Below are 115343 nucleotides of genomic sequence, written 5' to 3'. Positions count from 1 at the left end.
GAGGACGAAGTTGGAAGCCGCGCGCGATGCGAGGCGCGCGCGCGCACCTGGCGCGACCTACCTTCACGCGACGGACGCCGCCTCGTCTCGGCCTCGCACATCGCGGTGCCTCCGGATCACGACACCCTGGTCGAGGTCCTCCTCGGCCCACATTCCACGAACGGCGAGCCCACCGATGGCTTCGTGCTCGCCTTCGGCGGCTGGGCCAAGAAGTGCTTCGCGTACGTCTTCGCCACGCGCGACGCGAACGAGCGCGTCGTCATGGAGCGCCTCGCGGTCATGGTCGACGGCTCCCTCCGGCGCATGCGCTTCCAGAGCGAGCTTGCCCCCGCGCGCTCCCGCGAACGTTTGCCTTAAAGCCCCGCAAACGTCTGGCAGAACTTGCTCGTCTTCGCCTCGTCCTCCACGAGGATCCACGTCCCCTGCGAGGCCTCGCCGTTCGGCGACATGCCCAGCATCTCCGGTAGGACCAGACAAACCACCTCGTACCGCCCCTCGATCGTCCCCGCGGGGAACGTCTCGTCCTCCGTCTCGAACTGCCCTGTGATCTTGCCGGTCGACGTCCGGAGCGAGAGCGTCCCCGGGCCGATGATCCGCGCGCCGCTCTGCGACAGATGCGCGAGCGTCCCTCCGCCGTAGCCGTCGGTGAGCGCCACCGAGAAGCTCTGGTCGAGCAGCGTATCCGTGCTGATGTCGAACGCCACGCTGAGCCCGTAGCCGCGCCGATCGGCCGTCGAGAGCGTCACCGACGCCGTCGACGGTGGTCCGTTCGGCAGCGGCGCGCGCACCTCGATGCTCGCCGGATCGCCGCGGAAGACACGCCCGTCGGGCATCCGGATCGTGAGGGCGTCGTCCACGGCCGTCGTCCGGAACGCGAACAGATCACTCACGTCACCCACCGAGCAGGCCGTGGTGCAGAGGGCTGCGGACGCGGCGCATGCGCGCAGCAGGAACTGGTTTTTCTCGTCCTTCATCGACGTATCCTCTGGCTTCAGCACCCGCAGTCGAGCACCTGGATGGTGAGCGGGTTGTGGATGACGTTGTCGCTCTCCGAGCTCTCCACGACCGCGTTGCCCGCGTCGACCTGGTGGTAGAGCCAGTACAAACCCTTCGGCGTGCCGCACGGCACCGTGGTCGTCACGCTCGGGTGGACCTGCTTCTCCGCGTTCACCGTCGCGCCGAACCACGTCCCGAGCGTGATCCCCGCCCACGCGTGCGCGGTCGGGCTCGTCGCGATGAAGAAGCGCTGGTCCGATGCCACGCTCTTCGTCCCGGTGTTGGCCGTGGTGAAGTGAAACGAGAAGGTGTCGCCGCGGCAGCGCTGGATCGTCTGCCACGCGGCCGTGCTCTGGATCTTCCCGTTCGTGAGACGCTGCGCGGAGGCCATCAGGTTCGTCTCGCCGACCGTCGACGGGTACAGGAAGCGCCCGCCGGCCGCGTCGTCCGGCATGGGCTGCGCGAACATCGCGCTCGGCCCGCCGCCGAGCGGCACGGGCGGCGAGGGCCGCATGACCGTGAAGTCGAGCGTGTGGTTGTCGGCGCCTCCCGGGGACGAGATCGACAAACCGTGCGCGTGGCCGAGCTCGTGGAGGAACGTGGACCTGCCCGTCCGCGTCGGGCTGTACGGGCAAGCGCCCGAGGCAAACGCCTCGTCGGGGTTGTCGAAGCTCTGCGTCGACAGGTTCGCGAGCAGCACGTTCACCTCGTCGATCTGATCGCAGCTGCGCACGATCACCGTCGTCCCGAGCGAGCCGTCGATGCTCGACGCCTCGACGAGCGCCACATCGTTCCAGCCGTCGTCGAGATCCACCCAGCAGTGGGCCGCGGACCAGGATCCGTAGTGGTAGACGGCGTCCTGCATGCCGCCGACGCCACGCCACTGCCCGATCGCCGCGGCGTAAGCCTTCGCCTGGCTCGATCCCGACGGGATGCTGCAGAGGTTCTGCACGAGCCCGAACGGCGACTTCCACCGGACGTTCTTGCCGTTGCACGTGAGGAAGCGGAACGCCTCGGCGTGGCTCGTGAGCAAGAGGCACGCGAGGACCAAGCACGCAGCGACGATCAACGGATGCATGCGCATCACGGCGCACCTCCGTCTTCACACACGGCGAGCTCCTTCGTCGACGTGTCGGAGAGGCCCACGGGCGGGTCGAAGCACGCGAGCAGACCCTCGGTGCTCGCGGGGCTCTCCGTGGGCGTGGGCGCGCGCCACGTCGTCACGCGCCGCCACGGGCCGGCCGACATCGGCGCGGGCGAGAACGATCCGTGCGGCCACGCGCCGGTCGCGCGGGCGAACATGCGCAGCGCCTCGGCGAGCTCCACGGCGTCGAGGGCTCGATCCACGTCCGCCTCCGTGATCCACGTCGAGAGCCGCGGCGGCGTCGAAGCATCGACCGCGCCGCTCGGCCGCGTCCAGAGCAGTGGTCCGGGCAGGATCTCCGTCGCGCCCACGCCTGCGACGAGCCGCCCGTAGGCGTCCACGAGCGCGCGCTTCTTCCCCACGGTGTCCAGGCGGAACACGTGCCCGAAGGCGATCGGCGACAGCGTCCACTCGGTGTTGCGCAGAAACAGGAAGTACCGTTTGCCCGTGGCGAGCTCGGGCACGTGTGTCGCGACGATCTCCCGACCGTCGGGCAGGTACCCGCCGAACGAGCGGATCTGGAGCGAGCTCGGCGGCGACTTGCCGAGCGATCCCAGGTGGACGAACACGTTCTTCACGGTCGCGACCGTCCGCGGCCCTTCCACCTCGTCGAAATGGAAGCTCACGTCCTCGACGTCGCCTTCGATCACGGCGGCGGTTTGTCGCAGCACGTCGGCGAGCGTGTCCACGGGCGACGGGAGTGGGGCGGCGTGGGCCGCGCGGGCCCCGAGCGAGGCGCAGACGATCACGGAAGCGATGAAACTCGGACGGACGGATCGCATCGGACCTCCTCCGGCGGTTGGGTCTTCTCACGCGGCGGCGCGGCCGGAGTCGCGCGGCGTCGCCACCACGCCTTCCTTCTGCCTGCGCGGCGGCGCGACCGGGCCGGGACGAACTCGGTCCCGGCGAACGCGAACGATCTGGCGCATCGGGAATAAGCGAGCCATCGGGCAGTCAAGGCCGTTGGTTCGAGGACTTTCCCGCCTCTGTCAGGGAAGGGATGTATGCGACCGAGATCGGCGTGATCCCGCGGAGGATCCCGGGTCCGCCCGGTTTGTCTTCCCGGTGCCTGGTTTGTCTGTCTCGACGCCGCTGGTTTGTCCTTCGCGGGTGCGGCAAGCGAGCAAGATCACGACTCGGGCGTAGACCGGAACCGGGAGGCAGGGGGTTCCCCGGGTCTTCGAAGCAAGAATCCCTACATGAAAGGCCGAGTCCGCGGGATCCGCCCGGGGCTTCTGGCGGAATGGACTTTCGCGGGACGGACGACCTCGCTACGGTTCAAGGATTGCTCGTCCCAGGGACGTATTTTCCCCTGGGATGCACCGGGGAGAATGTCATGAACGTGCGCATCCTTGCTGCCTCCACGCTCGCCGCGGCGCTCGCTGTGAGCGGCTGCGGGTATTCCGAGGAAGAGTGGCAGGCGCAGCTCGGCAAGTACAACCAGCTCCTGGCCGACAAGAACGCGAGCGAGCAGGCCGCGGCGGCCGCGCAAAAGAAGCTCGCCGAGGAGCTCGCGGCGGAGCAGGCGAAGGTCTCGGACCTGACGAAGAAGCTCGCGGACGCCGGCGTCGACATCAGCAAGCTGAACGAGAGCCTGCAGGCGTCGGCGACGAAGGTGTCGGCGCTGAGCTCGACGCTCGAGGAGCGCGAGAAGGCGCTCGCCGAGTACAAGGCGCGCGCCAAGCAGCTCGAGCAGATCAAGGCGCGCTTCGAGATGCTGCGCAAGAAGCTCGACGAGCTCACGAAACTCGGCCTCGCGGTGAACATCCGCAAGAACCGCATGGTCATCTCGCTCCCCGGCGACGTGCTCTTCGACTCGGGCCGCGAGACGCTGAAGAAAGAGGGTCAGGAGATCCTCTTGAAGGTCGCGAACATCGTCAAGAACGACGCCTCGCTGCTCGGCCGCGACTACCAGGTCGCCGGGCACACGGACAACAAGCCCCTCGCAGGCGGCATCTTCCGCGACAACTGGGGCCTGTCGCTGATGCGCGCGCGCGAGGTGTTGCTCTACCTCGTGAGCGAGAAGGGCGGCAACATGCCGACCGCGAAGTGGAGCGCCGCCGGCTTCGGCGACACGGACCCGATCGCGTCGAACGACACGGACGAGGGTCGCCAAAAGAACCGCCGCTGCGACCTCATCGTGGTGCCGAGCGTCGAGGAGATGCTCGACCTCAAGGCGATCACGACGCAGTAACCGCGTCGGCGCGCCTCGCTTCCCTCCCCGCCTTCTGCCTCAGGGGCAGCCGCCATCGTCGTACCAGGGATTCTGGCTATGGATCAGGCTGCACTGATCGAAGCACGTCCCACCGGCGCAGCCCTTCGCCTTCGCCCCGGTCACGGAACACGAAATGGGCATGCCCCAGCAAACGCCCATGGCCATGGGTGAACAGGCGTTCGCCGTCGCGACCATACGATTGCAATGACGCCCCCCGGGGCAAGGCGTCTGCGGATCGCAGGCCACCGCCTCGGCCGCGGGGCAGGCGCCCGCCGATTTCACGCTCGACCCGAGCACCTTGGCGATGTCCGCATTCCAGTACGTGACGCCGTCGCACCCGCACACGAGGTCGGGGTCCTGCGATTGCAGCCCCGGCGGCGGCTTCTGCGCGCAAACGCCCGCCCCGCACCCCGGCGCATTGCAATAAAGACCCGGATCACACCCGCCGACGCCCCCATTGCACGGCGCGCCCACGCCATTGCCGCCCCCCGCGCCGCCGCTGCCGCTGCTACTGCTCGCGCTTGCGCTCCCGCCGCCGCTTCCGCCGCCGCTTCCGCTTCCGCTCGCGCTTCCGCCTCCGCCGCCGCTCCCGCCCCCGATTCCGCCGCCGCCGCCGCTCCCGCCCCCGCTCCCGCCTCCGCCCCCGGACGCACCCGTTCCCGCGCCGGACGCCCCGCTCCCGGCGGTCCCATCGCCCTCGTTGCTGCAGGCCGTGACGACGGCGGACAGGCCGGCTGCAAAAACCACCAAAATCAGGATCGATTGCGCTCGCATAGCGGCATCTTACACCGGATCTCCCCGCGACGTGCCCTCGCTGCTACGCTGCTCCCGTGACGACTGCCTCCGCCTCGCGCTCGCCCTCCGCCGCCTTCGCGCCGGGACCTCCGGGTGTGCCGCTCCTCGGCAACCTCCCCGCGCTTCGCCACGATCGCATCCGTATCTTCCTCGACGCCGCCGATACCTACGGCGACGTCGTCCGCTTTCAATTCGGCCCTGGCCCGCGGCACGTAGCCCACCTCCTCCGCCACCCCGACCACATCAAGTACGTCTTCGTCGACGCGGCCGAACGTTTTACCAAGCAAACCCCCGGCCTCGACGCGATCCGCCCGGTCCTCGGCAACGGCTTGCTCACGAGCGAGGGCGACTTCTGGCGCCGGCAGCGCCGCATTGCGCAGCCGGCCTTTCACAAGCAACGCATCGCCGCGTTCGCCGGCGTCATGGTCCGCGCCGCCGACGAGCTCGTCGACGGCTGGATGCGCAGGCCTCGCCCCGACGCGCCCGTCGACGTCGCCGACGAGATGATGCGCCTCGCTTTGCGGATCGTCACCGAGACCCTGCTCGGCACCGACGTGCCCATCGACGCCGCCGCGACCGCGGGCGCCCTCGACTTCATCCTCGAGGACACGCGCAAGAACCTCACGCGGATCCTCAAGATCCCCCGCAGCGTGCCCACCCCCGACAATCGGCGATTCCTCGAGGCCGTCGCCGTCCTCGACCGCGAGGTCCTCCGCATCATCGAGCACCGCCGCAAGGCGCGCGAGACCGGCACCGACCTCGTCTCCATGCTCATGGCCGCGCGTGACCCCGAAACAGGCGAAGGAATGACCGACCGCCAGCTCCGCGACGAGGTCATGACCATGTTCGCCGCGGGCCACGAGACCACGGCGAACGCGCTCGCCTGGACCTTTTATCTGCTCTCCACGCACCCCGACGTCCGGCGCCGCGCCCGCGCCGAGGTTTTCCGTGTTCTCGGCGATCGCCTCCCCGACTTCGGAGACCTCGCCGCCCTCGACCTCGTCGGCCGCGTCTTTCAGGAATCGATGCGCCTCTATCCGCCGGCGTGGATGATTTCCCGACGCGCGGCCGAGGACGATATCGTCGCTGGGTATACGATCCCCAGGGATTCCCTCGTCCTCTTGAGCCCCTACGTCACCCACCGCCACACCGCGTACTGGGAGAACCCGGAAGGGTTCGATCCCGACCGTTTCGCCGGCGGCGCGCTCGCCCGGATGCCGCGTTTTGCTTATTTTCCGTTCGGCGGCGGCGCGCGCCAGTGCATCGGATCGAGCTTCGCCATGGTCGAGGGGACGCTCGTGCTCGCCACGATCCTGCGCCGCGTCCGCCTCGACCTCATTCCCGGACAGACCATCGAGCCCGAGCCGGGAATCACGCTCCGGCCCCGGGACGGCATCTCCATGCGTGTCGTCCCCGAGCCGCTCCCGAGTTGAATTACGAGGACTTCGCGTTCTCCGCGGCCGCCGCCTTCTTCGAGGCGAGGTGCGTCCGGATTGCCCCGATGATGGGCGGCAGAACCGAAATCACGATGATCAGGTAAACGACCTTCTCGATCTGCTTCGCGCCGAGCACCTTGCCGAGGAAGTAGCCGAGGAACGTCATCGATACGACCCAGCCGATGCCGCCGAACACGTTGAACATGATGAAGCGGCGATAACTCATCGCGCCGATGCCGGCGACGACGGGCGCGAACGTGCGGGCGAACGGCATGAAGCGGGCGAGCACGATCGTCTTGCCGCCGTGCTTCTCGTAGAACTTCTGCGTGGCCACGAGGTAGTCGCGCCGGAAAAACAGGCTTTGCTCCCGGTTGAAGAGCTTCGGGCCCGCCTTGTAGCCGATCGAGTAGCCCACCGTATCGCCCACGATCGCCATGACGCAGAGCACGGCGTTCAAGAGCAGGAGGTTCGAGAAGGTCGGGAGCTTGAGCGGGTTGATCAGATCCGCGTTGACGAGCACGCCCGCCGTCACGAGCAGAGAGTCGCCCGGAAGGAAGAATCCCACGAGGAGCCCGGTCTCGGCGAAGATGATGGCCATGAGCACCGGGTAGCCGCCCCAGGTGAGCAGCTCCTCGAGGTGGCGCAGCTTGGAGAAGAACTCGCGTAGAAGGTCCACGGCCGACCGACTAGCGCACCTTCGGGTTTTTGTCGACGTTCTCGTCCCGAGGGGGACGCCTCGCGTCCCCCTCTCGTCCGGGCAAAGCCCGGTCGATTCACCCCCCGAGGCGAGCTCGCTACGCGATCTCGCAGCATCGAACCATTCGATGCGCTACTCCCAGCTCACCTCGCGCCGCACGCGCACCACGTCCATCCCGTGCGCGCGCCCCTCTGGTACCTGGGAAAGCCACCGATGCCGCACCCGCCGCGCGCCCGCGAGCTCGAGCGCGTGCACGACCCCGAACTCCGTCGCCACCATGTAGGCCGGCGCCGCGATCGAAGGGACCCCGGAGGCGCTCAACACGAACGTCTTCGGCCGGACCTCCGCCACGTCCACGCGCACGAAATCGTAATACGCGCCGACGATGCGAGACAGGTTTCGCATGGTCATTTCGGGCGACGCCATCTTGAGCAGAAACCTGTAGAGCTTCGTGAACTGCCGCGGAATCCGCGCCCGCGACACCATTCGAATCATCTCCAGAAACGGCTGCGCCATCACCACGGACGCCGATCCGTGCATCGCGAGCAGCGGAAACAGATCGTACCAGCCCCCGACCACGAACGGGCGGCCGAGAAATTCACGCAGTGCGGCATTCGTCACCCGATCGAGGACGACGGCGCGCCCGCCGCGCACGTTCTCGTCGAGGAAATCGAGCGTGTCCACGTAAAGCACGCCTTTGCAGCGAAAGGGAGAGGTTCCCGGCGCGAAGGGAATGCCATCCATCGAGAACATGGACTCCACCTCTCTCCCGCGTGCCCCGGCCCGAGTGACCATCTTGCACCGGATCACGAAGGAACGGCAAGATGGACAGAATCGACGCCCGCTTTTCGCGAGCCCTCGTCGAGTGCAGGTTCTCCGGCCTGTCGCCCGCCCCACGCCTCCGCAAGTACCGCGATTTTCCTCGATGAAGCGACGAATGACCCCCCGTTGGTTCCGTCACTGACGAATGGGCCGTGGTGTGCAGGGACGGGCGATGCTTCCCTGCACGGACGGACGCCTGGGGGACTCCTTATCGGTCGGGCGTGACGGTCCGTGCCGGTCATGTGCGGGAAGACGCCCGCTCCCTGTATCCGTCCGGATCGGACGGATCTCGCCTCGGAAGCGTCGGCGCCACGAATTCACGCTGAAGTGCGCTCGGGACCGGGGACGGCAGGAGCCTTGCAATGGGTCCTGGCTGCGTGAACGAAGCCGGCCGAGGCGCGCTCGCCCGGTCTCGGAACGCGACACGAAGTGGAGGAGGATCCCATGCTCAAGCATATCGCAGCCGCCGCTCTCGTCTCGACCTTCGCTCTCGGCGCCACGGCTTTCGCGGAGACGGGGGCTGGTCAGAACGCGGGGCTCAAGCAGCTCTCGTGGCAGCAGCTCCAGTCGGCCTGTCAGAATCCCGCGGCGTTCCAGAGCCAGCGCCAGCCGAATGCCATCCGGCTGACCTGCGAGGATACCCAGCTCGTCTGGGAGGCCGAGCAGACCGACCGCGTGGAAATGGATAACTCGCGGCAGATCACGGCGTCGCTGAGCTCGGACAAGTATTACGTCATCCGGCAGGACCAATCGGTGGAGAATGGCATCTCGCAGACGATGTGCCCGCGCTTCAGGGAGGTCCAGGTCTCCCATACGCAGAGCTTCTCGCTCTCGTGCCAGGAGATCCAGAACTTCCAGGGCAACATGAACGACTTCTGCAAGGCCCGCCTCGACACCGCGGTCAAGGGCAACCAGCAGCTCGCCACGCGCACCGCGACGGGTCGCGTGTACGACATGTGCGCGGCGCCCGCGCTCGTGAATGAGCCCCCGAAGGCCCCGGCGGCGCCGGTGGCTCCGGTGCAGAATGGCGGCAAGGCGCAGCCGGGCGGCGCGCAGCCGTCGCAGCCGGGCGGCGCGCAGCCGTCGCAGCCGGGCGGCATGCAGCCGTCGCTCCCGGGCGGGCAGATCGGCGGCGTGCGTCCGAGCATCGGCGGGCAGCTCCCGAGGCTCCCGGGCCTCGCGGGCGGCAACAAGTCGCGGTGAAGAAGTCGCGCTGACATGAAGTGAGCGCGCTCGTCAGGCGGCCGGGCCGCGTGGCCCGGCCGCCTGGCCTTTTTAAAAATCCCCTGAGCATTCCGGGACAAACATCCAAGGAGACGGCTCATGGCGATTCGCATCGTGACGACCTCTACCATCCTCGTGATCGGCCTCGTAGGCGCCGGTTGCGGCGTCGTCGGCACCACGACCACCGGCGGCGGCGAACCGGATTGCGAGCCGGTCGAGGATTGTCCGGACAATACAGGCGGACATGGAGGCAGCGACGGAAGCGGCGGTGGCGGAACCGGCGGCAGCGGCACCGGCGGCAGTGGTGGAACCGGCGGCAGCGGCACCGGTGGCTCGGTAGCGGGTCAGCCCCTCTTCTGGGTCGAGAAGGGAGAGCGCACGGCGGAAGCGACGAGAAAACCCTGGTCGTCCTGGTGGTATCCGCTCTGGGAGGACACCTTGTTCCAGGGGAAAAACGGCGAGGCCTCGACGCTCGAGAAATACGACGTCTGGGCGGAGAAAGCCGGCAATACGCGCACGTCGGCCGCGGCCTACGAGCGCAAGGAGCTCTACCAGCCGCGCGCGGCCTCGTGGTCGGGTCTCTGCGACGCGTGGGCCCTGGCGTCCATCCTCGAGCCCGAGCCGACACGCTCCGTGACGCACGGCGAGGTGACGTTCTCGGTCGGCGACCTGAAGGCGCTCCTTCTCAAGACATACGAGAAGGTCCCGCCGCTCACGCTCGTCGGCACCCGATTCGACGGTGAATGGGACGACGTCTACGAGGACGTCCGGCCCCACGAGCTGCACCGGGTCATCGAGACCGAGCTCATCGGCCGCAAACGCGCCTTCATCATCGACGAGGACGCGGGCCCCGAGGTGTGGAACGAGCCGGCGTGGAAGGCGATCACGCGGGTCGAAAAGGACGAGGACGACAGCACCGTCGCGCACGTCCGCACCTGGCTCTTCCTTGCGAGCCCGCACGTCGAAGATCGCAATTTCGTGGGCACGATCGAGGACTCGCGCGAGTACACCTACGACCTCAAGGGCAAGTGGCAGGGCGAGCGATTCGGCGTGACCTCGAGCGCCTGGACCGACCGGTCGCAATGGGACCACCCCGATTACGCGATCATCGTGCCCGACCGAATCCCGCGCGGCAGCCACAACCCGCAGATCCGCACCGAGCTCGTCGATCGCATCCGCGGCCGATAAAGAGCCCGGCTCCGGGGAGCGAGGCCGAAACCTCGCTCCCCCGCGGCCCCTCCGTCCGAGACGCGTCCCTCGCGCGCCGGGTCCGAATGCGCTTGCCAGGGCCTCGGGCTTCGGCCGATGATCGGCGCCATGTACGACGTCAAGATCGTGGGCGGCACCCTCGTCGACGGCACGGGCGCGCCGCGCTTCTCCGGCGATATCGGCATCAAGGACGGCAAGATCGTCGACGTCGGCGACTGCGCCGAGAGCGCCGCGCGCACGATCTCGGCCCACGGTGCCCTGGTGATCCCAGGCTTTCTGGATATCCACACGCACTACGACGGCCAGATCTCCTGGGACGAGGAGCTCGCGCCCTCGTCGCTGCACGGGGTCACGACCTGCGTGATGGGCAATTGCGGCGTCGGATTCGCGCCCGTGCGGCCGAGCGACCACGAAAAGCTCGTCGAGCTCATGGAGGGCGTCGAGGACATCCCCGGCAGCGCCCTCGCCGAGGGCCTCACCTGGGGCTGGGAAAGTTTTTCCGAGTACATGGACGTCCTCGAAAAGAGGCCACGCGCGATCGATTTCGTTTGCCAGGTCCCGCACGACGCCCTGCGGGTGTACGTGATGGGCGAACGCGCCGTCGCCGAGGAGAGCGCGACCGAATCCGACATCGAATCCATGCGCGCGCTCCTCCGGGAGGCGCTCCTCGCCGGCGCGGCGGGCTTCTCCACGGGCCGCACCGACAACCACAGGAGCGCCCGGGGCAAACCGACCCCCGGCTCCGAGGCGCGCGAGGGCGAACTCTCCGGCATCGCTCGCGCCTTCGCCGGCCTCTCGCACGGCGTCATCCAGGCCGTCAGCGATTTCGACATGTTCCGCGGCGAGGAGATTTTTCCGGCCGAGTTCGACCTGCTCGAACGGATGGCCGAGGCCTCCGGCCGCCCGCTCAGCGTTTCCACCATGCAACGCGACCATGCCCCGCGGCAATGGGAGCGCATTTACGAGCGCGCCGAGCGCGCCGCCCTCGCCGGCCGGGACATTCGTTGCCAGGTCGCGGCGCGCCCCATTGGCGTCTTGCTCGGCCTCACGGCCACGTTCCACCCGTTCATGGGCTTCCCGAGCTACAAGGAAATCGCCTCCTTGCCGCTCGAAGCGCGTGTCGCGCAGATGCGTGATCCCGCCTTCCGCGCCCGGCTCCTCTCGGAGAAGAGCGGAAAGGTCGCCGGCGATGGCAGCCCCTTGCCGCCGCTCGCGGACTTTTTCCTGGCAAACCCGCGGTTCGTGGCGATGCGCCTCTTCCGACTCGGCGAATCGCCGAATTACGAGCCGTCCGGGCTCACGAGCCTCGCGGGCGACGCGACGCGCGGGGGCCAGCCGCTCCTCTCGGTCATCTACGACGCGATGCTCGAACAGGACGGCCGCGCGCTCCTTTATTTCCCGCTCTACAACTACACCGAAATGAACCTCGACGTGGTTCGCCGCATGCTCCTGCACCCGCTCTCGCTGCCGGGTCTCGGCGACGGCGGCGCGCACGTAGGCACCATTTGCGACGCGAGCTTTCCGACGTTCCTGCTCACGCACTGGGCCCGCGACCGGGCCGAGGGCAAGATCCCCGTCGAACGCCTCGTGAAAATGCAGGCGCACGACACCGCGCGGTTCCTCGGTTTCGCCGATCGCGGCACCTTGAAGCCGGGGCAGCGGGCGGACATCAACATCGTCGATTTCGACAACCTGCGCCTCCGGTCCCCCTTCATGCAGCGCGACCTGCCGGCCGGCGGGCAGCGCCTCATGCAGCAGGCGGAGGGCTACGTGGCGACGCTCGTGGCCGGCGAGGTCATCGTAGAGAAAGGTCGATTCACGGGAGCGCGGCCGGGACGGCTCGTGCGGGCGGGAAAGGCGCGCGGCTGAAACGCCTCAGAATCGCTCTTTGCGAAGCGCGATGAGCCAGGCCGAGAGCGCGCGGAACGCCTCGTCCTTGGGTATCTCGGGCAGGACCGATTTGTCACGCGCCTCTTCGAGCATCCGCATCGCCCGGTCGAGGCTCTCGCGGAATCGCTTCGCTTCCTTCGCGGACAGCTTCGTTCGTTCCCCCGCGCGCTTCATCGTGACGAGCGCGTTCGCCTCCTCGAACCCGTATTCGGGGAACAGCCGCGCCACGTCCGTCACCACCTCGCCCGCGCGAAGCAGGTGCGTCCCCGTCAGCGCCGTGCGCAGCACGTAAAGCACGCGCTTCGCCGTCGTCCCGCCCTCCTCCTCGGCCGCCTTGCGCTGGTTCTGGGCAAACCCCGCGTAATGCCGGAACACGCGCCGCGACAGCGCCGCGCGCACGAGTGGGCGCAGCCCTTCGAGCAGCGGGCTCTTCACGAGCGCGGGCGCGCCGAGGATCCGCTCCACGTAATTGCCATTTCCCCCGAGAATCCCGGCGAGCACGGGGCCGATCTCGTTCGAGGTGTAATCGATTTCCACCCCCTCGATCACCTCCATGCGATCCCGCGCGGCCGGCGCCATTTCGAGCCCCACGAGGAGCGACGTCGACACCACGTGCACCGCCTTCAGATCGAGATCGCTGTCGGGCGAGGCGAACCCGTACGCGTGCGCGCCGCTCAAGAGCACGACGAGGTGCTCGCGGGCCTTGCCCTCTTCTTCCAGAACGCCGCGCGCCACCTTCGCTTGCGCATCGGGCAGGACGTCGAATTGCATCACGAGCTCGATCGCCTTCGTCATTGATCCCTCATTCGTCCCAGCGCGCCTCCGGTGCGGTCGGCGCGTCCTTGCCGAAGGGCCCCTCCCTGCCCTCGAAAAACCTCCGCGCGGCCTCCTCGCGGACCCTGCGCAAAGCAACCTCGGCCCGCCGCACGTCCGCGCGCCGCGGCAACTTGCTCTCCCGCCGCGCCGCTTCGAGCTCCGGCGTGAGCGACTCCGCCAGCGTGATCACCTCCGCGAGCGGCACACGCCCCTTCTTGATGTCGAGCAGCACGGGCCGGAGCTCGTCCCGCACGCAAAGCTCCGGCTCGCCCGTCCGGAGCCACCGGATCGACAGATCGATGAGGCGCACCAGGTTGTAGGCATTCTTCGGCCGGAGCTCGCGCGGCGTAGGCAACGACGAACCCTCGCTCGCGCGCGCATACGCGGCGAGCGCCGTCCACTCGCGCCCTTCGAGCAAGCCCTGATCGGCCATCGAACGATAGAGCTGCTTCAGGTACTCGCGCGCGCGGAGAATCGCGTCCTCGGGCGTCGGCGCCACGATGTCCGTCTCCTTCGCGAGCCGCGCCGCCGCCTCGTCGAGCCCGAGCGTCGGATCCTCGCGCAGCCACCCGAGCACGATCGCGCGATGCTCCGCGAGGCGCGTGTCGTGCGAGAGGCGTGAGAGCTGCGAGAGCGCGTAACGGCCGAAGCTCGCGTGGATCTCCACCGAGACGAACGCGTCGCGCGCCTCGATGAGCCAGCGGCCCATCGGGTCCTTCTCGCTCGCCGGCTGCGACGCGGCCGCGAACAGCATCTCCAGCGTGTTCGGATCGGCCCGGAGCGCCTGCCGGATCGCCTTTCCCATCTCCCAGTACGTGCGGCTGCCGTCCTCCGACACGAGGTCCTGCGGCGGCTCGACGAGCCCGGTCATGAACGGGAACGGCAAGACGAACACCCCGCGCCGATCCTCGTCCGAGTTCTCGTCCGACAAACCCCACGTCCGCGACCCGACGACCGCGTCGACCACCACGCACGGCAAGAGCGCCGACCACGCGTCCTCGCGCCGCCGCGCGTAGCGCACCTGCCCGACCTTGCGCGGCACGAGCTCCTCACGCGAATACCGCACGGTCCCCACGCCGACGACGAGCACATCGAAAAATTCCCGTTCGACGTTGGGGGCTCCGCTCGGCGGAGCCGAGCTGTGCCCCCAAACCCCCCGGCCGGACCCGACCACGCGACCGAGCGCGCCTTGCGGGACCAGACGCTCGCCGAGCGTCCGATCCACACGGGTCGTCACCTCCGTCCCATGCGGGAGAGGTACGGCGAGGGGATCGACGTCCCCCATGCCGGAGAGCCTTCGCGACATGGGCCGAGCTTATCGCCCCGCTCGCGCGCGAGCCACACGAATGCGGCGCGCGGCCGCGAGCGCAAGGAGCGCCAGAGCACCGGCCCCGGCCGCCTGCGTGCCTTCGTTCGTTCCCGCGACCTCGCATCCGCAGCCCCGCGCTCCACCCGGCGGAACGACGCCGCGCGCCGCGGACTCCGCCTTTGCGGGGGAGACGCCTTCGAGCGGCCCCCATGCGCCGGACACGATGAAGCTCGCCCAGAAGTACGGGTGGCTGTATTCCGGCCGCTCGAGCAGGCGGATCTGCGATTCGCGCATCGCCTCGGCGCGCCCTTTTCCTTCGCGGAAGAGCTTTTGGTAGTAGCTCGTCATGAGGTCGCGCGTCGCCTCGTCATCCACCTGCCACAGGCTCATCACCTGCGTCTCGGATCCTGCGAGCACGAGCGCGCGACGCAGCCCCCGCACGCCTTCGCTCCCGGCGCGCAGGCCGAGCCCCGTCTCGCACGCGCTCAGCACCACGAGCTCCGTTCCTTGGAGGTCCAACGATGACGCCTCGTACGCCGTGAGGATCCCGTCGTCGGCCTGCCCTTTGCGCACGTTCGCGCCGGCGAGTGCGATGCCCGAGAGGAACATCGGGTGCGGCACGGGCAGCTTGCGCCCGTCCACCTCCGACGCGACGTGCGGCAGGTTCTCGGGCGGAATTTCGAGCTCGAGCCCGCGCGCCTTTCCTTGCCCGGCCTTGCCGTCGTTGCCCAGGAAAAACCCGTGCGTCGCGACGTGCAGGATCCGCGGCGAGGAGACCTGCTTCAGCGCTGTCTCCGTCGCGACGCGTTCGAGCTTCACGGCCGTATCGGGCACGAGGGCCCGGATCGCCTCCGCCTCCTCCGCCGTGCCCGGCAGCGACGAGAACTTCACCCGCGCAATCGTGGGCAGCGCACCTTTCGGCGCGTCCGGCAGCGCCGTCGCCCCTGCCTCGCCTGGCGCATCGTAATCGGGGTTCGCCACGAGCAGCGGCGCCGACCGCTTCACGCCGCTCGCGCCGAGCCGCAAGAGATCCCGCCCCGTCGAGAGGTAGGTGAACGAATACTTCGAGATCAAATACTTGTTGTCGCGACCGATCAGCGCACCGAACGGCACCAGGGCGAGCGCCGCGTCGGGCGAGATCAACACGTGCTTCACGCCGACGAGATGGTCGCTGACCTCCGCGAAGAGGACGGCGTGCAGGAGCGCGAGCTGCGTCCCGGTGTCGCGGACCTTCGCGGCCGGGTCCGCGAGACCGCTGCGGATGATCTCGACCTTCCGATCGACCTCGGCCGCGCTGACCGGCACCTGGTGGTGCAGGATCTTCCCGTCCGGCCAGAGCACGTAGGCCATGTACCTCGGCCCGCCGAGTCTTTCGCTTGCCGCGCTGTAGAAATGGGTGCTCCGCGGCTGGTACCGGACGAACTCCATCAGCACGGCGTCTTTCGGAATCCGCGCGGCGACGGCCTCCACCGTCACCTTCGCCTTCCCGCGGCGATACCCGGCGCTGTGCTCGGCGATCTGGGCCTCGATCGCATCCGCCTCCGCGCGAAGCCGCTCCGTCTCGGCGTTATGCTCGGCCACGGTCATTCCGCGCGGCCCCCGCGTCATGGCGGCCGCGTAGGCGCCACGCACCCGGGCGAGCTCGTCCAGCAATTTGCGGTCCTCGGGGCTCATGCGCTCGCGTAATGCGCCCACGTGCGCGGCCGACGCTTCGAGCACGCGTGCCTTGTTGCGCAGCATCGCGCCGAGGGTGAGCCGCGCGACTTCCGGCCGGCCCAATCCATTGCTTCCGAACTCGAACGAGACGACCCGATCCATGATCGTCTCGAGGCGCGACGCATACAGCGTCTTGTCCTCTTCCGAGCCGCCGACGAGCGCGCTCTCCAGCCATTGCTCCTCGATGTCGAGCGCTTTCTCGTAGAGGTCGATGGCCTGCTTCCAGCCGGACCGCGTCCGCAGGAGCGCCCAGTCGCTGTACACCGAGGCGAGATCGGGGTGCCGCGGTCCGAGCGTCCTCGTGAGGATCGCCTCGGCTTTTCGATAATGCTCCTCGGCGAGGTCCTTCTGGCTCGACCCCGTCAAGAACACCGCGATGTTGTGGTACAGCCGGCCCACGTCGGGGTGGTTTGTCCCGTGCACACGCTCGGCGATCGGCAGCGCGCGGTTGTACTGCTCGGCGGCCTTGTGGTAGTGCCCCATGCCTCGATACAGCGCGCCAAGGCTGCCGACGTCGATGAGGAGCGAACGCTCGGGGCCATTCTTTTCGTGGAGGGCGATCGCCCGCAGAAACAGCTTCTCGGCCTGCACCAATCTCCCGCTTGCCATGTAAAGCCCGGCGAGATTCGCGAGCACCGTCCCGAGGGCCGCTTCGCGCGCCGCGCCGCCCTTCTCTTCGAGGGCGATGGCGCGTTCGTAGGCCTTCTCCGCGCCTTTCGTATCGCCTTTTTTCTTGAGCAGCGTGGCGAGGTTGCCGACCGCCGTGGCGAGCAGCTCGTCGGGCGCCTTCGACGCCTCGAGGATCTCGACCGCACGCCGCAAAAACCCTTCGGCCTTCGGGTAATCGCCCGTCGCGAGGTACATCCCGCCGAGATCGGAGAGCGCCGAGCCCGTCTTCGGGTGCTCCTTGCCGTATTTCTGCTCGCGCAGCGCCACGAGCTTCTGCGCCGCCGCGAGCGCCTCGCCGTACTTTCCCGCGCCGTAGAGCGCCTCGACGTCCTTTTCGATCTTCTCGTCGTCGGACAGCGCCGCGGCGGGCTTCGCGGGGGCATCCGCGCGCGCGACCCCTCCCGAGAGCGTGCCGAGGGCGAGGGCGAAGGCGAGGGCGACGTTCGCGAGGCGACGCATCACGGGAGGTTCTACCATCGCTCGCCGCGCGCGTGGTAGCCTCCCGCGCCATGCGTCGGTTCGAGTTCGTGGATGGGTCCTCGAAGAAGTTCTGGCAGATCGAGCGTGATGGCTCGCAGCTCTCGATCCAGTGGGGCAAAATCGGCACGGCCGGTCAAAGCCAGGTCAAGGATTTTCCGAGCGATCAGAAGGCCCAGGCCGAGCACGACAAGCTCGTCGCGGAGAAGACCAAAAAAGGGTACGTCGAGGTCGCGGCCTCGGACGCGTCGGCGGCGCCGGCCCCGGCTCCCAAAAAGGCTGCGGCCGCCGCGGCGCCTGCCGCTCCGAGCGCGGCGCCGGCCCCGGCCCCGAAAGCGGCGAGCGCCCCGCAGGCCTCCGCGGACGAACCCGCGCCCGCGCCTCTGCCTGCGGCGCCCGTCGTGGTCGAGATCGCTCCGCCCGAGGTCATTCTTGCGAGCCTGGACATGCCCCATCGCAAAGGGGCCCTCCGACCCACGGCCGAGGAGCTCGCGGCTGACCCCTGGCAGGCCGTGCAGAGGGCGTGGGCCGGCTGGGTACGCCATTACTCCTGGGACGAGATGACGATTCCCGCCGAGCTCGCGCCAACCATTCGCGAGCTCGTCGCCTGGCTCCACGGCAAAGGCCCGACGCCGCTCTCGCCGCTCGCGGCCGCGTGCGCCCTCAGCGTGCTCGACGTGCCCTTGGGGACGCCCGCTTTGCCTTTCTTGCGTGCGGTCGCCGAGCCCTCGATCGCCAAGGATGGCCCGTCGTGGCTCATCGACGCGGTGCTTGCCACGATGCGCGTCCGCGTTGACCCCTACCCGTCCCAGGTCCGCAAGGGCGAGGCGAAAGAGTTCAGCGCGTTCCACCTCTACCCGGAGACCACGGGGCCCTTCGAGATCGCATTGAACGCGATGACCGTCTTCGCGTTTTACACGCAAAACCTTTCCGAGGAGGCGCATGCCGCCGTCATCGCGGCCGTCACGGCCCGCTGGCCGACGTTCTCCTACTGGCAAAAGCGTCTCGTCCTCACCTTGATCGCCGACCACACGCCGCTCGCGGACGCGCTCGGCGAGGACTGGCTCGCGTGCGACGGTCACATCGAGGGGTACGCCCGGGCCTCGTGGGACAAGGACGGCATGAAGCCGGAGTTCCATTTCGCGTACTCGCGCCCCATGCTCGTCAAGCTCGCGAAGAAGGCCGTCGGGATGTCGTACGCCAGCTCATACCTCGGGAACCATCTCTGGCAGCTCTTCGACCTGTGCGGCGCGGACGTCGTCCCGGTTTGCCGGCTCCATTGCGACAACGCCGATTACCCGGGCAGCATCGTCGAGGGCCTCCATGTCGCCGGATACGTCCGCGGGCCCGAGACCGCCTCGCTCATGGTCTCGCAGCTGACGCAGAAGCGCGAGATCGCCGAGGTCGCCGATCAATGGCTCGCGAAGCATCCCGCGCTCGCCATTCCCCCGCTCGCCGACGCGATCGCCGCGGCCTCGGCGCTCGGGGATCGGGCCGCGCCGGTGTTCCTCGCGATCGACCGCGCACACCCGGGCCTCGCGGACAAACTCGACCTTCGCCCCGCCGCGCGCACGGCCCTCCAGAAGCTCCGCGAAAAGATGGCTCCGCGGCCCGAAGCCTCCCCGATTGAATTGCCCCGCATCCTCCTGGATCCACCTTGGATCTCGGGCCGTTGGTCCACCGCGCTGCCTATCGTCGTACGCGCCGCGATGCAGCCTTACCCCGAGGTGCTGCACGACACCTACGGGGAACTCTCGCAGGCGAAAGCGGATCGCGAGCAGCAAATAAAAACCGCGACGCTCTCCTTCGAGGAAGCCTCCCAGAACCTGGGCGCCCGCTGGTCCGGCAAGTACGTCTCGGGCAGGTTGCTCGAGCTCTCGGACGCGGACGTGAAACGAGCCTTCGCCGAATGGCCCGCGACGGCGTGGGATGCCGGTTATGCCCTGCTCGTCCCGCTCGTGGTCCTCGGCGTCGACGCGATAGGCGGGTATCCGCGCATCGCCTCCAGCAATGCCGCGCACTTCGCGGCCGCCCTCGCCGACGTCGTCGAGTCCCCGCGGCTCGCGACCTTTTTTGCCCACGCGCGCACCCTGAAATCCGCGCGAAAACCGGCGGAGCGGTGGTTCTTGAAGTTCCCGAAAGCCGCGGCCGTCGGCCTCATCCCCACGGCCGTCGGACCTCATTCCCAGGCGCGCGAGCGCGCGGAGGAAGCCGTGCGGTTCCTGGTCGCGAAGGGCCACGGCGAAATCGTCCGCGAGGTCGCCGAATCCTATGGCTCCGAGGTCGAGGCCGCCGTGAAGGCCGTCCTCTCCACGGACCCGCGCGACCGGTTCCCTGCGAAATTGCCGAAGATCGGCGATTGGGCCAAGCCCGAGGCCCTGCCGACGCTCCTCCTCGCCGGCCGCTCCAAAGCCTTGCCGCGACCCTCCGTCGAGGCCCTCCTCGTCATGCTAGCGATCTCCACGCCGGAAAACGTGTATGCTGGCCTCGAGGACGTGTTCACGGCCTGTGATCCCGCCTCGCTGGAGGAGTTCTCCTGGGCGCTCTTCAATGAATGGCAGCGGGCCGGCGCTCCTTCCAAGGAAGCGTGGGGCTTTCAGCAGCTCGGGCTGCTCGGCGGCGACAACATCGCGCGCAAGCTCACGCCGCTCATTCGCGCCTGGCCCGGGGAAAACCTCCAGGCCCGCGCCGTCTCGGGCCTCGACATCCTCGCGCGCATCGGCTCCGACCTCGCGTTGATGCACCTCAATGGCGTCGCGCAGAAGGTGAAGTTCAAGGGCCTCCAGGAGAAAGCGCGCGCGAAAATGGACGAGGTCGCGCAAAACCGCGGCCTCTCCGCCGATGAGCTCGCCGATCGGCTCGTGCCCGACCTCGACCTCGACGAGGACGGCTCGCGCACGCTCGATTTTGGCCCGCGGCAATTCCGCGTCGGATTCGACGAGGCCTTGAAGCCGTTCGTCATGGATGGGTCCGGAAAAACCCTCTCGGATTTGCCGAAGCCGGGCAAATCGGATGACGCCATGAAGGCGAAAGAGGCCGATACGACCTGGAAGGCGCTCAAGAAGGACGTCAAGGCGATCGCCCAGAACCAGATCACGCGACTCGAACTCGCGATGTGCGCGGAGCGACGCTGGGAGGTGAGCTCGTTCCGCGCGCTCTTCCTCGAACATCCGCTGCTCGTGCACCTCGTGCGGCGGCTCATCTGGGGCGTCTACACCGAGGAGGGCAAATACCTGAATGCCTTCCGCGTCGCCGAGGACAGCTCGCTCGCCGACGCCGGCGACGCGGCCTTCGATTTGCCCGACAACGCGTTCGTCGGCATCGTCCACCCGCTCGCGCTCCCGGACGCGACGCGCGCGGCGTTCGGCCAGATCCTCGGCGATTACAACATTCTTCAGCCCTTCCCGCAGATCGGCCGTGACACGTATGCCCCGACGGACGTGGAGGCGAAGGACAACTCGATCAAGCGCCGCGCGGGGCAGTTCGTCCCCGTGGGCAAACTCCTCGGCCTCGTCGAGCGCGGCTGGCGCAAAGGGGAGCCGCAGGACGCCGGCTGGATCTGGGACATGGAAAAGCGTTTGCCCGGCGGCGTCGTGGCCGCGCTGGCCCTCCGCACCGGCATCGGCGCCGACATGCAGATGACGGAGCCGAAGCAGGAGATCGGCGAGGTGTACGTCTCGAAAAACCGCGACGGCTTCAAGCTCGGGGAGCTCACCCCCGTCGTGTTCTCGGAGCTCGTGCGGGACATCGTGCAGCTCGGGAGCGCCTCGTGAAAAAGAAACAGGCCGGCCTGCAGCGCGCCCCGGCGGAGCTGCATTTCAAGGACGAGCTCGCGCGGCTCGCCGCGGAGGACACGGGCCCTCGCCCGCCCGGATGGAAGCTCTCGCCGCGGGCGGTGCGGGCCTTCGTGCTCGGCGATCCGGCGCGCGACATCAAGCCGAAATTCGTGGGCCATTCTGCGGTGATCGATCGAGCCATGGTCTCGCTCGCGACCTCGCGCGGGCTTCTGCTCATCGGCGAGCCGGGCACGGCGAAGAGCTGGCTCTCGGAGCTGCTCGCCGCGGCGATCTCCGGGCAATCGACGCTCACGGTGCAAGGCAGCGCGGCCACGAGCGAGGACCAGATCAAGTATTCGTGGAACTACGCCTTGCTCCTCGCCGAGGGCCCGGGCGAACGCGCGCTCGTGCCCGGCCCCGTGCTCACGGGCATGCGAGAAGGCAAGGTCGTTCGATTCGAGGAAATCACGCGGTGCCCGGCCGAGGTGCAGGACGGGCTCCTCTCGATTCTCTCGGACCGCGTCCTCACGATCCCCGAGCTCGGCGAGCAAGGCGTGGTCTTCGCGCGGGAAGGATTCAACATCATCGCCTCGGCGAACACCCGCGATCGCGGCGTAAATGAAATGAGCGCCGCGCTCAAGCGCCGTTTCAACTTCGAAACCCTCTTCCCGATCGGCGACCTCGCAGCCGAGATCGAGCTCGTCCGCCGTGAATCCACGCGCCTGCTCGACGCCTCGGGCGTGAAGATGACCTTGCCCGAGCCGGTGCTCGAAGTCCTCGTCACCACGTTCCGCGAGCTGCGCACGGGCGTTTCGGGCGATGGCCAGCCTGTCGAGCGGCTCTCGACCGTCCTTTCCACGGCCGAAGCGGTCTCCGTCGCGCATGCCGTCGGCGTCCGGGCGGCGTTCCTCGGCGACGGCGCGCCGCACCCGGGCGACGTGATCGATTGCCTCGCGGGCGCCGCGGTGAAGGATAACGCCGAGGACTTGGAAAAACTGCGGCGGTATCTCGAAACCGTGGTGAGCAAGCGCAAGGCGCCGCATTGGGCCGCGCTGCACGCGGCGCGGTCGAGGCTCTAGGACCGTGTCGGGAACGCTCCACGTCGTCGGCGTGCGGCACCACAGCCCCGCGTGCGCGCGGCTCGTCGAGGCCGTGCTTGCGCGTATCGATCCGGCCGTGGTGCTGATCGAGGGTCCGTCCGACTGGAACGTCAAAATGGCGGAGCTCGCGCGGGGCCACACGCCGCCCATCGCGATCTTCACGCATTACCTGACCGAGGACGGCCCGGCCTCGTCCTTCACGCCGTTCTGCGCGTTTTCCCCGGAGTGGGTCGCGCTCCGGTGGGCGTTCGCGCACGGAAAAACCGTGCGGTTCTGCGATTTGCCCTCGTGGAGCAAGGCGTTCGTCGGCGTGCAGAATCGGTATCGCGACGAGGACGATCGATACGAACGAGCGATCGAGGCGCTTTGCCGTCGTACCGGCACGTCGGACCTCGACGCCTTGTGGGATCACCTCTTCGAGGGCCGCTCCCCGGAGGAGCTCGAACCCGCGCTCGAAGCCTATTTCCAGCAGATCCGCGGCGACGCGGAGGCCGGCGAGCGCGACGCGCCACGCGAGGCATTCATGCGGGACTATGCCTCCTGGGCACTCACGCGCGGCGACGTCGTCCTCGTTTGCGGCGGGTATCATGCGCCCGCGCTCGCCTCCATCACGCCCGGCGGCCCCGAGCCCGTCTCTCCGACGCCCCCGCTCGGCGGCCAGAGCCACCTCGTGCCCTGGACCTATGCTCGCATGGATGCCTTCGCCGGATACCAGGCCGGCATGCCCTCGCCGATGTGGTGGGAGCTCGAATGGAACCTCGGCGCGGGCGTGGCGGAGGCGATGCTCGATCGCAGCCTGGAAGCCTTGCGCAAGAATACGCAACGGCCCACGGTCGCCGATCATATCGCGGTTCGCACGGGGATCGGGGCGCTCGCCGCATTACGCGGGCACGAGACGCCGAAACGCGTCGACGTGCTCGACGGGCTGCTCTCCGCGCTCATCCGCGAGCCGCTCCCCGGTCCGCCGCCCTGGTCGCGGCGCGGCATCGTGACCGGCGATTTGCATCCGACGCTGGCGACGCTCCTCCGCACGTTCACGGGGGATCGGGTGGGCCGTTTGTCCGCCGAAACGGAGCGACCGCCGCTCCTTCGCGAGGTGCACGAGACGCTCGATCGCCTAGGGCTCTCTCCGCCGAGAAACCCGCAGACCGTGTCGCTCGATTGGCGTATCGAGGGGGATCGCGAGCGATTGCGGGTCCTGCATCGATTGCGGCTCCTCGAGATCCCCGGGTTTGTTCGGCTTCACGGCCCGGCGTGGGGCACGGACGCGCGGATGGCCGAGGCCTTCAAGCTCGTATGGCGGCCCGATCAGGACCCGGCCATCATCGAAGCCTCGCGCTGGGGCTCGACGCTCGAAGGCGCGGTCTCCTTGCTTCTTTCGCACCGCTTGCTCGCGGCCGAATCGCTCGCCGCGCGCGTGGACGCGCTTGGGGATGCCGCATTCGTGGGGCTCACGAAGCTCGCCGGCGAGATTCTCGATCTCGTGGCGAACGCGGTGGCCACCACGCCCTCGTTCAGCGCGCTCGGGCCCGCGATCGAAAAACTCCTCGGCCTTTGGCGGCACGGCGAATGGCTCGAGGTCGTCGGCGCGCCGCTCTTTTCGCCCGTGCTGCGCGCGGCCGGCGAGCGGTCGCTCTCGCTCCTGGCGGGCATTCAGGGGACGGATCTGCTCCCGGCCGATCTCACCGCGATGCGCTCGCTCGCCGAGCTTTTGCGCCATGGCGAGGCGCTCGACCTCCCTCCGGACGATACCCGCGCCGTGCTCGCGCGAAGGGTCGCGGACCGGGCTGCCCCTGCAATGCTGCGCGGCGCCGCGCTCGGCGCGATCTGGTACCTCGACACCGAGGCCGCGCCCGTCGATTCGGCCATCGACGGCGCGCTCTCCGCTTCGTCGGAGGGTCGGCTCGGCGATTACCTCGCGGGGCTGTTTGCCCTTGCGCGTGGGCCCGCGCTGCGCGACGATCGGCTCATCGGCGCGGTCGACGCGGCCCTCGGAAAGCTCGACGACAATGCCTTCCTCGTCGCGCTGCCCGCATTGCGCCTCGCCTTTTCGTGGTTTCCTCCCGGCGAGCGCGCACGGATCGGCGCGCTCCTCGCCGCGCGCTGGGGCAAACGGCCGGATGCGTCCTGGATCGGGGACGTCCCCGCCGACGTATTGCAATCCGGCCTCGTGCTCGACGCGCGGGTGCTCTCGTGGGGCCGCGCGCTCGGGGTGCTCGAATGAGCACATATGACGCGGAAACGCGATGGCGGCTGATCCTCGGACCGGCCGGGAACGACGGGCTCGGGGACGCGGGCGCCGGCAAGGGCGAGGCCGCGGACCTCGAACGTGCCCTCTCCTGGCTTTACGATCGCGAGACCGACGGCGAGGCGAACCGCTCGATTGCGCGCGGCCGCCCCGGAAGCGGGCCCGAACACCCGCTCGACGTGCCCGACTGGATCAATACGATCCACGAGCTCTTCCCGAAAGAGGCCATCGAGCGCCTCGAATCCGACGCGCTGCACCGCTATCACATCCTCGACGTGGTCACGCGAAAGGAGGCGCTCGAGAACGTCACGCCTTCGCTCTCGCTCGTCGAGGCCATCCTGCGCTGCAAATCGCGCATGGATGCCCATGTGCTCGACACGGCCCGCGCGATCGTCGACAAGGTCGTCGAGGACTTGAAAAAACGCCTCTGCGACGAGATCGAGCACCGGCTCGGCGCGACGCCGTTCCGGCACCGGCGCTCGCGCTTCCGCGTGACGCGAAACCTCGACGCGCTCCGGACCATCCGGAAAAACCTTCAGCACTGGGACCCGGACAAACGGCGGCTCCTCATCGAGCGCCCCGAGTTCTTCGCGCGCGTCCGGCGCTTTGGGCCGCGCTACCAGGTCATCGTGCTCGTCGATCAATCCGGCTCGATGGCGCGCAACATCATTCACGCGGCCGTGCTCGCGTCTGTCCTCTGGAAGCTCCCGTCCACACGCTCGCACCTCGTCGTGTACGACACGGAGGTCGTCGATCTGACCCCCTACGTGGACGATCCCGTCGAGCTCCTTTTGCGCGTGCAGCTCGGCGGCGGCACCGATGGAGCAAAGGCGCTGCAATACGCGGCGGAGCTCGTGGACATGCCGCACCGCACGATCCTGCTCTGGATCACCGATTTCGAGGATCAAGCGGACAAACTCGTCCGCGAGGTAACCGCGCTCGTCGGCGAAGGGGTCACGGTATTCGGGGCGGCATCCCTCGACGATCAGGTGCGCGGCGCGTACGACCACGGCGTCGCGCAGGCGGTCGCGGACGCGGGCGCGCACGTGGCGGCCACGACACCACGCGAGCTCGTCGGCTGGCTCGTGGAGAGGATTCGGCGATGAGGGCGGATCTCGCGGCCCTGACGCCCGAGGCGCTCGCCGCCATGGCAAACGTGGGCCTCGTGAAGCGCGCGCAGCGCGAAATCGAGGCCGGCCAGGGGCCGAAGGTCCACGAGGACGAGAATGGCGTCGTCGTCGCAACGTTCCCGGACGGCATTTCGACGCGGCTCCTGCCGGGCAAAGCGCTGAAGGACACGCCCTGCGGCTGCGGAGCGAAGACGGTTTGTCGGCATCGCATCGCCGCGGTGCTCGCCTACGCGGCGGCGGCCGGGACCGAGACACGGCCGCCGTGGGAGATCACCGCCGAGGAGATTCTGGTTTGGCTGGGCGAACGGGTGACGCTCGTGGACGCCGCCGAGGCCGCGGGGGTCGAAGTCGAGCTCGGGACGAACCCGCCGATCGCGCGTTTCTCCGGGTGCACCGTGCGTTTCTTGGCGGGGGCCGATCTCGCGCACGCGCGGTGCGATTGTGCGACGCCGCGGTGCGTGCACGTGCCGCTCGCGGTCCGGGCATTTCAACGACTCTCTGCGGAGGATCAGGCGCGCGGCGCGGTGCAGGTGCGCCTCGGACCGCCGCCGAAACCCACGATTCCAGCGGCCGTGCTCGCCGACGTGGAGGGGCTCTTCGGGCGAACCCTCGCGCGTGGGCTCGCGGACGCGCGTGGGCTTGCGCAAGCGCGCGAGGAGGTCCGCGCGCAATTGAAGGAATACCCCTGGCTCGACGGCCTGATCGAGGACCTCGAGGCGCAGCGCGAGGCGTGGGAGATTCGCTCGGCATTGCATGATGCCGGAGAGGTACGGAGGCTCCTCGCCGAAGGATGGGCGCGGGTGCGGGCGGCGAGGAACGGCGGCGAGCCCGCGGCATTGCTCGGCCTCGGCGAGCCGCTCGAAGTCCCGCTCGATCGGGCGCGCTTGCTCTCGCTCGGCGCGCGGCTCTCGGCGGCGGGAACGGCGCGATCGCTAGAAGTGCTTTTTTGGGACGGCGCCACGGTCGTGTCCTGGAGCGTGGCGATTCCCGACAAGGTCGATCCAGCCTCCGTGATCGCGGTCGCGGGCACGCCGCTCGGGGTCATGGCGGGCGGGCAAGTCCTCTCGCGTCACCTCGTTCGTTTGGCAAGACGTACCATCGAGATCCGACGGGGCAAGGACACCACGGTGATCCCGCAACGCGGCGCGTGGGGCGACATCCCCGCGCCCTTCGGTTTCCCCGGGCCGAGCGCGCTCCTCGCCGACGAGACGGCCCGACCGCCCGCGTTCCTGCGCCCGCGCGCCCGCACGGCGGCGCTCCGGATCGTCGCGACGAACGGAGGTGTAGGGGGTTTGTCGTGGTCGCCGGGGCGGCAAACGCTGTCGGGGTGGATCGAGGACGAGGGCGCCCGGCTGCGCGTGGAACGAGCGCACGAATGGTTTGCCCCCGGCGCCATCGCGGCGCTCGCGGAGGCGCTCCCGTCGGCGCGTTACGTCTCGGGCTGGCTGCGTGAATCACGCGGCGGGCGGGTGCTCGAGCCGATCGCGGTGGTCACGGATCGTGTCGTCATCCCGGATCTCGCGCCGGCCGCGCCGATCCCCGCGCTCCCGATCGCCGCGCCCGAGGCTCCGGATCTGCTCGGCGGCGCGCTCGGGCGGCTCGAATCCGCCCTCGACGCGCTGGCGCAGGACGGCGTGCTTTCGGCCCGGATCCCGCCGCTCGCGCCGGCGCTCGCGAACGTCGGATTGCGAGCGATGGCGGCGACGTATTCGCGTCTCGAAGCTGCACGGGCGGCGGGGGACCTCGGCGAGGCGACAAAAGCCTTTGCCGACGCGGCGATCTTGGTGGCCCTCGCGCGGGCGTGAGCGAGGCTGGTTTCATGGGAGGCACGCGTGAAAAACACATGCCCCCCGGGTTGGAAAACCCGCCCGCGAGACACGCCTCGCGCGAGCCACGGCCGCGTTTGGATCGAAACCCCCTTCGTATTGCCCGACCAGGAAGAGGACGGGCACGCGGATCCTGCCGAGCTCGTCGTCGGTGAAATACCACCCACCTTTACGGACGGTTTGCTGTATGCCATGGCCAAGGCCAGGTGACCGTCGATTCTCGCGTTTCGAGGGCTGCCTTTGGCATACAGCCATCGAATGTAGCTCTCTCGACGTGAATCGGTGCGTATGATCGCGAAGGCGAGCATGCGCATCCAAACTTCGAGCGACAGCGGGGCGAACCCCGCCGGCGCTATGGGGACAATCTTCTCCACTCGGTCCGGCGCATAAATGGCGATGAGCGTCGTAAAGAAGCCGCCATGAGAGTGCCCCGCAACGCGGGCCTTGTCGATCTTCAGCTCGTCGAACACCCGGCCAACTGGGCCTCGTAGTCGGCCATATATTTCGCTTCGCCGGCGGAGCTCCAAAAGACAGAAATAGGTTTGGACACGCATGCAGCATAACGAAGGCTGCGTATGGTGTGCAAACAGATCCAACCAGCACAACGGCGCTCGACGCCCCCTGCTTCGCCTGGACCCGTGTCTATTCGAGCGCCGCCGTCGCCGCCTCCGTGGCGCGCGGCAGCCGCACGGTGAACGTCGCGCCCTTGCCAGGCTCGCTCTCTACCGTGATTGTGCCGCGATGGCTCGCGACGATCTGGTGGGTGATGTAGAGCCCGAGACCCAGCCCGCCGTAATGCTCGACGGGCACGGCTCGCTCGAATCTCCGGAAGATGCGGTCGCGGGCCCCGGGCTCGATACCGATACCATGGTCGGTGACGGCCAGCGTCGCCTCGCCGTCATTCGCGGAGACAACCACCTCGATCGGCTTGCCCGCGCCGAATTTCATGGCGTTCATGAGCAGGTTCGTGGCCACCTGCTCGAGCCGTAGCTTGTCCCATTGGCCCACGACGGGCGCGCCGAGCTGCGCCTGCACCGGACATCGGCACCGCGTCAGATCCCCATCGAGCCCGACCAAGACCTCGCGCACGACGAGCGCCAGATCCACGGGTTCGAAGTGCAACGTGAATTGCCCCGTCTGAAGGCGCGAGACGTCGAGGAGCACGTCGACGAGCTGGCCCAGCCGCTTGGCCTGCCGCTCCGTGACGGCCGCGAGCTCGCCGACCGTCTCCGGTGAGAGCGTCGCCTTGACGACGAGCCGGCGGAGGCGCTGCGTCGCGAGCTGCAATGAGGTCAGCGGCGTCCGGAGCTCGTGGGACGCGACGGACAGAAACTCGTCGCGCAGCCGGACGGCCTCGCGCAACGCTTCCTCGCCGCGCTTGCGCTCCGTGATGTCGGTCGCGATGGCGCAGATCCCATAGGGCTGCCCGGTCGCGTCGTAGACGGGGAACTTGAGCGAGAGATAGGTACGCTTGCTGCCGTCCTTGAAGACCGTCTCCTCTAGCTGCATGGGCTTGCCGGCCGCGAGCACCGCGCGGTCGTTGGCGCGGTAGGTCTCGACCTCCTCGACGCCGAGGGCCTCGTCATCGGTCCTCCCGATGATATCCGCTTTGTTCCGGTGAAAGAGCTCCTCGAACGGCCGGTTGATGAGGATGTATCGGCCCTCGAGATCCTTTATGAACACGATGGCGCTCGTGTTGTCGATGATCGCCTGGAGCTGCTGCTGGCTCTCGCGGACCGAGGACTCGGCCCGCCTCCGCTCGGCGTTCTCCTGCTGGAGATCGGCATAGAGCTTTGCATTTTCCAGCGAAATCGCCGCCTGCGAGAGGAGAAAATCGAGGACGGTGAGCTTGTCCTGCGTGAATGCGCGCGCCGTGAGGTTGTTCTCGAGGTACGCCATGCCAACGAGCGCATCTTTTCGGATGATCGGCGCGCACAAGATGGATCGCGGACGGCAGCGCAGAATGTAGGGGTCCGCCGCGAACGGGCTCGGCGACGAAGCATCGCCGAGCAGCACCCTGTCGCGGGTCCGCCGGACATAATGCAGGATCGACATCGGCAGCGATTCGAGCGCGCGCTCCGGTTCCCCCGGCACGAGCGTGACTCGATCTTGCCCCGCCTCCGCCGTCGCAGCGATCATCATGCCTTCGTTCTTCGTCAAGACGAGCGTGCCGCGCTGCGCGCCCGCGTGCTCGATCACGAGGCGCGTAAGGGTCGAGAGCAGCTTGGGCAGGACGATCTCCTGCGAAATGGCCTGCGTGGCTTTGACCACGGTGAGCGTATCGAGCTGCACGTCGCGTTCAGGCGCCGCGCCGGCGCCATCGCACGATGCGCGCTTGTCGAGCGCCGGGAATCGCGCGTCGAGCTGACGCACCTTTTCGCGCGCGCCCCAGCGACGATAACAGTCCAGGGCTTCTTGCATGTAGGCGCGACCGATGGTCGAATAACCTTTGGCAAAGTAATGAAGGCCGGCGAGCTCGTTGCCGAGGGCCTCGTACTGCACAAACCCGTGGCGCCGAGCTTCCAGGATGGCCTGCTCGTAAAGCGCCATGGCCTCCTCGCTCCGCCCCTCGAGGCGAGCGAGCTCGGCGGCGACGAGGGTCGCCTTGTGGGCGAAGTTTTCCGGGCAGCGCGCCGCCCACGCCGCGAGCCTCCGCTGATGCTCGGCCACCTCCACAAGCGCGGCGCCATCCGCAACCGGCGAGGCGCGCCCGGCGAGCCTGGCTAGGCTCAATGCGCGTACGAATGGATACACCGGGAAAAACCGATGGCAGCGCGCCGGAGTGAGGTCGGCCTTCGCCACTCCGGCCGCGGTCGCCGCGCCCTCGACGTCACCCGCGAAGAGCAGCGACTCGGCTTTCAGCATGTAATAGACGCTCCGCATCGCGCTCTGCACAGGCGCGCGCAGGCGCGCCTCCACGGCCGGCGCGTCGAGGGCCGGATCGAGGCCGGGCGCCATCGGGTCGTACAGGCGGCGGATGGCGAGCTGGATGCCGGCGATGCCGTCGATGATGTACCAGAACTGCGTTTTGCGAACGTATTCGATTCGGCGCTCGCTGTCCGCGAGGACCTCGTCGAGCGGATCGGATGCTTCCCATCGAATGGCGAGCATCTGGAAGATCAGATAACACGCATTGGTCAGATTTCCCAGTTGCAGGGCCGCTTCGAGGCCATCGCTGGTCAGGCGAGCGCTATGACGCACGTGGTGGGTCCAGTACTCCGTGTGATCGGCGAAAAGGTTGATGACCATTGGCTTGGAGGCCATGTTCTCGTGGCGCTCCGCGAGCTGGCATGCGAGGCGCCCGAACCGGTAGCCTTCGTCAAAACGTCCGAAACGGGGCCCCAGGACCATCCCGAGTAAGGAATACCCGCGCGCGGAGGCGGGGGCGGCGCCGCCCCTCAGGTTGAGCAGCGTCATCTGGCACGCGAGCAGGTAAAGGAGATTCTCGTCGGTCTGGTAGGCCGCAGCGATGAGGCTCGACATGACGTCGAGGGCCGCGCGGGCGTCTGGATCGACCATCGGCGGCTGCTCGAGCAATGACTCGATCGAGCGCTCGCCGAGCTCCACCCAAACGGCCGCATAGGCGGCATCGACCTCCTCGCGGCTCGGGTGCGGGGATATGTGCACCCCGAAGAGCGCGAGGCTCGCGAGGCAGCTCTGGGTCGCCTCTGGAAACCGAGACCGCGTGATGTGCAGCTCCGTGAGCATGCGGTGGACGGATGCCATGTCGAAGCGCGAGCGCGCCTGGCCGAGCAGCGGCATGAGCAGCGTCTCGGCCTCGTCCGGGCTCCCGGCGAGGAAACGGCACTCCGCGCGGCCGAGGTGCAGCGACCACATGAGGTCGTAGCGGCAGGCCCAGGCATCTGGAGAGAGCGAGAGGAGAGAAATGCCCGCCGCATAATAATCGGCAGCCGCGCCATAGGCGGTCGCGCCGTGTGCCTTGCGGCCCGCCGCGTGGTCGAGAGCGGCGGCCGTCTCGCGCTCGCGCGGGTCGGTGATGCGCTCGGCGCCCAGGTTGAAATGGTTCGCCAGATCGAACGCGCGATCGTCCGCCGGCGATCCCGCCTCCCGGAGCAAGTGCCGGCCGATCTGTAAGTGTATGTCGCCGCGCCGCTCCGCGGGGACCAATGCATAGGCGGCTTGTTGCACCCGGTCGTGGGTGAAGGAGACGAGATTCCCGCGCTGCAGGAGCAAGCCGCCCTCCAGTGGCTCCCAGAGCAGGCGCTCGAGCGACTCCTCCGTGACGCCGGTGATCACCGAGAGGGTGCGCATGTCGACTTGATGACCGGCGCAGGCCGCCAGCATGAGCACGTCGCGCGTGTCGGGCGATAGCCTCATGAGCTTCGCTGCCATCAAATCAGCGACGCTGTCCGTATACCCCTTTTCGTGGATCCGCTCCGTATCCCAGCGCCACGCTCTCGCGGACGCGTCGAATCGGAGGAGGCCCTCGTGGTAGAGCGAGGTGAGGAACTGGTTGACGAAGAAGGGATTACCGGCCGTTTTTTCGTGGATGAGCCTCCCCAACGGCGCGACCTCGTCGCGGCTCGCGTGGAGCGCGTCGACGAGCAGGGCCTCGACCTGCGGGATGTCGAGCGGAGCCAGGTGAATCATCTGCACACAGGCCCCAGCCTCGGTAATCGCGCCGATCATCCTGGCGAGCGGGTGGGCCGCGCCAACCTCGTTGTCCCGATAAGCGCCGAGGAGCGACAGATGCTGTGTGTCCGGGTGAATCATGAGGTGCTCGATGAGCTCGCGGCTGGCCGTATCCACCCATTGCAGGTCATCCAGAAAGAGGACGAGGGGATGCCCGGCGGTGCCAAAGATCGCGAGGAGCTTCCAGAGCACCCGGCGAAAGCGGCCCTGCGCCTCGGTCGGGGGGAGCTCCGGCACGGTAGCTTGCTCGCCCACGATGAGCGAGAGCCGGGGGACGAGCTCGGTCATCAGGCGCGCGTTCGGGCCGAGTGCGTCGAGGATGCGCCTTCGCCACGCCTGGATTTGCTTTTCTGGCTCACCGAGCAGCTTCTGGACGAGCTCCCCGAGCGCCTGGGAGAAAATGGCATACGGCCGCTCGCGCATGACGAGGTCGAACTTCCCGGCGGCGAAGAAGCTGTTTCGCTGTATCACGGAGCGGCGCAGCTCCCCCACGAGCGTCGATTTCCCGACCCCAGAGAAGCCGCTGATGAGAACGAGCTCAGGCCGGCCGTGCAGGGCGACGCGTTCGAATGCCGCCTTCAGCGCGGCGAGCTCCGCGTCTCGGCCATAGAGGCGCCGCGCGAGGCGGAGGCGCTCCGGGACATCGATCTCGCCGAGAGAAAAAGGCTCGATTCGCTGCTGCTCCTGCCATTGCGAGAGGCAGCGCAGGAGGTCGGCCTCGAGCCCCCGCGCGCTCTGGTAGCGGTCTTCGGGATCCTTGGCGAGGAGCTTGAGGACGATGTCGGAGACGATCGCGGGAATCGTGGGGACCCGCGCCGCCGGGGCTCTCGGCTGCTGGGCCATGTGGCAGTGGATCCACTCGAGCGTATCTTGCGCCGAGAATGGCAGGGCTCCGGTGAGCATTTCGTAGAAGATGACGCCCAGCGAATAAAGGTCCGCGCGACCGTCCACGCGCGTCGCGCGTCGCGCTTGCTCGGGTGACATATATGGCAGTGCGCCTGCGATTCCCTGCGACTCCGCCACGGGGCCCTCATCGTGGCGCAGGACGAACGCGCGGCTGAAATCGCCGAGCTTCACGTCGCCGTCCTCCCCGAGGACGAAGATGCAGCCGGGCCTGATGCTCCGGTGCACGATTTGCCGTGCGTGCAGCTCCGAAAGGGCGCCGGTGATCCGCGCCGCGAGCGACAGGAAGCGATCTTCCCGCATAGGCTCGCCGAGGAGCTGCTCCAGGGACACGCCTGCGACGTCCTCCAGGACGAGCACGGGTCGAGCCGTCGACGTGTCGAGGGCGTAGGCCCTGATGGCTGCCGGGATGTCGAGATCGTGGGAAATCTCGTATTCGTGCCTCAGCCTGGCGTGCTGGTCGGGCGTGGGGCGCTCGCGGCGGAGCGTCTTGAGGACCACCCGCAGCCCATCTCGTTGCCGATGCGCTCGGTACAGAGCCGTTTGGCCCTCCTCGAAGAGCAGCTCGTCCGTGGAATACCCGGCGATTTCGAACACTGGTCAACCCTGCGTCTGGTCGCTCCTCACCCCACCGTACCCCCCAAATCTGTGTGTGGCGCACGACTCGTGTCGTCATCCCGGATCTCGCGCCGGCCGCGCCGATCCCCGCGCTGCCGCTCGCCGCGCCCGAGGCTCCGGACCTGCTCGGCGGCGCGCTCGGGCGGCTCGAATCCGCTCTCGACGCGCTGGCGCAGGACGGCGTGCTTTCGGCCCGGATCCCGCCGCTCGCGCCGGCGCTCGCGAACGTCGGATTGCGAGCGATGGCGGCGACCTATTCGCGTCTCGAAGCTGCACGGGCGGCGGGGGACCTCGGCGAGGCGACAAGAGCCTTTGCCGACGCGGCAATCTCGGTGGCCCTCGCGCGGGCGTGAGCGAGGCTGGTTCTATGGGAGGCACGCGTGAAAAACACATGCCCCCGGGTTGGAAAACCCGCCCGCGGGCGTTGAGGGTCGACGGATGAAGATCGACCGACGCACCTTCTCGGCCCTCGCGCTCGGCACGCTCGTCGGGTGTGAGCAGCGGACGCAAAACACCGCCGATGCCGCAGCTTCCGCTCCCACTTCCGCCGCCGCTCCCGCTTCCGCGTCTGCTCCCGCCTCCGCTTCCGCGCCCGCCGATTACCTCCCTCCCCTATTCCGCGCCCATCCGGGCCTCGCGCCCCACCTGCCGCGCCTTCCGCTCGGCCTTCTGCCCACGCCCGTCGAGCGCGCTGCGAAGCTCGGTGAAAAGGCCGGGCTCGCGGGACTCCACGTCAAGCGGGACGACCTCGCCGGCGCCGCATACGGCGGAGGCAAGACACGCAAGCTCGAGTTTTTCCTGGCAGAGGCGCGTGCGAAAGGCGCGCGCGAAATCGTCACGTTTGGCGCCTTCGGTTCGAATCAAGCCGTCGCGACGGCCCTGTACGGCGCGGCGCAGGGATTTGCGGTCACGCTGCTGCTCGCCCCACAGACGCCGAGCCCGTACGTCCGGAAAAACCTGCTCGCCGCGCGGCGCGCCGGGGCCTCGATCCGGGTCGTGATCGGCGGGGTTACAGAGGCCGAGGCGCTGGCGAAACGGACGGCAAAGGCGGCGAAAGGCGGCGCGCCGTATCTCGTGCCCCCCGGCGGATCTTCCCCGCTCGGAAACCTCGCGTTCGTCAATGCTGGCTTCGAGCTTGCCGAGCAGGTTGGCGCCGGGCATTGCCCTCTCCCCGATTGTGTCTATCTCGCGATGGGTACGATGGGCAGCGCGGTCGGCCTCGCGCTCGGGCTCGAGCTTTCCGGGCTCCGGACCGAGGTCGTCGCCGTGCGGACGTCGAGCCCCGAGACGTCGAGCGAGGCGCGGTTTTTCGCGATGGCCCGGGAGACCGTGGCCTTCGCGCGTTCGCTCGATCCGACCTTCCCCGACGTGCGCCTCGGCCGCGCCCGCGTGCGATTCGCGACGAACCATCTCGGCGCAGGTTATGGCGCGCCGACACGAAAAGGAGAACGGGCGATCACGCTCGCCCAGGAAACGGAAGGGATGGCGCTCGAACCGACCTATACGGGAAAAACCCTCGCGGCTTTGCTCGACGACGCAACGCGCCTCGCGGGGAAGGTCGTGCTCTTCTGGAATTCGCAGAACAGCCGGCCGCTCGTGACCGAGGGCGTCCGGCCCGAGGATTTTCCGCCCATTCTCCGGGGAATCGTCGCCGATCGCTGAGTCGCCCTCAAGGCGTCCAGGTCACCTCGACGGTGCGGCTCAGCACGAACCACGCGTAAAGCCCGACTTGCGTCGCCGGCGGTGCGATCGGCTCCTGGAGCGTCGCGGTCCGCGTGAGCGTCACCTGGAGCGGACACGGGCCGGGCATGGCCGGATTCGCGGGCACGAGCTCGGCCTGGGAAATTTCGTATTGGCCCACGTCGTTCGGCAACGTGCGGCCGAGCGGCTTGATGCACGTGCCAGAGGCGGCCAGGCCGAGCACGTGGTTGCCCTCGGGCGCCGCATTCCAGGTGAGCTTCAGCGGAGCATCCCCCATGAGCGGCTCGGCGGAGAGCCCAATCGGCGGCGGCACGGGGATCACGCGGCCGATGATGCTCCGATCCGCGCGGCGCTCCAGGTCGAACGTGATATCCCCCGACAAACCCTCGATCTCGGCCAGGTAGACGGGGCGATCGTCTTCTTCCACCTCGCGCAGCGGGAGCGGTGTTCCCTCCATGCTGAGGCGCAGGGTGTCACCATCCGACAAACGCAATTCACCGACCGGGCTCGAGATCCGCACGCGCACCGTGGCGCCGTTTCCCTCGTCGCTGGCGTCGAGAGAAAAGAGCATGTCGAGCGTCGAGACGTCGGTCGAGCGCACGGGCTCGTCCTCGCAACCCGCGAGCGTCGCGAGGGCGAGGACGACGATCGGGAGCGCGCGCATCTTCATCAGAACACCACGAGCCCGGCGAAGACGCCTCCGCCAATCGATCGATAAAGCCTCAGAGGATCGCCGCCCCGCACCTCGTCGACCCGCACGCGCGCGCCGACCTGCAGGAGCCCCGTGCTCACGCCGAGCTCGACGTCGTGCTCCTGGAGCGCAAGCTCGTTCGTGGTGATCGGGACGAAGCGGTAGCTCGTTTGAAGTCCAACGGTCTCCGTGGGGAAAATTCGGAACCGCGCGACGCCGAAAGGCGCGCCGTGATAGCCTGGTTCGAGCCAGACGGGGCGGCCGTACTCGAAGGTGCCGCCCACGCCGAGGACGAACGAGCCCGGCGCCCGGCCCTTCCAGCGGAGCGGCGCGACGAGGCCCGCGCCGGAGAGGCCGATCTCGACCTGCGCATTCTCGTCGAATCCGATCGGACCGCCGTTCAGGTGAATCTCGAAGCCGAGCCGCTCGTGCGGGAAACGCACGACGTCGAGGTCGATGACGCCGACGAGGACCTGGTACCGCGCGAGCGTCCCGAACCCCAGCATTTTCAGGCCGCGGACGTACATGACGCCCGCGTCGAGCCGCGCCATCTCCACCGTCGAGCGCTCACGCGGCGCGGCATTGCTCGCGGCGGGCGCGGACGGCGCCGCCACGGGGTCGGGCGGCGGCGGGAGCTCGGGCAGAGGATCGGCCGGAGGCGAGGACGCAGCCTCGTCGGCCGACGCAGCGCCGAGCACGAGGGGCGCGAGAAGGCAGAGCAGCGCGCAGACGGCGCGGCTCTCGTGGGTTCGTGAAGCTCGGTTTTCCGTGGCAGACGCGCGCATGGCTCACCGGGGTCGCACGAGGCGACCTTACCACGACCGGACGAAGTTTGATATCCTCGGACCCGCCGCCGCTGGGGGCGGACGCGGCACCTTTCTTTTGCGCGACGAGGACGACATGACCCACATGCGCTCATTCCATCGCTCGATGTCCCGGCGGGGCAAACCCCTCCTCTTCTTGCTCCTCGCCTCGGGCCTCTCCCTCACGGTCGCCTCCTGCGGCGACAGCGAGGGCGGCCCCGGGGGCCGGACCGGGGGCTCCACGACCGGCGGGACGCGCAACACGACGTGCGAGAAGGGCGAAAGCAAGGGCGAAGTGATGGCGCCCGAATACAAGATGACGCTTCCCGGCGAGACGAGCTGGTTCGCCTCGCCCGTCGTGCGGGACCTCGACGGCGACGGAAAACGCGAGCTCATCGCGGCCTATTATTCGGTCTTCGTCCACGACGCGGAGGGCAAGGTGCTCGCGAAGGCCGAGGGAGGCGAGGGACGCGTGTACGCCCCGCACATCGTCGCGGACCTCGAAGGCGACGGGCTCGTGGACATCGTGTACGGCAGCGATCACGAGGTCTGGGCGTACGAATGGAAGGACAAGGCGCTCGTGCCGAAGGCGGGTTTCCCCGCGAGCACGACGACCGCGAACAACGCGCCCGAGGTGCGCGGCATGGCCGCCGGTGATCTCGACGGCGACGGCGTGCTCGAGATCGTCGTGACCACGACGCAAACCGCGAGCACGGAGGACGGCGGGGCGCAGGTGTTCGTGTTCCGCGCCGATGGATCGCTCCATCAACCGGCGGGGCTCGGTTTTCCGGCGTGGCCTCGATACAATCCCCTCACGGGCGCCGGGAACGACGCGGATCGCAATGGGATGGGGCACTCCGGGTATGGCTGCTACGGGCTCAACGTGGCGGTCGGGAACATCGACGACGACCCGGAGCTCGAGGTGCTCGCGACCTACGACAACCACCACATCCAGGCCTTCAACCACGACGGCGTGGCGATCGACGCCGCGCCGTTCTTCACGAACCGCGCGAACGAATTCGAGGGACAACGCCTCACGTGGGGTCAGTTCATCCGCTGGGCGGATCCGAAGATCGAGGCGGACCATTACAATCTGCACACGGGCGAGTGGCCGCACCCGTCGTTCGCGGAGTGGCTCCAGTGGACCGCGTCGCCGCCGAACGTGGTCGACCTCGATGGAGACGGGAAAAACGAGGTGCTGGGGCTACCGAACATCGAGAAAAACGAGCCGTACGAGACGGTAGGCTATGCGATCATGGTGCTCGAAGGCGCGCACGGTGACGGGAGCCGCTCGGCGATGCGCAAGCCCGGCTGGGAGACGTTGCCGCGCGGGGAAAAACCCATTCAGGTGGAGGGGTATTATCCGCCGGGCGGCATCCCGACGGCGACGACGGTGAACATCCAGGGCGACGACAAACCCGAGATCGTGGCGCCGTTCAACGACGGGTTCGTGTATGCGTTCGGCGCGGACGCGAAGCAGATCTGGCGATTCAACTACACGCACGGAAAGTCGATCATGTTCGCGACCGAGGTGACCGTCGCGGACCTGAACCAGGATGGCTCGCCCGAACTCATCTTCGCCACGTACGGCGATCCGAACGAGCTCGACTCGGGGTATCTCGTGATCCTCGGCGCGGACGGGACGCTCCTCCACGACGTGCCGCTCCACAACACGGGCGAGCAAAATGGAAATGGCAATGGCGCGCCCGCGGCACCCGCGGTCGGCGACCTCGACGGCGATGGGCAGGTCGAGATCTTCGTGCAGACCTTCGAGCACGGACTCGATGTGTTCACGGTGCCCGGATCGGCCGAGAATTGCCTGCTCTGGTCGACCGCGCGCGGCGGCCCGCTCCGCATGGGTCAGCCAAACGGAGATTGAGGTTCGATTTTTTGCTCGGTGACGGGTCGCCCCCTTCCCACGCGGCGGTGCTGTGATTATCTAGCGCCCTTCCCGTTGGGAGGAGAACCCGATGAGCCAGAACGTCTTCGTCACCGGTACGAACAGCGGCTTCGGCCGCCTCATCACGCTCACGCTCGTGAAGAAGGGCCACACGGTCTTCGCGACGATGCGCGACATCGCGGGCCGCAATGCGACGGCCGCCGCGGAGCTCACGAAGGCCGGCGAGGGCCGCGTGCACGTCCTCGAGATGGCGGCGACCGACGACGCGTCCGTGAACAAGGCCGTGGCCACGGCGCTCGAAAAGGCCGGGCACCTCGACGTCGTGGTGAACAACGCCGGCTACGCGTCGCTCGGCCTCGAAGAGACGCTGACGAGCGAGGAGCTCCTCCGGCAATACGACGTGAACGTGGTCGGTCCGCACCGCGTTCTCCGCGCGGCGCTTCCGTCGATGCGCGCGCGGGGCAAGGGCCTCGTCGTGCAGATCTCGAGCGGCCTCGGGCGCGTGATCTTCCCGGTCATGGGCGCCTACGGGTCGAGCAAGTTCGCGCTCGAAGCGCTCAGCGAGGCCTATCGTTATGAGCTCAAAGCGACCGGCGTGGAGCTCGCGCTGGTGCAGCCGGGCGCGTTCCCCACCGAATTCGGCCAGAAGGTCGCCGTGGGCGGGGATCAGGAGCGCGCGAAGGGCTACGGGCCGTTCGCGAACGCGGTGGAGATGATGGCGAAGTCTTTCGAGCAGATGTTCTCAGGCGACAACGTGCCGAACCCGCAGCTCGTGGCGGACGCGGTCCTCGCGCTCGTCGAGGCGCCCGCGGGCAGCCGCCCCGCGCGCGTGGTCGTCGATCCGATCTCGGGGCAGGCGACCGAGGCGCTGAACAAAGCGCACGCCGAGGTCCAGAAGCACCTGCTCTCGGGCATGGGCATGGGCAACCTGGCGGATTGATCCTGCCCGCTCACCCCTTCCCGAGCCCGAGGACCTCGGCGTAAATCTCGGGATCAAAGCCCACCACGAGCGTTTGTCCTACCCGCATCGTCGGGGCCCGGAGGCCGCCCGTCGGCCCGAGCATGGCCCCGAGCACCTCTGTATCGGGCGGACGCGCGCGCATGTCGAGCGTGACGCGCTTTTTTCCTTTCACCGCGACGACGCGCTCGGCCTGCCGGGCGAGCGCGAGCGCGCCCTCCTCGCCAAGCTTGAGCTTGCCCGCGTCGGCCATTTCTCCAATCGCCACATTTTCTTGCGCGAGAAACTCCCGCGCTCGGGTGCACGAGGTTCACCCCTTGCGGTGATAATACCAGTCGGCTCGCTCGTTCATGCCGGATTCCTCCTGTGCCCGCACGATGAAGGGTTTTACCGGGAACGTCAAGCCGAAGGACGATCGAAGGGGTTGCTTCGCGCGGCCCGCGCGTCCTAGACTGTTGGCCCCGCTTCGATCGTCTCCTCCTGCATGGGGTCCGCATCATGAGCGTCTCCGCCCTCGGCGACTCGACCCAAGTCCAGGCGCCCTCCCTGCGGCGCAGGCTCACGTTGTTCGACGTCCTCTGCATCGGGGTCAACGCCACCGTGGGATCGGGCGTGTTCGCGTTGCCCGACGACATGCACCGGGTGATGGGCGGGTTTTCCCCGCTCTCCTTCGCGCTCTGCGCGCTGCTCCTGATGCCGGTGGCGCTCTGCTTCGCCGAGCTCTCGGGCAGGCACGTCGACACGGGCGGGACGTACCTCTATGCGCGCAATGCGTTCGGCGACCGGGCCGGCTTCCTCGTCGGCTGGTTTTGCTGGGCGAACACGTTCGTGAGCTGGGCGGCGAACGCGAGCCTCTTCGTGGAGCTCGTGGGGATCCGCGCGCCGATCGTGGGGTCCGCGATCGCCGCGGCGGTCGTGGTGGCGCTCGGGGTGGTGAATTATTTCGGAGTGAAACCAGGCGCGTGGGTCGTGAACGCGATGACGCTCGGCAAGATCGGCGCGATCCTGTGTTTCCTCGTGGTGGCGGTGTCGCTCTTCGATCCGTCGCGGCTCGGGGGAAAACTGCCGCTCGGCGCGCTCGGCGTGGGGCAAGGAGTGTATCTCGCGCTCTTTCCGCTGCAGGGTTTCGAGGTCGCGCCGATTGCGGCGGGCGAGACGCAAAATCCCCAGCGCAACGTGCCGCTCGGGACGCTCGGAGCGCTGTCGATTTCGGCGCTGCTCTTCATCGTGGTGCAGGCGGTGCTGGTCGCGACGTACCCGAAGATCGGCGAGGAATCGGGGCAGCCCTTGGTCGACGCCGCGCGGTTCATCGGTCCCACGATCGGCGCGATCGTGGTCGCCGGCAGCTTGCTCTCGGTCGGCGGATTCACGGCGGGCAGCGCGCTCGGGTCGCCGAGGTACGCGCAGGCGATCGCGGCGCACAAGCTCATGCCCGCGGCGCTCGCGCGGATCCACGGTCGCTGGGGGACGCCACACGTGGCGATCTTCTGGACGACGGCCATCACGGCGGCGCTCGCGTTTTTCTTCGATTATCGGCGCCTCGTGGGGATGTCGAACATCACGATCGTGATCCAGTATCTGTTCACGTGCCTCGCGGTGCCGGTCTTGCGGAAAAAGGACGGCGAATCGAAGGGGTTCCGGGTGCCGGGCGGGAAGATCATTCCGATCGTGGGCGCCGCGGGATCGGTGGCGCTGCTCGCAGGCGCAGAGAAGCCGGAGTTCTTGTTCGCGGGGGTGACGCTGGTGCTCGGGATCCTGGTGGCCCTCGGCACGAAGCGATTCGCGCGCACCGAGAGCGCGTGAATGCCTTGACAGGAAGGCCCGGGGGCTGATGCGATCCGGACCATGCGGACGTCCGGTTCGTCGTGGTCTGTCGTTTTGCTCGCCCTCGCTGGCTGCGGTCCGGGTCCGACGATCGTATCGAACCCCGACGAGGCGCTGACGCCACGAGGCGCGGAATCCGCTTCTGCGACTCCCTCGGCGTCCGCTTCCGCTTCCGCCCCCGAAAAACCGAAACTCGAAGTGGCGGACGGCGCGCCGAAACCACTTCCGCCTTTTTCGTGTGGCAGGGGGAAGGAAATCGTGGCCGCGACGGGCACGTATTGCGTGTTCACGGAGCTGCAATCGTGGCCGGATGCCGAGCGGCATTGCGAGGAGCACGGCGGGCACCTCGCGTCGATCACGTCCGAGGCCGAAGTGCAGGTGATCCGCGCGGCGATCGTGTCGCCCGTCAGCGGCGAGAACGTGTGGCTCGGGCTCGTGGAGCCGACAGAGGGGCGGTGGCTCGGCCCCGACGCCAAGCCCATACGATTCTTCGCGTGGAACGGCGGCGAGCCGAACAACGACGGCGGCGCGGAGAACTGCGGCTCGTGGCTCCTCGGGAGCGGGCGGTGGAACGACGTCGATTGCTTCGTGCCGCGCATGGCGCTCTGCAAGAGCCGATCGCCGGCGGGGACGAAAGGCGCGCTCAAGTGCGCCGAGAGCGCGCGGCTCGTCGTCGGGAAGCGCGAGTATTGTTTGCAAGATGCCGCGACGTGGCAAAATGCGCAGGCGCGGTGCGCGCAATCGGGCGGGGACCTCGCCGTGATCGAGTCGGCGGAGGAGAACGACGCGCTGTTTGCGGCGATCGGTGCGAAGATCGACGTCGGGTCGATGTGGATCGGGCTCTCGGACGCGGCGAAAGAAGACGACTTCCGGTGGGCCTCGGGCGAGCCGGTCGGCGCGCCGCCATGGCGGAGCGGAGAGCCGAACAACCTCGGCGACGAGGATTGCGCGGAGTGGCTCCCGAGCGACGGACGCGCGAACGATCTCGCCTGTCAGGAAAAACGCGCGAGCCTGTGCGAAAAACCCAAGGTGGAGGCCGCGAGATGACGGCGACGTTCGTCCTGGTCCACGGCCCTTTCCTCGGCGGATGGGGGTTTCGGCGCGTCGCTTCGGAGCTCGAACGCGCAGGGCACACGGTCTTCACGCCGACGCTCACGGGCATTGGCGAGCGCTCACATTTGCTCGGCCCGCACGTGGGTTTGTCGACGCATATCGATGACATCACGAACGTGCTCGTGTACGAGGACCTCCGTGACGTGATCCTCGTGGGGCAAACCTACGGCGGGATGGTCATCACCGGCGTCGCGGACCGTGTGCCGGAGCGGATTGCGCGGCTCGTGTACGTGAACGGGCACGTGCCGACGAACGGGCGCAATGCGATGGGCGCATTCGGCGGAGGGACGGCCGGCAAGCTCGATGATATGTCGGGCAACGAGGGGCCCCGGCTTTTGCCGCCATTTCCCTTCGAGGCGATGGGCATCTACGATCCCGCGGACCGGGCCTGGGTGGGGCCGAGGCTCTCGCCGCATCCGATGAAATGCCTCGAAGAGCCGATCGTGCTCGCGCACGGCGAGCCCCGGATGCCCCGCGCCTACGTGCTCGGCACGGCGCGAGACGATCTGATCGCGTTCTTCAAGACGGATCCGATCGCTCACTTCGTGGAAAAGGCGCGGGCGGACGGCTTCGAGTTTCACGAGGTCGCCGCCGGCTTGTTCCCCATGATCAGCCACCCGAAGGAACTGGCTGCGGTGCTCGAACGAATCGCCTCCTCCGCTCGTTAGGCGGCCGAGGACGCGCTCGTTTGTCCCTGCGGAACGACGATGTCGCGGAGCACCTCGGCGAGGCGGCCAGCGATGGCGCGGCGGTGGAAAGGTTCGAGGCCGACAGGATGGGAAGGAAGGAGCGGCTCGCCGCGCTGAAATGAGAGCGCAATCCGCTCGAGCGCCGCGGCAATGGCGGCGGGCTCGCGCGGGTGCACGACGAGGCCGAGCCGATGTCGCTCGACGAGGCGCGAGAGCGCGCCCTCGGGCGCGAGCGCGAGGCAAGGCCGGCCGACCGCCATGATGTCGAAGATTTTCCCCGGATAAATGGCCGCATTGCCCGGGATGTCGTCGACGATGACGAGCGCGAGGTGGCTCTCCGCGAGGAGCGAGAGCGCCTCGTCGTGCGGGCGAAAACCGAGATGCCGGACCATCGGGAGCGGGTTTTCCTCGAAGACGGCGCGCTCGGTATCGACGACGCGGCCGATGAAACGAATGTCGAAGAGGTTCGCAAGGGCAGGCGCGCGCTCCGCGAGGAGGCGCAAGCCCGCGAAGAGGCCACGCGGCGAGGTATGCCAGAAGGTCGTGCCGGCATAGGTCGCGACGAGCTTGCGGCCGGGCGCGTAGGTCCGGGGCGGAGGCGCGTCGAGGATGTGCGCGAAGTCGTCTGGATCGTAGCCGTTCGTCAGCGTGATGACGCGGCGCGGGTCGAGGTCGCGATAACGCGCGAGCAGGTTGTGGCGGAAGTCCTCGGTGGCCGTGAGGATTCGCGCGGCGCGCCGGACGAGCGCGGGTTCGATCGTGTCGATCGCGCGCGCGAGGAGCGGGCCGCCGTGCATTTCATAGGTGGCCGCGGTGCGCCATTCGTCGCGATAGTCGAGGACGAACGGGACACGCGCGAGCGGGCCGAGCAAAAAAGGCGAAAAAGGCGGGCCGCTGACGAGGACGACGTCGACGTTCGCCGAGAGGCGGCGAATCGCGGCCGCGGCGGCGGGGAGCCACAGGATTTGCGGGTCCGGGACGAGCGCGGCGGAGGCAAGGCGCGCGAGGACACGGCGCGCGCCGGAGAAGCGGCCCTTCGACGCAGCGCCGCGCCAGACGGCAGCCTTTTTCTCGTAGCTCGGTTCGAGGGTCCGGGCGCGGACGACCTTCACTTCGGCCGGGACGTCGCGGAGCAAACTCTCGTCCCGGATGGGGACGGACGGGTTTTCCGCCGTGAGCACGGTGGTCTCGACGCCGCACGAGGGCAGGTACTTCGCGAACTTGGTGACGCGCTGGACGGCGACGCCGCCGACGGGCGGAAAAGCGTACGAGACGATGAGCAGGCGCAAGACGGATCCCCCCTTCCGAATGCAGGGGCGAACGATTGCACGGCGGTGCGGGCCGGGCAAATAGGGGCCCCTTGTGAGCGGAAAGAGCGTCCTGGGCGCGGTTTTGTCCTTGGCGCCCCGGCGGGATCTCGCGTAGAGATACGCCAGCCGTGGATCTGCTCTACTTCGCGCTTCTCTGCTCCGTGCTCATCTTCGTGCACGAGCTCGGCCACTTCGTGTGGGCGAAGATCTTCGGCGTGAAGGTGCTCACGTTCTCGATGGGTTTCGGGCCGAAGGTGCTCCGGTTTCGAGGACGAGAGACGGAGTATTGCGTGGGGCTCTTGCCCCTCGGCGGCTTCGTGAAGATGCTCGAGGAGAACCGGCAGGAGCCGGTGCTGCCCGAGGATCGCAAGCGTACGTTCGAGGCGCAGGCGCTCTGGAAAAGGGTGATCATCGTCATCGCGGGCCCGGCGATGAACATCCTGTTCCCGGTCCTCCTGTATTTCTCCGTTTTCGTCGGGGAGACACGATTCTCACCCCCCACGGTCGGCTTCGTTTTGCCCGGACACCCGGCGGAGGGAAAACTCGTGCCGGGCGATCGGGTGCTCGAGGTGGACGGCGAGCGAATCTCGACGTTCGCCGAGCTCGCGCGGATCATCGGCGAGAGCCCCGGCAAAGAGCTGCGGCTCAAGGTGTTCCGCAACAACGAGCACGTCGAGGTCGTGGTGGTGCCGGAGGAGAAGGTCGTCCGGAAACCGCTCGACATCGTGGAGAAGGTCGGCGAAATCGGCATCAAGCCGAGCCGGCCCGCGGCCGTCGTGGGCATCTCGCGGCCGGATTCGCCGGCGTATCGCGCAGGGCTCCGGACGTTCGACCTCGTGACCGAGGTGCGAGGCCGGCCGGTGAAGACATTCGCGGATCTCGAAACGGCGCTGTCCGAGAATCACGGCGAGACGGTGCCGGTGACGTATTTGCGGCCGGTGAAGGTGCCGCGCGCGTTCGGCGGGCTCGCGGACATGGCCGTGTACGAGTCGGGCGTGGCGGCGCTGACGCCGGAAGCGAGCGGGCACGGCGATCTGGAGGAGCGCACGGGGCTCGAATCGGCGGACCTTTACGTATTCGACGTGGCCGAGGGTTCGGCGGAATGGAACGCCGACATGCGGCCCGGGGATCGTATCGTGGAGGTGGACCAAACCACGGTGACGGCCTGGGCGACGTTCCTCGAACGGCTGCTCGCTTCGCCGGATCGTCCGCACACGGTGACGTGGCTCCGCGGCGGCGTGAAGAAGAGCGGGACGATTCTTCTGCGGCGCGAGGACTGGATCGACGAATACGGGCAGCACCGGCCGCGGTATTTCGTGCGGGCGTCGAACTGGTCGCCAGTGGTGCCGGAGGCGTACGTGGAACACGCGTCGCTCTTGCCTTTCGCGCTCCGGAGCGCGCTCGACGAGACGTACGACGTGATCCGGTTCATCGTGGTGGGAATCGTGCGGATCGCCGAAGGCAAGGTGAGCATCTCGACGCTGGGCGGGCCGATCACGGTGTACGACGTGGTCGGCGAGGAGGGCTCGAAGGGCGTCTCCTATTTCGTGTGGGCGATGGCCGTGATTTCCATCAACCTCGGGCTCGTGAATCTCTTGCCGATCCCGGTGCTCGACGGCGGTCATCTCCTGTTTTTCCTGTTCGAGGCGGTGTCACGGCGGCCTCTGCCGCTCCGGGTGCGGGAGATCGCGAGCCTCGTGGGCCTGCTCGTGCTCTTTGCATTGATGGGGGTGGCGTTCAAGAATGACGTGGAGCGGCGGTGGGACGTGATCCAAGGGCAGTTGAGGGAGCTCGTTGATTAGCGAAGCGAGGATCATCGCGGCCCGCGTGCTCGCGCGGGTGTGGAGCACGGAGGCGTTCGCAGCCGCGGCGCTCGACGCCGAGCTCGGGCGGCATTCCGAAATGGATCCGCGCGACGCGGGGCTCGCAACCGAACTCGTGTACGGGGTTTTGCGTACGGAAGCGGCGCTCGTCGCGAGGCTTTCGGCCTTGACGCCCAAAGGCAAGCTCGACCTGCCGTCGCCCATCGCGCGGGCGCACGTGCTCATGGCGGCGTATACGATCTGCTTTCTGGATCGGGTGCCGGCGTTCGCCGCGGTGAACGAGGCGGTGGGGGCGATCCGCGCGGAAGGGGACGTGCGGACGGGGTCGTTCGCGAATGCGATTTTGCGGAAGCTGTCGGCGGAGGTCGAGGCGAAGGGGCGGCCCTTGCTGATCGAGGCGGCGAGCGCGTCGGCACCCGGATGGCTCCGAGGATCGCTGCGTCGGTCGCTCGGGCGGAGCGCGGCGGAGGCCTATCTCGCCGCAGGCCCGGTGCCGCCGCCGCTGGGTTTGTCGCTCGCGCTGTCGGAGGATCGGGCGGCGTGGGTCGCGCGATTGCGTGAGGTTTGTCCGGACGGCACATTCGAGGAAGGACACGCCTCGCCGCGAGCGATCCTGGTGCGCGGCGCCGGGGACGTGCGGCGATTGCCGGGCGCGGGAACCGCGTGGATCGTGCAGGAAGAAGGGGCGCAGGTGGTGGCGCTCGCGCTCGGGGCGCGGCGAGGCGAGCGGGTGCTCGACGCCTGCGCGGGGCGCGGAAACAAGACGTGGCTGCTCGCGGACGAGGTGGGCCCCGAGGGCGCGGTGGACGCGGCGGATCTGTACGCCGCGAAGCTCGAGCGATTGAAGGAGGGTCCGGCGGGGCGAGGGGCGCGGGCGGCGTACGCGGTCGACTGGGCGGCGCGGACAGGGGCGTTCGCGGAGGTGCCGGAGGATTACGATCGGGTGCTGGTGGACGCGCCGTGTTCGGGCGTGGGGACGCTGCGGAGGCGGCCAGAGATTGCGCTTCGGCGGACGGCGGAGGACGTGAAACGTTTGTCGGAGCTGCAGACTGCGATCGTGCGGAACGCGGCGACGCGGGTGAAGGACGGGGGGCGGCTGGTCTTCGCGGTGTGCAGCGTGCTGCGGGAGGAGGCCGAAGAGGTGGTCGAGCGGCTCGTCGGGGAAACGCCGGGGATGGCGGTTCGGCTGGAAAAACTGCCGATCGAGGCGGAGCTTCCGCGGGAGATTCTGGGCGAGGGGGCAACGAGCTTCCGGCTCCTGCCGCACGTGCAGGGGACGGATGGGTATTTCGTGGCGGGGTTTTTGGTGCGGAAAGGCTGATTCAGGGGCAGGCAGCCTGCCCTACCCCGCCCCTCCCACGAGCCCCCCCACCACCTCGCGCACGGAAGTCCGCACGGGCCGCGTCGCCCGCTCGATCACCCGTCGCGCCACGTCCGGCGCGAGCAGCGACGATACCGGATCAAGCAAGTGCTGCACCCGGACGAACCTCTGGAACACCAGTTCGTCATCCGGGATGGTATTCATGAGCTCGTCCATGTACTTCCCCACCACCCGGCTGAGCCCCCCGGGGCGCTCGCCCCGCGTCGCCGACCAGCGGAAATCCTCGGAGATCGCCATTCCCCACACCGAGCGCACGACCCGCTCGAGGCGTCGCTGGAATCGGCGCGACAAACCCGCGAGGCTCGGGCCGCCGATGCGCTCGCGTTGCTCCGAAAGGCAGGCGCCGAGCTCCAGCGCGCCGAGCACCGCCATCGACATGCCCTGGCCGTACATCGGGTTGAACGAGGCGACCACGTCGCCGAGCGCCACGAAGCGGTCCGGGAAACGCTTCAGCTCCTCGAAATGGCGGTGGCGGTTCTCCCCCTTCGCCGAGCCGTAGATTGGCGAGGCCGGCTCGGCTTTCTGCACGAGATCCCAGACCTCGGGGAATCGCAGGTTGCGGATCCAGGCGTGGAATCCCTCTTCGTCGAGCGGCGCGCGTTCGCCCGCGATGCCCATCAGCGTGACGAACCACTTGCCGTCCTCGCACGACATGTAGCCTCCGCCCCGCGGCAGATCCGGGGGGGTCGGGAGGTCCACCACGAGATTGTACCGCGAGAGGCTGCGAGGACCACGATACCAGCGGGTCGCATAAGACAGGGCCGCGTCGACCGTCTCCTCGCGCGGCGTCGGATAGCCGAGCTCCGCGAGCCACTCGTCCACCCGGCCCTCGCGGCCGCACGCCGCGACCACGAAGTCGGCCCGCAGGACGTCCTCCCCGCGGCTGTCGCGAACCTTCACGCCCGAGACCCCGTGGCCCTCGGCGACGAGGCCCTTCACCTGGACGCCATTACGAAACTCGACCCGGCCGCCACGCTCGAGCCGACACCGCATCGTGTACTCCCGGAACGGACGGCTCGCGAAGCTGACCTCGACGCCGCTCGTCGAGTGCGGCAGGCGGAAGATGGGAAAATTGATGAGCGCTGTGCCGGCATAGTCGCCCCACGGCGCCCCGGCCGCGGTGAGCTCCTCGCGGAGGCCCGGGAAGAGCCCCTCCAGCGCCTGCTCACCGCCCGCGAGCAGGATGTGGACGTGCCGAGCCTGCGGGACCCCGGCCCGGTGCTCGGCGCCGCCCGGCGGTTTGTCGCGCTCGAGCACGGTGATACGGTCGAAATGCTCGGTGAGCACACGCGCGGTGGAGAGGCCAGCGATACCACCACCAATGACAATGGCATGACGGCCGGTTCCGTGCGCTGCAGCAAGACTCATGGCGGTCCTCCTCGACGAAGGCCACATGATAGCCAAAAGCGGAAATCCTGTCAGCCCCGCACGTTCCGATCGGGTGACGGACGGGAGCCCTGGAGCTCGGCGAGGATCGCGTCGAGGCGCGCGAGAATGGCTTTCTGGAGGGCGAGTGACTCCGCTGTAGCGGCGGACACGTGCGCTTCAGCCCCATTGGAAGGCGGCGCGCCAGAATTGTGCTGCGCCGGGACAGGCGGGGCGAACGCGTTCGCCGCGACACTCGGGCCAAACGTCATGAGGAAGGTGGCGAGGGCCTTGCCGGATTCGGTCGCCGCGAACTTGTTGTCGTATCCCACCGAAAGGCAGGTCGAGACGAACACCGCGGCGTCCCAGAACGTGCGGCACCGCGGATTCTTGTCCTTCTCGGCCAGCCAAAAGAGGTAGGCGCCGCCAAGCACGGAGACGAGGAGCGTGTCCAGCGGATCCCGCTGGACGAGCTCGCGAAAACCCTGCTTCCACGTGCCATACCCGAGCGCGCCGCCCTGCGCGCCCGGGGTCGAGACGAGGCCACGCGCGATCTGCGCAAGAGCCGTGAGCGCGGCTTCATCGGGGTCTCGGCGAGGCGTGGTCATCGAATCATTCCCCAGGGAGCGGGGCCGCGGGCGGGATCGTCGGAGGGTCGATCTCGTGGACCTGAATGCCAGCGCCGGAGGGCGCGGCGCGGCCGACGCCGAGGTCGTCGAGTTTCTTCGCGAGCTCGGGGTCCTTGTCGATCACAGCGCGGAGCTCGGCCGGGAGCGTGCCGAGGAAGGCGCGGGCCTTGTCCGCGAGGCCTCGCTCGTCGACCTGCGAGAATGCGAGCATCTCGCGGAGGAGCGGGTAGGCGGCGCCCGCTTCGAGGATGGTCTTGAGGACCGGCGAAGCGACGTTGCCGAAGGGCGCGCTCGGGGCGCCCTCGCCGTTTGTCGCGGCAGAGCCGCTCGTGCCCTGGAGCTGCAGGACCTTGATCTCGCTGATGGCGCGGGCCGGGGTCATGAGCTCGCGGGTGACGGCGGGCAGGACGTCGAGCGCCTTCACGGCGACGTCGCGGAGGAGGAACTTCGTGGCGACAGCGTTCTCGGCCTCGACGAGCCTGCGCTTGGCTTCGGCTTCGGCCTCGCCCTTCTTGCGCGTGGCCTCGGCGAGGGCGATCAAGGCCTGCGCTTCCTGCGAGGCGGCCTGGGCCTTGGCCTCGGCCGAGATGCGGACGCGATCGGCGTCGGCCTCGGCGCCCTTGCGCATGACGTTCGCGTTCGCCTGCGCATCGAGCTCGCGCGCCTGCGCGAGGCCCTGCGCGCGGGCGATCTCGCCCTCGGCGGCGGCGCGCTTGGCCGCGGCTTCGCCTTCGGCGTGCGCCTTGAGCGCGGCGGCCTGCGTCTCGGCTTCGAGCTTGAGCTTGAAGGCCTCGCGCTCGGCGGCGATGCGCGAGCGTTGCGCGTCCTCCTCGCTCTTGATGACGGCGATCGCCTTTTCGCGGTTCGCCTTCGCGGTCTCCTCGACCGTGATGATCCCCTGCATCGCTTGCTGTTGCTCGGCCTCGGCCTGGGCCTTCAGAGCAGCGGCGCGCGCGGCTTGCTCTTCGCTCTGCGTGACCGCGATTTGCTTGGCGATGCGCGCGGTCTCGACGGCCTGCTGCTTGACGATCTCGGCGCTCTCGACGGCCTTCTGTTTGTCGATCGAGGCGGTTTCCAGGGCTTTTTGCCGATCGACCTCGGCGGCCTGGACGACCTTCTCTTTCTCGATCATCGAGGCCTCGATCTCGCGCTGCTTGGCAATCTCGGCGGCCTGCTGCGCCTTCTCGGCGGCGATCTGCGCTTCACGCTGGCCCCGCTGGCGCGCGGCCTCGGCGACGGCGATCGCTTGCTCCTGCTGGATACGCGCGGTCTCGGTGGCCTTGCGTTTTTCGAGCGCGGCGAGCTCCTGCGCCTGCTCCTGGACGTAGACGGCCTTCGCGGTCTCGGCCTTCTGCGTGGCGGCGTATTCGGCGACGCGGCGGGCCTGGTCGGCCTCGGCCTGCTTCTGATCCTGCTCGATCGTGAGGGCGCGTTTTTTCGCCTCGGCGTTCGTGAGCTGGATGGCGAGCTCTTTTTCGCGCTGGATCTTGGTGGTCTGCTCGGCGTTCGACTGGACGCTGTCGGTGATGGCGCGCAGGCCCTCGGCGTCGAAGACGTCCTGCGGATCGAGCTCCTTCACGGGGACCATCGCGAGCGCGGTGATCGAGACGTTCTCCAGCGTGAGGCCGTTTTTCTTGAGCTCGTCGGAGAGCGTGCTCTGGATGTGCTCGGCGAACTGCTTTCGCTGGCCGTGCAGCTCCATGAAGGTCTGGTTTGCCGAGACGGACCGGAGGGCGTCGGTGAGTTTGCCCTCGATGAGGTCACCGATGGCCTGCTCGTCAAAGTTTCGCTCGCCGAACGAACGCGCGGCGGCGAGGACGTCCTCGGCGATGGGCTCGACCTTGATGTAGAGCTCGGTCGTGACGTTGGCCTTGATCTTGTCCTTCGTGACGAGGGCGTTCTTGCCGGAGCGCTCGACGGAGAGCTTGATCGAGTGCAGCGAGACGCGCAGGAGCTGGTGGAGGATCGGATAGACGGTGATACCGCCGCCGATCACGACCTTGTTGCCGCCGGCGCCGGTGCGGACGAGGGCCTCGTCCGCGCCGCAGCGTCGATAAAACTTCGCCAGGGTGACGAAGAAGGCGACCAGGAGGACCAGGAAGCCGACCGTCCCCAAGGCGAATAACTGAAACTCGGGTTTCTGGAAGAGCTGAGGCATGGCTCGGATGCTCCGTATGGAGAAAGCACCGCCCGCGAGGGCGACGATCGATGAGACCGCCTCGCAGGGGGCCGTGGCAAGGGAGAACGCGCTCGCCCGCTCAGGGCGCGCGGCGAACGTTGGATTTATTATTCTTTTCCGAGGCCTCCGCTTCGGCCTCTGCTTCGGTTTCCGCCCGCGTATCGCCCGCGATGCGGAGCGCGGGCGCGGGAGGCGCGTCGTCGTCGTCGAGCGGCGCGACGAAGATGCGACCGTCCCTGCTGTCGTAATCGACGATGACCACCTCGCGGCCGGCCCCGATGACGGGTTCGCCCTCACGAATGCGGCAGATGACGTGCACGAAATGCCCCGCCCGGTCCTTGGCACGAATTTCGCCGAATTCGCTGGTCACGCGGCTACTGATCACGACACCCGAGCAGCCCACGAGGTTCCTGCGGCTCGTGGCCTCCTCGCCTGACGGCGCGACGACCTTGCCGAGGAGGCGCGAGGCAGAGCGCGTGACGAGGTAGGCGACGAGGAGCGAAGCGGGCAGGCTGAGCGCGAGGGTCGAGGGCGCGAGGGCACCGGCGCGGCCGAAATAAAGGGTGTTGAGCGCGAGGCCGGTGATGCCGAACGTGACGGCGAAGGTCTGCCAGAGGACTGAAAACGGGATGCGGCCGGCGCCGAGGTCGACGAGGATCTTGCCGCCGAGGCTCGCGTCGTTCTCGTGATCGGCGTCGTGATCGTGGTCGTGATCGGCGTCGGCATCGACGTCGTGATCGGCGTCGACATCCGCGTCGTGATCCGCGTCGGCGTCGTGATCGGAGCCGCCGACGAGCAGGCCGAGGACGCCGGTCATTTGCAGCAGCGCGAAGAGGATCGCGACGGCGAATACGATGGCGTAGGGGAGGTTCGCCCAGACGAACAGAGATTGGAGGAAGTCCAAGGGGCGCACCTCGACGTGCCCGGATCGTGTGGCCGCGCGAGGGCGGGGTCAAGATGAAGGGATCCGATTCGCACGATGGATGGCGGGAGGTCGAGGTTGTCCTCGCTGCAAAACGCGCCCTCGTCAGGCGGGGCGAGGGCTGTCGCGCGGAGCGCGTTTGAGGCATGCTGCGTCGCCATGCACGACTGTCCCCTGCCCTGCCTCGCCGATCACGCGCCGCCGTCCCGGGAGGCGTTCGGAGGATGGCTCTCGGCCGACCAGGCGCCGCTGCCCGCCGCGAACGACGAGGAAGGCGCGCGCCTGTCGTCGTCGCTGCCCGAGGTGATCGACGCGCACGTGCACGTGTTCCCGGAGCCGGTGTTCGAGGCGCTCTGGCGCTGGTTCGACCAGTATGGATGGCCGATCCGGTACAAGCTCAAAGCGCGGGAGGTGGTGCAATTTTTGCTGTCGCGCGGGGTGTCGCGGATCGTGGCGCTGCATTACGCGCACAAGCCGGGAATGGCGCGGGCGCTGAACCAATTCGTGGCGGGGCTCTGTCGGGAGGAGCCGCGGGTCGTCGGGCTCGCGACGGTGCTGCCCGGAGAGCCGGGCGCGAAGGAGATCCTGGCGGAGGCGTTTGGGATGGGGCTGAAAGGCGTGAAGTTGCATTGCCACGTGCAATGCTTCTCGCCGGACGAGGAGTCGCTGCACGACGTGTACGAGGCGTGCGTCCGGGCAAACAAGCCGCTCGTGGTGCACGCAGGCAGGGAGCCGAAGAGCCCGGCGTACAAGTGTGATACGTACGAGATTTGTTCGGCCGAGCGGGTCGGGCGGGTGCTCGCGGACTATCCGGGTTTGAAGCTCTGCGTGCCGCACCTCGGGGCCAACGAGTTCGACGCGTACGAGCGGCTGATGGAACGGTACGACAATCTCTGGCTCGATACGACGATGACGATGGCCGAATACTTCACGGGCCCGCCGCCGGTACGGCTTCTGCATTGCCGGCCGGAGCGGGTGCTTTACGGTTCGGATTTTCCGAACGTGCCGTATGCGTGGGATCGGGAGATCAAGCGGCTCGCGGCGCTCGGAATGCGGGAGATAGAGCTCGCGGGGATTGTCGGGGGGAATGCGAAGAGGCTGTACGGATCAGAATAGACCCGGCACGAGCGCCTTCCGCTCCGGCGGGTAATCCGGGAACTTTTCGCGGTACCAGCGGTGGTGGGAGCGGGCGCGCGGCAGGAGGTTCGCGATCGTCCAGAGCGCGAACGCGACGCCCGGCAGAGACCAGGTGCAGATCGCAAAACCGACCCATTCGATGATCTCGCCGAAATAATTGGGGCAGCTCACCCAGCGGTAAAAGCCGCCGCGCGGGATCTTGTAGCCGGTTTCGCCAGGCTTGCGCAGGTGGAGGAGGATCCAGTCGGCCTGCTGGTTGATGGCGAATCCCGCGAGGAAGATGGCCGCGCCAAGGAAGAAGCGGGGATCCGAGAGCCAGGCGCTTCCATGACGATCCGCGCCCGCAAAGCCGAAGAGCCAGCGGCCATTGAGATAGCCGTTGAGCGAGGTGAACGTGAACGCCGCCGCGGCAATGGCGATCGGCATTCGCTTGGGGCCGCTCTTGATGCGAAACGGGAAGATGAAGGCGCGGTGGACGTAATGGAGCTGCCAGAGGAAGAGGAACCCGAGCGAGGCCGGGTCCGTCGGGCAGCCGCCCAGATACCAGCACGCGAAAAAGACGAGGACCGACGGCGACTCCATGAGGAGCCAGCCGAGGCGATTGTCGATCGTGGGGCCCCAGGATTTCGTTTCGTGGCGGCCGTACGGGGCGGTGATGAAAAAGAGCGCCGGGAAGATCAGGGCCGCGATGACGAGGAATCCCCAGATGAGGAATCGATAGAACGTGGGCTCGTCCATGTATCAGCGGGGAAGCATGCCGACCTCGCGGAACCACGCATAGGTCCCCTCCAAGGTCTCTTTCGTGGAGCGCGGCGTGAATCCGAGCTCGGTCTCGGCCTTCTTGTGGCTCGTGTAGCGGTGAATGCGGAGCGCATGCAAAGAGACGCTGTTGAAGAGCGGGTCGACGCGGAGGAGCTTCGCAAGGCCCCCCGCAACAGGGGCGACGGCGCGCGCGAGCCACATGGGCGTGGTAAGGAGCGGCGGGCGGCGGCCCGTGACCTCGCCCGCGACCGCCGCGAGCTCCGCAAAGCTGAGCCAATGGCCGGAGAGGAGGTAGTTTTCCCCACGGCGGCCGCGGGTGTCGGCCGCGAGGGCCGCTGCCACGATGTCACGGACGTCGACCCACGAGAAGCCGCCCTCGACGAGCCCAGGCATGCGGCCACGCGCAAGCGATAGAAGGACACGGCCCATGCGCGAGGGCATGTAATCGTGCGGGCCGAGGACAGCCGCGGGATGCAAGACGACAGCGTCGAGGCCCTTCTCGACGGCCGAGAGGACGACACGATGGCCCGCGGCCTTGGAACGGTCGTACGGAGGCTGGCGAGGGTCCGTGATGAGCGGGCGCTTCTCGTCGAGGACCTCGGACGCAGGTTCGGTGGCGAAGGCGTGGATCGAGCTGAAATGCACGAGCCTGCGGACGCCGTGGCGCAAGCAGGCGTTCGTGATGTTGCGGACGCCGTCGACGTTGATGGTCTCGACCTCGGGGTCGACCGATTCGAGCGATATCTTGGCGGCGCAGTGGTAAACGAGCTCGGCGTCGCGGATGGCGCGATCGACGGTGTCGGGGTCGCGGACGTCGCCGGTGATGCGCTCGCAATCGACGCCGTCGAGCGCGCGCGGCGGCGCATGTCGATAAAGCACACGCACGCGATCGCCGCGCTCGACGAGCGCGCGCGTGAGGTTCGCGCCCACGTGCCCCGTGGCTCCGGTAACGACGACGTTCATGGATGATCGGTCCTCCGTGCGCCCGGCACTATACCGGGCGCGGAGGACACGACATCCGTTTTTTGGAGAAGGCTAGAGAATGCCCGGGAACTCGGTGTTGACGTCGTCGATGAGGTCCCGGCGGTTGATGCGCAGCCAGGCGTCACGCGCCGCGTAGAGGTGGTTCTTGAAGATGTCCGGGTCCGCGGCGACCTGGGCCAGGCGGTAATGCGTCCAGCCGATCGAGTAATCGTCCTTCAGCGCCGTGAAGAGGCCGAGGGCGTTCTCGTAATGCGACCGGGCCGCGTCGTGCTCGAACTGCGTGAGCGCGATGTCGCCGAGGCTCTGGATGCAGTTCGCCTCGCCCATCTTCTCGCCGACTTCGCGGAGAAGCGGGAGCGCCGCGAGGTAGTAGGCCTGCGCGTCCTCGATCTCCGTGCACGCGAGCGCGACGTCGCCGAGCGTCGAGAGGCACGTGCCCTCGCCGAGTTTGTCGCCGAGCTCCTTCAAGATGGGCAGTGCCTTCTGGTAATGCCCCTCGGCCACGGAGTGCTCGCCGAGCGCGAACGCGATGTCGCCGAGGTTCTGCAGGCACTGCGCCATCGAGAGGCGATCGCCGAGCTCTTCGAGGAGCGGGCCGACCTCCTGGTAGAGCGCGCGCGCCTCGTCGTACTGCGTGCCCTGGAAGGCGATGTCCGCGATGCCCTTCATGCAGTGGGCGCTCGCCGCCTTGTCGCCGAGGTCGTTGTAGATCGGGAGCGCCTCCTTGAAGCGAGCGCGCGCCTCGTCGTACTCGTCGCGCAAGGCCGCGATCTCGGCGAGGTTGCGCAAGCAGTTGGCCTCGCCGAGCCGATCGCCGATGTGCCGGTAGAACGGCGTGGCGTCGGTGTAGCGGAGCTTGGCCTCGTCGTACTCGTGGCGCTCGAGCGCGATGTCGCCGAGGCGCATGAGGCAAGCCGCGATGCTGAGGCCCGCGCGCGCCTGGTGGAAGAGCGGGAGCGCATCGAGGTAACGCGCGCGCGCCTCGTCGACCTCGCCACGCGCGAGCGCGATGTCGCCGAGCGCCTGCGTGCAGTCGGCCTCGCCGAGCTTGTCGCCGCCCTCGCGAGCCGCGTCGCGCGCACGCTCGACGACACGCGGCGTGCCATGGCCCGAGGAGCCGATGAACGTGGCGAGCGCGACGGACGCGTCGATGCACGCGATGCGATGCGGGCCGTCGAAGCCACGCAGGATCATCGCCTCGATGTTGTCGCTGTCCGCCGCGAGGCGCACAGCGCTGTCTTCACCGGACGGCCATCCGACGTTCGGGCCATTCGAGAGCGCGAGGCCGGTGTAGCGCTGCGTGGCCTTCGCGGACTCCTCGACGGAAGGGCGCTGCGAGGCGACAGCCTCACGCACGGCACGACGCACGCGGTACCGCCCCGATGCATCCTGCGCGAGGCCGAGGGCCGCGAGCGCGACGCCCGCGTCGGCCGTGCCAGAGGAGGCGAAGGTCGCGAGGTCGTCGGCGCGGACGCCGTTCGGCAGCGCGGCGATGAGCGGGACGAGGCGGCGCGCTTCGTCCGAGAGGCGACCGCTCGCGAGCGCGAGCGCGACGGCGATCTCGATGGCGCTCGCCGACTCGGGGCCGTCCTCGCGCATGAGGAGCTCGTTCTGCTTCTGGTGCCAGGCGCGGACCGCGAGGTCGAGCGGTCCATCCCCCGCCGCGCGCGCAAGCAAGGTGAGCGCGAGGGGGTTGCCCGCAGCCTCGGTGAGCGCGAAGGAGAGGCCCGGGTCGGAGCGGCGCGCGTCGCCGGCGACCGCGAGGAACGCTTCCCGCGCAGAAGCCTCGTCGAAGGGCTTGACGGCAGCGACGTGGAAGCCCTCGGGCCGCGCGGACGAAGACCTCGCCGTCGCGATGACCGCGACGCCGGGGATCGCCGTGAGCTTTTGAAGAAGGTCGCGCACGTTGGCGGGATCCTTCGCGAGGGGTACGTCGAGATCGTCGAGGACGATCAGGGCCGGCGCGCGGCGGAGCGCCTCGGCGATACGGTTGAGGAGCGGCGCCTCGGGCGTGACGCCGAGCGCACGGCTGACCTCGACGACGGCCGCTTCGGTGTCGGCCGTGGTGTCGAGATGCGCGACGTACCTGCGGCCGCCGAAGTGCTGGACGGAGGCAGGCGCGTGGAGGAGCGCGAGCGCGAGCGTCGTCTTGCCGAGGCCTGCGTCGCCGACGAGGAGCACGGGCTTCGGCGCATCACGATGGATGTGCGCCGCGAGCTCGGCGAGGAGCGCGTCCCGACCCACGCAGGGTCCTGCGTCGGGCACCGGCACTCCGGCGACCCGTTTGTCCTCGGCGAGCAGGTGCTCGTTCCGAGCGACGGCGACCGGGCGCGCGCCGGAGATCTTGTCGAGCAGAACCTTGAGATCGGCGTTGTCCACGAGGAGCGCGATCTTGCCGGCCCGATCGGCGCCGCGCGCGATGCGCCGGGCGATGGTGCCGAAGTTCTGTGCGACGAACGCTTCGACGTCTGCGTCTTGAGGCAGGACTTCCGCGAGCAGCCGGTTCAGACCGGCCTTGGTAAGGACCATACCCGGCAGTTTCACCCCGAGACGCACGCGGGGACAAGATCGGTTGCGTTCCGGTCGAGCCCCAAAGCTCGTTTGGAGGCCGGCGCGCCGAGGGACCATGCATCACGGTCCGATCGGTGTGCGCCTCTCGGTTCTGCCCGCTCGGTCTCCTCTTCTGCGTCAAGTAGTCCCGGGCACAACGACCTGCGCATGACGGAGACACCTCCTCGAGGACGTGACGATGCGGACGTGTTGGATCGGCCCGGTCGATCGTCGATTCCGTGCACGAGTCGCGCACTTGCGCTCGACAAGGAGCGCGCGGGTGTCACACTCTCACTCGTCGCGCGCGTGCCGGTCCGCCCCCCCCAACCGGTGCGCTGCGCGACTTTTTTTTGCCCTTACGGCACACCGCGTCGACGCCTCGTCCCGGCTTCCCACCGGGGCCGCGCCCTGGTAACGCGGCGCCATGACGGATACCGACCTCGTCCTGGTAGAGCGGACCGGCCCGATCGCGACGCTCACGATCAACCGGCCCAGCAAACTGAACGCGCTGAACGCAGAGCTCGTGGCAGAGCTCGCTCGCGTGTTCGAGGCGCTCGCGACCGAAGGTGCTGGGGAAGACGCGGTGCGCGCGGCGATCCTGACGGGCGCGGGCAAGGCGTTCGTGGCAGGCGCGGACATCGGGGAAATGGCGGAGATGACGCCGGTGGCCGCGAAGCGGTTCGCCGACGCGGGGCAGCGGCTGTGTCATCGGATCGAGACGCTGCCGTTCCCGGTGATCGCCGCGGTGAACGGATTCGCGCTCGGCGGGGGCTCGGAGCTCGCGCTTTCGTGCGACTTCATCTACGCGGCCGAGGGCGCGAAGCTCGGGCTGCCGGAGGTGACGCTCGGTGTGATGCCGGGGTTCGGCGGGACGCAACGGCTGCTCCGGCGCGTCGGCGCGGCGCGCGCGCGGGAGCTCGTGTACACGGGCGACATGGTGAGCGCGGAGCAAGCGCTCGCGATCGGGCTCGTGAACGCGGTGCATCCGGCGGCGGAGCTCGTGCAGAAGGCGCGAGAGACGGCGCAGAAGATCGCGTCGCGCGGGCCGCTCGCGGTGGCGGCGGCCAAGCGCGTGATGCTGCACGGCGAGGGCGTCGACCTCGCGTCGGCGTGCGAGCACGAGGCGCAGGCGTTCGCGGGGCTGTTCGGATCGGAAGATCAGCGAGAGGGGATGAAGGCGTTCCTGGCGAAGACGAAGCCGACGTTCGTCGGGCGGTGAGACCTCACCCCCAAACCCCCTCTCTCGCGGGAGAGGGGGTTTGACGAGGAGCTAGCGCGCGAGACTGCTCTTCGTCTTCTGGCCCTTCTCGTCGTACACGTAAAAACCGCGGCCGCTCTTCTTGCCGAGCCAGCCGGCCGCGACGAGGTTTCGCAGGAGCGCGGCGGGGCGGTACTTGTCCTCGCCGAGGTCCTTGTGGAGCACCTCCGCGATCGCGAGGACCGTGTCGAGGCCGATGAGGTCCGCGAGCTCGAGCGGGCCCATCGGGTGGTTCAAGCCGAGCTTCGCACCCGTGTCGATGTCCTCGGGGCTGCCCACGCCTTCCTGCAACGTGAAACAAGCCTCGTTGAGGAAGGGGATCAACATGCGGTTGACCAGAAAGCCCGGTCGATCCTCGGAGGTGATCACGGTCTTGCCGAGACGAACCGAGAGCTCGTGGACGAGCGTGTAGGTCTCCGGCGAGGTCTGCACGCCACGCACGATCTCGACGAGCTTCATGAGCGGGACGGGGTTCATGAAGTGCATGCCGATGACCCGCTCGGGCCGCGACGTCGCGGCGGCGAGGCGCGTGATCGAGATCGACGAGGTGTTCGAGGCGAGGATCGCGCCCGGCGCGAGCGCGGCGTCGGCCTTGCGGAAGATGTCGAGCTTGAGGTCGACGTTCTCCGTCGCGGCTTCGACGACGAGCTCGACCGTCGAGAAGGCGGTCATGCTGCCGGCGGGGGTGATGCGATCGAGCAATGCGCGATGCTCGTCGGCCGACAACTTCCCTTTTTCTACGAGCTTTCCGAGGATACTGCCGATCTGCGACTTGCCCTTGTCCGCGATCTCCTGGGAGGCGTCGCAGAGGACGACCTCGATCCCGGCTGCGGCAGCGACCTGCGCGATGCCGCGGCCCATCTGGCCAGCGCCGATGACACCAATCCGTTTCACGGAGGAAGCGTTCATGGGCCCGCTTGATAGCCCAAGGTGCGGCGGCGTGGAACGGCCGAGGACGCACAGGGGGAGGATGGGAGCTTTCCCGCGGGTTTGCCGCGCCACGAGCGGACGGCCGGGCCGGGATGGAAACGGCACCTTGATACGCTGGTCGAATGCAGCGTAGAGTCGGCTCGCGTCAAATAAATACGAGGATCCTTCTCTCGAGACGCATGGCGGGAGAAGGACGAGCTGTCTGGTCCAAGGAGCCCGCGCTGCACGTCGAGGTGAAGCGTATGGGTGACCGGATGATCGTGTCGTTGAGCTTCGCCGACCGGGGTAACGATGAGCGTTGAGAAAATTCGCGTGGCCCTCGGGGTCCTGCAGTCCGATCCCGAGAACGAGGCGGCCTGGAACGATCTCTCGGAGGCAGTGACGGCCCCCGACACGTCGACGAACGACGTGGAGCGTCTCCTGGGGCTCGCGCGGGCCAAGCAAGAGGAGCGGAAAGAATGGGGCGCGGTCGCCAAGCTCCTCGAGCTGGAGATCTCGTTTGCCTCGGGGACGCCCGTCGAGCCGCCGATGCAGGCGGAACTCGCGCGCATCTACAACGAGGAGCTCGTCGACGCCGACAAGGCTCGAGCCGCGTATCAACGCCTGCTCGAGCTCCGGCCGGATGACGAGGCCGCCGCCGAGGCGCTGGAGAGCGACACGGCGAAGCGCGAGCGGTGGAACGAGATCGTCGATCGCTACGTGGCCGAGTCCGAGAACGCGGACGGTCCCGCCTTCAAGAGCTCGCTGCTCGCGAGCGCGGCGGACATGGCGCTCCGGTACGGGCACGGCGAGGCGCGTGATCGGATCGACGAGCTCATCGGTCTCGCGCTCGCGCTCGACCCGAAGAACACCCGCGCGACGCGGCTCCTCGAGCGCGCGAGCGCGAAGGTCGCCGACTGGGACGGCGTGACGCGGGCGCTCTCGTTCACGCTGCGCGAGGGCGCGACGAAGGACGACCGCATCGCGGCGGGGATCAAGCTCGGGCGCGTCGCTGCGGAGAAGCTCGGCGACAAGAACCGCGCCCGCGACGCCTTCGCGCAGGTGCTCGACATGCAGCCCGGTCAGCCGGACGCGCTCGCGTTCCTCGCCGACCATTTCACCTCGAACGAGCAATGGGACGAGCTCGTCGCGCTCTACGAGGATCAGCTCAAGGGCGGCGGCGTGAAGCCGGGCGAGGAGCTCGGCGTGCTCATCCAGATCGGCATGGTGCACTGGCGCATGCGCGGTCAGCCGCAGGCGGCGGAGGCGTACTTCGACCGCGTGCGTCGCGCCGATCCGACGCACGCCGGCATGCTCGCGTTTTTCCGGGAACACCTGCTCGCCAAGGGCGACAAGGCGCGGCTCTACGCGATCCTCACCGACGCCCAGCGCGCGCTTCCCGATGGAGCCGACAAACGCGCGATCGCCTCGGAGCTCGCCAAGCTCGCCGAGTCGACCGAGAACGCGCACAAGGCGATCGATCAGTACAAGAACATCCTGCGCACGGACCCGGACAACCGCGACGCGCGCGATGCCCTGAAGCGCCTCTACATGCAGACGGAGGGCTACAACGCCCTCGTCGAGCTCTACCGGCAGGAGCTCGAGCGCACGCCGCAGACCGACGTGCAAGGTCGCATCCAGGTGCTGCGCGACATCGCTTCGGTCTACCGCGACCGCGCGAAGAACGACGCAGCGCTCGTCACGGCGCTCACGCAAATCGTGCAGCTCGACGAGCGGGACATCGACGCGGTGCGTGAGCTGACGCGGGTCTACGAGACGCTGGGTCGCTGGCGTGACCTGCTCGCTTACCAGCAGAAGCTCGCCGAGCTCTCGACGAGCGACGCGGAGAAGGCGAACCTCTACCGCGCGGTCGCGCGTCGCTGGGTCGATCAGTTCTCGAACGTGCAGAACGCGGTCTCGGCCTACGAGTCGCTGCTCGCGGTGGCGCCGGGCGACGAAGAGGCCGAGTCACGGCTGAAGGAGCTCTACCTGAAGCGGCGCTCGTGGGCGCAGCTCTACGCGCTCTACGAGGCGCAGCTCCCGAGGACGGAGGACGCGGCGCGCATCGAGTTGCTCGGCGAGATGGCGAAGCTCGCAGCCGAGCGCCTCGATCGCGGCGCGGACGCGATCGCGCACTACAAGCAGATCCTGGAGCTCGACGCCCAGGCGCCCGGCGTGCTCGACGCGCTGGAGAAGCAAGCGGAGCGCGACAAGGATTTCGCGACGGTGGCCGAGGTGCTCGAGCGGCGCGTGGACGCGGCGACAGACGACGCGGGCCGTCTCAACGCGCTGCAGAAGCTCGGCGCGGTGTACGCGGAGCGTCTGAAGGATCCGGTGGCGGCGGCGCGCACGTGGCGACGCGTGCTCGTGCTCTCGCCGGGGCATGCGCGCGCTCTCCGCGTGCTGCGTGAGTCGTACGTGGCGTCGGGCGACTGGGACGGGCTCGAAGAGCTCTACGCGTCGCAGAACGACTGGGAGGGTCTCGTCGAGTTCCTCTCGGGCGCGGCGGACAAGGCCGCCGAGCCGAACGTCAAGCTCGACATCTCGTTCCGCGCGGCGCGGATCTACGAGGAGCAGCTCGGCGCGCCCGAGCGGGCCGTGCGTTCGTACGAGCGCGTCCTCAGCGTGTCGCCCTCCGACGCACGCGCGGCGGCGGCGCTCGTGCCGATCTACGAGAAGGAAGAGAAGTGGGGGCGGCTGCCCGCGCTCTACGAGATCCTGCTCGGCGCCACGCAAGACGTGGAGGAGCAGGTCTCGATGCTGCGCAAGCTCGCCGCCGTGACGGGCGGGCCGCTCGCGGACAAGCAGAAGGCGCTCGGCTACGCGCGGCGCGCCTACGAGCTCGACGCAAGCGAGGACGGGCTGTCCTTGCTCGAAGCGTGGTCGCGCGCGGCGAGCTCGTGGAATCCGTTCGTCGAGGCCGTCGAGGCGCGGCTGAAGCGTGACGCGGATCTCGACGGCCTGACGCGGCGTGCGCTGAAGCTGCGTCTCGCGGAGGTGTACGCGCGCGAGCTCGGCAAGGTGGACGAGGCGGCGGCGACGTACCGCGAGCTCGTCGAGGCGGATCCGACCGATGAGGAGACGATCCGCGAGCTCGACGCGCTGCTCCGCGCGAACGAGAAGAAAGACGACCTGCGCTGGCTCTTCCAGCTGCGCGCCGATCAGGTCGAGGGCGAGGCCCGCGCCGAGATCCTCGAGGAGTGGGCGACGCTCGAAGAGGAGGTCTTCGGCGACAACGCGAAGGCGATCGAGCTCCTGCGCAAGGTCGTCGAGGTGACGCCGGCGCGTGGCGAGGCACTCCGTGCCCTCTCGCGCCTGCTCATCGCGGCGGGCGAGGCAGCCGCGGGCGCCGAGGTCGTGGCGCGTCACCGCGACGTGTCCGAGGGCGAGCAACGCGGGCAGTGCGAGGTCGAGCTCGCGACGTTGTACCTGGAGAAGCTCGAACGGCCGGTGGACGCGTTCGACGCGGCAGTGCGCGCGCTGGAGATCCTCCCGCACGATACGGATGCGGTCGGGATCCTCGCGCGGCTGCTCGACAAACCCGAAACGCGCGCGCAGGCAGCGCAGGTTCTGTCGATCGAGTACGCCGAGACGGGCGACGCGCGCCGCGAGGCGCACGCGATCAAGGTGCTGCTCGAGTCGGAGACCGACACGGCCACGCGGCTCGCGCTCTTCCTCCGGCTCGCGGACGTCAACGAGCAGAAGCTCCGCGCGGTGGGCACGGCGCTCGACGTGGTGCTCGGCGCGCTGAACGAGTTCTCGAGCGAGCTCACGGTGTGGGATCGCGCCTCCGAGCTCGCCGCGCGCGCGGGTCGCCCGACGGACCTCGCCGAGGCGTACCGGACGCACCTCGTCACGTCGCGCAGCGACGGCGAGAAGAAGCTGCCCGACGATGTGGAGATCGAGCTCTGCGAGCGCGCGGCGATGCTGCACGACGACCAGCTCGGCGATCCGGAGGGCGCGATGCCCTACCTCGATCGTGTGCTCGCGGTGGACCCGACGAACGAGCGCGCGTTCTCGCGCCTGAAGCAGATCCTGACCAACGCGGAACGGTGGAGCGAGCTCGAAGCGCTCTACGACAAGGCCGCGCAGGGCACGCCGGATCAAACGACGCGGATCTCGTTGCTCAACGACGTCGCCGTGATCGCCGAGGAGATCATGGGCGATGCGGCGAAGGCCATCCGCTACTACGAGCGCATCCTCACGCTCGACTCGTTCTACGAGCCGGCGCTCGACGCGCTGCAGAGGCTCTACGAGCGCGAGGGGCGGTGGAAGGATCTCGCGGCGCTGCTCGAGCGGCGGCTCGAGACGGCGACCGACGAGGAAGCGGCCGACATCAAGCTGAGCCTCGGGCGGATCTACCTCGACCGGCTGCACGAGCCGGCGCTGTCGCTCGAACACCTCGAGCGCGTGCTCGAGCAACGTCCGGGTGACGGCGAGGCGCGCCAGCTCGTCGAGCGTCTGCTCGAAGTGGGCAGCCTGCGTCTGCGCGCCGCGCGCGTGCTGGAGGTCGTGTACGAGGCACGCGACGAGGTGCGTCAGCTCGTGCGTGTGCTCGAAATCCGGCGCGAAGGCGCGCAGGAGGAGCACGAGCGTCGCGAGCTTCTGCGCCGCGTGAGCACGCTGCGCGACGACCGTCTGCGCGACGACGCGGGCGCGTTCGCCACGTTGAGCGAGCTCGTGCCGCTCGAGCCCGACGACGCGGTCGTGCGCGAGCGCTTCGTCGACATCGGTCGCAGGCTCGCCGAGCACGAGAAGATGGCGACCGTCCTCACGGCGGCCGCCGACGCGTGCAGCACGCCGCCGACGCAGGGCGAGATCCTCATGGTCGTCGCGGAGATCTGCGCGGACATGCTGGGCGACCTGGATCGGGCCGAGAAGGTCTACCGGCGCGTGCTCTCGATCGACGAGACCGATCCGAACCTTGTGATCCCGGCGGCGCAGGCGCTCGCCGGCATCTACACGGGCAAGGGCAAGCACGAGGCGCTCGCCGAGGTGCTCGGCATCGAGGTGCGCCTCGAAGAGGACCTCGAGAAGCGTCGCAGCCTCTACCGCCGCATCGGCGAGGTGTACGAGTCGGTCCTCGAAGCGCCCGACAAGGCGATCGGGGCCTGGCGCGCGCGTCTGTCCGACGATCCGGAGGACCTCGAAGCGCTCTCCGCGCTCGAGCGCCTCTACGAGCGCACGGGCGAGTGGCGCGAGCTCGTCTCCATCCTGGAGGCGCGGCAGACGCTCTCGAACGACGCGACCGAGCGCAAGCGGACGATGGTGCGCGCGGCCGAGACGCTCGCGAGCAAACTCGACGACGTGGCCGGCGCGATCAGCGGCTGGCGCAACGTCTCCGACGAGTTCGGCCCCGAGCCGGCCACGCTCTCGGCACTCGAAGCGCTCTACGAGAAGGCCGAGCGATGGGCAGATCTCGCCGACACGCTCGACGTGCATCTGTCGCTCGCGACCGAGCTCGACGAGCGGCTCGATCTGTTCGCGCGGCTCGGCGACGTGCGGCGCCTGCACCAGAGTGATCTGCCGGGTGCGCTCGACGCGTACCGCCAGGCGCTCGTCCTCGATCCGGCGAACGCGCGCTGCAGGAACGCGCTCGAAGCCCTGCTCGAGGATCCCGAGGCGCGGCGCGACGCGGCCGAGACGCTGCATCCGCTCTATGAGGCCGATGGTGACAGCGAGAAGCTGCTTCGCGTCCTCGAGATCGAGGTGGAGACGGCGGACAACACGGGCGAGCGCCTCTCGAATCTGCAGAGCGCACTGCGCACGGCGGAAGGTCCGCTCAGCGACACGGGCCGGGCCTTCGGGTACGCGGTGCGCGGCGTGCGCGAGGCCGCGGGTGAGCCCGAGGTCGCGCAGTGGATCGAGACGGTCGAGCGCCTCGCGAAGGCGACGGGTCGGTGGGCGGAGCTCTCCGAGCTCTACCGCTCGGTCGTGGACTCGATCCTCGACGGCGACGTGCAGCAGAACGTGCGGCTGCGCGTTGGCGAGCTCGCTCGGACGAAGCTCGACGACAAGGCGCTCGCGGTCGAGTGGTACAAGAACGCGCTCGAAGCGAGGAGTGACGATCGCCGCGCGATGATCGCGCTCGAGGAGCTCTACGGCGAGGCGAACGACGCGCCGAACCTCCTCGAGATCCTCCGCCAGCGCGTGGAGAACGCCGAGGACGACGTCGAGAAGAAGCGCCTCCTCTTCCGCCAGGCGGAGCTGCAGCGCGACGCGCTGAAGGATCCGACGGGCGCGATCGAGACGTACGAGGCGCTGCTCGACGTCGAGCTGAACCCGAAGGCGATCGACGCGCTGGAGACGCTCTACAAGGAGTCGAAGCGCTGGGAAGACCTCATCAAGCTCTACGAGCGTCAGCTCGACGGAGCGGTGGGGGCGCCGGCCGAGCTTCGCGTGAAGATCGCGAAGGTCGCGCACGAGAGGCTCGAGGATGTGTCCCGCGCGTTCGACGAGCTCGCCGAGGCGCTCGTGATCGACGCGGCGCACGTGGGCGCGGTGGGCGAGCTCGAAGCGCTGCTCGAAGCGTCGGAGAACCCGGCGCACCGGGCGCGCGCGGGCGAGATGCTGGAGCCGGTCTACCTCCGCCGCGCCGACTGGGCGCGCGTGAAGATGGCCCTCGACGCGCGGCTCGCCGCGAGCGAGGACCCGTCGGAGCGGCGCGAGCTGCTCACGCGCCTGGCGACGCTGCACGAGGAGCAGCTCGAGGACTACAAGGCCGCCCTCGAGACGGTGGCGAAGCTCCTGCACGAGGACCTCGGCGACGAGGGCGTGTGGCACGAGCTCGAGCGCCTCGCGAAGGTGGCGAGCGCGGAGCGGAGGCTCGCCGAGATCTACTCGGCCGAGCTCACCGAGATCACGGTCGACGACGCGCAGAGCGCCAAGCTCTGCCGCCGGACGGGCGAGATCTACGCGGACCTGAACGACGTCACGAGCGCGCTCAAGTGGTACCGGCGCGCGCACGAGTTCGAGCCGGAGTCGCGCGAGCTGTTCTCGGCGATCGACGGCCTGCTCGTGAGGGAGCGCCGCCACGAGGAGCGCGTCGAGCTCTACCGCTCGTCGCTCGACTACCGCTACGACAAGGATCGGCTCGATGCGCTGCACACGATCGCGCGCCTCGAACGGATCGAGCTCAAGCAGCCCGAGAAGTCGATCGAGACGTACCGGGCGGCCCTCGACGTCGACGAGTCCGACGCGCGTGCGCTCGACGCGCTGACCGAGCTCTACGCGGAGCTCGGCCGTGATCAGGACCTCGCCGACCTCTACCTGCGGCGTGCCGAGGCCGCGGCGAACGGCGAGGCCGGCGCGCCGTACCGCCTCGCGCTCGCGCGGCTGCTCCGCGACAAGATCAAGGACACGTCGGCTGCGATCGATCAGCTCGAAGCGATCGTCACCGACGTGCCCTGGCACCAGGAGGCGATCAAGGAGCTCGAAGCCCTCACGCGCGACGACGAGCACAAGGCGCGCGTGGTGGAGATCCTCCGCCCGCTTTACGAGCGCAGCGACGACTGGCGCCTGCTCGTGAAGCTGAACGAGGAGCGCTACCACCTCGCGAGCGAGGTGCACGAGAAGGTCGCCGTGCTGCGCGAGACCGCGCAGCTCTGGGAGACGCGCGGCAACGACAAGAGCCTCGCCTTCCGCTCGATGCGCGCGGCCTTCGCCCTCGATCCCGAGGACGGACAGACGCGAGCCGAGCTCGAGCGCCTCGCGACCATGCTCGGCGCCTGGGAGCGGCTCAGCGAGAGCTACGAGCAGGGCATCGAGAAGACGACCGACGACGTGGTGAAGCGCGAGCTCTTGCTCGCGGTGGCCAAGGTCTACGACGAGAAGGTCGACGATCCGCGGCGCGCCCTCGGCGCCTTCCGGAGGCTCAGCGAGCTCGATCCGAGCGAGCGGGATCCGCTCGAGGCGATCGACGTGCTGTCGATGCTGCTCTCCGACTGGCAGACCTTGATCGCGGTCCTCGAAAAGAAGAGCGAGCTCGCCTCGGACGACGAGAACGCCGCCATCTGGCGTCGGATCGCCGAGACGAAGCTGCAGATGCTCGACGACGAGGAGGGCGCCATCAAGGCGTACGAGCGTGCCCTCGAGCTCGATCCGGAGAGCACGGTCACGGTCGACGCGCTCATCCCGCTGTACGAGCCGCGCGACGCAGCCCAGCGCCTCGTCGAGCTCTACGCACGTCGCGTGGAGCTCGCGGGCTCGGGCGAGGCCGACCTCCGGTACGACCTCAACGTGCGCGCGGCCGAGCGTTACGAGAAGTCGCTCGACAATCGTCGAGAGGCGATCAACGCGCTCAACGCGGCGCTCGACGCGCGGCCCTCGGACGCGGCGGTCCTCGCCTCGCTCGAGCGGCTCTACCGCGCCGAGAAGATGTGGGACGAGCTGCTCGACAACCTGAAGCTCCAGGCGAGCACGGCGGACACGCGTGAAGCGCGCGTAAAACTTCGGACCGCGATCGGCGACCTCTACGCCGCCGAGCTCGCGAGCCCGCAGGACGCGCTCGAACACTACCGCCTGGTGCTCGACGACGACGCGACGAACGATCACGCGATCAAGGCAATCCGCACGATCGGCGAGGGTCGCGAGGAGCTGCGCCTCGACGCGGCCGACGCCCTCGAGCCCGTCCTTCGCGCGGCCTCGCGCTGGGAAGAGCTCGTTGGCGTCCTCGAGATGCGCCTCAAGGCGCAGACCGAGGGCAGCGACCGCGCCCGCACGCTCCGCGCGATCGCGATCGTCGAGGACGAGAAGCTCGGCAAGCCGCTCGCCGCCGAGGGGGCGCTGCTCCGCGCGCTCGAAGACACGCCGGACGATCCCGAGCTCCACGCCGAGATCGAGCGGCTCGCCGAGCGCTCCGAGGGCTTCGGTCGGTACTGCGACGCCCTCTCGCAGCGCGCGGCGGCGACGTTCGACGCGGTCATCGCGAAGGACCTCTGGCTCCGCGTCGGTCGCATCGCCGAGGAGAAGCTCAAGGACGATCGGCGCAGCGTCGAGGCGTACGCGAAGGCGGTCGAGCAAGCCGGCGACGAGCCCGCGCTGCTCGAATCCCTCGATCGTCTCTACTCGCGGCTCGGGGACAACAAGGCGCTTGCCGACGTCCTCGAACGTCGCGTGGCCGCGATCTCCAACGAGCGCGAGCAGGCGAACTTCCATCACCGGCTCGCCACGATCCAGATCGAGGCGTTCGGCGAGAAGTCGCAGGGCCTCGCGACGTTGAAGCAAGCCCTCGAGCGGGCGCCCGATCATGGGCCCTCGCGCGAGGCGCTGGAGAAGCTCACCGACGAGCGGTCGCTCTTCGAGGAGGCCGCCGAGGCCCTCGAGAGCGTCTACAAGTCGCAGGGCGATCACGCGGCGCTCGCGAAGCTCTACGAGAAGCGCATCGGGTTCGTCGCGACGCCCACCGAGCGCGTGCGGCTCCGGCTCGATCTCGCCAAGGTCCTCGAGGATCGCTCCGGCGATCCGAAGGCGGCCCAGGGCGCGCTCGAAGCCGCGCTCAAGGACGACCCGGCCGATGTCGACGTGCTCGCCGAGCTCGAGCGCCTCGCCCCGATCACGGGCGGGTGGGCGGGCGCCGCGGACGCGCTGGAGAAGGCCGTGTCCGAGAAGAGTGATCTCTCGACGGACGCGGCGCGCGACCTGTGGATGCGCATCGCCGAGTGGCGCAAGGACAAGCTCGCCGACAACGCCGCTGCTGAACGCGCGCTCGAACAGGCGCTCAAGCACGACCCGACGAGCGAGACGATCCTGCGCAACATCGAGGGCCTGCAGCGCGCGGCCGGCCGCGAGCGTGATCTCGTGGGCACGCTGCGCCGCCTCGCCGGGCTCGACGGCCTCGGCCACCTCGCCTCCGACCTGCGCCGCGAGGCGAAGGGCCTGGCCGAGGGCGTGCTCGCGGACGACGCGCTCACCGAGGCGATCCTCCGCGACATGATCAAGGCCGACGACAGCGACGCGTGGGCGCTCGCGGAGCTCACGAAGGTGCGCGACAAGGCCGGCGATTCGAAGGAGGTCTTCGATCTCCTCGTGCGTCAGGCCGAGCTCGCGGCCGAGGGCGAGAAGATCCGGGACCTCAAGCACCGCGCGGCCTCGGTCGCCCGGGAAAAACTCTCGGACGACAAGAAGGCCCTCGACCTCTACAGCCAGATCTTCGAGGACGAGCCGAACGACGCGAAGGCCTCCGACGCGCTGCGCGAGCTCTATGCGAAGGCCGGCAAGCACAAGGAGCTCCTGAACGTCCTCTCGCGCCTCGTGGACCTCGCGGAGACGCCTTCCGCGCGCGCCACGCTGCGCCTCGAGAGCGCCCGGATCTGCATCGAGAAGCTCGACGCGACGAGCGAGGCGATGGAGCACCTGCGCGCGATCCTCGACGAGGAGCGCACGCACGAGCAGGCCACGCTGCTCCTCTCGCAGCTCCTCGAAAAGTCGGGCCGCGACGACGAGCTGGCGGAGCTGCTCAACACGCAGATCGACCTCGCGAAGGAGCGCGGCGATCTCTCCGCGGAGCTCGTCTACAGCGTGCGCCTCGGTGAGGTCTTCGAGAACCGTCTCAACAACGTTCCGAAGGCGATCGAGACGTACAAGGCGGTGCTCGAGCGCGACGGCAACCACAAGGGTGCGCTGCTCTCGCTCGCGCGGCTCTACGAGAAGAAGGGCGACAAGGCCGAGGCGGCCAAGGCGCTCGAGACGGTGCTCTCCTCCGCCAGCGGCGAAGAGGCCGTCAAGACGTCGCTCCGCCTCGCGGATCTGTACACGGCGCTCAAGGACGAGGCGGCGGTCCGTCGCGTCCTCGAAGCCGGCCTCAAGGCCGACGAGCGCGCCGCGGACATCCGCAAGAAGCTGCACGCGCTTTACGAGAAGCAGCAGGCGTGGGCCGAGCTTGCCGATCTCGTGAAGGGCGACGCCGAGGCCGCGACCGAGTCGGGCCAGAAGGTGCAGCTCTTCCGGAAGGCCGCGGAGATCCACCTCGGCAAGCGCAACGATCCGGGCGCCGCGGCGGACCTGCTCGTGAAGGCCTCGGAGCTCGCGCCCGGCGATCGGGAACTGCTCCTCGCGCTCTGCGACGCCTACAGCGCCTCGGGCCGTGGCAAGCAGGCCGCGGAGGTGCTGCAGAAGATCGTGGAGTCGTACGGCGGCCGTCGCTCGAAGGAGCTCGCGACGATCCATCACCGACTCGCCAAGGCGTACCTCGCCGAAGGCGACAAGGACAAGGCGCTCGCGGACCTCGACATCGCGTTCAAGATCGATCCGGGTTCGATCGCGATCCTGCGCGACCTCGGCGTGCTCTCGATGGAGCTCGGCGAGGCCACGGAGGAGAAGGCTGCACGCGACGCGCACTTCGAGCGCGCGCAGAAGACCTTCCGCGCGTTGCTCCTGCAGAAGCTCGACGAGAATTCGCCGATCTCGAAGGCCGCGGCCTTCTACTACATCGGCCGGATCCTCCACGCGCAGGGCGACGACAAGAAGGCGATCCAGCAGCTCGATCGCGCGATCGACGCCGACAAGAACTTCGCGCCCGCGAAGGAGCTGCTCGCCAAGCTGAAGAAGTGACCGCCGGGGGTTTGGGGGCGAAGCCCGACTTGCTCGGGCGTAGCCCCCAAGCGTCGAATACGCGGCGACGAGCCCTCGGCCACGCTGTAGGACTCGTCGCCCGCGTCCTCCTCCGCACCGTCCGCTTCTCCCTTCTCACGCACCCCGATCTCGACGGAACCGACGGCACCCCCTGGGTGCTCGCCTTCTGGCACGGTCAGCAGTTCGCGCTGCACCGCTGGCCCAAGCGCCGACGCACCGCCGTGCTTGTCAGCCTCTCCGACGACGGCGAGGTCCAGACCGGCGCGCTCGGCTCGCTCGGACTTGTCGTCGAGCGTGGTTCGTCCTCGCGCGGCGGCGCCATGGGCCTCAAGGGCATCGTTCGTCGCATGCGCCAAGGTCATGACGCGGCGTTCGCCGTGGATGGACCACGCGGGCCACGCGGCGTCGTGCGTGGCGACGGTGATCGTGTCGGCGCGATCCTCGCGGCGCAGCTCGGCGGCGGCCTCGTCGTGCCTCTCGCCTCGGCTTGCTCCTCTGCGTGGGTCCTCGCGCGGACGTGGGATCAGTTCGAGATCCCTCGTCCCTTCTCGCGTGTCGCCGTCGCGCTCGGCGCGCCGCTCGATCCACGCGGCCTCGACACCACGACCCTTGCGCGCGCGATCGACGCGGCTCGCGAGACCGCCCTGCGCGCGCTCGGCGCTGATCCGTGACACGCTCCGCGGGGACGACCATGAGCCGCATCGCCTGCATCGACGGAAGGCTTCACGCGCCCGAGGACGCCAAGGTCTCGGTCTACGACCGCGGCTTCCTCTACGGCGACAGCGTCTTCGAGACCATCCGCACCTACCGCGGCCGCCCCTTCGCGCTCGACGAGCACGTGCAGCGCCTCGAACGATCGGCCGCGCAGGTCGCGATCCCCATGCCGATCGATCGGGCCGCGTTCGCCGCCGAGATCGAACATGCTCTCGCGGCCGCGGCGAACCCCGAGAGTTACGTACGCGCCACGCTCACACGTGGCTCCGGCCCGCTCGGCCTCGATCCGCGCCTCGCGACGCATCCGCTGCGCGTGATCCTTGTCGAGCAACTCGTGCTCCTCCCGGCGGCGATGTATCGCGATGGCGTCGCCGTCATCACGCATCGCACCGAGCGTGCTTGTGATGCTGCGCATGGCGCCAAGGTCGGCAACTACCTCGCCAGCGTGCTCGCGATCCGCAAGGCGTGTGACGTCGGCGCGCACGAAGCGCTCATCATCAACACGGCGGGACAGATCGTCGAAGGTACGACCTCCAACGTTTTCGTGGTGCGCGGACGAACGCTGATCACGCCGCCCGAGGAGGCGGGGATCCTCGCGGGCATCACGCGCGCGCACATCCTCGCGATCGCCGGCGAGGCAGGGCTCTCCGTCGAGCTACGTCCGCTCGTGCCCGATGACGTGCGCACGGCGGACGAGGTGTTCCTGTCGTCGAGCTTGCGGGAGCTCTTGCCGGTTGTCGCGGTCGACGGCGCGCCGATCGGCAGCGGCAAACCGGGCCCGAACACGCGGGCGCTGCACCTCGCGTTTCGGCGTCATGTGGGGATGGGCGACGCGAAGGCGCCCTGGGAAGGCTGAGCCTATTCCCCCCCGCAATTCTCCCCCTCTCCACGGAGTGGAGAGGGGGTTGGGGGGTGAGGTCTGTGGAGAAGGGGGGAACGATCAGGTCGACGCTTCCGCCGACCCCTCCGCGGGAGCCTGCGGGGCACCCTGCGGCGCCATCGGCGCCACCGGGATCCGCAGCGAGCCGCCGCCCTGTTGCGCGAGCACGCTGATCCCCTTCTGGAAGAAGCCCAGCAGGAAGGGAATCTCGTTCGGCGGCGACGTGATGAGCCCCGCCTCCTTCACCGCGCGCGCCACCGCGAGCACGTCCGTCGCACGGTCGCTCCCCTTCCGCGCGCGGACCGAGATCGCCGCGTCTCGCATCCGCGTCGCGACGACCGCGCGCGCCTCCGGCGAGAAGAAACGATCCGTCGCGCTCGCGATCTCCTCGCGCAGCGCCTCGTTCACGGCCTGCGGATCACGCACGCCCTCCGGCCCGAGCCGCTGGCCGAGCCGCTGGAGCAGATCCTCCAGGCTCCTGCGATCGGGCAGCCACGAACGGAACTCCGGCTCCTCGTGCAGCGTCGCCGAACCGGGCGCGCGGGCCCAGGCGATCTCGCTCGTGATCTCCGCTTCGAGATCGGCCACCGGATGCGACGGCTCGGCCTCGGGGCACGGCTCGACGAGCTCGCGACAGCCCTCGAACCCGAGCGGCACGATCTGCCCCGACGTCGCATTTTGCTTCCGCGCCGTGGCGATCCGATGACGCGCCCACTCCACGGACACGGGGGCCGGCGACACGCCGAGCCCTTCGAGCGCGCGGTTGCGGCCTTCCTTGAGCTGCGACCCGCTCATCCACGCGCTGCCCGCGTTCAGGATGCCGATCGGGTCCCTCACGATCACCTCGGCCAGGTGGTAACGACCGCTCGCGTCGCGGCTCGTGATCGAGATGGCCGACGTCCCGCTGCCGTCGGGCGGCAGGAACGTCGCTTCGAGCGCCACCTCGGCCCGCGTGTCCACGCGCGCCACCCGCGGCCGCGTCGGGATCGTCGTCCCGCGCGACTTCAGGATGTTGATCGCGCGACGCGCGGCCTTGCGCGCGGCGCCCGGCGCCTCGTCCGCGTCGGCCACCGCCGCGATCGCCTCCACGTTCGAGCCCGCGAGCCACGCGTCCACGAGCGCCGCGCTGCGGTCGCCTGCCTTGCGTGCGGCCTCCACGGCCGTGTCCCAGCCGGCCGACAGATCGGCCGCCTCGAACGCCGGGGCTACCGCGGCCGCCGGGGCCTCCGTGGCGCCTTCCGCTTTCACGGGCTGCGCCGGGGCCTTGCCCTTCGCCTGCGCGGCCTTCGCCTTCGCGGCGAGGGCTTCCTTTGCCGTCAGCGCCGGCTTCGGCGCGGAAGCCTTCGGACCGCCGCTCGCCTTCGGGGGCGGCGCGATGATCGTCACGATGTTCGGCTTCGGCGCGGCCGGCTTCGCGACGGGCGCGGGCGCGGCCGGCTTTGCGGGCGGCGCGGCCGGCTTCGCGGCGGCGGCCGGCTTCGCCTGGGCCTCCCCAGCGGGCGCGACGGCGCTCGGCGCGCCGGCTTGCGGACGATCACGACGCGGGCCTGCGCCCTCCGGACGCGGACCACGATCCGGCCTCGGACCTCGATCCGGCCTCGGACCACGATCCGGACGCGGACCACGATCCGGCCTCGGGCCCCGATCCGGACGCGGGCCTCGATCGAGACGCGGCGGCCTCTCGCCGCCTTCGGCGCGGGCTTCCCCGGGCGGGGCGCCGGGACGGGCGGGCCGGGCCGGGCCCATGGCCGAGCGCGCGGCGTTCGGGCCGGGCCGCGGACGCATCCCTTCTTCCTGACGCGGCACGAAGTCGCCGCCGGTGTCCCTGCGGGGACCGCGGGGCGGCGGCCTGCCGCTGCTCGGCCTTGCGGTGCCGGCGGGCGGGCGGGGCCCACGCATGTCGATCCGGCGCACGCCTTCGGGCCTACCGCCGGGGCTCGGGGGCTTCGGCGCGGATGCGGCGGCGCCTTCACCTGCGGCCGGCGCCTGCTTCGCCTCCCCGGCTTCTTGCGTGGGTGTTGCCTCCGCAGTCGGGCTGTCGGTGCCGGGCTCGCCCTCGCGCCGCGTGCTCGCTGAGCGGACGATCCTGCGCGTCTTCTTCTCGGGGTTGTCGCTATCGTCCTTGGTGGTCATTTCGAGGCTCCCCTGGGGATTGGCTTTGCCCAGGCGTCAAACATGGGCAATCGCATCGATTTCGACGGCGGCGCCCTTCGGCAGCGCCGACACTTGAATGGTCACGCGTGCGGGCGGCTCGGCGCCCACGACTTCTCCGTAAATCCGGTTGACGACCGCGAAATCGCCGAGATCGACGAGCCAGATCGTCGTCCGCACGACGTCGGGCCACGACGCGCCGGCGGCGCGGAGCACCGCGCCGAGGTTGGCGAGCGCTTGCTTCGTCTGCGCCTCGATCCCGCCCGCGACGAGCTCACCCGTCTTCGGGTCGATGGGGATCTGGCCGCTGCAAAACACGAGGTTCCCGGCGCGCGTGGCCTGCGAGTACGGGCCGATCGCGGCGGGGGCGTCGTTCGTGGAAATGATGGTTTTCGACATCTCTCGTACCCTCCGTTCAGCCGAAGCTCTTCCGGCCCTCGATGGCGCGGCCGAGCGTGACTTGATCGGCGAACTCGAGGTCACCGCCGTGGGGCACGCCGCTCGCGATGCGGGTCACGCGTGCGCCGAGCGAGGCCATCTCGCGCGCCACGAGCAGCGCCGTCGCCTCGCCGTCCACCGACGGCGGCGTCGCCACGAGCACCTCGCTCACGGGCGCCTCGGGATCCTTCACGATTCGCCGCAGCCGCTCAAGCGGCAGATCCTCGGCCGAGATCCCGTCGAGGGGTGAGAGCAGCCGTCCGAGCACGAAGTATTTTCCGCGCATCACGCCGCTCCGCTCGATGGCGAGCAGGTCTTGCACCCGCGCGACCACGCAGAGCAGCGCCTTGTCGCGCCGCTCGTCTCGGCAGATCGCGCAACGCACGGGCTCGTCCGGCTGCGCGCCTTCGGCGAGCTCGGCGATGTTGCCGCAGCGGTCGCAGGGCCTCACGTGGTCGCGCAGCGTGGCGAGCTCGGTGCCGAGATCACGCGCGACCTCCTCGTCCGCTGTCGCCAGGAACAGGGCGAAGCGCTGCGCGGTCTTCTCGCCGACGCCGGGCAGCCGCGCGAACAGGTGCGCGACGCGGGTGAGGCGTTCCGGCAGAGAAGAGGTGCGCGTGACGTAGGAGGTGGGGCTCCGCGTGGCCACTACGTGTGCATTCCCGGGATCTTCACGCCGCCCGTGACCTTCGCGATCTCGGCTTCGACGTGCTTGTCGGCTTGCTCGAGCGCCGAGTTCGCTGCGACCGCCACCGCGTCGAGGGCCATCTCCAGGCCCTCGGCGGCGAGAAAGTCCGGATCGATCGCGATCTTCCGGACCTTGCCTTCGCAGGTCACGGTGACCGAGACCTTGTCCGACGCGGCGGTCGCCGAGATCTCGTGGTCCTTGATCTTGGCTTTCGCCTCGTCGATTTTGCGCTGCATCCGGGCCGCTTGGCGGACCAGCTCGTTCATTCCACCGCGAAATTGCATGGGAGGAGCGTGTATGCCGTGAAGTCGGCTGGGCTGCAAGGCCGGACGAACGCCCCGGCGCGCCTCATCGTCCTCCCTTGCCCGCCGCGTCGGTCCGGCTGCGGGGGACTGGGTAGGGAGACGCCAGCACGCCTTTCTGCTACGTCGAGGCGGCGATGAGCTACGTCGTCCTCGCGCGCAAGTACCGACCGCAGTCGTTCGAGGATCTCGTCGGTCAGGGGCACGTCTCGACCACGCTCGAGAACGCGATCGCCAAGAACCGCGTCGCGCACGCCTTCTTGTTCACGGGCGTCCGCGGCGTCGGCAAGACGACGAGCGCGCGCATCCTCGCGAAATCGCTCAACTGCGTGAAGGGTCCGACGTCGAAACCCTGCCAGGAGTGCCCTCCTTGCAAGGAGATCACCGTCGGCAGCGACGTCGACGTCCAGGAGATCGACGGCGCGAGCTACACCGGCGTCGACGACGTCCGCAAGCTCCAGGAGAGCCTGCCGTACCGGCCTTCGCGCGACCGGTTCAAGATCTTCATCGTGGACGAGGTCCACATGCTCTCGAACAACGCGTGGAACGCGTTCCTCAAGACGCTCGAGGAGCCGCCGCCCCACGTGAAGTTCATCTTCGCGACGACCGAGGTCCACAAGATCCCGGTCACGATCCTGAGCCGCTGCCAGCGCTACGACTTCAAGCTCATCAGCGCGCTCTCGATCACGTCGCGCCTGCGCTTCGTCCTCGACCGCGAGGGCGTCGCCTACGAGGACGCGGCGCTCTCCATCATCGCCCGCGAGGCCGCGGGCAGCATGCGCGACGCGATGAGCTTGCTCGATCAGGTCCTCGCGTGGGTCGGCGTCGACGGCGACAAGCTCACGGCCGAGGGCGTCGCGCGCGTCCTCGGCGTCGCGGATCGCTCGGTCCTCCATGGGCTCGCGGCCGCGCTCGTCGACGGCGACGCCGAGGCATGCCTGCGCACGGTCTCCGACCTCGCGCATCAGGGCTACGATCTGCCGCACGTCGCGCGGGATTTCCTCGCGCATTTGCGGGACCTCGTGGTCGCCAAGGTCTCCGCGGATCCGACGGGCCTGCTCGACCTCGCCGACAGCGAGCTCGCCGACGTGAAGGCCCTCGCGGCACGCGCCGAGGCGGACGACCTCACGCGCTTGCATCAAGGGTTCTCGCGTTCGTTCGATGACGTCACCCGGAGCGGCCAGCCACGCGCGGCGCTGGAGATGACGCTCGTCCGCCTCGCGCGCCGGCCGCCGCTCATGCCGGTGGACGATCTCTTGCGGCGGATCGGGGAGATGGAGCGTCGCCTGCTCGGCGGCGGCGGAGGCGGCGGCGCGCCTTCGGGGAGCGTCGGGCACGGCAGACCCATGCAAGGCGGCGGAACCCCGCCAGGCCAGCGCCGAGGGGCCTCCGCCGACCCGTCGCCCGGTCCATCAGCCGCGAACGTCGCTCCAACCACATTTTCGGCGCCTCCGGCACCCGCGAACGGGGTCGCGCACGGTCCGTCGACCTCCTCGCCACCTTCGAACGGGGTCGCGCACGGACGGCCTCCGTACGCGCCTCCCACGAATGGGGCTGCGCACGGAGCCGCGACCTTTTCAGCGCCCACGAACGGCGCTCCGCACGGTCGGCCTTCGTTCGCACCTCCCACGAACGGCGCCGCGGCACGGCCTTCGACCGTTCCGCCTCCTGCCGAGGGCGTATCCCGAGGACCTTCCGCCCCGAACCCCGCCGATCTCGCTGCCTTTCGCGCCGTGATCGAGCTCGTCCGCGCCAAGCGCGCTCCCCTCGCCTCCGTCCTCGAACATGCCGCGCTGGTCCGCATCGGCCCCGACGGCATCGTGCTCGGCTTCGAGGCCAACTCCTTCCTCGGCAAGCAAGCGCAGGAGCCCGTCGCCATAGAGGCCATCCGCGCCGCCCTCGCCGCGCATTACGGCGGCAAGCCCGACGTCACCTTCGAAGCGCTCCGCCCCCAGAGCGGCGCGGTCACGCTCGCGCAGATCGAGGGCGCCGGCCTCCGCGCCCGCCTCGACAACGCGCGCCGCGCCATCGCGGATCACCCCCTCGTCACGGCCGCGATCGAGCTGCTCGGCGCCGAGCTCCGTGACGTCCGCCTCGGACAGGAAGACGCCGCCGCCGCCGAGCGCATGTCCACGCGCTAGGATCGGCCATGCGCTTGCTACCCTTCGCCGCGGCGATCGCGGCCCTCTCGCTCCTCGTGCCCGCCGAATCCCACGCGAACGGGCGCTTCCCCATCGCCGACCAGCTCGTCGTCGATCCCAAGGATCCTTCGCACATCGTCCTCCGCACCACGTACGGCGTCCTCGAGAGCTCCGACGCGGGCGGCACCTGGTCGTGGATCTGCGAGGGCGCGGTCGGCTACGGCGGCACCCAGGATCCGGCCATCGGCGTGCTCGGCGACGGAACGATCCTCGCCGGCGTCTTCGAAGGCCTCAGCGTGAGCCACGATCGCGGCTGTTCCTGGGGCTTCGTCCAGGATCCCTTGAAAGACGAGTACGTCATCGACGTCTCCGTCCACCGCGACGACCCCTCGCGCGGCGTCGCCATCACCTCCACCGGCAAGGGCACCGACGGCTTCCACGTGATCCTCGCCGAGACCGCCGACAACGGCGCCACCTGGACGCAGGCCGGCACGCCGATCCTGAGCGATTTCATCGCCCTCACGGTCGACGTCGCGCCCTCGAAGCCCGAACGCATCTACGCGAGTGGCATCGTGGGCAAATCCTTCGCGCCCGCGATCGAGCGCTCCGACGATCGTGGCGCCACGTGGACGCGCACCTACCTCGACGCCTCCTTCGCGAGCGGCGTCCCCTTCCTCGCCGCGATCGACCCGCAAAACCCCGACCGCGTTTACCTGCGCCTGAGCGCCGATCCCGTCGACAAGCTCCTCGTCAGCGAAGACGCGGGCGCGAGCTTCACCGAGGTCTTCACGGCCGCGGACGATCTGCTCGGCTTCGCCCTCTCACCCGACGGCACGCGCGTCGCGGTCGGCGGCCCCAAGGACGGCGTCCAGATCGCGAACGCGGCCGATCTCGCGTTCCAGAAGGTCAGCGACATCTACACGCGTTGCCTCACGTGGACGACCGCGGGCATCTATGCGTGCGGCAACCAGTTCGACGACGGCTTCACGGTCGGCTTCTCGAAGGACGAGGGCAAGACGTTCGAGAACCTCTACAACCTGCCCGACATCTGCCCGCTCGCATGCGGCGAGGGGGCGACGACGCCGGCCGCGTGCCTGATGACCTGGCCCGGCATCGCGGCGACGCTCGCGATCGATCCGTGCGCGTGTGACGGCAGCGGAGCCGTCACCTGCGGCGGCGGCGACGGCGGCGTGCCGCGCGAGCTCGAACCGGCGGGCGGATGTGATTGCGGCCTCGGAAGCGCGTCGAGTGCATCCGGCGCGGCCGTCGTGGCTGGGCTCGGTGCGCTCGTGCTTCGCTTGCGTCGCCGCAGGGCTCGCTTGGGGAGAGAGCGCGCGTAACGGCTACCGCAGCACCGCCCGCACGCTTTCCTCGACGATCCCAAGCAACGTCTCGAGCTCGTCGTCCGCGATCGTGAGCGGCGGCGCCACGTACACCACGTCGCCGAGCGGCCGTAGATACGCCCCGCGCCGCCGCGCCTCCGCGAACACCCGCCATCCGAGCCCGCCGAGGTAACTCGCGCCCTTCGACAGATCGAGCGCCCCGATCATCCCGAGCGATCGCGCCCGCGAAACCCCCGGGATCGCGCCCATCGCCGCGAACGCCTTCGTGATCCGCGCGGCCTTCGGCTGGGCCTTCGCGAGGATCTCCTCCTCGCGGAAGATCGCGAGCACCTCGCGCGCGATGGCCGCGCCGAGCGGGTTTCCGCAGAACGAGTGCCCGTAATAAAAGGCTCGGGTTGGCGCGCCGAGGAACGCGTCGAAGACCCGCGGCGACGCGAGCGTCGCCGCCATCGGGAACATGCCGCCGGAAAACCCCTTCGCGAGGCACATCAGATCGGGCGTGATCCCGGCGTGCTCGCACGCCCACATCGGCCCCGTGCGCCCGTAGCCCGTGAACACCTCGTCGATCACGAGCAGTACGTCGTACCGATCGCAGAGCGCACGCGCATGCCGCAGGTACGCCGCGTCGTACATCCGCATCCCCGTCGCGCCTTGCACGAGCGGCTCCAGCACCACCGCCGCGATCGTGTCGCTGCCCTCCGCGAGCAGCTTCTCGAGCGCTTCGAAGGCCCGCGCATAGCCTGCATCTGCCGGCGTATCTCCCTCGGGCGGCGGCACGTGGATGCACTCCATGAGCACGCCTGCGAAGGGCTTGCGAAACACCTCCACGCCCCCGAGGCTCGTCGCGCCGATCGTCTCGCCGTGGAACGCGCCGTCGAGCGCCACGAACCTCCGCCGCTCGGGCCGCCCTTCGTTGTGCCACATCTGCAGCGCGAGCTTCAGCGCGACCTCCACCGCCGTCGAGCCGTCGTCGCTGTAGAACACTTTTCCGAGCCCCGGCGGCGCGATCGCCACGATCTCCTCGCCGAGCACCGCCGCGCCCTCGTGCGTCACACCCGCGAGCGACACGTGGCAGAGCTTCTCGGCCTGACGCGCGAGCGCCGCCACGAGCCGCGGGTGGTTGTGCCCCAGCGTCGCGACCCACCAGCTCGAGTTCGCGTCGAGGTAGCTCCGCCCATCCACGTCGAAGAACCGCGCGCCCGAAGCCCGCTCGACGACCAGCGGATCCACCTCGTCGATGTACCGCTGCATCGGCGTGTACGGGTGCCACACGTACCGCTTGTCCGCGCGCACGATCTCCGCGCGCCGCTGGGCCCTTTGATCTACGCCTCTCGTCACGCTTTCCTCCCGGCGAACGCGCGCCGGACTTCCACCGGCATCGGCGGAAGCGAGCTCGTCCGGTTGATCTCTGGCGGCACCGATCTCCGCCCCGGCATGGGCTCGCCCTGCTGTGGCAAGAAGATCCGCACCTCCGTCCCCGCGCCCACGTCGCTCTGGATCGACAGCCGCCCGCCGTGCGCGTCCACGATCCGCGCCACGATCGCGAGGCCGAGCCCCGTCCCCGCCGCGCGCGTCGTGAAGAACGGATCGAGCGCGCGATCTCGCACCGACGTGTCCATCCCCTCGCCCGTGTCCGCGATGCGCACCTCGACCCCGCTCGCGCCGCTCTCCGCGTGCGGCACGAGCGTCACCGTCAAGGAGCCGCCACCCGGCATCGCTTGCAGCGCGTTCGTCACGATGTTCTCGAACACCTGCCGGAGCAGCATCGGATCCGCCTGGATCCGCTCGAGCGGCTCGGGCTCCACGAGCGTCACCTTCACGCTCGTCTGGTTCTGCGACAGCGCGAGCGCGCGCTCCACGATCTCGCGCGGCGACACGGGCTGACGCTCGCAGCGCACCGGCCGCGCGTACCGCAAGAGATCCCCCACGAGCCGGTTCAACCGCGACGCCTCCTCGTCGAGGATCCCGAGCAGCGTCTGCCGATCGTCCTCGCCGAGCCCTTCACGCCGGAGCGTCGCCACCGCGGTCGTGATGATCGCCAAAGGATTGCGCACCTCGTGCGCGATCACCGCCGACAGCTCTCCCACGGCCGCGAGCTGCTCCTTGCGCACGAGCTCCGCTTGCGCCGCGCGCAGCTCCTCGTAGGCCCGCGCGATCTCCGCCGACCGCTGCTTCAGCTCCGACGCGCGCTCCTCCAGCCTTTGCCGCAGCGACACGTACCGCGACAGGAGCGACATCACGACGCCCATCACGAACGCCGCGTATCCATACGGGCTCGTGAGCGGCTTGCCTTGCCGGAGCACGGCGTAGAACCCGTCGTAGCCCGTGCTCACGACGAGCGCGAGCGCGCCCCACAAGGACGGGAGCAGATCCGTTCGCCCGCGCAGCGCGCTCCGCACGAACACCAGCGCCGCGAAGATCGCCGTCGCGAACGAGCCGATCGACAGCACGGCCGCGAGCGGATGCGCCGGCGTCGTGACCTCCACGACCGAGAGCCCGAGCAGTGTCACCGGCGCTTCGGCCACGGTGTCGAACTGCCGCACGTGCAAGACCACGCTCGCGCCCCCGAGCAGCACCGCCGCGCCGTAGATCGCGAAGAGCACGCGTGGCGTGAGCCGCATCTGCGAGAGCTGCGCGACCACGTGCGCGAGCACCGCCGCCGCGAGCATGCGCCCCACGTCCGACGCGAGCAGCGCGCCCCGCACGAAGGCCGCGTCTCGCATCACGTGCAGCGCCGCCACGCCTGCCGTGTGCACCGACAGCGTGAGGCAGAGGAACCCGAACAGGACGAAGTCGACCTCGCGCCCGCGGATCCGCTCCTTCCGCCGCGCGACGAAGCAGAACGTGGCGATCGCGACGTACGCGACCACCCACGCGCTCAAGAATCCGGCGATGGAGTGGGCGTGCACGGTCCTTGGAGCTTTCCCCGATCCTGCGAGCGAGGGCCATCGGGAACCGGCCGCATCCTCGGGCCGGGAAGGGCCTGCGCCCGGGCCGAGCATGCGCGTGGACCCGGGCCTCGACAAGCCCGTTTTTCGCGGCGCGCGCCCCTCTACCCTACCCGCGCCCGAGGCCCCGTACGCCGGTTGTGAAACGGTTGCGGCCTGCGCAACTTTTTCCCCGGTAGACGCCGTTACCAGGCTCCTCGATTGCGAAGCCACCCACGCGCATTCCGCCTCCGCGCCTGGCCCTTCGTGTGGACGCGGCCTGACCGTTCGGGGCACGTTGCTTGCTTCTTTCGCCCCGGATCCTGCAGTCTTGCTTGTTGCGAAGGATCCACCGGAGGTTTCGACCCATGGCGCGTGCGTCGGGCAGATCGACAGGGACGCTCGAAAAGAACGGCTCGTCCGGCGCGGGATCCCGCGTGGCTCTCCGATCGACCTTCGCCCTCGTGATGCTCGTCCTCGCGCCTCTGGGCGTGGTCTTCGCCGCGTGCTCGGCCGAGGGGCCGCTCGGGGCGCGGCCCGGCGAGGGAGGTAGCGGCGGCAGCGGCGGCGGCGGCGGGACTGGCGCCGGGACGAGCACGGGACCCTGCGTGGATGGTCAGGTACGCGAGTGCCACGTCACGATCGGCGAGCAAAACGGGATCCTCACCTGCCTCGACGGCACGCAGACGTGCGTCGAAGGCACGTGGGCCCCCTGCGCCGACGGCACCATCTCCTCGCGCATCGCGCCGCCGAAGGGGAAGATCCGCGAGACCTCCGCGCGCCCCGACGACGACGGCCAAGGCGGCATCATCATCCTGAGCCACGTCTCGGGCCCGTGCGTCAACAACCCCTGCGATCCCTCGTGCCAGGTCTTCGACGAGCAGCCCGACGCCGGCCTCACGCCCGAGGCCGGGGGCAGCGTCTACAACTGGCAAAACGGCGACCTCAGCGACTTTCCGAACGGCCTCGTGAACAAGGGCCTGAAGGAGCCGTGCGCGCAGGCGAGCGACTGCCAGTTCAACATGCAGTGCGAGAGCCCGACCTCGAACACGTGCTCGCACCACAAGTGCAGTGTCGGCGAAGGGCTCTACCCCGAGTGTGATCCGTGCGTGAAGACGATCTGCACGGCGGATCCGACCTGCTGCCTCATCCCGTACAGCGGCACCTGCGCGCACGACCCGTGCGTCACGGGCGTCGGCCTGAAGAAGACCTGCAGCACCTGTGTGAACACGGTCTGCACGGCCAACCCGACCTGCTGCACCGGCACGTGGACGCAGGCTTGCGTGGACGCCTTCGCCACCGCTTGCCCGAAGAGCTGCGCCGGGGTGCAGGGGAGCTGGACGCCGAGCTGCGTCGACAAGGTCTACAGCCTCTGCGGCGCCGACTGCAAAACCGACCCGCCCTGCGCGCACGACAAGTGCTACTCGGGCGCCGCGCTGAACGCCGCTTGTGACGCGTGCGTCGCCACGATCTGCCAGGCGAGTCCGTCCTGCTGCACGACGAAGTGGGACAACCTCTGCGTCGACAAGGTCAAGACGCTCTGCAACGAGAGCTGCCCCGTGAAGGGCGCGTGCACGCCGTGGCTGCCCGGCGAGACCGACCCGAAATGCCCAGGGATCGACCTCTCCGTCGGCGTTCCGTGCAACGGCGTCGTGCCCGTCTGCAACCACGGACAAACCCAGGCGCCTGCGGGCATCCGCCTCGTCCACTTCCCGGCGAACTCGCAGCAGTACCCGAAGTGCGCGCCCGATCAGACGCACGCCGGCATGATGGAGTGCCTCACACAGCAGCCCATCCCGCCCGGCCAGTGCATCAACGTCGACGCGAACGCCTGCGGCATCGGCAACGGCAACCGCGAGATCATGATCAACCCGCCGAAGAAGACGGCGGCAAACCCTTACGTCACCGAGTGCTTCTGCGAGAACAACTGGTCGCTCGCGAGCGGCGGCAACGCCTGCGAGCCGCCTGATTGCTCCTCCGTCACGAGCCGGACGATCCGCCCCGTGAACATGTTCGTCCAGTTCGACCGCTCCGGCTCGATGACCACGAACGATCGCTGGGGCAAGACCACGGGCGCGCTGAAGGCGTTCTTCTCGGACCCCGCGTCCGCCGGCATCGGCGTCGCGCTGCGCTTCTGGGAGCACTACAAGCCCGTCACCGGCTGCGACGACACGAACTGCAGCATCGACGCGTGCGCGGTCCCGCTCGTCCCGCTCGCCAAGCTCACGACCGCGTCTGCGCCCACCGACACGCAAGAGCAGAAGCTCCTCAACGAGATCAACAACACCCTGCCCGCCGCCGACACGCCGCTCCTGCCCGCGCTCGCCGGCGCCGAGAAGTGGGCCAAGGCCTACCAGCAGGCGAACCCGAACCAGCAGACCGTCGTCGTGTTCGTCACCGACGGCTATCCGAACTCCTGCGGCACCGACTCGAACACGATCGCGGGCTACGCCGAGGACGCGTTCGTCAACGCCGGCGTGCTCACGTACGCGATCGGCATCCAGGACGCGAACGTCGCCTTGATGAACCTCATCGCGCAGAAGGGCGGCACGGCCAACGCGTTCTTCGTCACCGATCAGGGCGACGCGCAGCAGCAGATGCTCTCCGCGCTCCTCGAAATCAAAGGCGACGTCGTCGCGTGCGAGTTCGACCTGCCGAACGCGGGCCTCTTCGATCCGACGGACGCGACGGTCACGTTCATGCCCACGTCGGGCAACGCCGTGGCCTTCGCCAAGGTCGCGAGCCAGGCCGCGTGCGGGAACGGCTGGTACTACGACAACGCCCAGAACCCGACGAAGATCTTCCTCTGCCCGAACACGTGCCAGACCGTGCTGAACTCGGCCGGCGCCACGATCGACGTCGAGCTCGGCTGCCCGGGCGCGTACACCGCGCAGACGTTCACGCACGTCTACCAGGCCACCTGCCCCACGGGCACCAAGGTGCAGTGGGGCTACCTCGCCTACGACAGCGTCACGCCCGGCGACTCGAACCTCCTCTTCGCCGCGCGCACCGCGGACACCGCGGCCGCGCTCTCGGGCGCGTTCACCACGCTCGCGACGGCCAAGTCTTCGCCCGTCGACACGCAGCTCTGCACGATGGCCGGCCCCTCGCCTTGCCCGGTCGACGTGTACACGAAGCTCGGTTTGCCCGGCGCGCGACAGTCGTTCCTCGAGTTCTCCGTCACCTTCAACCCGACCGCCAACAAGGGCGCCGCGCCGACCCTCAACGGCTGGGAGATCACCTACTCGTGCGTCGACAGCGAATGACCTCGCCGATCTGGTCCCTCGCCGCGCTCTTCGGCCTCGCGCTCGTCGCGTGCGGCGAGGACAAGCTCCCGCCGCGCCCAACCACCAGCTCGTCGAGCTCCGGCAGCGGAGGACAAGGCGGCGCGGGTGGACAAGGCGGCGCGGGCGGTGTGGGTGGACAAGGCGGCACGGGCGGCATGGGCGGGCAAGGCGGCACGGGCGGCAGCCCTCCGGATCCCGTCTGCGGCGACGGCAACTTGAACCCCGAGATCGGCGAAGAGTGCGACGACGGAAACCCCGGCGGCGCCGATCTCTGCGACGCGAACTGCAAGCTCGTCACGAGCGAGACCGAGCCGAACGACACGCCCGCGCAGGCGAACGCGTGGAGCTCGCCGTGGGGCGCCGAGATCGCGCCCGCCGGCGACGTCGACGTCTTCTCGTTTGATCTGCCCGCGGCCGCGAGCCTCGTCGTCGAGACCCGCGATCCGGGCGACGGCGCATGCGCCGCGTCGAAGCTCGACACCTTCGTCGAGATCCTCGGCGCGAACGGCGCCACCGTCCTCGCGAGCGACGACGACGCGGGCGAGGGCTACTGCTCGCGCGCCACGCTCTCGCTCGTCGATCCGGGCCTGTACTACGCGCGCGTCACGGCCGCGCCCGACGTCTCGAGCTCCACGTTCCACTACCGCCTCGTGATCGACGCCATCACCAACACCTGCGGCGACGGCGTGCGCACGCCCGGCGAGCAGTGCGACGACGGCGGCACCACCGCGGGTGATGGATGCAGCCCGACCTGCAAGCTCGAGATCCACGAGACCGAGCCGAACGACACGATCTCCCAGGCGAACACCTACGCGAGCGGCTGGCAGGCGATCCTCTCGCCCGTCATGGACGCCGACTACGTCTCCGTCCAGGTCGCGGCGAGTGGCTCCGTGATCACCGCGCAGACGGGCGACGCGGGCCTCGGCGGCTGCGTGATGAGCACGCTCGACACGATCCTCACGATCTTCGACGCCACCGGCAAAGAGCTCGTCATGAACGACGACGCCTTCGGCTACTGCTCGCTCGCCAAGGCGGAGAACGTCGCGGCTGGCACGTACTACGTGCGCGTCACGGCGGGCGGCCGCGCCTCGGATCCGAGCTACTACGGCCTCTCCGTCTCTGTCACGACCCCCTGACTTGACCGCCGGAAGCCCCGGCGTAAGGCTCGCGTCGTGCCTCAGCGCAAGCGTTACCTCTTCGTCTGCGTGAACCGCCGCCCCGACGGCACTCCCAAGGGCTCGTGCGCGCAGCGCGGCGCCGTCGAGATCCACGCCGCCCTCAAGTCCGAGCTCCAGGCGCGTGGCCTCGCGAAGACCGAGGTGCGCGCCTGCACGTCGAGTTGCCTCGACGTCTGCTGGGCCGGCCCGGCGATCGCCGTCGAGCCCGACGGCTACTTCTACGGCCGCGTCACGATGGAGGACGTCCCCGCGATCGCCGAGGCCTTCGCGAACGGCACCCGCGTTGAGCGACTCGTTTTGCCCTCCAACGATTTCGACGAAAAGACCTCCGCTCCCCCGCTCCCCGTCCCGCAGCCCAAGCCCGTGGAGGGCGGCGAGCCGTGAGTGGCTTCGAGTTCCGCGAGACGATGGCGGGCAGCTACCACCGCGTGGACGAGCCTCACAAAGAGCGACCTCTCGCGTTCACGATCCGCGCCAAGAGCGCCCCGCTCCTCCGTTTCCTCCGCCGCCCCGAAGTCGAGATCGAGGGCGCGATCGACGCCCCGGGCCTCGCGGATCACCGCTACCTCCGCGGCACCCTCGGCATGGACCTCCTGCGCACGGGCACGCTCCCCTACGCGTTCCACTTCCGGGGCGACGACGACAAACCGTACGTCTTCGAAGGCCAGAAAGACGTCTCCGCGCGGGAGCTCGTCGAATCGATGACCGTGCTCCCCGGCGCCATCAAGAACGAGGAAGGCGCCATCGTCGCTCGCGCGCTCCTGCGCTTCGACGCCCGCAGCGACCTCGTCAAATTCTTGAAGAGCTTCCGGCTCTCTCGTTGACTGCTCTCATTCTCCGTTGGAGGACAAACGATGCGACGGCTCGATCCCAAGGCGAGCGTGGTGCTCGTCGTCGACGTGCAGGACAAACTCGCCGCGGCGATGCCCGAGGACCGCATGAAGGACCTCGTCCGCGCCGCCACCGTGCTCCTCGAAGCCGCGGACGTGCTCGGCGCGCGCGTGCTCGCCACCGAGCAGTACCCCGCGGGCCTCGGCCGCACGATCGCGCCGATCGGCGACAAGCTCCGCGACCTCGGCGCGCCCGTCGTCGAGAAGATCGACTTTTCCGCGTGTGACGATCGTGGCTTCGAGCGCGTGTGGGCCTCCATCGGCGCGCCGCGCAACGCGATCGTCCTCGGCATGGAGACGCATGTCTGCGTCATGCAGACCGTGCGCGAGCTCGCCACGCGTGGCACCAACGTGCACGTCGTCGCCGACGGCGTCGCCTCGCGCCGCGACGATCACCGCGCCATCGGCCTCGATCTCTGCCGCGCGGCCGGCGCCACGATCACCACGATGGAAACCGTCGTCTTCGACTGGCTCGGACGCGCCGGGACGGACTCGTTCAAAAAGCTCTCGAAGTTGATTCGCTGACACCCTGACAGCGGGACAACCTGGCAGCGGCGCATCCCGTCTATTTTCGTGATCCCAACCACCTCGCCTTTGCCAAGTTGACGAACCGTCAGACAACGTGGACACCGTGCCTCACGGCGTGACATGTTGTCGGCATGGTTGACGAGCTGTCAGGATCTTCGACGCCCGCGCCTCCCGAGGCGAAGGCGGGGGCCGACGCGCCCACCGTGCTCGTGGTGGACGACGAGCCCAGTAACCTTGCTTCCATCGAGAAGATTTTCCAGCGCGACGGCATGCGCGTCCTCACCGCATCGTCGGCCCGCGCCGCGCTCGACCTCCTCCGCGGACACCGTGTCGAGGTCGTCCTCACCGACCTCATGATGCCCGGCACCAGCGGCATCGAGCTCCTCCGCGCGATCAAGCAGCTCGCCCCCGACACCGAGGTCGTCCTCATGACGGCGTACGGCACCGTCGAAACGGCCGTCCAGGCCATGCGCGAGGGCGCCTACGACTTCGTCGAAAAGCCCCTCAAGCGGATGACGATCATCAAAAGCGTCCGCAAAGCCGCGGAACGCCGCTCCCTCGTCGCCGAAAACCGCTCCCTCCGCCAGGAGCTCAAGCTCCTCACGAAACGCGAGATCATCGGCTCGAGCCCTGCGCTTCGCCGCGTCCTCGACGTCGCGACGCAGGCCGCGCCGTCCTCCGCGACCGTGCTCGTCCTCGGCGAAAGTGGCACCGGCAAGGAGCTCGTCGCTCGTTACATCCACGATCACAGCGCGCGCCGCCACGGGCCTTTCGTCGCGGTCAACTGCTCCGCGATCCCCGAAACCATCCTCGAAGCCGAGCTTTTTGGCCACGAGCGCGGTGCCTTCACCGGCGCTTTCGCGCGCCGCGAGGGACGATTTGCCAAAGCGGCGGGCGGCACCCTCTTCCTCGACGAGATCGGTGAGCTCAGCCCTTCCGTTCAGGTCAAGCTCCTGCGCGTCCTGCAGGAAAACGAATACGAGCCCATCGGCGGCGATACCGTCCGCGCCGACGTTCGAATCGTCGCCGCCACCAACAAGGACCTCCGCGCCGAGATCGCAGCCGGCCGCTTCCGCGAGGACCTTTTTTATCGTCTGAACGTCATCGCCATCACCGTCCCTCCGCTCCGGGCGCGCCGCGAGGACATCCCCCTGCTCGTCGACCATTTTCTCGGCGTCTACTGCGCGAAGAACAATCGCGGCCGCCTCGAAGCCCCGCGCGAGGTCATCGCGCGCCTGCTCGACTACTCGTTCCCCGGCAACGTCCGCGAGCTGGAAAACGTGATCGAGCGCGCCGCCGTCCTCTGCCGCGGCGAGAAATTGTCCGTCGAGGACCTACCCGAGTCGATCCGCGAGAGCCTCGCCGCCGCCCCCGAGACGATCACGTTCTCGGTCGGAACCCCGCTCGACGAGGTCGAACGCCGGCTCATCCGGGAGACCCTCCGCTACGCCCATGGCGACAAATCCGTCGCCGCCCAGCTCCTCGGGATCTCCACCCGCACGATCTATCGCAAGCTCGGAGAGATCGAAGGTTGATCACCGGGAAGACCGGCGCTACCCCGGCGCTTGAAAATCCGATTGTCACTTTGGCAATCCTCGCCGCCCCCACCCTCCCCCCTTCGCCACGTTGTCGATCGTGGCCTTCCCGCGCGAAAAAAGGCGCGGGAAGCGCTAAGGTCGGGGCTGGCACGTCTCTCGCTAGTACGGAGCTGGGCTCATGGGACTCGACGCGATCCTGAAGCGCTACTTTCCCGCGGTCATCTGCCTTTTGATCGCCTCCGCCGCCTATCTCCAGGCGTCCGGAATGGGCGAGCTCGTCGCCGGCAGCGTGCTGCTCGATCCGTCGTCGATGCCACCGCCGCCGCCGCCGCCCAAGAGTGGCGCGTCACACAGCAGTTCCGGACAGGAGCGCACCGTCAACGCCGGGCCGATCCTGAGCCGCAACCCGTTCGACTCCGTCACGGGCCCTCTCGACGGCAAGCCCCTCGATCTCCCGAGCGCCCCCGAGGCGCCGGCGCCCGATAACAGCGATCCCTACAACGATCCCGTCTGCGACATCGGCAAGGTCCTTTTGATCACGCAATCGGAGGATCCGGATTGGTCGTTCGCGGCCATTGCGGGCTCGGACGGCAAAGCGCAGCTCCGCCGGCGCGGCGACGACGTCTCGGGCCACCAGATCTTCTGGATCGGCTGGGATCGCGTGTGGCTCACGAGCGGCAGCTCGCGGTGCCAGATGCAGGTCCACGGCGAGCCGCCGAAGAAGCTCGCGTCCGCCTCGCCTGCGCCGAGCACGGAGGCGCCGAAGCCGAAGGGCAAAGGAAAGGCTGTTCCGAAGGAGATCGCGGACAAGATTCACAAGGTCAGCGAAAATCAATTCGACGTCGAGCGTTCGGTCGTCGACCAGATCCTGGAGAACCAGGCGGAGCTCATGCGGTCGGCGCGCATCGTACCCGAAAAGGAGGGCGACAAGGTCGTCGGGATCCGGCTCTTCGGCGTGCGCCCGGAATCGCTGCTCGGTACACTCGGCCTCGAGAATGGCGACCGCCTCCAGTCCATCAATGGCTTCGAGATGAGCGACCCGCAAAAAGCGCTCGAGGCATACGCGAGGCTCCGCACCGCGGACAAGCTCCAGGTGAGCGTCAACCGCCGCGGCAAGCCGATGACGATCGATTTCAACATCAAGTGACCGGGACGAACGGTTCCGCGACGAACGGCATCGAGACGGGAGACCGAGGGATGGCCAAGCTCAAGCTGCCTGCATTCAACGAGGGGAGCCTGCTCCAGCGAACGCTGCTCTATGTGGGCACGTTCGTCGTGGGCTCGATCGGCTTCGTCGCCCTTGCTAGCCTGCTCGTCGTCGCGATCGCGAAATCGGTTTTGCCCGCCCGGGGCGAATCCAGCGAGGCGAGCGAGTCGAGCTCGGACAAACCGGCCGAGATCGCGGCGGCGACGCCGGGCAAACCGAGCAGCAAGATCCCGCGCCCGAAGCGGAACAAACCGGCCGCCCCGGCCGAGGCGCCCGCTGAAGCCACGCCCTGAAGTCTTCCGTAGCGAATGACCGAATCGAATTCGAGGATCATGAACACGCCTTACAGAAACTCCCGCCTGGGAAGGTTTGGCTTCGGTTTCGCGGCGCTGCTCTGCGCCTCCGCACCCGCGATCGCGTCCGCGCAGAATGGTCCGCCGCGCGGCGCCCCCGTCCTCAAGACGCCCGGTGCGCGCCCGCAGCTCGCCCCGACGCCCGGCGCGCCCGCGGCGGCCGCTCCGGCAGCGCCCGGCGGCGCCGGGGCCGGCCCGAATACGGGCAATCCTCCTGGCTTCCCGCCCGGCCCGCCGCCGCGCGCTGCGGCGCCGTTTGGCCCCGCGCCCGTCGTCGGCGAGGATCCCATGGCCGGCGTCAAGCAGGGCCCGAAGGAAATCGATTTCAAGCCGCGTAATGGCAACTTCATGGTCTCCTTCAATCTGGAGGAGGCCGACCTCAACGAGCTCGTCAAGGCCATCAGCAACATCACCGGCCGGCGCTTCATTTACGGCGGCAAGCTCCGCCAGATCAAAGCCACGGTGTATTCGCCGGACAAGGTCACGGTCCAGGAGGCGTACAGCGCGTTCCTCTCGATTCTCGAGACGAACGGCCTCACTGTCATTCCGCACGGCCGTTTCCTCAAGATCGTCGAGACCCCCGGCGTCGTCTCGCAGACGACCCCCATTTACGGCGCCGGCACCGCGGTCCCCGCCGAGGATCGCTTCATCACCCGCATGTATCGCGTCGCCAGCGTCGATCCGAACGAGGCGGCGAACGTCCTCGGGAAGTTCAAATCGAAGGAGGGCGACATCACGGTCCACCCGTCCGGCAACCTGATCATCATGACGGACACGGGCTCGAACGTGCAGCGCATGATCCGCATCCTCGAGGATATCGACGTCGGCGGCGCGGGCGATCAGATCTGGTTCGAGCCGATCCATTATGCCGGGGCGAACGATGTCGCCATGAAATTGAACGAGATCCTCGATCTCAAGCCCGGCGCGGGCGGCAAGGGCGGCGCCCGAGGCGGCGCGGGCGGCGGCGCGGGTGGCGGCGGCGCGCGCATTCTCGCCGACGACCGCACGAATTCGCTCGTCATCACGGCGAACCAGCCCGATTACATGCGCCTTCTCGAGCTCATCAAGCGCATGGACGTCCCGCAATCCGGCGAGGGGCAAATGCACGTATTGCCCCTCCAGCACGCTGGTTGCAAGGACCTCTCGGGCACACTGAACCAGCTCCTCGGCGGCGCGGCGGGCGCCGGCGGCGGCGCGACCGGCAGTCGCCGCGGCGCGCAGGCTGCCCCGCCCGTCCCCGGCTCGACGGAGGACATTTTCGAGGGCCAGGTCAAGATCACGTGTGACGAGGGCTCGAACAAGCTCGTCGTCACCTCCTCGCTCCGCGATTACGCCGCGCTCCGCAGCGTCATCGACGAGCTCGATCAGCCGCGCCGCCAGGTCTTCATCGAGGCCGTCATCATGGACCTGAACGTCGACCGCAAGAACGACACCGGCGTCCGCTGGCACATGGGCGCGCCCGTGCCCTCGCCCGTCGACATCGACGGCGCGAGCGGCGACGGCATCGTTTACGGCGGCAATGCCCCGCTCACCTCCGCGCTCGCGCCGCAATCGGTCGCGAGCCAGCTCGGCGCCTTCGCGCTCGGCGTCCGCGGCCCGACCATCGCGGAGTCGGCAAACCTCCTCGGCACGGGCATTTCGATCCCCGCGTTCGGCGTCATCATGCACGCGATGGCGACGGACAACGATTCGAACGTCCTCGCCACGCCGCACATCCTCGCGACCGACAACATCCCGGCCACGATCGAGATTGGCCAGAACGTCCCGCTCCAGACCAACATCGGCGGCGGGCTCGGCAGCATGCTCGGCGCGGCGGGCGGCGCGGGCGGGGCCGCGGGCGGCCTCGGCGGCCTCGGCCTCCTCGGCGGCCTCGGCGGCGGCTTCGCGGCGCCTCGCCAGGACGTCGGTACGAAGATCGAGGTCACGCCGCACGTCAATGACTCCGATCAAGTGCGGCTCGAGATCACGGAGGGTATCTCGGAGCTCGGCCCGCCGGCCGGCGGCGACCTCGGGGCGGTCACGATCATCAAGCGCAATGCGAAGACCACGCTCGTCGTCCGCGACCAGCAGACCGTGGTGATCGGCGGCCTCATGCGTGACGCCGTCACCAACAAGCGCACGAAGATCCCCATCCTGGGCGACATCCCCGTCCTCGGCGCGCTCTTCCGCACCACGGAGAAGACCACGTCGAAGACGAACCTCCTGCTCGTCTTGACCCCGTACATCATCCGGGATCAGGACGACCTCCGGGCGATCTTCGAGCGCAAGATGCAGGAGCGGCAGGAGTTCCTCGACCGATATTTCGTCTTCGGCGACTCCGGCTGGGAGCCCCCGAAGGACTATGCGCGCGCCAATGGCCTCGTCGAGGACATCCGGCAATCGCAGATCAAGATGGCGGAGCGGGCGCGGCTCGAGGAAGAGTCCAAACCCAAGGGCGCGCGCACGCATGAGCCCGGACAACCCATTGCGGTGCCGAGCATCGCCATCCGCGGCGGCGGGGACGACGGCGGCGGCGGCGCCGTGCAGACCGCGACGCCGCCCCCGGCGGCGGGCGGCGGCGGTGCCGCTGCGCCCACCCCGCGCCGCCGCCCGGCCGGCGCGGCTACGCCGAGGCCCGTGGAGCGCGTGGAATGAGCATGAACCAGGTTGCCCGAGAAGAATACGTCGGCGAGATCCTGGTCCGCCACGGCGTGGTCGACGCGCAGAAGCTCGCGCCGCTCTTCGAGACCGTACGCGAGCGCGGCCAGTCCCTCACGGAGCTCATCGTCTCCTCGAACATCGCGGGCGAGGACAAGATCGCGCGCGCGCTCGCGACCGAGATGGGCCTCGATTTCATGCCGAAGATCGACGTCGATCAGGTCAAATTCGACGTCGCCTCGCGCCTGCCCATCACGTATGCGAAGCAGCGCTTCATCCTGCCCATCTTCGAGGACGACACCTCCGTGCACGCGGTCGTCGCCGATCCGCTCGATACGCTGGCGGTCGACGACGTCCGCGCGATCTTCGCGAAGCCCGTGGAGATCTCGGTCGCGACGCGCAATCACGTCCACGAGGCGATCAACCGCATCTGGGAGAAGCGCGACGCGGGCCAATCGAACCTCGAGGGCGACAAGCACGAGGAAGAAGACAACCTCGTCGACATCATCGACTCGGACGACGACGCGCCGATCATCGCCTGGGTGAACAGCCTCTTCGCGCAGGCCGTCCGCGAGCGCGCGAGCGATATCCACATCGAGCCCGAGGAGCGCGACGTCGTCGTGCGGTATCGCATCGACGGCGAGCTCTACGTGGCGCGTCGCGCCTCGAAGCAGTTCATGGCGCCGATCATCGCCCGCGTGAAGATCATGGCGAGCCTCAACATCGCCGAGAAGCGCCTCCCGCAGGACGGGCGCATCACGCTGAAGATCGCGGGCAAGAGCGTCGACATCCGCGTCTCCACGGTCCCCACGAGCCGCGGCTTCGAGCGCATCGTCATGCGCCTCTTGCACAAGACGAGCATCCTCCTCGGCCTCGACGATCTCGGCTTCGCCCCGCGCGAATACGGGATCATGGATCACCTCATCAATCGGCCCGACGGCATCATCCTCGTCACGGGCCCGACCGGCAGCGGCAAGACGACGACGCTTTATGCGTGCCTGAACCGCATCAACGATCCGAGCCGCAACATCCTCACGGCCGAGGATCCGGTCGAGTACGAGATCGGCGGCATTCACCAGGTCCACGTCCACCCCTCGATCGGCCTCACGTTCGCGAGCGCGCTCCGCGCATTCTTGCGCCAGGATCCGGACGTCATCATGGTCGGCGAGATCCGCGACAAGGAGACCGCCGAGATCGCGATTCACGCCTCGCTCACGGGTCACCTCGTGCTCTCGACGCTCCACACGAACGACTCGGCCGCGGCCGTCACGCGCCTCGTCGAGATGGAGATCGAGCCGTTCCTCGTGCGCTCCAGCGTCATCGGCATCCTCGCGCAGCGCCTCGTGCGCATGCTTTGCCAGCAATGCAAGGTCCCGTATCAGCCGACGGCCTACGAGCTCAAGCAGCTCGGCCTCGACCCGGAGCGCCTCGCCTGGAAGGCGAAGCGCATCCCGTCGCAGCGGTATTCGGTACACGGGCTCGAATACGAATACGTCGGGCAGAAAATGGGCAGCTCGCCGGTTTTCTTCAAGCCGGGCGGCTGCGACGCCTGCTTGCAGAAGGGATTCGTGGGGAGGCGCGGGATCTACGAGCTGCTCGTCATCGACGACGCGATCGGCCCGCTCATCCTCAAGAACGCCGACGCGCAGACGGTCAAGCGCGTCGCGATCTCGCAGGGAATGGACACCATGCGCGACGACGGCGCGCGCAAGGTCCTCAGGGGTATGACGACGGTCGAGGAAGTGCTCGCCGCGACCCAAGAAGACATCATCGTGGACGAATAGGGAGGAGCGGGCCGTGGCCGTCTTCGAATACAAAGGCATCCTCGTCGCCACCGGAAAGCCGGTGAAGGGCGTGCGCGACGCGGAGAACGCGAAGGCGCTCCGCGTCCTCCTGCGCAAGGACGGCATCCTTCTCACGACGGCCGCGGAGGAGAAGGCCGCCGCGGCGAAGACCAAGAAATCGATCAACCTCCTCGCCTTCACGCAGCGCCCGTCAACGAACGACGTCGCCGTCGTCACGCGCCAGCTCGCGACCCTGCTCAAGGCTGGCATTCCGCTCTTCGAATCGCTGACGGCCCTCATCGATCAGGTCGAGAAAGAGTCGCTCAAGCGCGCGCTCACGCAGGTCCGCGAGCAGATCCGCGAGGGTACGAGCTTCGCCAAGGCGCTCGAACAGCACCCCTCGATCTTCCCGCCGCTCTACGTGAACATGGTCCGCGCCGGCGAGGCGTCGGGCATGCTCCAGCAGGTCCTCGAGCGCGTCACCGCGTTCCTCGAGTCCCAGGCGAAGCTCACATCGAAGGTCAGCTCGGCGATGGCTTATCCCATCCTGATGGCGATCCTCGGCGTCTCGCTCGTCTCGGTGCTCATGGTCGCGGTCGTGCCGAACGTGACCTCGATCTTCGCCTCGATGGATCAGGCATTGCCCTGGTACACGGCGACGCTCATCGGCACGTCCGACTTTTTGAGCAACTACTGGTGGCTCGTCCTCGGCCTGCTCGCGGGCGGCATCTGGGGCTTCCGGCGCTGGAAGCGCACGCCGGCCGGCCGGCTGAAATGGCACGGCTTTTTGCTCAAGGCGCCCATCGTCGGCAAACTCGTGCAGATGATCGCGATCGCGCGCTTCTCGCGCACGCTCGCCACGCTGCTCAGCGCCGGCGTCGCGCTGCTCGGCGCGATGGACATCGTCAAGAACGTCCTCGGCAACGCCGTCCTCGAGAAGGTCATCGCCGACGCGATCAGCTCGATCCGTGAGGGCCAGAGCATCGCCGAGCCCTTGAAGCGCAGCGGCCAGTTCCCGCCGATCGTGACGCACATGATCACGATCGGCGAGAAGAGCGGTCAGCTCGAAGAGATGCTGGAGAACGTTTCGACCGCGTACGATCTGGAGGTCGAGACTCGCGTGACCGTGCTGACGAGCCTGCTCGAACCCCTCATGATCGTGTTCATGGGCGGCGCGGTCGGGTTCATCGCGTTCTCGATCCTCATGCCGCTCATCCAGATGTCGAGTTTTGCAGGCTAACGGGGGAATCGGGGCGTGGCGCGGCGCAGGCAGAGAGAGACGACGATCTGGTTCCCGTGGGAGCGGGGCGGCGGAATTTTGCGCGGCCGCGGCATGGCGCGGGCGAAGCTCGTCGCGCTCGCGCTCGGGATGGCCACGCTCCTGCTCCTCCTCGGCGCGCGTGAGCGCCGCAAGACCGGCGTACGCTCCACGATGGCCACGATCGGCGTCGTCCGGGCGGGCCTCGATGCGTATCGGGCGGATCACGAGCGAAAGTGCCCCGCGTCGCTCGATGCGCTAAAAGCCGAGGGGTATATCGGGATCGACCCCATCGACGCGTGGGGCAGGCCGCTCCGGCTGGTTTGCCCTGGTCAGAAGGACCCGGAGGGGTACGATCTCACGAGCGACGGGCCGGATGGTGAAATCGGCGGTCTCGACCGCGTGGAGTGAACGGACCATGAAGGTGAAAGCGAATCGAATCCGGAAGATGAAGCGTGCGGCGTCGCGGGGCGTGACGCTGGTCGAGGTCCTGATCGTGCTCGCGATCATGGCGATCATCGCGGGCGGCGCGACGGCGCTCGTGTTCCCGCGGTACAAGGAGAGCCAGATCCGCGGCGCGGTGCTTAGCGCGGGCGTCATCAAGACCGCGGCGCAGCAGTACATGCACCTCGACAGCGCGAGCGGCGGCTGTCCGACGATCAAGGAGCTCGTCGAGGGCAAGCACATCGACGCGAAGAAGACGGACGACCCGTGGGGCACGCCGTTCAAGATTCAATGCGACGGCGACGAGATCACGGTGATCTCGGCGGGCCGCGATCGCAAAGAAAACTCGCCCGACGACGTCAAGGACGACTTCAAAGACGCCGACATCAAGCGCGTCGCGGCGCTCTGACGAGGACTCGAATGATGCCGCGCGCCTCCGCCCCTCTCGCGACATGCCACGCCTCCGCGCGATCGCGCGGCCGGCGTGGCATGACCCTGGTGGAGGTCCTGATCACCCTGGCCATCATGACCCTCGTCACGGGGACGGCGGTGGTCGGGCTCGGGACGCTCAAGCGCGCGCGGCTCAGGCAATCGTCGGTGATGATCGCCAGCGCGGTGCGGATCGCCTATGGGCACGCGAATGCGATCGGAAAACCCGTGCGGCTCGTCTTCGATTTCGAGCAGCGGATGGTGATCCTCGAGGAGGGCGGCGGCCAGCTCTCGGTCGACAAGAAAGACAAGACGGGTGGTGCCGCGGCCGCCACGGACATCGAGCAGAAGGCGATGGAAGAGGCCGAGAAGATCGTGAAGGGGCCTCGCGCGCCGCGGCCCTCGTTCACGCCCACGAAGGCCTTCGGATTCGAGCCGCAGGGCGGAAAGCCAGGCAAGGACCTCGCCGACGGCGTGCGATTCCTCTCGGTCGACACCTCGCATCAAGAGGGGCCGATCGAGGAGGATCGCGCGTATCTTTATTTCTGGCCCGGGGGGCAGACGGAGCGGGCGGCGATCCAGGTCGTGCTCGGCAATCCGGCAGAAGCGGATCCGGAGCGCGACATCATGACGGTGCTCGTCTCGCCGCTGACGGGCAAGACCGCGCTCCAGAAGGGGCGCGTCGAAATGCAGAGGCCGCGCGACGAATCCGAGGAATCGGAAGCCAGCGATTCCGGTTTCTGAGGGGTTCGGGGAGGTTCGATATGAAACGGAGAGGATTCACGCTGCTCGAGGTCATGGTCGCCGTCGCGATCCTGGGCCTCGGTCTGACCGCGATCCTCTCGGCGCAGGCGGGCGCATTCTCCGCCTCGTCCCACGCGCGGAACCTGAGCGTCGCCACCTCCCTCGCCCGCTGCAAGATGGGCGAAATCGAGGAGACGCTTTTCCGCGAAGGGTTCCAGGAGCTCGAGGTGATCGAGAGCGGCCCTTGCTGCGAGGGCGACGAGACGCCGAACCTCAAGTGCTCGTGGAAGATCGAAAAGCCGCAGTTCCCCGAGCCGAAGCTCGGCGAAATGGAGCTCGACACCGGCCTCGATCTTTCGTCGCCGCAAAATGGCGGCGCGAATCCCTCGGGCGCCTCGGGCGCCGCGGGCGGGCTCGGCGCCATGGGAGGCCTGCTCGGCCTCGCCGGCGGCGCGACGCCTCCGGCCACGGGCGACCTTGCGGGCGGCGGACTCGGCGACGTCGCGGGCGCGCTCGGCGGCGCCACGGGCGCGGATGCGCTCGGCGGCATGCTCCAGCTCGTCGGCACGTTCGTGTATCCTGCGCTCAAGGCGATTTTCGAGATGAACACCCGCCGCGTCACGCTCACGGTCACGTGGACCGAGGGCACCCGCGAGCATTCGTTCGACGTCGTGCAATGGGTGACGAACCCGAAGCCGACGCTCGTCACGAACGACCAGCTCGACGCCGTCGACGCCCTGATGAACCCCACGGGCGGCAGCAATTCCACGGGCGGCGGCAATCTCACGGGCGGCGGCCCCACGGGCGGCGGTAACAATCCGTTCGGCGGCCGTCCCACGTTCCCGGGAGGAGGCATGGGCCGATGAAGTCGCGTCGTCGTGCTTCGATTCGTGGCCTCACGCTCCTCGAGGCGATGGTCTCGATTGGCGTCCTCGCCCTCATTGGCTCGCTCATTTATGGCGCGTTCGACGGCATGTCCCGCTCGCGCAAGGGCATCTCGGGGATGAACGACCGCTACCACCAGGGCCGCGCCGCCATGCAACGCATGGCGCGCGAGATCCAGGCGGCGTTCGTCTCGAAGCACGGCGATTACACGAACAGCTCCACGATGATCTCGCAGCAGGTCCGCAAGACCGGGTTCATCGGCCAGGACGAGGGCACGTTCGATCGCCTCGATTTCACCTCCTTTGCGCACCGCCGCCTCGCCCGCGACGCGCACGAGTCCGATCAATGCGAGATCGGCTATTTCGGCGCGCGGAACGAGGCCGGCACGATGGATCTCGTCCGGCGCGAGGACAAATACCTCGACATGGAGCCGCAAAAGGGCGGCGTCGTGAACGTCCTCGTCGAGGACGTGCAGAGCTTCGACATCCAGTATTTCGACGACACCATCTCCGAATGGGTCGACACCTGGGACACGACGCAGGTCACCGGCCAGCCGTGGCGTCTTCCCCAGCAGGTCCTCATCACGCTCGTGCTGAATGGCGGCCCCGGCGGCAAGCCGATCGTCCTCCGCTCGCGCGTCTCCCCCGCGATGCAGCTCGCCCTCGATTTCGCGAACTGAGCCATGAACGAGCCGATCCGCGAAAAAGAGGCCAAGAGGCTCCGCAGGCGCAAACGAGAGCGCCGCGGCGTCGCATTGCTCATGGTGCTCGGCGCGATCACCGTGCTCACGGTGTTTCTCACCGAATTGCAGCAGGAGACGACCTCCGAGCTCGCGTCGGCGCTCGCGGATCGGGACGCGCTCAAGGCCGAATACCTGGCGAAGAGCGCCGTGAATCTGTCGCGCTTGCTGATTGCCTCCGAGCCGACGATCCGCACGAGCGTCCCTCTGCCCTTGCCGTTCAAGCAGCTCCCCGTCTGGGAGTTCACCGATATCGCGCTCGGCCCCTTCAACGACGAAACCGGCATGGCCACGTTCGGGGGGATGCTCGGCGTCGACACCTCGCAGAGCAAGGGCCTCGGCCTCACGGGCGGCTCGTTCACGGTGAAGATCGTCGACGAGGATTCGAAGATCAACGTCAACCGGGCCGCGCCGATCCAGGACATCGATCTCGAACGATTGCTCGTCAGCCACATGCAGGGCCCGCAATACGCGCCGATGTTCGAGGGCATGGACCCCGACGGCCAGTTTTCGACGATGCAGACGATCTGCGGCGCGATGACCGACTGGGCCGATCAGGACGAGGTCCTCTCGACCTGCTATGTCGGCTCGCAAGCCCAAGGAGCCACGGGCGCCGAGGACAACTTTTACCAGACGATCGGCCTCGAATATCGCCGCAAGAACGCCGCGTACGACTCGCTCGAGGAGCTGCGCCTCATCCGCGGCGTCGGCGACGACTTCTGGGCGACGTTCGTCGAGCCGAACCCGGACGATCCGAAATCACGCACGCTCACGGTCTGGGGCCAGAAAGCGGTCAACGTGAACACCGCGAACCCGCAGACCCTGCTCGCGGCGGCTTGCTCCGTCTGCTCGGGCGGCGCGGGCGCGACGCAATCGAACGCGTCGCAGGGCATTCCCCTTTGCACCGACCCGAACATCCAGGCACAGTTCCTCGGCCTCCTCGGCGTCCTCAAGACGTTCCCGATCCCCATTTTCTCGAAGCCGGCCGATTTCCCCAATCTCCTCAAATCGGGCACCGTCCCCGGGCCGCTCGGCGCGATGCTCGGGCCGATGCTCACGCCGCTGCTCGCGCAGGCAGGCCTGCCGTGCGGGCTCAACGCGGGCGCGAACAAGCAATTCACCGTCACGAGCAAGGTCTTCAGCATTTACGCCGAGGGCGTGGTTCCCGGCCGCAAGCGCACGACGCGCGTGCGCGTCCACGCCGTCGTGGACACGCGCGGCGTCAATCCGCTCACGGGCGGCACGCAAACCGGGTCGACGACGGGGCAGAACCCGCAGGGCGGGACCCCCACGGGTTCCACGTCCGGCAGCTCGGGCACGGGGATCGTCGATCCGATGCAAGCGCTCGCCACGAACCCGCTCGGCAAGATCGTCTATTATCGTATCGAATAGTTTCCTCGAGAGAGCATCACGATGTCCAAAATCCTCGGTATCGACGTCGGCAAAGCGGTGGTCAGGGCGGCGCTCCTGCGCCTCTCGTACCGCAAGATCACGCTCGAGGCCCTCGGCGAGGCGCCCGTCACGGGCCTCGAAATCGACGCCATCCGCGCCGCCGTGGGCGGCCTCAAGGCCGACGCGATGTCCATCGCGATCTCGGGCGAGCGGACGTTCTTCCGGTCGATCGACCTGCCGACCTCGGCGGTGAAGGAGATCGACAACGTCCTGCCCTTCGAGCTCGAATCCCTGATCCCGTTCGAGATCACGGACGCGGTGTTCGATTATCGCATGGACAAGAACCCGGGCGGCGACACCGTGCCGATCTTCGCGGCCATCGCGCGCATCGAGGACGTCAAGGCGCGCATCGAGGTCGTGCGCGAGGCGCTCGGCATGGAGCCCGAGCGCGTCGGCACGGGCGCCCTGCCGCTCGCGAACCTCGCGGGCGTCATGCCCGAAATCGAAAAACCGTTCGGAAAAGAGGCCCCCGCGGGCGAGGCGGCGCTGCCCGTCGCGATCCTCGATCTCGGCGAGGCCACGAGCGACATCGTGATCCTGCGCGGCGGCGACCCGGTCTTCGCGCGCACGCTCTCGCGCGGCACGCTCGGTTTGCCCGGGAGCGCGCCCGCGCTCTCGCGTGAATTGCGACAAACCCTCGCGGCCTTCCGCGCCTCGGGCGGCGGCCCGCTCGCGGGCATGTATCTCGTCGGCGGCGGCGCGAGCGCGCAGGGCGCAGAGGCGTTTCTCTCGACCGAGCTCGGCATCACGATCCTGCCCTTGCCGAAGCCGCGCCTCGAAGGCGTCACGGCCGAGCAAGAGGCAATGCTCCCGCGCTTCGCGAAGGCGATTGGCCTCGCGATGGGCCTCGCCGGCAAGGCGCGTGGCCTCAACCTGCGCCAGGGCGACCTCGCCGCCGCGCGCAGTTATCCGTTCCTTCGCGAAAAAATCCCGCTCCTCGCAGGCCTCGGCGCCGCGGTCGTCGTGAGCTTCGTCTTCAGCCTGCTCGCGCAGCATCGAAGCCTCACGGCCGAAAAAGAAATGCTGCTCTCGCGGCTCGAAACGGCCACGGGTGACGTCTTCGAAGAGGAGACGAAGGAGCCCGAAAAGGCGCGCAGCATGCTCGACAAGGGCCCCGGCAGCGCCGACGAGGATCCGCTGCCGCGCGCGGACGCATTCGACGTCATGGTGAAACTCTCGGAGGTCGTGCCGAAAGAGATCACGCACGACGTCCTCGAGTTCGACGTGAACCGCGGCCACGTCTCGATTCAAGGCACCGTGCCCTCGATCCCCGACGCGCAGGCGATCGCGGACAAGATGAAGGAGCACAAGTGCTTCAAGGACGTGAAGATCAGCCGCACGGCCCAGTTCAGCGAGGGCAAACAGAAATACGTGCTCGAGCTCGACGTGAAGTGCGAGGATAAGAAGAAGAAGACGACAAAACCCTCGGGCACCGCTGACGCGGCGGACACGTCCTCGCCCGCGGCCGGCAAGGAGGAAGAGAAGTGACGTTCGCGGAGCGCCTGGAGAAACTCGAGCCACGCGAGCGCAAACTGCTCGGCGTCCTCGCCGGCATCGTGGCGGCGCTCGTCGTGCTCGCCGTGCCGATCTACGCCTGGAGCGCGGTGAGCTCGTCGCGCACCGAGAACGACGAGATCCGCGCCCTCATCGACGAGGTCTACAAAGCGCGCCTCTCGGTCGCCGAGCGCAAGGCGAAGCAAGACGCCCTGCTCGCGCGTTATGGCCGCCCCGCCCCCGCACTCGCCGGCTTCATCGAGGACGCCGCGAAGCAGAACGGGATCACGATCGCGGACGCGCAAGACAAACCCGAGGTCCCGCACGGGAAGAAGTACACCGAGCGGCTGACCGTGGTGAAAATGCACAAGGTGGGGATGCTGGCGCTCGTGAAGACGATCGAGAAGATCGAGCAATCGGGCCACGCCGTCGCGGTGACGCGCCTCAACATCCGCCCGCGCGCCGGTGAGCCGGACTCGTACGAGGTGGAGCTCGGCGTGAGCGCCTACGACCGAAAGCCCGACGCGAAAGAAAAAGACAAGGACAAGGACAAGGGCGAGTCGAAGGATACGGCCGAGGAGGAGAAGACACCGTGAAGGCCCGTCTCCTGCGCATCGCAAAATTCCTGGCCTACCCGGCACTTTATTGCCTCTGCCTCGGGCTTTTCTTTTATCTGGCCTTCCCCTGGGATCGGCTGAAAGACCGCCTCGTCGCCGAGTTCCAGGCCGCGCAAAAAGGCAAAAGCGCGGGGCAGCGGATCGAGATCGACGAGCTCGATTCGTACTGGTTCACAGGCGTCGAGGCGACGGGCGTGCGGCTCTATCTGCCCCCGAGCGACGACGCGTCGTCGTCCGCGGCAGGGCCCTTCGGCAGCGGGGCCGACAAGGACAAACCCGCACCGAAGGAGAGCGTGATCGAGATCGACGCGGTGGAGGCGCGGCTGCAGATCCTGCCGCTCTTCCTCGGCCGCGTGCGCGTCAAGTTCTGGGCCCGCGCCTTCGACGGCGAGCTCAACGGCACGGTGCCCGTCGGCGGTTCGAGCGGGCCGATGGAGGTCGAGCTCGAAGGCGTGAACCTCGGGAAGGTCGACGTGATCAAGGACTTCCTCGGCGTGCCCGTGAAAGGCGTCGCGAAGGGGACGTTCGAGCTCACCGCCGAAGGTGGGAAGTTCAGCAAGGCAAACGGCGCGCTCGATCTGACGATCGCCGAGATGGCCGTCGGCGACGGGAAGTCGAAGATCAAAGGCCAGATCGCGCTGCCCGAGGCGAAGCTCGGCGATCTCGTGATCGCGGCCGAGGCGAAGGAAGGCGTCCTCAAGGTCACGAAGCTCGAAGCCAACGGGTCCGATCTCGAGCTCGCCGGCGACGGGAAGGTGAACGTGCGCGAGCCGTGGAACAACTCGACGGCCGACCTCTACGTGCGCTTCAAGTTCACCGACGCCTACCGCAACAAGAGCGATCTGACGAAGTCGCTGCTCGGCGCGCCGGGCTCGAACGCGCCATCGCTGTTCGAGCTGGCCGATCCGAAGATCAAGAAGTCCAAACGGCAAGACGGGTTCTACGGCTGGCACGCGCACGGCGCGCTGTCGCGGATGCGGTTCGATCCCCACTCGACCGACGGCCCGGCCGCAGGTCGTGGCCGCGGCAAGGGCGACTCGCCGTTCCCGTCGAAGAAGCCCGGGCTGCCCGTGGGCATGTCGACAGCGAAGGAGAAGGGCGACGAGGAACCGGCCCGCGCGCCCGCCACAGCCGAGCCGAAGCCCGTGGAGCCGCCGCGCGAGGCGCCGCCGCCCCCGGAGCCCGCCGACAAACCCACCCCGAGCGAGCCCATGCCCTCGCCCGCGATGCCCCCCGAAGAGATGCCCCCGGCCCCCGCGCCGCGGCGAGGCCAAGCCGAACCCGAATGAAATGAAAAACGCCGGGCCCCTTCTGGAGCCCGGCGTTTTCGCGTGGAGCCGATCCGATCAGTTGATCGGCATGCCCTGCCCCTCGCCCTGCTTCATCTCGTGGGTCTTGGGATCGTACTTCGAGGTGCACTTCGCCATGACGAGCGTGGCCTCGAAATCGGTCGCCGACTTGAGCGAGCCCTCGACCGTGACCTGCACGCCGCCCGCGGGTACGTCGCGGAACGTGTCGGGAATGACGCACTGCGGATACCGGACGGGCAAGGTTTGCTTGCCGTCCTTGCCATGAATGGTGAAGCGATACTCGCAAGGCTTGTCGCGCTTTTCGAGGGTGCCCGGCACGAGCTCGCCCTCGACGCGGACCTTGCGGCCCATCAGTTTGTCCTGCTGCGCGAGGAGCTGATCGACGGGCGTCGCATAAATGGCCGCTTCCTTGAAGCCGAACATGAAGAGGCTGACGAGCCCGCCGCCCATGACGAGCAGCGTGATCAAGAGGCCCATGCTGCTGTTCTTCGGTCGAGCCTTCTCGGCCGGCTGAGGCACCGTGAGCGGAGGCATCGCCGCCGGCCCATCGTCGTCCCGTCCAATCCCGGCCGCCTGCGCGAGCTCCTCGTCCAGCTTCTTGCTCATGACGAGCTCAGGGTAGCGAACCTTTTCGGGCAGGTCGAGGGCCAGAAAAGGAAAGCAGGGCGGGGGCAGCTCGCCCCCACCCTGCTCGATCCGGAGCGGAGCCCCGGTTCAGCGGTTCTGGGGCTGGCCGCCTTGACCGCTCTGAACCCCCTCCTGGCCCCACTGGCGCACGAAGCCACGCGCCTGGTTACGCAGGGCGGGGACGCCGGTCGTGTCCTGGGCGAGCAGGATGATCCGGATCTCGTTGGCCTGCTCCATGACGCCCGAGCGACCCGCCGTCTGGCCGAGGTCGAAGAGGGCGCAACGCTCCGACGCGCTCGTGGGCCGCGCCGCGCGCTGTTCGCCGGCCGGTGGGCTCATCGTGTACGCGATGTGGAGCGCATCGCCGCGCAGGGTAGAGAGGTCCACGCCCGACTTCGGGGTCGCGATGATCGCGACGCCGCCCTCGATGTCCTCGACGCGGAGGTTCGAGTGCTGGACGAACGAGGAGCACATCTCCTGCTCGCTCATCATGCCCATGCCCTGGCCCCACTGGCCCGCCTGACCCTGCGCCTGGCCCTGGCCCGCCTGGCCCTGCCCCGCCTGGCCCTGGCCCTGGCCCGCCTGGCCCTGGCCCCACTGCCCCGCCTGGCCCTGGCCATACTGGCCCGCCTGGCCCTGCTCCGCGGGGACGGCGGCCTCGAAGGCCGGCGTCGGCCGCTGCTGCGCACTCTGCGCGGGTTTCTCGCCACGCCCGCATCCCACGCCGAGGGTCATGAGGGCCGCGGCACCGAGCATCGTGAGCTGCATGGTCTTCGTCATCGAAAGTCCTCCTGAGAGGTAGAGGCTTCGCCTCCGAACGCGGAAAGGCCTCGAAAGAGAGCCCCTCGTGATCCGGAAAAGCCCCCTGCCGCTCACCGGGCATTGCAGCCGACGTGCCCCCGAGCACGTGCGGCGAGGACACCTCAGGACCGGCAGGGCGTGCACGCGGTCGCCGTCCAGGGTCGCGACGCGCCCGTGCTGCTCTTCCTGCACGCCCGGCAAACTCCGCGTTAAGGTGGGCGCGATCGTGGCGCGCCTCCCCCTCTCTTTCCGTGTGCAAAAAGGCCCGAGTCTTCTGCTGCTCTGGCTGCTTGTTGGAAGCTCCGCTTGCTCGGGCGCGAGCGTACGTGACACGCATCAGCCGAGCAGAGGCGGGCAAACGAGCGGGCGGCAGGCGCCGGAGGCAGGGAAGCCGAGCTCGGCCGCTGGGGCGCAGGTGACGCGGCTTCCGCTGGGTGCGGCGGAGGAAGCGGGTTTGCCGATGTCGGTGGAGCCGGTCTTCGGGGAGGCGGCGGCGCTTCTGGTGTCGCAGGCGGCGGGCGAGCCCGAGGGGTATGCGCGGTGGGTGGAGGAATCGGGGCGGATGGGGCCGATCGTGCGGCTCGTCGATGAAAACGTGGTGCTGGCTTTTACGCGGAGCGACGGGAAGCGGGCGCTCGTGACGTCGGTGGGTGGGGATCGGTTGTGTTTGTCGGTGTTCGATCGGGCGTCGGAGGTGGCGGAGATCCGAGGGTGTGAGCGGGTCGGGGACGTGAAAGCGGTTGCGGTGAGCGGGGAGCGGGTGGCGCTGATCTCGGTGGAGACGGTGGGGGCTTCGGGGGCAGTCCCCCCGAACTCGGGGCCTGCGGCCCCTCAAACAACAGGACCCACCACCCCCGCCCCCAAAAAAGAAGCGTCCCCGCGCCTCGTCCAGAATCGCAAGACGCCGGCGGTGGTGAAGAAGGGGAATGGGAAGGGCGGCAAGAAGGGCGGGGGGAAGAAAAAAGAGGTGGTGAAGAAGGCTGCGCCGAAGCCGACGGTGGAGGTGACGGTGCGGTGGGTGTCGCGGGAGGGGGTTTTCGAGGGGGAGGCGAAGGCGACGGGGTTACGGTTTGTCCCGCCGCTCGAGGGGATGGGGGTGGTGGATGCGCGAGGGTCGGCGCGAGGGGTGGAGATCGTTTGGTATGAGAGCGCCAAACCGTCGGCGGGTAAGAAGGCGACGGGAATGGGGTGGGCCGCGATTGGTGGGGGGGTGATCGGGGAGGATGGGAGGTTCGAGGGGAAGAGTCGGGCGAAGGTGGTGGAGGGGGAGCTGGAATGGGGGGCGCTGAAGGGGTTTTATGCGCCGCGGTTGGTCGGAGGGACGCGGGTGGGGCTGTTGACGCAGCCGGTGGCGCGGGGCGGGAGTTGTGAGGTGAGCTGGTTCGGGGGGGCGGCGGCGAAGCTTGGGCGGGGGGAGTGTGCGATCGAGCCGGGCGCGGGGGTGGGGTTCGAGAAGATTTTGCAGGCGGAGCCTCGGCGGGTGGGGGGGCAGGCGCGCAATGATGTGGGGCTCGTGGTGTGGGCCGGGGAGCGGGCATTTTTTACGACGGGTGATGGGCGGGGGCTCCGATCGGCCGGGCGGGATGGGAGTTTGCGGGAGGAGGGGGTAGCGTTTCCGGCGCGGCGGGGGCGGGTGCATTGGGCCAAGGTTTGGCCGGATGGTACGGGGGTGGCGCTGGCCGGAGGGCGGGTGCGGGTGCTGGAGGGGGATGGGGTGCGGGAGGGTTTGTCGAAAGAGGAGATTTTTGCGGGGGGGCGGGGCGCAGGCGCGGTGGCGGGGATCGGGAAGGTCGGGGCGGCGGTGTGGGTGGCGCGGGGGGATGTGGGGCGGGTTTGGCCGACGGGCGGGACGGCGGAGGTCTGGCGGGGTCGGGTTTGGCCGGACGGGGCGGTAATGGTGGGGGGAAAGGCGAAGGGGCTGTTGATGGAGCTGTCCGGGGGGCGGCTGCATGTGGCGGGGTTGTCCGAGGAGGGGAAGGTGGGGGCGCCGGCGCTGTCGGATGGGCGGGCGCGGAGCGCGGCGTCGCCGGTGCGGGCAGGGTTTGCCGCGGTGGAGCGGGGCGCAGGTGGGGCGATCGTGGCGGGCGTGGGGGTGGGCTCGGACGAGGAGGTGGTGGCGTTCGTGGTGGACGCGGCAGGGCGGCTCGGGCCGGTGGCAAAGACGTCGCTGAAGGTGCGGGCCGGGGAGCTCGGGGTGCGTTTGTCGGGGCTGCCCGGGGGCGGAGCGATTCTTTCGGATGAGGGGCGGCGGTACGCGGTTTGGCTGGACGAGGAGGGACGGGAGGTCGGGGCGGCGGCGTGGCCGGAAGGAGGGGCGGCGGGGATTTGTCAGGATGGGTCGCCGGGGCCGCGGTTTTATCCGTCGATGAAGCCGGGAGGGTTCGTCGAGGTGGAAGCGCTTTCGGCGCCGGGGACGTGCGTCGTGGGGGAGCCGGGGTGGGCGGCGGATGGGTCGCTGCGGTGGTTCGGGACGCGCGCCGAGGGGCGAGACGTGGTGCCGGAAGTGGGGCTCGTGCGGGGGCTCGCGGCGGCCGTGGAGCGGGCGGGCGCGGAGGCGGCGGAGGACGCGGAGGAGGTGAAGGCGGCGGCGCCAAGGCCGTGTCCGCCGGAGATGGTGCTCGTGCAGGGGAAGCTCTGCGTGGACCGATTCGAGGCGACGATCGTGGACGCGGCGAGCAGGGAGGCGCTTTCGCCCGATTTCCCGGTGACGCCGAATCTGCTGGAGATCACGCTGGGGGATTGGTCGACGGGGCGGAGCCGCATGGGCAGCGTGCACGCGCGGGCGATGCCGCTTCCGTTTTTGCCGGGGTGGCAGCGGGGGCAGAAGCTCGATGTGATGGCGGTGCCGCGGCGATTGGCCCGGCCCAACGGGTATTTGACGGGGCTCGTGGCGGAGAGCGCCTGCGCGGCGTCCGGGAAGCGGCTGTGCACGCTGCCGGAGTTCGTCTTGGCTTGCCGGGGGCAGGACGATACGCCCTTTCCGTACGGGGATACGTACGTGGAGGGGGCGTGCAACGTGTTCCGCGAGGCGCACCCGGCGGCCATTTTGCATGACAATGCGTCGATCGGGCACCTCGATCCACGCTTGAATCACGTGCGGGCCGGGGAGGCGCCGCTGTTCCGGAGGACGGGCGCGACGCCGGCGTGCCGGAGCCGCTGGGGGAACGACGCGATTTACGATATGGTCGGGAACCTGGACGAGTGGGTGGACGAAGGCAGCGGGGCGTTCGCGGGCGGTTTTTATGCGCGATCGACGCGGTCGGGCTGCGACGCGGTGGTGACGGCCCACCCGCGGAGTTATCTCGATTATTCGACGGGGGTGCGGTGCTGCAAGGACGCGGAGCCCTGAAGGAGGCGCCGGGATCGGGCGTCAACCCGGCATGGTAGAAACGCCCCGTCGCCGCCGTCGACGCACGACGAGCGAGGCGCCGAACGCGACGGCGAGCGCGACGCCCGCCGAGGACGACGCTCCGCCCCCGGCCACCGCGCACCCGCTGCTCGTCTCCGTCGGTGTCGGTGTCCCCCCGCCCGGTCCGGGGTCCTCGCCCTTCGGGTCGAGACGCGCCGTTCGCACGAACAGCCTCGCGCCGTCGTCGTACGCGAGCGCGTACGAGCCGTCGGACGACGCTGCGAGACGAATATCGAGCGATGGCTGGGTCGTGATCACCGCCGTCTCTCCGCGGGGCGCTCCGTCCGCGTCGAGCGCGACGATCGACGAGCCGCCGCCGTTCGTACGATACGCGAGCGCGACGCTCGTGCCGTTCGTCGCGAGCCGTGGGTCGCGGATCCCCGGCGCCTCCGCGAGATTGTCCAGCGTGCGGATCGAGCCGTCCGCGGCGAGGAACCACCCGTGGATATGCTCGCGGTTTTCTCCGTTCTGGCTGCCGGGCGGGAGGATGTACGACCACGAGACGGCGAGCGTCCCGGCGCCGGTGAGCGCCACCGCGATGCGCGCGTAAGTCGCGTCGCGGAAGCCGAGGAACGTCGGCTTCGGATCCGTGTTCGCGTCGTCGAGCGTGGCCAGCGCGACGTTCAGCAGCGGATTCGAATCGTTCAGCTGGAAGCCCGCGACGCACGGAGCGGCTCGACATGCGATGTCGATGAGCGGCGAGCTGGTCGGCCAGAACAGCGTGCTCGGCTCCCCTGCCTTCGGGAGCGCGGCGACGGGACCATTCGCGCACGAGAGCACGAGGCCGGTGCTCCGCGCCTCGAGCGCGAGCGGACCGCACTCGACGAGGCCCTGCTCCTCGAGCCCGTACGTTTCGGGGTCCCCCACCGCCCCCGCTTCGTCGACCGCGAACAGACGTGTGCCGGTGTAAAGCCCCTCTTGGTCTCCGACCGCGATGCGATACGCGCCGTCCGCGAAGACCGCGCGCACCGCGTAGAGTCGCGTCTCTGCCGAATAGACGAGGAACCGCGGGACGACGACGCCCTGCTCGGCGTCCACGATCGCGGCGTAGAGATCGCGCACGCCTTCGACCCACGTGACGAGCATCGACGAGCCGTGCACCGCGACCGCGTAGTCGTCGCGACGCTCGTCGAGGAACTCGGCCTCGCCGTCCGGAGACTCGGATATCGCGGGGAGCGTCGCGCCGACGTCGATCGGCGCGCTCAATTCGATCGGATCGGCCAGCGCGATGGACGCGTGCGTGACGGCGATCGCGGTAAACAGGCCCGCGAAAAGCGGGCGGCGAAGACGTGGACCTAGCGTGGAGTAGGTAAGCATGCCGCCTTGGACGCCGCCTCGTGACCCCTATTCAACTCACCGCGGCTGGATGACGGTCGGCGCGTCGACCCGAACCCCTCCCCGGGTCCGCCTCCCGCGGCACCCGCTGAAATAGGCAACCTTCTCAGCATATTCGCACATCGACGCGCGCCGCGAGGCCCCCGCGGGCTTATGTTGCCATTGTAAGGTGCAGGGAGGTCTGCCATGCGGCTATCAGCACTGCGATTGGGTACATTCGGCATCCTGGGGTTCTTCTCGTTCTCCTGCGATAGTGGTGAAATGGGCATGGATCCTGAGGCTCAGGAAGTGAGCTTGTTGGCAAAAGAAGAAGGGAGCCTGTCCTCGGACTGCGACGATGACATCGCGAGCGACAAAGGCGCGCTCATCGAAAGGGAAGGAGATTCCGAAGTGGAGAGGGCTCTCGCGGAGCGCTCCCTCATTCCGGTGAGGCGACCTGACCCCTGCGCCCGCTGGGGCGGCGCCGGGGCGCGGTGCGTTCCGGGCAGCCGGACGAACTGCTCCGTATTCGTTGTGGTGGGCGGCGGCTGCGCCTGCCTGCCCATCCCTTGTCCGCGGCCGAGCACGCGCTGCCCTGGAGCGGTTGCGTGCCCGTGAGCACGCGTCTGCGTGGTCATCCCTCGACCCGAACCCCTCCCCAGGTCCGCCTCCAGGTCCGACTTCACACCCAGAGCTCCGCAAGCCGTTCCTCAGGTCTGCCCTCGGGTCCTCTACCGGCTCCGATGCAGCTCCTGGGGACGGCGATCATGGCCGCTCTCGGATCCCTCTCCGCTCCTCGGGTTCATCTTCTACGTCTGTTTCGCGCCCGCCCCCTCTCCTCGGGTTTTCCTGTCGGTACCGCTTCCGGCGTGCCACCGCTCGTCGACCAGCCACCCGGCACACGGCACGACTTCGGCCGCACGGCTGGGAAAGACCTTATCCATGAAGAATTCGTGGACGGTGGGGTCGCTGTCCGCGCAGCCATCGCGGAGCACGGTGACCCGATACCCCCGATCGGCTGCGTCGTAACAGGTTGCGGCGACCATTGCACTGGTGGCCACTCCGGCGACGGCGATGGTGTCGACGGCATGGGCACGCAGCACGAGATCCAGGTCTGTCCCGGCGAAAGCGCTTGCCCGGCGTTTCAGCACAACGACGTCCTCGTCGTGCACCGGTAGGTCGATCTCGGTTCCGGCCGTCCCCTCGTGGAAGATATCCCCCGCTTCGAAGAAGGCGGAGAACAATGCATTACCCGGCGGGAGATCCGCCCGGTTGACGCGGAAGGCGGTGCGTATGAACACCACCAGCACGCCGGCGGATCTGGCGCGCGGGAGGAGGTCGGTCAGCGGTGGAACGACCTGCCGCGCGAACGGGTAGGCGCCGGTGATGCCGCGCTGGATGTCGCCGATGATGAGTGCGGTTGCCATGACGTCAGCATGTAGGACAAAGAAACCAGGATTTCCGCCTCCTCGGGTGCGGAGCACGCTTCTCACGCGGCGGTCAACCGTGTCCTTTTACACAGCGCGGAGCCCCGCTTCCCGCCCTGAGGCGTCACGTCAATCGACTACACCAGCACTCGCAGCACGCCAGCGATGAATTTCAGGTCGCGGTCGTCGCTCTCTTCTCGCACCAGCGCGAGCGCCTTGGCGACCCGCTCGCGGTCGGCTGGCTTCGCGGGCGGCCCCAGCGCCGCGAGCTCTTCCAATCCGGCGAGTCTGCGCTGGGTGTTCCGCAGATCGCTCGCCTTGCGCAGCGCGGCCTCGAGCGCCCCGCGGTCGGATGATCGCGCGCCGAAGAGGGCCGCCGTCGTGCCGAGGAGAGCGCGCAGCGCCTCGCACGTGCGAGGAACGTTCGCGCTCGCGGAGCACGCGGCCGAGGGCGCGCATGCCGAGCTGCCCGCTTCGTGGATCCATGACTCGGCCGCTCAGGAACGCCGTTGATCACGGTAAATATCCTTTGCGAACGGCCGGCATCATCATTGCTGGAGCATGGAGCTCGAGAAAGGAGATTCTCACCATGAACACTGGGCTGCGCCCTGCGCCCTGCGCGCGCGCCGCGCCTGGTACCCCCAAGAGCAGGATTTCGTCGCTTGCGCCCCCGGCAGGGCTCTGCTTGCCTGGCCCGCGTCGGGATGCACGCGAAGGACGCACGACTGGCGCTCGCGGCCGCGGGCCGAACGGCCTGGCCCGAGCTCGGCCTCGACGATTGCGTCTTCCTCGCCCACCTCGATCGTCACCTCGCCGCAGCGCCCGATCCCGAGGCCGCGCTCGCCCGCATCCGGGCCGATGATTTCTATCTCGCCTGCGCCTGCGCCGCCGGCTCGCCGGGCGCCGTCGCAGAGCTCGAGCGGCGCTTCGGCAGCGTGATCGACGCCGTCGCCGCCCGCTTCGCGCCGAGCGAAGATCGCCGCGCCGAGCTCCGCCAGATCCTGCGCGAGCGGCTCTTCGTCGCGGGACCGGGCGCGGAGCCGCGTATCGCCGGATACTCGGGCCGCGGGTTTCTGGAGAACTGGCTGCGCGTCGCGGCCGTGCGCGCCTTCGTGAACGCCGCAGAGAGCGAGCGGCGCGAGATCGAGGCCGGGGGCGACGCGCTCGAGGCCGTCGCCGACGGCCACGACGTGGAGCTGGATTTCCTCAAGGTGCACTATCGCGATGCGTTCCGCGTCGCGTTCGCGCACGCGATCGCGCAGCTCGCGCCGGCGGAGCG

81 protein-coding genes and 1 pseudogene (2 of these 82 running past the window's edge) are annotated in these 115343 nt (G+C 68.7%); 49 read left to right on the top strand and 33 right to left on the bottom strand.

The window, feature by feature from the left end:
• Positions 1-357 carry the 3' portion of a hypothetical protein gene (locus KEG57_RS08925; RefSeq protein WP_272417645.1) on the top strand. The gene continues 291 nt to the left of window position 1, outside the view, so the window shows 357 of its 648 coding nt (coding positions 292-648); the start codon falls outside the window, past its left edge; it ends in the stop codon at positions 355-357.
• Here KEG57_RS08925 and KEG57_RS08920 read toward each other — a convergent pair.
• Genes KEG57_RS08920 through KEG57_RS08910 form a run of 3 tightly spaced genes read right to left on the bottom strand, consistent with a single transcriptional unit; the run spans position 354 to position 2922 of the window.
• Positions 354-974 carry a hypothetical protein gene (locus KEG57_RS08920; protein WP_272417644.1) on the bottom strand — a complete coding sequence of 207 codons (621 nt, stop codon included), beginning with the start codon at positions 972-974 and terminating at the stop codon, positions 354-356. The genes KEG57_RS08925 and KEG57_RS08920 overlap by 4 nt on opposite strands.
• Before the next feature lie 17 nt (positions 975-991).
• Positions 992-2083: a hypothetical protein gene (locus KEG57_RS08915; protein WP_272458367.1), complete on the bottom strand. Its 1092-nt coding sequence runs from the start codon at positions 2081-2083 to the stop codon at positions 992-994.
• Positions 2080-2922: a hypothetical protein gene (locus tag KEG57_RS08910; protein ID WP_272417642.1), complete on the bottom strand. Its 843-nt coding sequence runs from the start codon at positions 2920-2922 to the stop codon at positions 2080-2082. The genes KEG57_RS08915 and KEG57_RS08910 overlap by 4 nt, the downstream gene beginning before the upstream one ends.
• A 554-nt stretch (positions 2923-3476) precedes the next feature.
• On the opposite strand from KEG57_RS08910, the gene KEG57_RS08905 reads away from it, so the two are divergent.
• Positions 3477-4334, top strand: coding sequence for an OmpA family protein (locus KEG57_RS08905; RefSeq protein ID WP_272417641.1), 858 nt, complete (start codon positions 3477-3479; stop codon positions 4332-4334).
• Positions 4335-4373: 39 nt separating this feature from the next.
• On the opposite strand, the gene KEG57_RS08900 is transcribed toward KEG57_RS08905, so the two are convergent.
• Positions 4374-5129 (bottom strand): hypothetical protein, encoded by a 756-nt coding sequence (locus tag KEG57_RS08900; RefSeq protein WP_272417640.1) that lies wholly within the window; start codon positions 5127-5129, stop codon positions 4374-4376.
• 56 nt (positions 5130-5185) lie between these two features.
• Here KEG57_RS08900 and KEG57_RS08895 point away from each other — a divergent pair, with 56 nt between their 5' ends.
• Positions 5186-6583: a cytochrome P450 gene (locus KEG57_RS08895; RefSeq protein ID WP_272417639.1), complete on the top strand. Its 1398-nt coding sequence runs from the start codon at positions 5186-5188 to the stop codon at positions 6581-6583.
• Between the two features lies 1 nt (position 6584).
• Here KEG57_RS08895 and KEG57_RS08890 read toward each other — a convergent pair whose 3' ends face one another.
• Both KEG57_RS08890 and KEG57_RS08885 read right to left on the bottom strand, forming a co-directional pair.
• Positions 6585-7262 (bottom strand): VTT domain-containing protein, encoded by a 678-nt coding sequence (locus KEG57_RS08890; protein ID WP_272417638.1) that lies wholly within the window; start codon positions 7260-7262, stop codon positions 6585-6587.
• Positions 7263-7415: 153 nt separating this feature from the next.
• Positions 7416-8036 (bottom strand): hypothetical protein, encoded by a 621-nt coding sequence (locus KEG57_RS08885; protein ID WP_272417637.1) that lies wholly within the window; start codon positions 8034-8036, stop codon positions 7416-7418.
• Positions 8037-8549: 513 nt separating this feature from the next.
• Here KEG57_RS08885 and KEG57_RS08880 point away from each other — a divergent pair.
• The 3 genes from KEG57_RS08880 to KEG57_RS08870 all read left to right on the top strand — a co-directional run bounded on the left by KEG57_RS08880 (position 8550) and on the right by KEG57_RS08870 (position 12407).
• Complete coding sequence (locus tag KEG57_RS08880) at positions 8550-9308, top strand: hypothetical protein (protein WP_272458366.1); 759 nt, start codon at positions 8550-8552, stop codon at positions 9306-9308.
• Positions 9309-9428: 120 nt separating this feature from the next.
• Positions 9429-10517: a hypothetical protein gene (locus KEG57_RS08875; protein WP_272417635.1), complete on the top strand. Its 1089-nt coding sequence runs from the start codon at positions 9429-9431 to the stop codon at positions 10515-10517.
• A 129-nt stretch (positions 10518-10646) separates the two neighbouring features.
• Complete coding sequence (locus KEG57_RS08870; RefSeq protein WP_272458365.1) at positions 10647-12407, top strand: N-acyl-D-amino-acid deacylase family protein; 1761 nt, start codon at positions 10647-10649, stop codon at positions 12405-12407.
• Between the two features lie 6 nt (positions 12408-12413).
• Here the strand turns inward: KEG57_RS08870 and KEG57_RS08865 are convergent, their stop codons facing one another.
• The 3 genes from KEG57_RS08865 to KEG57_RS08855 are packed head-to-tail and all read right to left on the bottom strand — an operon-like array spanning position 12414 to position 17397.
• A complete protein-coding gene (locus tag KEG57_RS08865) occupies positions 12414-13223 on the bottom strand; it encodes a nucleotidyltransferase domain-containing protein (protein ID WP_272458364.1) in 810 nt (269 codons plus the stop codon).
• A gap of 7 nt (positions 13224-13230) precedes the next feature.
• The gene (locus KEG57_RS08860) at positions 13231-14550 is read right to left on the bottom strand and encodes a DNA polymerase beta superfamily protein (protein WP_272417632.1); all 1320 of its coding nucleotides are present in this window, start codon (positions 14548-14550) and stop codon (positions 13231-13233) included.
• A 9-nt stretch (positions 14551-14559) separates the two neighbouring features.
• Entirely contained in the window at positions 14560-17397 is a 2838-nt protein-coding gene (locus tag KEG57_RS08855; RefSeq protein WP_272458363.1) for a CHAT domain-containing tetratricopeptide repeat protein, read from the bottom strand.
• 50 nt (positions 17398-17447) lie between these two features.
• Here KEG57_RS08855 and KEG57_RS08850 point away from each other — a divergent pair, with 50 nt between their 5' ends.
• Genes KEG57_RS08850 through KEG57_RS08830 form a run of 5 tightly spaced genes read left to right on the top strand, consistent with a single transcriptional unit; the run spans position 17448 to position 27474 of the window.
• On the top strand, positions 17448-21188 hold the full coding sequence (locus KEG57_RS08850) for a DUF4132 domain-containing protein (protein WP_272417630.1): 3741 nt from the start codon (positions 17448-17450) through the stop codon (positions 21186-21188).
• The gene (locus KEG57_RS08845) at positions 21185-22270 is read left to right on the top strand and encodes an AAA family ATPase (RefSeq protein WP_272417629.1); all 1086 of its coding nucleotides are present in this window, start codon (positions 21185-21187) and stop codon (positions 22268-22270) included. Before KEG57_RS08850 ends, KEG57_RS08845 begins: the two co-directional genes overlap by 4 nt.
• Before the next feature lie 4 nt (positions 22271-22274).
• Positions 22275-24515: a DUF5682 family protein gene (locus KEG57_RS08840; protein ID WP_272417628.1), complete on the top strand. Its 2241-nt coding sequence runs from the start codon at positions 22275-22277 to the stop codon at positions 24513-24515.
• On the top strand, positions 24512-25645 hold the full coding sequence (locus KEG57_RS08835) for a VWA domain-containing protein (RefSeq protein WP_272417627.1): 1134 nt from the start codon (positions 24512-24514) through the stop codon (positions 25643-25645). Before KEG57_RS08840 ends, KEG57_RS08835 begins: the two co-directional genes overlap by 4 nt.
• Positions 25642-27474: a YehQ family protein gene (locus KEG57_RS08830; protein WP_272417626.1), complete on the top strand. Its 1833-nt coding sequence runs from the start codon at positions 25642-25644 to the stop codon at positions 27472-27474. The genes KEG57_RS08835 and KEG57_RS08830 overlap by 4 nt, the downstream gene beginning before the upstream one ends.
• 663 nt (positions 27475-28137) lie before the next feature.
• Here KEG57_RS08830 and KEG57_RS08825 read toward each other — a convergent pair.
• Entirely contained in the window at positions 28138-33648 is a 5511-nt protein-coding gene (locus tag KEG57_RS08825) for an AAA family ATPase (protein WP_272417625.1), read from the bottom strand.
• Between the two features lie 53 nt (positions 33649-33701).
• Between KEG57_RS08825 and KEG57_RS08820 the strand changes: the two genes are divergently transcribed.
• A complete protein-coding gene (locus tag KEG57_RS08820; RefSeq protein ID WP_272417624.1) occupies positions 33702-34022 on the top strand; it encodes a hypothetical protein in 321 nt (106 codons plus the stop codon).
• An 85-nt stretch (positions 34023-34107) separates the two neighbouring features.
• Positions 34108-35331 (top strand): 1-aminocyclopropane-1-carboxylate deaminase/D-cysteine desulfhydrase, encoded by a 1224-nt coding sequence (locus tag KEG57_RS08815; RefSeq protein ID WP_272417623.1) that lies wholly within the window; start codon positions 34108-34110, stop codon positions 35329-35331.
• A gap of 7 nt (positions 35332-35338) precedes the next feature.
• On the opposite strand, the gene KEG57_RS08810 is transcribed toward KEG57_RS08815, so the two are convergent.
• Together KEG57_RS08810 and KEG57_RS08805 are read right to left on the bottom strand one after the other, a co-directional pair.
• The gene (locus KEG57_RS08810; protein WP_272417622.1) at positions 35339-36040 is read right to left on the bottom strand and encodes a hypothetical protein; all 702 of its coding nucleotides are present in this window, start codon (positions 36038-36040) and stop codon (positions 35339-35341) included.
• Complete coding sequence (locus KEG57_RS08805; protein ID WP_272417621.1) at positions 36040-36846, bottom strand: hypothetical protein; 807 nt, start codon at positions 36844-36846, stop codon at positions 36040-36042. The genes KEG57_RS08810 and KEG57_RS08805 overlap by 1 nt, the downstream gene beginning before the upstream one ends.
• A gap of 115 nt (positions 36847-36961) precedes the next feature.
• On the opposite strand from KEG57_RS08805, the gene KEG57_RS08800 reads away from it, so the two are divergent.
• Together KEG57_RS08800 and KEG57_RS08795 are read left to right on the top strand one after the other, a co-directional pair.
• On the top strand, positions 36962-38743 hold the full coding sequence (locus KEG57_RS08800; protein ID WP_272417620.1) for an FG-GAP repeat domain-containing protein: 1782 nt from the start codon (positions 36962-36964) through the stop codon (positions 38741-38743).
• Between the two features lie 91 nt (positions 38744-38834).
• Complete coding sequence (locus KEG57_RS08795; protein WP_272417619.1) at positions 38835-39704, top strand: SDR family oxidoreductase; 870 nt, start codon at positions 38835-38837, stop codon at positions 39702-39704.
• Between the two features lie 10 nt (positions 39705-39714).
• Here KEG57_RS08795 and KEG57_RS08790 read toward each other — a convergent pair.
• A pseudogene (locus tag KEG57_RS08790) lies at positions 39715-40020 on the bottom strand (ArsC family (seleno)protein); the annotation flags it as partial.
• A gap of 200 nt (positions 40021-40220) precedes the next feature.
• Here KEG57_RS08790 and KEG57_RS08785 point away from each other — a divergent pair.
• The 3 genes from KEG57_RS08785 to KEG57_RS08775 all read left to right on the top strand — a co-directional run bounded on the left by KEG57_RS08785 (position 40221) and on the right by KEG57_RS08775 (position 43327).
• Positions 40221-41525, top strand: a complete 1305-nt coding sequence (locus tag KEG57_RS08785; protein WP_272417618.1) for an APC family permease — start codon at positions 40221-40223, stop codon at positions 41523-41525.
• A gap of 279 nt (positions 41526-41804) precedes the next feature.
• Entirely contained in the window at positions 41805-42593 is a 789-nt protein-coding gene (locus tag KEG57_RS08780) for a C-type lectin domain-containing protein (RefSeq protein ID WP_272417617.1), read from the top strand.
• Positions 42590-43327 (top strand): alpha/beta fold hydrolase, encoded by a 738-nt coding sequence (locus KEG57_RS08775; RefSeq protein ID WP_272417616.1) that lies wholly within the window; start codon positions 42590-42592, stop codon positions 43325-43327. The genes KEG57_RS08780 and KEG57_RS08775 overlap by 4 nt, the downstream gene beginning before the upstream one ends.
• Here the strand turns inward: KEG57_RS08775 and KEG57_RS08770 are convergent.
• A complete protein-coding gene (locus KEG57_RS08770) occupies positions 43324-44637 on the bottom strand; it encodes a glycosyltransferase family 4 protein (protein WP_272417615.1) in 1314 nt (437 codons plus the stop codon). The two genes, KEG57_RS08775 and KEG57_RS08770, sit on opposite strands and share 4 nt — an antisense overlap.
• Before the next feature lie 149 nt (positions 44638-44786).
• Between KEG57_RS08770 and rseP the strand changes: the two genes are divergently transcribed.
• Together rseP and KEG57_RS08760 are read left to right on the top strand one after the other, a co-directional pair.
• A complete protein-coding gene (rseP, locus tag KEG57_RS08765) occupies positions 44787-46460 on the top strand; it encodes an RIP metalloprotease RseP (RefSeq protein WP_272417614.1) in 1674 nt (557 codons plus the stop codon).
• Positions 46453-47802: an RsmB/NOP family class I SAM-dependent RNA methyltransferase gene (locus KEG57_RS08760; RefSeq protein ID WP_272417613.1), complete on the top strand. Its 1350-nt coding sequence runs from the start codon at positions 46453-46455 to the stop codon at positions 47800-47802. The genes rseP and KEG57_RS08760 overlap by 8 nt, the downstream gene beginning before the upstream one ends.
• Before the next feature lie 21 nt (positions 47803-47823).
• On the opposite strand, the gene KEG57_RS08755 is transcribed toward KEG57_RS08760, so the two are convergent.
• The 4 genes from KEG57_RS08755 to KEG57_RS08740 all read right to left on the bottom strand — a co-directional run bounded on the left by KEG57_RS08755 (position 47824) and on the right by KEG57_RS08740 (position 52939).
• Positions 47824-49230 (bottom strand): FAD-dependent oxidoreductase, encoded by a 1407-nt coding sequence (locus KEG57_RS08755; RefSeq protein WP_272417612.1) that lies wholly within the window; start codon positions 49228-49230, stop codon positions 47824-47826.
• 50 nt (positions 49231-49280) lie between these two features.
• Entirely contained in the window at positions 49281-49835 is a 555-nt protein-coding gene (locus KEG57_RS08750) for a hypothetical protein (protein ID WP_272417611.1), read from the bottom strand.
• A gap of 4 nt (positions 49836-49839) precedes the next feature.
• Positions 49840-52014: a flotillin domain-containing protein gene (locus KEG57_RS08745; RefSeq protein ID WP_272417610.1), complete on the bottom strand. Its 2175-nt coding sequence runs from the start codon at positions 52012-52014 to the stop codon at positions 49840-49842.
• Between the two features lie 100 nt (positions 52015-52114).
• Positions 52115-52939, bottom strand: coding sequence for an OB-fold-containig protein (locus KEG57_RS08740; protein ID WP_272417609.1), 825 nt, complete (start codon positions 52937-52939; stop codon positions 52115-52117).
• 177 nt (positions 52940-53116) lie between these two features.
• Here KEG57_RS08740 and KEG57_RS08735 point away from each other — a divergent pair, with 177 nt between their 5' ends.
• Positions 53117-54073 carry an amidohydrolase family protein gene (locus KEG57_RS08735; RefSeq protein WP_272417608.1) on the top strand — a complete coding sequence of 319 codons (957 nt, stop codon included), beginning with the start codon at positions 53117-53119 and terminating at the stop codon, positions 54071-54073.
• Here KEG57_RS08735 and KEG57_RS08730 read toward each other — a convergent pair.
• The 3 genes from KEG57_RS08730 to KEG57_RS08720 form a co-directional block, all read right to left on the bottom strand.
• On the bottom strand, positions 54065-54832 hold the full coding sequence (locus KEG57_RS08730) for a DUF1295 domain-containing protein (RefSeq protein ID WP_272417607.1): 768 nt from the start codon (positions 54830-54832) through the stop codon (positions 54065-54067). The two genes, KEG57_RS08735 and KEG57_RS08730, sit on opposite strands and share 9 nt — an antisense overlap.
• 3 nt (positions 54833-54835) lie before the next feature.
• Positions 54836-55819 (bottom strand): NAD-dependent epimerase/dehydratase family protein, encoded by a 984-nt coding sequence (locus KEG57_RS08725; protein WP_272417606.1) that lies wholly within the window; start codon positions 55817-55819, stop codon positions 54836-54838.
• Positions 55820-55891: 72 nt separating this feature from the next.
• Complete coding sequence (locus KEG57_RS08720; protein ID WP_272417604.1) at positions 55892-58369, bottom strand: tetratricopeptide repeat protein; 2478 nt, start codon at positions 58367-58369, stop codon at positions 55892-55894.
• A 445-nt stretch (positions 58370-58814) separates the two neighbouring features.
• On the opposite strand from KEG57_RS08720, the gene KEG57_RS08715 reads away from it, so the two are divergent.
• On the top strand, positions 58815-59609 hold the full coding sequence (locus tag KEG57_RS08715; protein ID WP_272417603.1) for an enoyl-CoA hydratase/isomerase family protein: 795 nt from the start codon (positions 58815-58817) through the stop codon (positions 59607-59609).
• 51 nt (positions 59610-59660) lie between these two features.
• Here KEG57_RS08715 and KEG57_RS08710 read toward each other — a convergent pair whose 3' ends face one another.
• Positions 59661-60557, bottom strand: coding sequence for a 3-hydroxyacyl-CoA dehydrogenase family protein (locus KEG57_RS08710; protein WP_272417602.1), 897 nt, complete (start codon positions 60555-60557; stop codon positions 59661-59663).
• Between the two features lie 312 nt (positions 60558-60869).
• On the opposite strand from KEG57_RS08710, the gene KEG57_RS08705 reads away from it, so the two are divergent.
• From KEG57_RS08705 to KEG57_RS08695, 3 genes are read left to right on the top strand one after another with little or no spacing between them, the layout of a single operon-like run.
• Positions 60870-72107: a tetratricopeptide repeat protein gene (locus KEG57_RS08705; RefSeq protein WP_272417601.1), complete on the top strand. Its 11238-nt coding sequence runs from the start codon at positions 60870-60872 to the stop codon at positions 72105-72107.
• A complete protein-coding gene (locus tag KEG57_RS08700; protein WP_272417600.1) occupies positions 72104-72799 on the top strand; it encodes a lysophospholipid acyltransferase family protein in 696 nt (231 codons plus the stop codon). Before KEG57_RS08705 ends, KEG57_RS08700 begins: the two co-directional genes overlap by 4 nt.
• A 20-nt stretch (positions 72800-72819) precedes the next feature.
• Positions 72820-73698, top strand: coding sequence for an aminotransferase class IV (locus tag KEG57_RS08695; protein WP_272417599.1), 879 nt, complete (start codon positions 72820-72822; stop codon positions 73696-73698).
• 84 nt (positions 73699-73782) lie between these two features.
• Here the strand turns inward: KEG57_RS08695 and KEG57_RS08690 are convergent, their stop codons facing one another.
• From KEG57_RS08690 to KEG57_RS08675, 4 genes are read right to left on the bottom strand one after another with little or no spacing between them, the layout of a single operon-like run.
• Entirely contained in the window at positions 73783-75855 is a 2073-nt protein-coding gene (locus KEG57_RS08690) for a hypothetical protein (protein WP_272417598.1), read from the bottom strand.
• Between the two features lie 36 nt (positions 75856-75891).
• Complete coding sequence (locus KEG57_RS08685; RefSeq protein ID WP_272417597.1) at positions 75892-76272, bottom strand: RidA family protein; 381 nt, start codon at positions 76270-76272, stop codon at positions 75892-75894.
• Between the two features lie 16 nt (positions 76273-76288).
• Positions 76289-76960, bottom strand: coding sequence for a recombination mediator RecR (gene recR / locus KEG57_RS08680; protein WP_272417596.1), 672 nt, complete (start codon positions 76958-76960; stop codon positions 76289-76291).
• Positions 76960-77283, bottom strand: a complete 324-nt coding sequence (locus KEG57_RS08675) for a YbaB/EbfC family nucleoid-associated protein (protein WP_272417595.1) — start codon at positions 77281-77283, stop codon at positions 76960-76962. The genes recR and KEG57_RS08675 overlap by 1 nt, the downstream gene beginning before the upstream one ends.
• Positions 77284-77438: 155 nt before the next feature.
• On the opposite strand from KEG57_RS08675, the gene dnaX reads away from it, so the two are divergent.
• Complete coding sequence (gene dnaX, locus KEG57_RS08670; RefSeq protein ID WP_272417594.1) at positions 77439-79442, top strand: DNA polymerase III subunit gamma/tau; 2004 nt, start codon at positions 77439-77441, stop codon at positions 79440-79442.
• Between the two features lie 8 nt (positions 79443-79450).
• Positions 79451-80782 carry an MYXO-CTERM sorting domain-containing protein gene (locus tag KEG57_RS08665; protein WP_272417593.1) on the top strand — a complete coding sequence of 444 codons (1332 nt, stop codon included), beginning with the start codon at positions 79451-79453 and terminating at the stop codon, positions 80780-80782.
• Positions 80783-80785: 3 nt separating this feature from the next.
• Here the strand turns inward: KEG57_RS08665 and bioA are convergent, their stop codons facing one another.
• The gene (bioA, locus tag KEG57_RS08660) at positions 80786-82123 is read right to left on the bottom strand and encodes an adenosylmethionine--8-amino-7-oxononanoate transaminase (RefSeq protein ID WP_272417592.1); all 1338 of its coding nucleotides are present in this window, start codon (positions 82121-82123) and stop codon (positions 80786-80788) included.
• Positions 82120-83694, bottom strand: coding sequence for a sensor histidine kinase (locus KEG57_RS55515; RefSeq protein ID WP_272417591.1), 1575 nt, complete (start codon positions 83692-83694; stop codon positions 82120-82122). Before KEG57_RS55515 ends, bioA begins: the two co-directional genes overlap by 4 nt.
• A 386-nt stretch (positions 83695-84080) precedes the next feature.
• Here KEG57_RS55515 and KEG57_RS08650 point away from each other — a divergent pair, with 386 nt between their 5' ends.
• The 20 genes from KEG57_RS08650 (at position 84081) to gspN (ending at position 106465) form a co-directional block, all read left to right on the top strand.
• Entirely contained in the window at positions 84081-86978 is a 2898-nt protein-coding gene (locus KEG57_RS08650; protein WP_272458362.1) for a vWA domain-containing protein, read from the top strand.
• Entirely contained in the window at positions 86960-88135 is a 1176-nt protein-coding gene (locus KEG57_RS08645) for a pre-peptidase C-terminal domain-containing protein (protein ID WP_272458361.1), read from the top strand. The genes KEG57_RS08650 and KEG57_RS08645 overlap by 19 nt, the downstream gene beginning before the upstream one ends.
• A 36-nt stretch (positions 88136-88171) precedes the next feature.
• Complete coding sequence (locus tag KEG57_RS08640) at positions 88172-88561, top strand: (2Fe-2S) ferredoxin domain-containing protein (protein ID WP_272417588.1); 390 nt, start codon at positions 88172-88174, stop codon at positions 88559-88561.
• On the top strand, positions 88558-89001 hold the full coding sequence (locus tag KEG57_RS08635) for a hypothetical protein (RefSeq protein WP_272458360.1): 444 nt from the start codon (positions 88558-88560) through the stop codon (positions 88999-89001). The genes KEG57_RS08640 and KEG57_RS08635 overlap by 4 nt, the downstream gene beginning before the upstream one ends.
• A gap of 30 nt (positions 89002-89031) precedes the next feature.
• Positions 89032-89592: an isochorismatase family protein gene (locus KEG57_RS08630; protein WP_272417586.1), complete on the top strand. Its 561-nt coding sequence runs from the start codon at positions 89032-89034 to the stop codon at positions 89590-89592.
• Positions 89593-89726: 134 nt separating this feature from the next.
• Positions 89727-91130, top strand: coding sequence for a sigma-54-dependent transcriptional regulator (locus KEG57_RS08625; RefSeq protein ID WP_272417585.1), 1404 nt, complete (start codon positions 89727-89729; stop codon positions 91128-91130).
• Positions 91131-91311: 181 nt separating this feature from the next.
• The gene (gene gspC, locus KEG57_RS08620) at positions 91312-92280 is read left to right on the top strand and encodes a type II secretion system protein GspC (RefSeq protein WP_272417584.1); all 969 of its coding nucleotides are present in this window, start codon (positions 91312-91314) and stop codon (positions 92278-92280) included.
• Positions 92281-92330: 50 nt separating this feature from the next.
• Positions 92331-92633 (top strand): hypothetical protein, encoded by a 303-nt coding sequence (locus tag KEG57_RS08615; protein WP_272458359.1) that lies wholly within the window; start codon positions 92331-92333, stop codon positions 92631-92633.
• A gap of 39 nt (positions 92634-92672) precedes the next feature.
• Positions 92673-95327 (top strand): type II secretion system secretin GspD, encoded by a 2655-nt coding sequence (gene gspD / locus KEG57_RS08610; RefSeq protein WP_272417582.1) that lies wholly within the window; start codon positions 92673-92675, stop codon positions 95325-95327.
• A 2-nt stretch (positions 95328-95329) separates the two neighbouring features.
• On the top strand, positions 95330-97114 hold the full coding sequence (gspE, locus tag KEG57_RS08605) for a type II secretion system ATPase GspE (RefSeq protein ID WP_272417581.1): 1785 nt from the start codon (positions 95330-95332) through the stop codon (positions 97112-97114).
• A gap of 13 nt (positions 97115-97127) precedes the next feature.
• Positions 97128-98354, top strand: a complete 1227-nt coding sequence (gspF, locus tag KEG57_RS08600) for a type II secretion system inner membrane protein GspF (protein ID WP_272417580.1) — start codon at positions 97128-97130, stop codon at positions 98352-98354.
• A 15-nt stretch (positions 98355-98369) separates the two neighbouring features.
• The gene (locus tag KEG57_RS55510; RefSeq protein WP_272417579.1) at positions 98370-98783 is read left to right on the top strand and encodes a type II secretion system protein GspG; all 414 of its coding nucleotides are present in this window, start codon (positions 98370-98372) and stop codon (positions 98781-98783) included.
• Between the two features lie 7 nt (positions 98784-98790).
• A complete protein-coding gene (locus tag KEG57_RS08590; RefSeq protein WP_272417578.1) occupies positions 98791-99225 on the top strand; it encodes a type II secretion system protein in 435 nt (144 codons plus the stop codon).
• 11 nt (positions 99226-99236) lie between these two features.
• A complete protein-coding gene (locus KEG57_RS08585) occupies positions 99237-99989 on the top strand; it encodes a pilus assembly FimT family protein (RefSeq protein WP_372518157.1) in 753 nt (250 codons plus the stop codon).
• A 20-nt stretch (positions 99990-100009) separates the two neighbouring features.
• A complete protein-coding gene (locus KEG57_RS08580; protein WP_272417576.1) occupies positions 100010-100855 on the top strand; it encodes a type IV pilus modification PilV family protein in 846 nt (281 codons plus the stop codon).
• Positions 100852-101553, top strand: coding sequence for a type II secretion system protein GspJ (locus tag KEG57_RS08575; protein WP_272417575.1), 702 nt, complete (start codon positions 100852-100854; stop codon positions 101551-101553). Before KEG57_RS08580 ends, KEG57_RS08575 begins: the two co-directional genes overlap by 4 nt.
• A gap of 3 nt (positions 101554-101556) precedes the next feature.
• Positions 101557-103005: a type II secretion system minor pseudopilin gene (locus KEG57_RS08570; RefSeq protein ID WP_272417574.1), complete on the top strand. Its 1449-nt coding sequence runs from the start codon at positions 101557-101559 to the stop codon at positions 103003-103005.
• A 21-nt stretch (positions 103006-103026) separates the two neighbouring features.
• The gene (gene pilM, locus KEG57_RS08565; RefSeq protein ID WP_272417573.1) at positions 103027-104553 is read left to right on the top strand and encodes a type IV pilus biogenesis protein PilM; all 1527 of its coding nucleotides are present in this window, start codon (positions 103027-103029) and stop codon (positions 104551-104553) included.
• Complete coding sequence (locus KEG57_RS08560) at positions 104550-105155, top strand: type II secretion system protein M (protein ID WP_272417572.1); 606 nt, start codon at positions 104550-104552, stop codon at positions 105153-105155. The genes pilM and KEG57_RS08560 overlap by 4 nt, the downstream gene beginning before the upstream one ends.
• Positions 105152-106465, top strand: coding sequence for a type II secretion system protein GspN (gspN, locus tag KEG57_RS08555; protein WP_272417571.1), 1314 nt, complete (start codon positions 105152-105154; stop codon positions 106463-106465). Before KEG57_RS08560 ends, gspN begins: the two co-directional genes overlap by 4 nt.
• Positions 106466-106522: 57 nt before the next feature.
• Here the strand turns inward: gspN and KEG57_RS08550 are convergent, their stop codons facing one another.
• Both KEG57_RS08550 and KEG57_RS08545 read right to left on the bottom strand, forming a co-directional pair.
• Positions 106523-107092, bottom strand: coding sequence for a cytochrome c maturation protein CcmE (locus KEG57_RS08550; protein ID WP_272417570.1), 570 nt, complete (start codon positions 107090-107092; stop codon positions 106523-106525).
• Between the two features lie 108 nt (positions 107093-107200).
• Complete coding sequence (locus tag KEG57_RS08545; RefSeq protein ID WP_272417569.1) at positions 107201-107893, bottom strand: hypothetical protein; 693 nt, start codon at positions 107891-107893, stop codon at positions 107201-107203.
• 481 nt (positions 107894-108374) lie between these two features.
• Here KEG57_RS08545 and KEG57_RS08540 point away from each other — a divergent pair, with 481 nt between their 5' ends.
• Entirely contained in the window at positions 108375-111263 is a 2889-nt protein-coding gene (locus KEG57_RS08540) for a hypothetical protein (RefSeq protein ID WP_272458358.1), read from the top strand.
• A gap of 21 nt (positions 111264-111284) precedes the next feature.
• On the opposite strand, the gene KEG57_RS08535 is transcribed toward KEG57_RS08540, so the two are convergent.
• From KEG57_RS08535 to KEG57_RS08525, 3 genes are all read right to left on the bottom strand, one after another.
• The gene (locus KEG57_RS08535; protein ID WP_272458357.1) at positions 111285-112640 is read right to left on the bottom strand and encodes an MYXO-CTERM sorting domain-containing protein; all 1356 of its coding nucleotides are present in this window, start codon (positions 112638-112640) and stop codon (positions 111285-111287) included.
• 806 nt (positions 112641-113446) lie between these two features.
• Entirely contained in the window at positions 113447-114064 is a 618-nt protein-coding gene (locus KEG57_RS08530) for a cysteine hydrolase family protein (RefSeq protein ID WP_272417566.1), read from the bottom strand.
• A gap of 137 nt (positions 114065-114201) precedes the next feature.
• A complete protein-coding gene (locus tag KEG57_RS08525; protein WP_272417565.1) occupies positions 114202-114342 on the bottom strand; it encodes a hypothetical protein in 141 nt (46 codons plus the stop codon).
• Between the two features lie 384 nt (positions 114343-114726).
• Between KEG57_RS08525 and KEG57_RS08520 the strand changes: the two genes are divergently transcribed.
• Positions 114727-115343: the 5' portion of a sigma factor-like helix-turn-helix DNA-binding protein gene (locus KEG57_RS08520; RefSeq protein WP_272417564.1), read on the top strand. Its footprint extends 244 nt past the window's final position; the window shows 617 of its 861 coding nt (coding positions 1-617); the start codon lies at positions 114727-114729; its stop codon lies off the right edge, out of view.

Source organism: Polyangium jinanense (genome assembly GCF_028435365.1).
The sequence above is the reverse complement of the archived record's forward strand: the minus strand, read 5'-3'. Positions and strand labels throughout refer to the sequence as shown.

Excerpts from the sequence above, each read along its gene's own strand:
- KEG57_RS08750 (WP_272417611.1), bottom strand. The coding sequence starts at position 49,835 with ATGACCACGCCTCGCCGAGACCCCGATGAAGCCGCGCTCACGGCTCTT.
- KEG57_RS08715 (WP_272417603.1), top strand. The coding sequence starts at position 58,815 with ATGACGGATACCGACCTCGTCCTGGTAGAGCGGACCGGCCCGATCGCG.
- KEG57_RS08630 (WP_272417586.1), top strand. The coding sequence starts at position 89,032 with ATGCGACGGCTCGATCCCAAGGCGAGCGTGGTGCTCGTCGTCGACGTG.
- KEG57_RS08835 (WP_272417627.1), top strand. The coding sequence starts at position 24,512 with ATGAGCACATATGACGCGGAAACGCGATGGCGGCTGATCCTCGGACCG.
- KEG57_RS08695 (WP_272417599.1), top strand. The coding sequence starts at position 72,820 with ATGAGCCGCATCGCCTGCATCGACGGAAGGCTTCACGCGCCCGAGGAC.
- KEG57_RS08875 (WP_272417635.1), top strand. The coding sequence starts at position 9,429 with ATGGCGATTCGCATCGTGACGACCTCTACCATCCTCGTGATCGGCCTC.
- pilM (WP_272417573.1), top strand. The coding sequence starts at position 103,027 with ATGTCCAAAATCCTCGGTATCGACGTCGGCAAAGCGGTGGTCAGGGCG.
- dnaX (WP_272417594.1), top strand. The coding sequence starts at position 77,439 with ATGAGCTACGTCGTCCTCGCGCGCAAGTACCGACCGCAGTCGTTCGAG.
- KEG57_RS08810 (WP_272417622.1), bottom strand. The coding sequence starts at position 36,040 with ATGAAGATGCGCGCGCTCCCGATCGTCGTCCTCGCCCTCGCGACGCTC.
- KEG57_RS08540 (WP_272458358.1), top strand. The coding sequence starts at position 108,375 with ATGTCGGTGGAGCCGGTCTTCGGGGAGGCGGCGGCGCTTCTGGTGTCG.
- KEG57_RS08675 (WP_272417595.1), bottom strand. The coding sequence starts at position 77,283 with ATGCAATTTCGCGGTGGAATGAACGAGCTGGTCCGCCAAGCGGCCCGG.
- KEG57_RS08590 (WP_272417578.1), top strand. The coding sequence starts at position 98,791 with ATGAAGGTGAAAGCGAATCGAATCCGGAAGATGAAGCGTGCGGCGTCG.
- gspC (WP_272417584.1), top strand. The coding sequence starts at position 91,312 with ATGGGACTCGACGCGATCCTGAAGCGCTACTTTCCCGCGGTCATCTGC.
- KEG57_RS08690 (WP_272417598.1), bottom strand. The coding sequence starts at position 75,855 with ATGACCACCAAGGACGATAGCGACAACCCCGAGAAGAAGACGCGCAGG.
- KEG57_RS08800 (WP_272417620.1), top strand. The coding sequence starts at position 36,962 with ATGACCCACATGCGCTCATTCCATCGCTCGATGTCCCGGCGGGGCAAA.
- KEG57_RS08545 (WP_272417569.1), bottom strand. The coding sequence starts at position 107,893 with ATGACGAAGACCATGCAGCTCACGATGCTCGGTGCCGCGGCCCTCATG.
- KEG57_RS08905 (WP_272417641.1), top strand. The coding sequence starts at position 3,477 with ATGAACGTGCGCATCCTTGCTGCCTCCACGCTCGCCGCGGCGCTCGCT.
- KEG57_RS08685 (WP_272417597.1), bottom strand. The coding sequence starts at position 76,272 with ATGTCGAAAACCATCATTTCCACGAACGACGCCCCCGCCGCGATCGGC.
- KEG57_RS08725 (WP_272417606.1), bottom strand. The coding sequence starts at position 55,819 with ATGAACGTCGTCGTTACCGGAGCCACGGGGCACGTGGGCGCGAACCTC.
- KEG57_RS08575 (WP_272417575.1), top strand. The coding sequence starts at position 100,852 with ATGAAGTCGCGTCGTCGTGCTTCGATTCGTGGCCTCACGCTCCTCGAG.
- KEG57_RS08585 (WP_372518157.1), top strand. The coding sequence starts at position 99,237 with ATGATGCCGCGCGCCTCCGCCCCTCTCGCGACATGCCACGCCTCCGCG.
- KEG57_RS08830 (WP_272417626.1), top strand. The coding sequence starts at position 25,642 with ATGAGGGCGGATCTCGCGGCCCTGACGCCCGAGGCGCTCGCCGCCATG.
- KEG57_RS08735 (WP_272417608.1), top strand. The coding sequence starts at position 53,117 with ATGCACGACTGTCCCCTGCCCTGCCTCGCCGATCACGCGCCGCCGTCC.
- KEG57_RS08900 (WP_272417640.1), bottom strand. The coding sequence starts at position 5,129 with ATGCGAGCGCAATCGATCCTGATTTTGGTGGTTTTTGCAGCCGGCCTG.
- KEG57_RS08550 (WP_272417570.1), bottom strand. The coding sequence starts at position 107,092 with ATGAGCAAGAAGCTGGACGAGGAGCTCGCGCAGGCGGCCGGGATTGGA.
- KEG57_RS08785 (WP_272417618.1), top strand. The coding sequence starts at position 40,221 with ATGAGCGTCTCCGCCCTCGGCGACTCGACCCAAGTCCAGGCGCCCTCC.
- KEG57_RS08730 (WP_272417607.1), bottom strand. The coding sequence starts at position 54,832 with ATGGACGAGCCCACGTTCTATCGATTCCTCATCTGGGGATTCCTCGTC.
- KEG57_RS08710 (WP_272417602.1), bottom strand. The coding sequence starts at position 60,557 with ATGAACGCTTCCTCCGTGAAACGGATTGGTGTCATCGGCGCTGGCCAG.
- KEG57_RS08910 (WP_272417642.1), bottom strand. The coding sequence starts at position 2,922 with ATGCGATCCGTCCGTCCGAGTTTCATCGCTTCCGTGATCGTCTGCGCC.
- KEG57_RS08880 (WP_272458366.1), top strand. The coding sequence starts at position 8,550 with ATGCTCAAGCATATCGCAGCCGCCGCTCTCGTCTCGACCTTCGCTCTC.
- KEG57_RS08745 (WP_272417610.1), bottom strand. The coding sequence starts at position 52,014 with ATGCCTCAGCTCTTCCAGAAACCCGAGTTTCAGTTATTCGCCTTGGGG.
- KEG57_RS08580 (WP_272417576.1), top strand. The coding sequence starts at position 100,010 with ATGAAACGGAGAGGATTCACGCTGCTCGAGGTCATGGTCGCCGTCGCG.
- KEG57_RS08885 (WP_272417637.1), bottom strand. The coding sequence starts at position 8,036 with ATGTTCTCGATGGATGGCATTCCCTTCGCGCCGGGAACCTCTCCCTTT.
- gspE (WP_272417581.1), top strand. The coding sequence starts at position 95,330 with ATGAACCAGGTTGCCCGAGAAGAATACGTCGGCGAGATCCTGGTCCGC.
- gspD (WP_272417582.1), top strand. The coding sequence starts at position 92,673 with ATGAACACGCCTTACAGAAACTCCCGCCTGGGAAGGTTTGGCTTCGGT.
- KEG57_RS08650 (WP_272458362.1), top strand. The coding sequence starts at position 84,081 with ATGGCGCGTGCGTCGGGCAGATCGACAGGGACGCTCGAAAAGAACGGC.
- KEG57_RS08870 (WP_272458365.1), top strand. The coding sequence starts at position 10,647 with ATGTACGACGTCAAGATCGTGGGCGGCACCCTCGTCGACGGCACGGGC.
- KEG57_RS08705 (WP_272417601.1), top strand. The coding sequence starts at position 60,870 with ATGAGCGTTGAGAAAATTCGCGTGGCCCTCGGGGTCCTGCAGTCCGAT.
- KEG57_RS08665 (WP_272417593.1), top strand. The coding sequence starts at position 79,451 with ATGCGCTTGCTACCCTTCGCCGCGGCGATCGCGGCCCTCTCGCTCCTC.
- KEG57_RS08625 (WP_272417585.1), top strand. The coding sequence starts at position 89,727 with ATGGTTGACGAGCTGTCAGGATCTTCGACGCCCGCGCCTCCCGAGGCG.
- KEG57_RS08615 (WP_272458359.1), top strand. The coding sequence starts at position 92,331 with ATGGCCAAGCTCAAGCTGCCTGCATTCAACGAGGGGAGCCTGCTCCAG.
- KEG57_RS08775 (WP_272417616.1), top strand. The coding sequence starts at position 42,590 with ATGACGGCGACGTTCGTCCTGGTCCACGGCCCTTTCCTCGGCGGATGG.
- KEG57_RS08850 (WP_272417630.1), top strand. The coding sequence starts at position 17,448 with ATGCGTCGGTTCGAGTTCGTGGATGGGTCCTCGAAGAAGTTCTGGCAG.
- KEG57_RS08570 (WP_272417574.1), top strand. The coding sequence starts at position 101,557 with ATGAACGAGCCGATCCGCGAAAAAGAGGCCAAGAGGCTCCGCAGGCGC.
- KEG57_RS08795 (WP_272417619.1), top strand. The coding sequence starts at position 38,835 with ATGAGCCAGAACGTCTTCGTCACCGGTACGAACAGCGGCTTCGGCCGC.
- KEG57_RS08860 (WP_272417632.1), bottom strand. The coding sequence starts at position 14,550 with ATGTCGCGAAGGCTCTCCGGCATGGGGGACGTCGATCCCCTCGCCGTA.
- KEG57_RS08805 (WP_272417621.1), bottom strand. The coding sequence starts at position 36,846 with ATGCGCGCGTCTGCCACGGAAAACCGAGCTTCACGAACCCACGAGAGC.
- KEG57_RS08530 (WP_272417566.1), bottom strand. The coding sequence starts at position 114,064 with ATGGCAACCGCACTCATCATCGGCGACATCCAGCGCGGCATCACCGGC.
- KEG57_RS08865 (WP_272458364.1), bottom strand. The coding sequence starts at position 13,223 with ATGACGAAGGCGATCGAGCTCGTGATGCAATTCGACGTCCTGCCCGAT.
- KEG57_RS08720 (WP_272417604.1), bottom strand. The coding sequence starts at position 58,369 with ATGGTCCTTACCAAGGCCGGTCTGAACCGGCTGCTCGCGGAAGTCCTG.
- KEG57_RS08855 (WP_272458363.1), bottom strand. The coding sequence starts at position 17,397 with ATGCGTCGCCTCGCGAACGTCGCCCTCGCCTTCGCCCTCGCCCTCGGC.
- KEG57_RS08535 (WP_272458357.1), bottom strand. The coding sequence starts at position 112,640 with ATGCTTACCTACTCCACGCTAGGTCCACGTCTTCGCCGCCCGCTTTTC.
- KEG57_RS08815 (WP_272417623.1), top strand. The coding sequence starts at position 34,108 with ATGAAGATCGACCGACGCACCTTCTCGGCCCTCGCGCTCGGCACGCTC.
- KEG57_RS08920 (WP_272417644.1), bottom strand. The coding sequence starts at position 974 with ATGAAGGACGAGAAAAACCAGTTCCTGCTGCGCGCATGCGCCGCGTCC.
- KEG57_RS08755 (WP_272417612.1), bottom strand. The coding sequence starts at position 49,230 with ATGAGTCTTGCTGCAGCGCACGGAACCGGCCGTCATGCCATTGTCATT.